General features: G+C 41.6%; 106 protein-coding genes, 2 pseudogenes and 1 riboswitch (1 of these 109 running past the window's edge). Of the genes and pseudogenes, 28 read left to right on the top strand and 80 right to left on the bottom strand.

The genetic code is table 11. From position 1 onward, the window contains the following. Positions 1–59 precede the first annotated feature (59 nt). On the top strand, positions 60–1331 hold the full coding sequence (locus tag AC3ISE_RS04040; protein ID WP_489223132.1) for a uracil/xanthine transporter: 1272 nt from the start codon (positions 60–62) through the stop codon (positions 1329–1331). A gap of 422 nt (positions 1332–1753) precedes the next feature. Next, on the top strand, positions 1754–2077 hold the full coding sequence (locus AC3ISE_RS04035) for an ArsR/SmtB family transcription factor (protein ID WP_489223131.1): 324 nt from the start codon (positions 1754–1756) through the stop codon (positions 2075–2077). 76 nt (positions 2078–2153) lie between these two features. Here AC3ISE_RS04035 and AC3ISE_RS04030 read toward each other — a convergent pair whose 3' ends face one another. After that, complete coding sequence (locus AC3ISE_RS04030) at positions 2154–2633, bottom strand: CarD family transcriptional regulator (protein WP_489223130.1); 480 nt, start codon at positions 2631–2633, stop codon at positions 2154–2156. A 144-nt stretch (positions 2634–2777) separates the two neighbouring features. Further along, entirely contained in the window at positions 2778–3590 is an 813-nt protein-coding gene (locus AC3ISE_RS04025) for a YihY/virulence factor BrkB family protein (RefSeq protein WP_070876150.1), read from the bottom strand. Positions 3591–3719: 129 nt separating this feature from the next. On the opposite strand from AC3ISE_RS04025, the gene AC3ISE_RS04020 reads away from it, so the two are divergent. Next, positions 3720–4370 (top strand): phosphatase PAP2 family protein, encoded by a 651-nt coding sequence (locus AC3ISE_RS04020; protein ID WP_489223129.1) that lies wholly within the window; start codon positions 3720–3722, stop codon positions 4368–4370. A 37-nt stretch (positions 4371–4407) separates the two neighbouring features. On the opposite strand, the gene AC3ISE_RS04015 is transcribed toward AC3ISE_RS04020, so the two are convergent. The 3 genes from AC3ISE_RS04015 to pruA (AC3ISE_RS04005) are packed head-to-tail and all read right to left on the bottom strand — an operon-like array spanning position 4408 to position 8484. Further along, on the bottom strand, positions 4408–5685 hold the full coding sequence (locus tag AC3ISE_RS04015) for a Glu/Leu/Phe/Val family dehydrogenase (protein WP_489223128.1): 1278 nt from the start codon (positions 5683–5685) through the stop codon (positions 4408–4410). A 36-nt stretch (positions 5686–5721) separates the two neighbouring features. After that, positions 5722–6924 carry an ornithine--oxo-acid transaminase gene (locus tag AC3ISE_RS04010; protein WP_489223127.1) on the bottom strand — a complete coding sequence of 401 codons (1203 nt, stop codon included), beginning with the start codon at positions 6922–6924 and terminating at the stop codon, positions 5722–5724. Between the two features lie 12 nt (positions 6925–6936). Next, positions 6937–8484 carry an L-glutamate gamma-semialdehyde dehydrogenase gene (gene pruA / locus AC3ISE_RS04005; protein ID WP_489223126.1) on the bottom strand — a complete coding sequence of 516 codons (1548 nt, stop codon included), beginning with the start codon at positions 8482–8484 and terminating at the stop codon, positions 6937–6939. 203 nt (positions 8485–8687) lie between these two features. Between pruA (AC3ISE_RS04005) and AC3ISE_RS04000 the strand changes: the two genes are divergently transcribed. Beyond that, positions 8688–10088, top strand: coding sequence for a sigma-54 interaction domain-containing protein (locus AC3ISE_RS04000; RefSeq protein WP_489223125.1), 1401 nt, complete (start codon positions 8688–8690; stop codon positions 10086–10088). A 29-nt stretch (positions 10089–10117) separates the two neighbouring features. On the opposite strand, the gene AC3ISE_RS03995 is transcribed toward AC3ISE_RS04000, so the two are convergent. The 8 genes from AC3ISE_RS03995 to AC3ISE_RS03960 form a co-directional block, all read right to left on the bottom strand. Next, positions 10118–11155 carry a PTS sugar transporter subunit IIC gene (locus tag AC3ISE_RS03995; protein WP_489223124.1) on the bottom strand — a complete coding sequence of 346 codons (1038 nt, stop codon included), beginning with the start codon at positions 11153–11155 and terminating at the stop codon, positions 10118–10120. A gap of 221 nt (positions 11156–11376) precedes the next feature. After that, positions 11377–11480, bottom strand: a riboswitch (purine riboswitch). 61 nt (positions 11481–11541) lie between these two features. Then, entirely contained in the window at positions 11542–12420 is an 879-nt protein-coding gene (locus tag AC3ISE_RS03990; protein WP_489223123.1) for a LysR family transcriptional regulator, read from the bottom strand. A 124-nt stretch (positions 12421–12544) separates the two neighbouring features. Beyond that, positions 12545–12835, bottom strand: a complete 291-nt coding sequence (locus tag AC3ISE_RS03985; RefSeq protein WP_489223122.1) for a putative quinol monooxygenase — start codon at positions 12833–12835, stop codon at positions 12545–12547. Positions 12836–12850: 15 nt separating this feature from the next. Beyond that, entirely contained in the window at positions 12851–13831 is a 981-nt protein-coding gene (locus tag AC3ISE_RS03980; protein ID WP_489224261.1) for a zinc-binding dehydrogenase, read from the bottom strand. A 120-nt stretch (positions 13832–13951) separates the two neighbouring features. Next, complete coding sequence (locus AC3ISE_RS03975; protein ID WP_489223121.1) at positions 13952–14614, bottom strand: type 1 glutamine amidotransferase domain-containing protein; 663 nt, start codon at positions 14612–14614, stop codon at positions 13952–13954. A 314-nt stretch (positions 14615–14928) separates the two neighbouring features. Beyond that, entirely contained in the window at positions 14929–17457 is a 2529-nt protein-coding gene (locus tag AC3ISE_RS03970) for a cyanophycinase (protein WP_489223120.1), read from the bottom strand. 54 nt (positions 17458–17511) lie between these two features. Beyond that, positions 17512–18687: a beta-aspartyl-peptidase gene (iadA, locus tag AC3ISE_RS03965; RefSeq protein ID WP_489223119.1), complete on the bottom strand. Its 1176-nt coding sequence runs from the start codon at positions 18685–18687 to the stop codon at positions 17512–17514. Between the two features lie 38 nt (positions 18688–18725). After that, the gene (locus AC3ISE_RS03960) at positions 18726–20144 is read right to left on the bottom strand and encodes a YfcC family protein (protein ID WP_489223118.1); all 1419 of its coding nucleotides are present in this window, start codon (positions 20142–20144) and stop codon (positions 18726–18728) included. Between the two features lie 332 nt (positions 20145–20476). Between AC3ISE_RS03960 and AC3ISE_RS03955 the strand changes: the two genes are divergently transcribed. Continuing rightward, complete coding sequence (locus AC3ISE_RS03955) at positions 20477–22495, top strand: sigma 54-interacting transcriptional regulator (protein WP_489223117.1); 2019 nt, start codon at positions 20477–20479, stop codon at positions 22493–22495. 36 nt (positions 22496–22531) lie between these two features. Here the strand turns inward: AC3ISE_RS03955 and AC3ISE_RS03950 are convergent, their stop codons facing one another. Continuing rightward, the gene (locus AC3ISE_RS03950; RefSeq protein ID WP_489223116.1) at positions 22532–23212 is read right to left on the bottom strand and encodes a zinc metallopeptidase; all 681 of its coding nucleotides are present in this window, start codon (positions 23210–23212) and stop codon (positions 22532–22534) included. A gap of 133 nt (positions 23213–23345) precedes the next feature. Between AC3ISE_RS03950 and AC3ISE_RS03945 the strand changes: the two genes are divergently transcribed. Further along, complete coding sequence (locus AC3ISE_RS03945; protein WP_489223115.1) at positions 23346–23753, top strand: YkvA family protein; 408 nt, start codon at positions 23346–23348, stop codon at positions 23751–23753. Positions 23754–23807: 54 nt separating this feature from the next. Here AC3ISE_RS03945 and AC3ISE_RS03940 read toward each other — a convergent pair whose 3' ends face one another. From AC3ISE_RS03940 to AC3ISE_RS03920, 5 genes are all read right to left on the bottom strand, one after another. Beyond that, positions 23808–24134: a YnfA family protein gene (locus AC3ISE_RS03940; protein WP_489223114.1), complete on the bottom strand. Its 327-nt coding sequence runs from the start codon at positions 24132–24134 to the stop codon at positions 23808–23810. A gap of 28 nt (positions 24135–24162) precedes the next feature. After that, positions 24163–25383, bottom strand: coding sequence for a PucR family transcriptional regulator (locus tag AC3ISE_RS03935; RefSeq protein ID WP_489223113.1), 1221 nt, complete (start codon positions 25381–25383; stop codon positions 24163–24165). Positions 25384–25524: 141 nt separating this feature from the next. Further along, positions 25525–26994, bottom strand: a complete 1470-nt coding sequence (putP, locus tag AC3ISE_RS03930) for a sodium/proline symporter PutP (RefSeq protein ID WP_489223112.1) — start codon at positions 26992–26994, stop codon at positions 25525–25527. 169 nt (positions 26995–27163) lie between these two features. Continuing rightward, complete coding sequence (gene pruA, locus AC3ISE_RS03925) at positions 27164–28705, bottom strand: L-glutamate gamma-semialdehyde dehydrogenase (protein ID WP_489223111.1); 1542 nt, start codon at positions 28703–28705, stop codon at positions 27164–27166. A 36-nt stretch (positions 28706–28741) separates the two neighbouring features. Beyond that, positions 28742–29659: a proline dehydrogenase family protein gene (locus AC3ISE_RS03920; RefSeq protein WP_489223110.1), complete on the bottom strand. Its 918-nt coding sequence runs from the start codon at positions 29657–29659 to the stop codon at positions 28742–28744. 375 nt (positions 29660–30034) lie between these two features. On the opposite strand from AC3ISE_RS03920, the gene AC3ISE_RS03915 reads away from it, so the two are divergent. Together AC3ISE_RS03915 and AC3ISE_RS03910 are read left to right on the top strand one after the other, a co-directional pair. Then, on the top strand, positions 30035–31507 hold the full coding sequence (locus AC3ISE_RS03915; protein ID WP_489223109.1) for a SulP family inorganic anion transporter: 1473 nt from the start codon (positions 30035–30037) through the stop codon (positions 31505–31507). A 168-nt stretch (positions 31508–31675) separates the two neighbouring features. Further along, entirely contained in the window at positions 31676–32959 is a 1284-nt protein-coding gene (locus AC3ISE_RS03910; RefSeq protein WP_489224260.1) for an MFS transporter, read from the top strand. Positions 32960–33235: 276 nt separating this feature from the next. Here AC3ISE_RS03910 and AC3ISE_RS03905 read toward each other — a convergent pair whose 3' ends face one another. The 5 genes from AC3ISE_RS03905 to AC3ISE_RS03885 all read right to left on the bottom strand — a co-directional run bounded on the left by AC3ISE_RS03905 (position 33236) and on the right by AC3ISE_RS03885 (position 37714). Then, a complete protein-coding gene (locus AC3ISE_RS03905; protein WP_070877128.1) occupies positions 33236–34888 on the bottom strand; it encodes a ribonuclease J in 1653 nt (550 codons plus the stop codon). 170 nt (positions 34889–35058) lie between these two features. Next, positions 35059–35211 (bottom strand): lmo0937 family membrane protein, encoded by a 153-nt coding sequence (locus AC3ISE_RS03900; protein WP_223440000.1) that lies wholly within the window; start codon positions 35209–35211, stop codon positions 35059–35061. Positions 35212–35308: 97 nt separating this feature from the next. Next, positions 35309–35530, bottom strand: a complete 222-nt coding sequence (locus AC3ISE_RS03895) for a hypothetical protein (RefSeq protein WP_489223108.1) — start codon at positions 35528–35530, stop codon at positions 35309–35311. Positions 35531–35641: 111 nt separating this feature from the next. After that, complete coding sequence (locus tag AC3ISE_RS03890; RefSeq protein ID WP_489223107.1) at positions 35642–37036, bottom strand: sensor histidine kinase; 1395 nt, start codon at positions 37034–37036, stop codon at positions 35642–35644. Between the two features lie 3 nt (positions 37037–37039). Beyond that, positions 37040–37714 (bottom strand): response regulator transcription factor, encoded by a 675-nt coding sequence (locus AC3ISE_RS03885; RefSeq protein ID WP_489223106.1) that lies wholly within the window; start codon positions 37712–37714, stop codon positions 37040–37042. A gap of 149 nt (positions 37715–37863) precedes the next feature. On the opposite strand from AC3ISE_RS03885, the gene crcB (AC3ISE_RS03880) reads away from it, so the two are divergent. From crcB (AC3ISE_RS03880) to AC3ISE_RS03870, 3 genes are all read left to right on the top strand, one after another. Then, positions 37864–38262 (top strand): fluoride efflux transporter CrcB, encoded by a 399-nt coding sequence (crcB, locus tag AC3ISE_RS03880; RefSeq protein WP_489223105.1) that lies wholly within the window; start codon positions 37864–37866, stop codon positions 38260–38262. Continuing rightward, on the top strand, positions 38256–38618 hold the full coding sequence (gene crcB, locus AC3ISE_RS03875; protein WP_489224259.1) for a fluoride efflux transporter CrcB: 363 nt from the start codon (positions 38256–38258) through the stop codon (positions 38616–38618). The genes crcB (AC3ISE_RS03880) and crcB (AC3ISE_RS03875) overlap by 7 nt, the downstream gene beginning before the upstream one ends. A 68-nt stretch (positions 38619–38686) precedes the next feature. Beyond that, positions 38687–39775, top strand: a complete 1089-nt coding sequence (locus AC3ISE_RS03870) for a M42 family metallopeptidase (RefSeq protein ID WP_489223104.1) — start codon at positions 38687–38689, stop codon at positions 39773–39775. A gap of 549 nt (positions 39776–40324) precedes the next feature. Here AC3ISE_RS03870 and AC3ISE_RS03865 read toward each other — a convergent pair. The 8 genes from AC3ISE_RS03865 to AC3ISE_RS03830 all read right to left on the bottom strand — a co-directional run bounded on the left by AC3ISE_RS03865 (position 40325) and on the right by AC3ISE_RS03830 (position 46640). After that, positions 40325–40813 (bottom strand): GNAT family N-acetyltransferase, encoded by a 489-nt coding sequence (locus AC3ISE_RS03865; protein ID WP_489223103.1) that lies wholly within the window; start codon positions 40811–40813, stop codon positions 40325–40327. A 143-nt stretch (positions 40814–40956) separates the two neighbouring features. Then, positions 40957–41376: an arsenate reductase (thioredoxin) gene (gene arsC / locus AC3ISE_RS03860; protein ID WP_070877141.1), complete on the bottom strand. Its 420-nt coding sequence runs from the start codon at positions 41374–41376 to the stop codon at positions 40957–40959. Between the two features lie 36 nt (positions 41377–41412). Next, positions 41413–42708, bottom strand: coding sequence for an arsenic transporter (locus AC3ISE_RS03855; RefSeq protein ID WP_489223102.1), 1296 nt, complete (start codon positions 42706–42708; stop codon positions 41413–41415). 15 nt (positions 42709–42723) lie between these two features. Beyond that, complete coding sequence (locus tag AC3ISE_RS03850) at positions 42724–43071, bottom strand: ArsR/SmtB family transcription factor (protein ID WP_489223101.1); 348 nt, start codon at positions 43069–43071, stop codon at positions 42724–42726. A 141-nt stretch (positions 43072–43212) separates the two neighbouring features. Beyond that, positions 43213–44472: an MFS transporter gene (locus AC3ISE_RS03845; RefSeq protein ID WP_489223100.1), complete on the bottom strand. Its 1260-nt coding sequence runs from the start codon at positions 44470–44472 to the stop codon at positions 43213–43215. A gap of 26 nt (positions 44473–44498) precedes the next feature. Next, on the bottom strand, positions 44499–44696 hold the full coding sequence (locus AC3ISE_RS03840; protein WP_489223099.1) for a hypothetical protein: 198 nt from the start codon (positions 44694–44696) through the stop codon (positions 44499–44501). A gap of 69 nt (positions 44697–44765) precedes the next feature. Beyond that, on the bottom strand, positions 44766–46124 hold the full coding sequence (locus tag AC3ISE_RS03835) for an NAD(P)-binding domain-containing protein (RefSeq protein WP_489223098.1): 1359 nt from the start codon (positions 46122–46124) through the stop codon (positions 44766–44768). A gap of 69 nt (positions 46125–46193) precedes the next feature. Beyond that, entirely contained in the window at positions 46194–46640 is a 447-nt protein-coding gene (locus tag AC3ISE_RS03830) for a MarR family winged helix-turn-helix transcriptional regulator (RefSeq protein ID WP_489223097.1), read from the bottom strand. Positions 46641–46986: 346 nt separating this feature from the next. On the opposite strand from AC3ISE_RS03830, the gene AC3ISE_RS03825 reads away from it, so the two are divergent. From AC3ISE_RS03825 to AC3ISE_RS03815, 3 genes are all read left to right on the top strand, one after another. Beyond that, the gene (locus AC3ISE_RS03825; protein WP_489223096.1) at positions 46987–47310 is read left to right on the top strand and encodes a four-helix bundle copper-binding protein; all 324 of its coding nucleotides are present in this window, start codon (positions 46987–46989) and stop codon (positions 47308–47310) included. A 35-nt stretch (positions 47311–47345) separates the two neighbouring features. Continuing rightward, positions 47346–47729, top strand: coding sequence for a DUF302 domain-containing protein (locus AC3ISE_RS03820; protein ID WP_070877149.1), 384 nt, complete (start codon positions 47346–47348; stop codon positions 47727–47729). A gap of 352 nt (positions 47730–48081) precedes the next feature. Beyond that, on the top strand, positions 48082–49311 hold the full coding sequence (locus AC3ISE_RS03815; protein WP_489223095.1) for an MFS transporter: 1230 nt from the start codon (positions 48082–48084) through the stop codon (positions 49309–49311). A gap of 102 nt (positions 49312–49413) precedes the next feature. On the opposite strand, the gene AC3ISE_RS03810 is transcribed toward AC3ISE_RS03815, so the two are convergent. The 3 genes from AC3ISE_RS03810 to hmpA all read right to left on the bottom strand — a co-directional run bounded on the left by AC3ISE_RS03810 (position 49414) and on the right by hmpA (position 53627). Continuing rightward, entirely contained in the window at positions 49414–50823 is a 1410-nt protein-coding gene (locus tag AC3ISE_RS03810) for a SpoVR family protein (RefSeq protein ID WP_489223094.1), read from the bottom strand. 266 nt (positions 50824–51089) lie between these two features. Further along, positions 51090–52292 (bottom strand): MFS transporter, encoded by a 1203-nt coding sequence (locus AC3ISE_RS03805; protein ID WP_489223093.1) that lies wholly within the window; start codon positions 52290–52292, stop codon positions 51090–51092. A gap of 120 nt (positions 52293–52412) precedes the next feature. Then, positions 52413–53627 carry an NO-inducible flavohemoprotein gene (hmpA, locus tag AC3ISE_RS03800; protein WP_489223092.1) on the bottom strand — a complete coding sequence of 405 codons (1215 nt, stop codon included), beginning with the start codon at positions 53625–53627 and terminating at the stop codon, positions 52413–52415. A gap of 188 nt (positions 53628–53815) precedes the next feature. Between hmpA and AC3ISE_RS03795 the strand changes: the two genes are divergently transcribed. From AC3ISE_RS03795 to AC3ISE_RS03785, 3 genes are all read left to right on the top strand, one after another. Next, positions 53816–54253, top strand: coding sequence for an Rrf2 family transcriptional regulator (locus AC3ISE_RS03795; protein WP_070877153.1), 438 nt, complete (start codon positions 53816–53818; stop codon positions 54251–54253). Between the two features lie 358 nt (positions 54254–54611). Continuing rightward, positions 54612–56531: an alpha/beta hydrolase gene (locus AC3ISE_RS03790; protein WP_489223091.1), complete on the top strand. Its 1920-nt coding sequence runs from the start codon at positions 54612–54614 to the stop codon at positions 56529–56531. A 243-nt stretch (positions 56532–56774) separates the two neighbouring features. Then, a complete protein-coding gene (locus AC3ISE_RS03785; RefSeq protein WP_489223090.1) occupies positions 56775–57602 on the top strand; it encodes an STAS domain-containing protein in 828 nt (275 codons plus the stop codon). Between the two features lie 45 nt (positions 57603–57647). Here AC3ISE_RS03785 and AC3ISE_RS03780 read toward each other — a convergent pair whose 3' ends face one another. The 11 genes from AC3ISE_RS03780 to AC3ISE_RS03730 all read right to left on the bottom strand — a co-directional run bounded on the left by AC3ISE_RS03780 (position 57648) and on the right by AC3ISE_RS03730 (position 69538). After that, positions 57648–58106, bottom strand: coding sequence for an arsenate reductase/protein-tyrosine-phosphatase family protein (locus AC3ISE_RS03780; protein WP_489223089.1), 459 nt, complete (start codon positions 58104–58106; stop codon positions 57648–57650). 155 nt (positions 58107–58261) lie between these two features. Then, positions 58262–59398 (bottom strand): ADP-ribosylglycohydrolase family protein, encoded by a 1137-nt coding sequence (locus AC3ISE_RS03775; RefSeq protein ID WP_489223088.1) that lies wholly within the window; start codon positions 59396–59398, stop codon positions 58262–58264. Continuing rightward, a complete protein-coding gene (locus AC3ISE_RS03770; protein WP_489223087.1) occupies positions 59379–60434 on the bottom strand; it encodes a LacI family DNA-binding transcriptional regulator in 1056 nt (351 codons plus the stop codon). The genes AC3ISE_RS03775 and AC3ISE_RS03770 overlap by 20 nt, the downstream gene beginning before the upstream one ends. A gap of 20 nt (positions 60435–60454) precedes the next feature. Continuing rightward, entirely contained in the window at positions 60455–62557 is a 2103-nt protein-coding gene (locus AC3ISE_RS03765; protein ID WP_489223086.1) for an ADP-ribosylglycohydrolase family protein, read from the bottom strand. Positions 62558–62841: 284 nt separating this feature from the next. Next, the gene (locus AC3ISE_RS03760) at positions 62842–64299 is read right to left on the bottom strand and encodes an extracellular solute-binding protein (RefSeq protein ID WP_489223085.1); all 1458 of its coding nucleotides are present in this window, start codon (positions 64297–64299) and stop codon (positions 62842–62844) included. 30 nt (positions 64300–64329) lie between these two features. Then, entirely contained in the window at positions 64330–65208 is an 879-nt protein-coding gene (locus tag AC3ISE_RS03755) for a carbohydrate ABC transporter permease (RefSeq protein ID WP_489223084.1), read from the bottom strand. Between the two features lie 8 nt (positions 65209–65216). After that, on the bottom strand, positions 65217–66116 hold the full coding sequence (locus AC3ISE_RS03750) for an ABC transporter permease (RefSeq protein WP_489223083.1): 900 nt from the start codon (positions 66114–66116) through the stop codon (positions 65217–65219). After that, positions 66109–67011 (bottom strand): ribokinase, encoded by a 903-nt coding sequence (gene rbsK, locus AC3ISE_RS03745; protein WP_489223082.1) that lies wholly within the window; start codon positions 67009–67011, stop codon positions 66109–66111. Before rbsK ends, AC3ISE_RS03750 begins: the two co-directional genes overlap by 8 nt. Positions 67012–67022: 11 nt before the next feature. Then, positions 67023–67334 (bottom strand): DUF4387 domain-containing protein, encoded by a 312-nt coding sequence (locus tag AC3ISE_RS03740; protein ID WP_489223081.1) that lies wholly within the window; start codon positions 67332–67334, stop codon positions 67023–67025. Further along, complete coding sequence (locus AC3ISE_RS03735; protein WP_489223080.1) at positions 67331–68686, bottom strand: acyclic terpene utilization AtuA family protein; 1356 nt, start codon at positions 68684–68686, stop codon at positions 67331–67333. The genes AC3ISE_RS03740 and AC3ISE_RS03735 overlap by 4 nt, the downstream gene beginning before the upstream one ends. A 147-nt stretch (positions 68687–68833) precedes the next feature. After that, positions 68834–69538 (bottom strand): DUF421 domain-containing protein, encoded by a 705-nt coding sequence (locus AC3ISE_RS03730; RefSeq protein ID WP_489223079.1) that lies wholly within the window; start codon positions 69536–69538, stop codon positions 68834–68836. Between the two features lie 192 nt (positions 69539–69730). On the opposite strand from AC3ISE_RS03730, the gene AC3ISE_RS03725 reads away from it, so the two are divergent. Continuing rightward, positions 69731–69982, top strand: coding sequence for a YhdB family protein (locus AC3ISE_RS03725; protein WP_489223078.1), 252 nt, complete (start codon positions 69731–69733; stop codon positions 69980–69982). A gap of 52 nt (positions 69983–70034) precedes the next feature. On the opposite strand, the gene AC3ISE_RS03720 is transcribed toward AC3ISE_RS03725, so the two are convergent. The 11 genes from AC3ISE_RS03720 to AC3ISE_RS03670 form a co-directional block, all read right to left on the bottom strand. After that, a complete protein-coding gene (locus AC3ISE_RS03720; RefSeq protein ID WP_070877165.1) occupies positions 70035–70562 on the bottom strand; it encodes an NADPH-dependent FMN reductase in 528 nt (175 codons plus the stop codon). A 16-nt stretch (positions 70563–70578) separates the two neighbouring features. Further along, entirely contained in the window at positions 70579–71220 is a 642-nt protein-coding gene (locus tag AC3ISE_RS03715; RefSeq protein WP_309190494.1) for a response regulator, read from the bottom strand. A gap of 15 nt (positions 71221–71235) precedes the next feature. Next, positions 71236–72357 (bottom strand): GAF domain-containing sensor histidine kinase, encoded by a 1122-nt coding sequence (locus AC3ISE_RS03710; RefSeq protein ID WP_489223077.1) that lies wholly within the window; start codon positions 72355–72357, stop codon positions 71236–71238. A gap of 303 nt (positions 72358–72660) precedes the next feature. After that, the gene (locus tag AC3ISE_RS03705; RefSeq protein WP_309190492.1) at positions 72661–74391 is read right to left on the bottom strand and encodes a phospho-sugar mutase; all 1731 of its coding nucleotides are present in this window, start codon (positions 74389–74391) and stop codon (positions 72661–72663) included. A gap of 399 nt (positions 74392–74790) precedes the next feature. Beyond that, positions 74791–76461, bottom strand: a complete 1671-nt coding sequence (locus AC3ISE_RS03700; protein ID WP_489223076.1) for a glycerol-3-phosphate dehydrogenase/oxidase — start codon at positions 76459–76461, stop codon at positions 74791–74793. 147 nt (positions 76462–76608) lie between these two features. Beyond that, complete coding sequence (gene glpK / locus AC3ISE_RS03695) at positions 76609–78099, bottom strand: glycerol kinase GlpK (protein ID WP_489223075.1); 1491 nt, start codon at positions 78097–78099, stop codon at positions 76609–76611. Between the two features lie 18 nt (positions 78100–78117). Beyond that, the gene (locus AC3ISE_RS03690; RefSeq protein WP_489223074.1) at positions 78118–78933 is read right to left on the bottom strand and encodes an MIP/aquaporin family protein; all 816 of its coding nucleotides are present in this window, start codon (positions 78931–78933) and stop codon (positions 78118–78120) included. A 161-nt stretch (positions 78934–79094) separates the two neighbouring features. Beyond that, positions 79095–79655, bottom strand: coding sequence for a glycerol-3-phosphate responsive antiterminator (locus AC3ISE_RS03685; protein ID WP_489223073.1), 561 nt, complete (start codon positions 79653–79655; stop codon positions 79095–79097). Between the two features lie 732 nt (positions 79656–80387). Continuing rightward, positions 80388–81893, bottom strand: a complete 1506-nt coding sequence (locus tag AC3ISE_RS03680) for a GNAT family N-acetyltransferase (protein WP_489224258.1) — start codon at positions 81891–81893, stop codon at positions 80388–80390. A 103-nt stretch (positions 81894–81996) separates the two neighbouring features. Beyond that, the gene (locus tag AC3ISE_RS03675) at positions 81997–82659 is read right to left on the bottom strand and encodes an HAD family hydrolase (RefSeq protein ID WP_489223072.1); all 663 of its coding nucleotides are present in this window, start codon (positions 82657–82659) and stop codon (positions 81997–81999) included. 94 nt (positions 82660–82753) lie between these two features. Next, positions 82754–83176, bottom strand: a complete 423-nt coding sequence (locus AC3ISE_RS03670; protein WP_489223071.1) for a CBS domain-containing protein — start codon at positions 83174–83176, stop codon at positions 82754–82756. Positions 83177–83333: 157 nt separating this feature from the next. On the opposite strand from AC3ISE_RS03670, the gene AC3ISE_RS03665 reads away from it, so the two are divergent. From AC3ISE_RS03665 to AC3ISE_RS03655, 3 genes are all read left to right on the top strand, one after another. Then, entirely contained in the window at positions 83334–83924 is a 591-nt protein-coding gene (locus AC3ISE_RS03665) for a TetR/AcrR family transcriptional regulator (protein WP_489223070.1), read from the top strand. Positions 83925–84050: 126 nt separating this feature from the next. Then, positions 84051–84488, top strand: coding sequence for a disulfide oxidoreductase (locus AC3ISE_RS03660; protein WP_070877176.1), 438 nt, complete (start codon positions 84051–84053; stop codon positions 84486–84488). A gap of 1 nt (position 84489) precedes the next feature. Further along, the gene (locus AC3ISE_RS03655; RefSeq protein ID WP_489223069.1) at positions 84490–84954 is read left to right on the top strand and encodes a thioredoxin family protein; all 465 of its coding nucleotides are present in this window, start codon (positions 84490–84492) and stop codon (positions 84952–84954) included. Positions 84955–85259: 305 nt separating this feature from the next. On the opposite strand, the gene AC3ISE_RS03650 is transcribed toward AC3ISE_RS03655, so the two are convergent. Further along, complete coding sequence (locus AC3ISE_RS03650) at positions 85260–85661, bottom strand: DUF5365 family protein (RefSeq protein ID WP_309190482.1); 402 nt, start codon at positions 85659–85661, stop codon at positions 85260–85262. Positions 85662–85813: 152 nt separating this feature from the next. Here AC3ISE_RS03650 and AC3ISE_RS03645 point away from each other — a divergent pair, with 152 nt between their 5' ends. After that, on the top strand, positions 85814–86728 hold the full coding sequence (locus tag AC3ISE_RS03645; RefSeq protein WP_489224257.1) for an RluA family pseudouridine synthase: 915 nt from the start codon (positions 85814–85816) through the stop codon (positions 86726–86728). 133 nt (positions 86729–86861) lie between these two features. On the opposite strand, the gene AC3ISE_RS03640 is transcribed toward AC3ISE_RS03645, so the two are convergent. The 3 genes from AC3ISE_RS03640 to AC3ISE_RS03630 all read right to left on the bottom strand — a co-directional run bounded on the left by AC3ISE_RS03640 (position 86862) and on the right by AC3ISE_RS03630 (position 88876). After that, positions 86862–87287 (bottom strand): GNAT family N-acetyltransferase, encoded by a 426-nt coding sequence (locus AC3ISE_RS03640; RefSeq protein WP_489223068.1) that lies wholly within the window; start codon positions 87285–87287, stop codon positions 86862–86864. Positions 87288–87307: 20 nt separating this feature from the next. Then, on the bottom strand, positions 87308–87895 hold the full coding sequence (locus AC3ISE_RS03635; RefSeq protein ID WP_489223067.1) for a class D sortase: 588 nt from the start codon (positions 87893–87895) through the stop codon (positions 87308–87310). A 150-nt stretch (positions 87896–88045) separates the two neighbouring features. Next, positions 88046–88876 carry an aldo/keto reductase gene (locus AC3ISE_RS03630; RefSeq protein WP_489223066.1) on the bottom strand — a complete coding sequence of 277 codons (831 nt, stop codon included), beginning with the start codon at positions 88874–88876 and terminating at the stop codon, positions 88046–88048. 147 nt (positions 88877–89023) lie between these two features. Between AC3ISE_RS03630 and AC3ISE_RS03625 the strand changes: the two genes are divergently transcribed. Continuing rightward, on the top strand, positions 89024–89860 hold the full coding sequence (locus AC3ISE_RS03625; protein ID WP_489223065.1) for an EcsC family protein: 837 nt from the start codon (positions 89024–89026) through the stop codon (positions 89858–89860). Between the two features lie 14 nt (positions 89861–89874). Here the strand turns inward: AC3ISE_RS03625 and AC3ISE_RS03620 are convergent, their stop codons facing one another. From AC3ISE_RS03620 to AC3ISE_RS03610, 3 genes are all read right to left on the bottom strand, one after another. Then, positions 89875–90276, bottom strand: a complete 402-nt coding sequence (locus tag AC3ISE_RS03620; RefSeq protein WP_489223064.1) for a DoxX family protein — start codon at positions 90274–90276, stop codon at positions 89875–89877. Between the two features lie 322 nt (positions 90277–90598). Further along, on the bottom strand, positions 90599–92521 hold the full coding sequence (locus AC3ISE_RS03615; RefSeq protein ID WP_489223063.1) for a S8 family serine peptidase: 1923 nt from the start codon (positions 92519–92521) through the stop codon (positions 90599–90601). Between the two features lie 386 nt (positions 92522–92907). Then, positions 92908–93498, bottom strand: coding sequence for an NAD(P)H-dependent oxidoreductase (locus AC3ISE_RS03610; protein WP_489223062.1), 591 nt, complete (start codon positions 93496–93498; stop codon positions 92908–92910). 173 nt (positions 93499–93671) lie between these two features. On the opposite strand from AC3ISE_RS03610, the gene AC3ISE_RS03605 reads away from it, so the two are divergent. Beyond that, positions 93672–94439, top strand: coding sequence for an alpha/beta hydrolase (locus AC3ISE_RS03605; protein ID WP_489223061.1), 768 nt, complete (start codon positions 93672–93674; stop codon positions 94437–94439). Positions 94440–95210: 771 nt separating this feature from the next. On the opposite strand, the gene AC3ISE_RS03600 is transcribed toward AC3ISE_RS03605, so the two are convergent. The 5 genes and pseudogenes from AC3ISE_RS03600 to AC3ISE_RS03580 all read right to left on the bottom strand — a co-directional run bounded on the left by AC3ISE_RS03600 (position 95211) and on the right by AC3ISE_RS03580 (position 101223). Further along, on the bottom strand, positions 95211–95762 hold the full coding sequence (locus AC3ISE_RS03600; RefSeq protein ID WP_489223060.1) for a nitroreductase family protein: 552 nt from the start codon (positions 95760–95762) through the stop codon (positions 95211–95213). 353 nt (positions 95763–96115) lie between these two features. Next, positions 96116–97114, bottom strand: coding sequence for an inorganic phosphate transporter (locus AC3ISE_RS03595; RefSeq protein ID WP_070877190.1), 999 nt, complete (start codon positions 97112–97114; stop codon positions 96116–96118). 11 nt (positions 97115–97125) lie between these two features. After that, on the bottom strand, positions 97126–97746 hold the full coding sequence (locus AC3ISE_RS03590) for a DUF47 domain-containing protein (protein ID WP_489223059.1): 621 nt from the start codon (positions 97744–97746) through the stop codon (positions 97126–97128). Positions 97747–98193: 447 nt separating this feature from the next. Further along, a pseudogene (locus tag AC3ISE_RS03585) lies at positions 98194–99455 on the bottom strand (dicarboxylate/amino acid:cation symporter). Between the two features lie 739 nt (positions 99456–100194). Further along, positions 100195–101223 carry a DctP family TRAP transporter solute-binding subunit gene (locus tag AC3ISE_RS03580; protein WP_489223058.1) on the bottom strand — a complete coding sequence of 343 codons (1029 nt, stop codon included), beginning with the start codon at positions 101221–101223 and terminating at the stop codon, positions 100195–100197. A 106-nt stretch (positions 101224–101329) separates the two neighbouring features. On the opposite strand from AC3ISE_RS03580, the pseudogene AC3ISE_RS03575 reads away from it, so the two are divergent. Beyond that, a pseudogene (locus AC3ISE_RS03575) lies at positions 101330–102908 on the top strand (ATP-binding protein). Further along, the gene (locus AC3ISE_RS03570) at positions 102908–103600 is read left to right on the top strand and encodes a response regulator (RefSeq protein WP_489224256.1); all 693 of its coding nucleotides are present in this window, start codon (positions 102908–102910) and stop codon (positions 103598–103600) included. Before AC3ISE_RS03575 ends, AC3ISE_RS03570 begins: the two are co-directional and overlap by 1 nt. Positions 103601–103730: 130 nt before the next feature. On the opposite strand, the gene AC3ISE_RS03565 is transcribed toward AC3ISE_RS03570, so the two are convergent. The 6 genes from AC3ISE_RS03565 to AC3ISE_RS03540 all read right to left on the bottom strand — a co-directional run bounded on the left by AC3ISE_RS03565 (position 103731) and on the right by AC3ISE_RS03540 (position 109786). Then, a complete protein-coding gene (locus AC3ISE_RS03565; RefSeq protein ID WP_489223057.1) occupies positions 103731–104453 on the bottom strand; it encodes a ThuA domain-containing protein in 723 nt (240 codons plus the stop codon). Positions 104454–104544: 91 nt separating this feature from the next. After that, positions 104545–105366 carry a carbohydrate ABC transporter permease gene (locus AC3ISE_RS03560; RefSeq protein WP_175443517.1) on the bottom strand — a complete coding sequence of 274 codons (822 nt, stop codon included), beginning with the start codon at positions 105364–105366 and terminating at the stop codon, positions 104545–104547. Further along, positions 105366–106229: a carbohydrate ABC transporter permease gene (locus tag AC3ISE_RS03555; protein WP_489223056.1), complete on the bottom strand. Its 864-nt coding sequence runs from the start codon at positions 106227–106229 to the stop codon at positions 105366–105368. The genes AC3ISE_RS03560 and AC3ISE_RS03555 overlap by 1 nt, the downstream gene beginning before the upstream one ends. A gap of 159 nt (positions 106230–106388) precedes the next feature. After that, complete coding sequence (locus tag AC3ISE_RS03550; RefSeq protein WP_489223055.1) at positions 106389–107621, bottom strand: ABC transporter substrate-binding protein; 1233 nt, start codon at positions 107619–107621, stop codon at positions 106389–106391. A gap of 114 nt (positions 107622–107735) precedes the next feature. Beyond that, positions 107736–108770, bottom strand: coding sequence for a LacI family DNA-binding transcriptional regulator (locus AC3ISE_RS03545; protein WP_489223054.1), 1035 nt, complete (start codon positions 108768–108770; stop codon positions 107736–107738). A gap of 182 nt (positions 108771–108952) precedes the next feature. Continuing rightward, the gene (locus tag AC3ISE_RS03540) at positions 108953–109786 is read right to left on the bottom strand and encodes an alpha/beta fold hydrolase (RefSeq protein ID WP_489223053.1); all 834 of its coding nucleotides are present in this window, start codon (positions 109784–109786) and stop codon (positions 108953–108955) included. 317 nt (positions 109787–110103) lie between these two features. Here AC3ISE_RS03540 and AC3ISE_RS03535 point away from each other — a divergent pair, with 317 nt between their 5' ends. After that, a complete protein-coding gene (locus tag AC3ISE_RS03535; protein WP_489223052.1) occupies positions 110104–110556 on the top strand; it encodes a hypothetical protein in 453 nt (150 codons plus the stop codon). Between the two features lie 27 nt (positions 110557–110583). Here AC3ISE_RS03535 and AC3ISE_RS03530 read toward each other — a convergent pair whose 3' ends face one another. The 5 genes from AC3ISE_RS03530 to AC3ISE_RS03510 form a co-directional block, all read right to left on the bottom strand. Further along, positions 110584–111003 carry a ferritin-like domain-containing protein gene (locus tag AC3ISE_RS03530; protein WP_489223051.1) on the bottom strand — a complete coding sequence of 140 codons (420 nt, stop codon included), beginning with the start codon at positions 111001–111003 and terminating at the stop codon, positions 110584–110586. Between the two features lie 64 nt (positions 111004–111067). After that, on the bottom strand, positions 111068–111280 hold the full coding sequence (locus AC3ISE_RS03525) for a YczF family membrane protein (protein WP_489223050.1): 213 nt from the start codon (positions 111278–111280) through the stop codon (positions 111068–111070). A gap of 10 nt (positions 111281–111290) precedes the next feature. Continuing rightward, complete coding sequence (locus tag AC3ISE_RS03520) at positions 111291–112406, bottom strand: GerAB/ArcD/ProY family transporter (RefSeq protein ID WP_489223049.1); 1116 nt, start codon at positions 112404–112406, stop codon at positions 111291–111293. A 12-nt stretch (positions 112407–112418) separates the two neighbouring features. After that, complete coding sequence (locus AC3ISE_RS03515; protein WP_489223048.1) at positions 112419–113600, bottom strand: Ger(x)C family spore germination protein; 1182 nt, start codon at positions 113598–113600, stop codon at positions 112419–112421. Beyond that, positions 113597–115006, bottom strand: coding sequence for a spore germination protein (locus AC3ISE_RS03510; RefSeq protein WP_489223047.1), 1410 nt, complete (start codon positions 115004–115006; stop codon positions 113597–113599). The genes AC3ISE_RS03515 and AC3ISE_RS03510 overlap by 4 nt, the downstream gene beginning before the upstream one ends. Positions 115007–115165: 159 nt before the next feature. Between AC3ISE_RS03510 and AC3ISE_RS03505 the strand changes: the two genes are divergently transcribed. Beyond that, positions 115166–115343: the 5' portion of a hypothetical protein gene (locus AC3ISE_RS03505; RefSeq protein ID WP_489223046.1), read on the top strand. Its footprint extends 8 nt past the window's final position; only the first 178 of its 186 coding nucleotides appear in the window; its start codon is at positions 115166–115168; its stop codon lies beyond the right edge, outside the window.

Raw genomic sequence — 115343 nt, 5'->3', positions numbered from 1 at the left:
TAAGATTCCAATCTTATTCTCATTCTGTTCTTAGATATAAAAGAAAAAGGGGAAAGAATATGACACTATCAAAATTAACAACGCCGCTTGCCTCCATTCAGTGGCTCTTCTTTATTTTTGCCAATACGATTGTTGTTCCTATCTCAGTAGGAGCTGCATTTGAACTTACCCCGGATCAAATTGCCATAACCCTCAGAAGCTCTCTGATCTTCACAGGTCTCGCATGCTTTCTTCAAGGGTGGATTGGCCACAAATACCCATTAATGGAGGGTCACTCAGGGATTATTTGGGGGCTGATTTTAAATCTCGGCATGTCAGCCTCTGTACTCGGGATGAGCTTTTCCCAAATTGGCGGAGGAATTGCTACAGGCATACTGCTTGCCGGAATGACAACGATTATTCTGGCTGCGTTCAACCTCACTTCTGCGGTGCAGAAGATTTTCACACCTATGGTTGCCAGTGTGTATCTTTTTCTGCTGGCTTTTCAATTAATATTGACCTTCTTCAAAGGAATGCTGAAAATAGAACCGGACGGGACACTAAATGCTGCTGTAAGTTTATTTTCAATTGCCCTTGTTTTTTTCGTCAGCTTTTTAAAAATAAAAGGGAATGCTTTTCTTGGCAATTTCTCTATACTGCTTGGAATTGTTGTTGGGTGGATTCTCTATCTGATATTATTTCCTTCGGAAGAATCCATACACGCCGTTACCGGGCAGGGCTCCATCTTCTTTCCGCTTGGAAAACCGAATCTTGAATGGGGAATTATCCTGATAGCCTTTCTTGGGGGCATGATGAACCTCAGCAATACAATTGCCTCCGTTCAGGCAGCCGCAAAGCTTTATAAGGATGTTCCAGACTCTGCTTCATACAGAAGATCGTTTTTTTTAACTGGTTCTTATTCCGTAGGTGCCTCCCTGCTTGGCCTTGTTTCATATGCACCCTTTACATCGACGATCGGATTTTTAGAAAGCACTCAACTATTCAAACGCAAACCCTTTTTCATTGGCGGGGCTCTTATTACCCTTCTTGGCATATTCCCGCCGCTCGTAGCCATTCTCATTACACTTCCAATAACAGTCGGAAACGCTGTCCTTTTCGTTGCGTATCTGCAGCTTTTCGGCACAGCACTAAAAAGCATTCAAGGAACAAGCTTTGACTCAAAAACCATTTTCCGGATTGCAGCACCGCTACTGCTCGGCGTAAGCATCATGAACACAGATCCCGCAGTCTTCCAGAATCTATCTGTCTATATTTCACCTCTCCTATCAAACGGTCTGATGATGGGAATTCTGCTGTCTATTTTGTTAGAGGCATTTGTGAAGTGGGATTAACGAAAAGCGGAATCGACTGTTCAGACCCGACAGACAGAACAAATTCCCCCGAAAAGTCCGGGTTTGACTTTTTGGGGGAATTTGTTCTGGCCGAGGAGTTGGGCGGTGGAGCTGGACAATGTGTTAAACAGACCTACCTGTTCAGACTCGGGCAGACAGATAAGAATTCACCCGAAAAGTCCGGGTCCTGCCTTTCCTGAGGGAATTTGTTCTGGCCGAGGGGCTTGGAGATGGAGCTGGATAGTAAAGAAAAGCGGAAGCAGCTGTTAACCTTACATACAGTCCATACCCAACACAAAAACCATTTATCTTCATGATAAACGGTTTTTATTTTCCAATAGACTCTATTTAATCAACTTCTATTGATAAAATATTGTCAAACTGTTTCAGAGCGAATATACTTTAATCCTTGATGAAAGGTGATGAATATGGAACAAACATTTAAAAATGAACCCTTTGCTCTCTATGAAAAAAAATTCAAAGCCCTGGCTGATCAGAAACGGCTGGAAATTCTTCATCTCATTTGCCGGCATCAGACAGTGTGTGTAGGCGATTTGAGTGAAATGATCAATATGCCTCAATCTAAGTTATCCTACCATCTTAAGATTTTATTGGATGCAGAGTTGATTTTAAAAGAAACCAAAGGCACCTGGAGTTATTATTCTTTTAATAAAAGGGAAATGAATCAGCTTCTTTCTGAAGAATTATGCGGACTGTTCACATCAAGGTGCTCAGAGGAAAAGTGATGCTCAGGAATTACTTTTTATCATTTTTTCTGTTTTAAAGCAAAAAAAAAATAGCTTTCACTATTTTGGGCAGAGCTTAAGATATTTTCTTGGTCATCAGCATTTCATTAGCCTGATTTTCCGTACAGCCTTTGATTAAAACAAGTTCACTGACAAAGATGTTCTTTGCATTGTTCAGCATTTGTTTTTCACTTGTATTTAGGGCTTTTTCAATGCTTTTTCGCATGAGGTCTCTTACTACTTCAGCCCCCTGCTGGATTTCACCTGATTTTATTTTATCCATATTGGTTTTATATCGTTCTTTCCAAGGCAGCAGCTCATCTGATTCTCCGTCATGAAAAACAACTAATACTTCTTCCAGTTTTATTTGATTTTCTACAGGACGAATTCCGAGCTTACTAAGTTTTTGCAGAGGGATCATAATCTGCATATTCCCGATGGACAGCTGTATCACAAAGTAATCCTGTTTCTTACCTTGAATCTCCATCTCTTTTACAGATTCTATGATTCCTGCTCCGTGCATTGGGTACATAATTTTGTCGCCTATTTTGAACAAAAAAACACCTCCATATGGTATCTATTTACAGTATACCACATGAAGGTAAATATATCAAATTTTTAATTTTAACATCATTTATTATTTAATGTCAATAGTTAATTTGTTTTTTTGTTTCTACGGCTGTCGTCCCTGCAGCACGGCTTAAACACATTTCTTTCCGTTCCTCTCACAAACCTTAATGGCATTGATTTCTCCGCCGATCAAAATGGCAAATCCGGATAAATAAAGCCAGGTTATAAGAACGATGACACCGCCAAGACTGCCGTATGTAGCATTAAAATTTCCAAACTGAGAAACATAGAATGCAAACCCAAGCGATACGAGCTGCCATAAGATGGTTGCGATGATTGCTCCGAAGTAGACACCTTTTAAAGTCATCTCTTCATTCGGTGCCAAATAATACAAAACCATCAGCACGGCACACATCATCAGAAAAGAGATTAAAAATCTCATCACATTTAAAATAATTTCATTGTCACTAACAAATGAAAAATAATTTCCAACAAATCCGATAATGGCACTTCCAAACACAGGCAGTACAAGTGTAAGGGCAAACGTAATGACAAGACCGATTGTCATAATGACTGCGTGAAGACGAATTTTCCAGAATGGACGTGTCTCTTCCACAATAAATGCTTTATTTAACGACCTGATAAGGGCATTTGTTGCATTAGACGCTGACCAGATTGTTGCCAAAATACCAAATGACAGCAATCCTCCGTTAGGTTCATTAATCAACCCTTCTAAATGGTCAGAAAGCATTCCCCCTGCTTCTGCAGGTGCATATTGGTTTATAATATCAACCATCCTGCTTGTTTCAATATTAAAGTAAGGAAGCAGTGCGACCAAGAAAATAAGAAGCGGAAATAAGGATAGTAAAAAGAAATGGGACAGCACCGCTGCCTGATCTCCTGTTTCATGCAGCTGAATTCGTTTAATAAGTTCTTTAATCAACCTGAGACACCTCCAATTGTAATATTCTTTTTCCTTAAATCACATTCTTAAAACCTGAAACCATCATGAATGTTTGCCGAATGATCAAAAGTGGTATTTTGTTAAATAAATACGGTAAGGAGTTTTGCAATGAAGAATGATGCACAAGAAAGAATGTCAAAGACATTTATTATGTATTCCATCCTCCTTATTGGAGCTTTCAGTTTTATTTTCATAGAATTTGCAGATGAAGTCATTGAGATGGAACTTAAATCATTTGATAACCCAATCATCCAATACATACATGGATTGCGCACCCCTATGCTTGGTCAAATCATGGCAGGCATTACTTCCCTGGGATCAGTAACCGGCATCATGATCGGCATGTCCATCGCACTCATTGTACTTTTCATCAACCGGCAATGGTGGGAAGGGCTGTTTTTAATTGTGGCAGTATCCGGTTCATCTCTTTTAAATTATTATCTGAAATGGATGTTTAAGCGGGACCGTCCCACATTTAACCCTCTTATTACAGAAGACGGATTTAGCTTCCCAAGCGGACATTCGATGGTTTCCTTCTCATTTATTGGTATTCTCGCCTATTTAATAACTTTAATGGTCAAAAAGAAGAGTCTTAAGGTATTGATTATGGCATCTTTCTTTTTCATTGTTTTTTTAATCGGCTTCAGCAGAATCTATCTTGGCGTGCATTACCCAAGTGATGTCATTGCGGGGTTTGCTGCAGGAGGCGCGTGGCTCGTCATTTGTATTGTGGCATTGAAGTTTAAAGCAAAAATATAGAAGAGCCCGGAGAATTGTCTCCTGGGCTCTTTTCACTTTAAATCCATCCGCGGAAACGGGAAGCTTCCGCCATTTTCCGGCTTCCGATCATATATGCCGCAAGCCTCATATCTACATTATGGACAAGTGCGGTTTGAAATGTATTCTCGAAAGAATCAACCATCACTTTTTGAAGTCTTTCCGCTACTTCTTCTTCTGACCAATAATACCCCTGATTATTTTGGACCCATTCGAAGTATGATACTGTCACACCGCCGGCACTTGCCAGCACATCCGGCACGAGAAGTACACCACGCTCCGTCAAGATTCTAGTGGCTTCGATCGTTGTCGGTCCATTTGCAGCCTCGACCACGATAGACGCTTTGATTTGATGCGCATTTTCAGCTGTAATTTGATTGGAAATGGCAGCCGGTACAAGGATGTCGCAATCAAGTGCAAGCAGTTCTTTGTTTGTAATGGTATTCGTAAAAAGTGTTGTTACTGTTCCAAAGCTGTCGCGGCGGTCCAGCAGATAGTCAATATCCAAACCCTCTGCATCGTAGAGTGCACCGTATGCATCTGAGATGCCGATTACTTTTGCACCTGCGTCATGCATGAATTTGGCCAGGAAGCTTCCTGCGTTTCCGAAGCCCTGAATGACTACGCGGGCACCTGCAAGGCTTATGCCTTTTTTCTTAGCTGCTTCTTCTATGCAGATGGTCACGCCGCGGGCTGTTGCTGTTTCTCTTCCGTGTGAACCGCCAAGGACGAGCGGTTTGCCTGTAATAAAGCCCGGTGAATCAAACTCGCGCAGCCTGCTGTATTCATCCATCATCCACGCCATGATTTGAGAGTTTGTAAACACATCCGGGGCAGGGATATCTTTAGTGGGACCTACAATTTGGCTGACTGCCCGGACATATCCGCGGCTCAGTCTTTCCAGCTCTTTAAGTGACATTTCTCTCGGATCGCAGATGATTCCGCCTTTTCCCCCGCCATACGGCAGATTCACAATGCCGCATTTTAAGCTCATCCAAATGGACAGTGCTTTTACCTCATCTTCGCTTACTTCGGGATGAAAGCGCACTCCTCCCTTAGTCGGTCCGACGGCATCGTTGTGCTGTGAGCGGTACCCCGTAAAGACTTTTACCGAGCCATCGTCCATCTGAATCGGAATACGAACTGTAAGCATTCTGACAGGTTCCTTCAGAAGCTCAAAAAATTCTTCTGAGTAGCCTAATTTGTTCAAGGCCTCTTTAATAATCGTCTGCGTCGACTGAAATAAATTTAAGCTTTCTTTTTCTTTATCTGCCTGTACGTCCTTAATAATCCCCATGATTCCACCCCATTGATATGAATAGTATTTATTTAGTTATTCTGATAACACGCGCGTAATCTTTTCGATTGCCCACTCAAGATCTTCTTCTGAAATTACAAGCGGCGGTGCAAAGCGAATCACTGTCTCATGTGTTTCTTTGCAGAGCAGCCCTTCATCCTTCAGTTTTTCACAGTAAGGACGGGCTGGTACAGTAAGCTCTACCCCAATAAACAAGCCTCTTCCGCGCACTTCTTTGATTAAAGGATTGTTGATTTCCGCAAGCTTTTCTTTAAAGTAAGCACCGAGTTTAAGCGAGCGCTCTGAAAGTTTTTCTTCTTCCAGAACCTGAAGGGCTGCAACAGAAACAGCACATGCAAGCGGATTGCCTCCGAATGTTGAACCGTGTGACCCCGGGTTGAATACACCGAGAATGTCTTTGTTTGCAGCAACGCAGGAAATCGGGAAAACACCGCCTCCAAGAGCTTTGCCTAAAATGTACATATCAGGCTTCACATCTTCCCAGTCACAGGCAAATGTTTTTCCTGACCTGCCCAGCCCTGACTGAATTTCGTCAGCGATAAAAATGGCGTTGTTTTCTTTGCACAATTGAGCTGCCTGCTTCATGAATCCCTGTGGAGGAATGACGATGCCTGCTTCTCCCTGGATCGGCTCGATTAAAAAGGCTGCTGTACTTGGTGTAATGGCTGCTTCCAATGCCGCTAGATCACCATAAGGAATCAGCTTAATTCCAGGGAGCATCGGACCAAAACCGCGCTTGTATTCTTCTTCTGAGGAAAGTGACACAGCTGACATGGTGCGGCCGTGAAAGTTTCCGATGCACGCAATGATTTCAGCGCTGTTTTCAGGAACGCCCTTCACATCATAAGCCCATCTTCGTGCAGCTTTGATGGCTGTTTCCACCGCTTCTGCTCCCGTGTTCATCGGGAGCACCATCTCTTTTTCTGTTAATGCAGCAACAGCCTCGTAGAATGGTCCAAGCTGATCGTTATGAAATGCGCGTGATGTGAGCGTAATTTTATCTGCCTGATCCTTAAGAGCCTGAATGATTTTCGGATGTCTGTGCCCTTGATTGACAGCTGAATAAGCACTAAGCATATCCATATACCGGTTGCCTTCAGGATCTCTCACCCAAACACCTTCAGCCTCCGAAATCACAATTGGAAGCGGGTGATAGTTGTTTGCACCGTATTGGGATGTTTGCTGAATGAGTTCTTGAGATTTTGTCAAAGTTGTCATAAATGTTCCTCCTTAAAATGTCTCTGAAGTTGTTTTTGCCTGCATATGAAGCAGCAAATAGTCAGGTCCGCCCGCTTTAGAATCTGTGCCTGACATGTTAAATCCGCCAAACGGCTGATAGCCGACAATGGCTCCTGTACACCCTCTGTTAAAATATAAGTTTCCAACATGAAACTCTTCTTTAGCACGTTCAATGTGATCTCGATTGTTTGAGATAAGCGCACCTGTTAATCCATAATCTGTGTTGTTGGCAATCTCAAGAATGTGGTTAAAATCCTTTGCCTTGCAGAAGGCCACGACCGGTCCAAAAATCTCTTCTTGCATAAGGCGGTCTTTTTCGCCTATATCTGCAAAAATAGTAGGCTGGATGAAGAAGCCGTCTGTATCGTCTCCCTCCCCTCCTGTCATAAGTCTCCCTTCTTCTTTACCGATTTCTATATAACTCATAATCTTTTTGAATGCACTCTGATCGATAACCGGCCCCATATAAGAGCCCGCATCCTCAGGATTTCCGACTGTCAGCTCTTTTGTAAGTGCTACTGCCTTTTCAAGAACTTCATCGTATACATCCTGATGTACAACCGCACGAGATCCTGCCGAACACTTCTGCCCTGAAAAGCCAAAAGCAGAGGCAACAATGGCAGATGCAGCCAAGTCCAAATCCGCGTCTTTATCAACGGCAACAGTATCTTTGCCGCCCATTTCAGCGATGACCCGCTTCAGCCATTTTTGTCCGCTGTGAACTTTTGCGGCACGTTCATAAATTCTGCAGCCAACTTCACGCGAACCTGTAAACGAAATAAATCGTGTTTTCGGGTGATCAACCAAGTAATCTCCTACTTCAGCACCGCTTCCCGGAATGTAATTCAGGACACCTGCTGGAAGTCCGGCTTCTAAAAGAAGCTCCGCAAATTTCGCTGCCACAACAGGCGTTGAGTTAGCAGGTTTTAAAAGGATCGTGTTTCCCGCAACAATAGCCGCTGCTGCCGTTCCCGCCATGATGGCAAGCGGAAAATTAAAGGGGGAAATAACGATTCCTACTCCAAGTGGAATATAGCTGAACGAGTTCTGCTCTCCTCCTCTGCTTTGCACAGGAACACCGTCCTTCAGCTTCAGCATTTGACGTGCATAATACTCAAGAAAATCAATGGCTTCTGCCGTATCTGCATCTGCTTCATTCCAAGGCTTCCCTGCTTCTTTTATAAGGTAAGCTGAAAATTCATGCTTTCTGCGGCGAAGAATGGCCGCTGCACGTATCAGGATGGCTGCACGCGCTTCGGGTTTTCTAAGTTTCCATGTTTCAAAAGCTTCCAGCGCCTGCTCCATGGCTTTTTCGGCTAATTCCTTTGTCGCTTTGGAAACGACTCCAACCACTTCTGCTTTGTAGGCCGGATTAACAGACGTTATTTTTTCTGATGTCGTGATTCGCTCTCCCCCGATGATAAGAGGATACTCCTTATTCAGATGAGAGTTCACGAATTCCAGCGCTTCTTTTATTGCCTGAATGTTTTCATTTTTACTGAAATCTGTAAACGGTTCATGTTTGTATGTGACGGTCATGGCCATTCCTCCTGAGTTTGATTCTTCAATTAAGATAGAATGCAAGTTCCGTGCCAACCTGTTATCACAGCAGTCAATGGGTTCTTAGTGCAAAATAATATGGCAGTGCCGAATTTTTTTGCGCCAAAAACGCAAAATTATTTTGCCTGCAATGCCTATCAGAGGATAGAATGGAAGAAAAGTACGATAAAGGGGGTTTAACTATGAATCTGAAAAAAGAAAATCTGCATTTGTTTATGAAATCCATTATTGATGAAATTGATGTGGGTCTTCATGTTATTGATAAGAAAGGACACACCATTCTCTACAATAAAAAAATGATGCAGATTGAATCAATGGACAGCCGGGATGTCATGAACAAAAATCTCCTGGACGTTTTCATGTTTTCTAAAGACGGAGACAGCACGCTCGTGCAGGCCCTTCAGAACGGCACCGAAACGAAGAATATTAAACAAACCTATTTCAACAACAAAGGAAAAGAAATCACGACCGTCAACAACACTTTTCCAATCATGGATGGCGATGAAATCATCGGCGCTGTTGAAATTGCAAAAGATATTACAAAGATCGAGAGGCTGATAAAGGACAATATTAAAAGAAAGGGAGGGACACGGTATACCTTTGAAAGTATTATTGGGGAAGGTCCTGCTATAAAAGAAGTCATTGAAAGTGCCAAGCGTGCGACACGCACAGCGTCATCTGTCCTGATTGTCGGGGAAACCGGTACAGGAAAAGAGCTTTTTGCACAAAGCATCCATAACGGAAGCAGCCGTTCAGCGGCTCCTTTTATCTCTCAGAACTGTGCGGCACTGCCAGACAGTCTGATTGAGAGTTTATTGTTCGGCACCAAAAAAGGAGCTTTTTCAGGAGCGATTGATCATCCCGGTTTGTTTGAACAAGCAGAGGGAGGCACGCTGCTGCTTGATGAAATCAACTCATTGAATCCCCATCTGCAGTCCAAGCTGCTGAGGGCTTTGCAGGAGAGAACAATCAGGCGGATTGGAGATACGAAAGATACGCCAATTGATGTAAGAATCATAGCGACAATCAATGAAGATCCGATTGAAGCGATAACGAATGAACGCATGAGAAAGGATCTATACTACCGCCTGAGTGTCGTGACTGTTTTTGTTCCTCCGCTGAGAGACAGAACTGAAGATATTCCTCTTCTTATCAGGCAATTTATCCGAAAATATAATGAGCTTTTTCAAATGGATGTAAAGCGTGCTGATCAGGAGGTCATGGATAATCTTCTTTTTTACGAATGGCCGGGCAACGTGCGAGAGCTTCAGCACACGATTGAAGGAGCGATGAATTTCATTGCAGATGAGGAAACGATCCGACTTAACCATCTGCCTCTGCATTTCCGCTCAAAATCAAAGACGCGGACAACTGCTTTCTCCCAAGTACAGGTTTATGAAGAAACAAGTGAGTCCCTGAAGCTGAAAGAACACTTGGACCGTTCAGAAGCTAACTATATTAAAGCCTTGCTGAAAAAGAACGGATCTAACATCTCAAAAGCGGCAGAAGAAGCAGGCTTAAGCCGGCAGAGCCTGCAGTATAGAATGAAAAAGCTTCATATTGAAGCAAAAAAAAGCTTCTGAGGAAAGATGTCCCCAGAAGCTTATTTTCGTTATGCTGCTTCTTTAAGATCGCTGCTTTTACGAATATCAGAAACTGTTTTGATCTTATAATTTTTAAACACAATCGATCCAAGCAGGCCGAAAACCCCACCGGCAAGAGCACAGAGCGCGGCTGTTATCGTAACGGTTAATGGGTCATTAAATCCGTACATGACAGCTAAACCTGCGATTGGAGTTGCCGTTCCGGTTGCGTTGTTTACAAGTCCGAATAAGGAGACAACTACACCGGCTGCAGCTCCGCCGAAAAAGTTCGTCACATACACCGGAATCGGATTTGCCGTAATAATGTCTGCTTGAGTCAGAGGCTCAATCGCTACGGCAATCGTTGTTCGTCTGTCGCCGAATTTCAGACGGCTGAAGAGAACATAGTTCATGAAGGAAGAACCGAATACAGCCAAAGCACCAATCGCCATAGGCAGTCCAGTTAACCCAAGCATGGCTGTAAGAGCCATGGAGCTTAATGGCGCTGTAGCTACAACTGTAATCACTCCGCCAAGGATAATTCCCATTAGAATCGGGTTGCTGTTGGCTGTTTCAGTAATAATGCCGCCAATGTTCAGAAGCGTAGCATCCACAACTGGAGTTAGGGCGTTTCCTATTAACCTCACAAGTGGTGCCGCCACGATAATTGTCACCAGCAAATCAAGTCCTGCAGGCGTTTTTTTCTCAATCAGTTTTACCAGGAACGCAACAAGATAGCCTGCAAAAAAGCCAGGAAGCAAGCCCAGTCCGGCACATGATACGCCAAGCATCAGGGCATAAACCGGGGATACACCGAGTGCAAGTGCCACAAGAGCAGCAGCCGCTACTCCCCCCATGCTTCCTGCAGCATCGCCAACTTCTCCAAGAAATTCAACCTTTAGAAGATCTCCTCCAACATATCGCTGAAAGGCTTCAACAAGAAAGGCAGCAACGGCTGCGTTTGCGAGCGCCCCCATCGCTTTCATGCCCTTTGGAGCTTTATAGCTGAATAATGAAAATAATCCAAGTACTAGTAATAATAGCGCTGTTCCTTTTACCAATTCCATCTGTCTCTCTCCTCTGGCTGTTAAGAATGTAAACATCAGCTGGCATTCATTCTTTTATAATCATCAAAAAGCTCTTATTCTTTCACACCTTCAGCCGCAAGACAGAAGGTATGAAAGAATAAGAGCCTGCATGCGGAATCACTGTTCAATACGTTTTTCAAAGATTAGCCTCACAGGATAATCAAAGATTAGCATATCACACAATTCACATCTTCTCATCTTTGTTGTTCATACCTTCTTGTAGTCTGGCATTTTAGCGGCTGCCAGGTAGAAACGATCAGACCATCTTGACTGAAATTATACAAGAATATAAAAGTTTAAATAATAGTAAGAAGTATATAGGAATTGGTTCCACCAGACAATAGATATTGAAAAGTTCGGAATAATCAATTTCTGTTTGATTGGAGTTCCATTATAATTTTCTGAAGATACGGATTATCCTTATTTTCAACTTTATAAGCAGCATAAATCGTATTATCCACTGTGAGCTTCGAAAACATGACTTTTGTTTTATTCGCTTTTACCGATTCTGCAATCAAATACTCTGGGAGGATACTGACTCCCATGCCAATTTCAATGGCTTCAAGAATGGTTCTCAAATCCGGGAAAATATAATGCGGCTGGATTTCCGGACGTTTGCCGAAGTGTACTCTGAAAAACCTTCTGACAATCGGAAGCTCAAGGCCATAGCTCAGCCATTTTTGCTGATTCATCCACTCCTCTGTATCTTGTACATCTTCTTCACTTGCGGAAAAATGACCAGGAACCGTCAAGACAAATGTTTCATCCTCAATTTTTACATACTCAATCCCTGCCATTTGAACCTTCTGTGTGGTTAGAATCACGTCGGCGTCATCTTTTTGCAGAGCATTAAGGAGCACACCGGCTACATCAAATACTGCGGACATTCTTATCTCTAAATGAGCAAGCTTTGACAACGCTCCTTTTGTAAAATATTCGGATGGCGAGCCTATGCGGATTAGAGGAACAGCAGAATCAGCGCCAGAAGCATATCGGATATCAAGCGTCATTTTTTCCAGGTTTTCAATCAGCGGCACGATTTTCGTATAGAGCTCTTTTCCTTTTTCAGTGGGAATCATTTTACGCGGTGCCCGCACAAATAGCGGTTCTCCTACTTCAGCTTCTAAAGCAGCTAAATGCTGGCTCATTGCCGGCTGGGTGAGGATGCGTGCTTTGGCAGCTGCTGATACAGAGCGGTGCTGATATATGCTGATAAAACTGCGGTACCATTCGAAATCAATCATGCGCAAAGAGTCCTTTCATTTTATCTATAAAAATTTTTATCATTCCTAGCAAAATTTATACTTTTATTATATCAGTTCGAACAATAGAACACCGTCCATGAAGAACGGTGCTTTTCAAATAGAATTAAACAATTTTTCTCAATTTGAAAACTTGACGGCTTTCAATAAAATCGGACGTATTTTCCCGATATGTTTGATAATGCGTTGATTGGATGTGCTGCTGCAATGCATCCTCACTTTCCCACGTTTCATAAAAAACAAAGACTTCTTTTTCTTCAAGGGATTCATGAAGGGTATATTCGATGCAGCCTTCTTCAGCGCGGGACGGGGCAAGCACCTTCCCTAATTCAGTCCGCAAGGCATCTCCTTTTCCTTCTTTAGCTTTTAAAATAGCCGTGATTGTAATAGCTGGCATTTGCACATCTCCTTATTATTTGATTTTCGCAACAATTTTCCCTTTTACATGACGCTGTGAAAGTTCATCAAGTGTTTGCGGAACTTCTTCAAGCGAGATCACTCTTTCCAATAATGGAGAGACTTTTTTATCTGCTGCCATCAGAAGAAGCTCGTCGCCCATTTTTGCCAGGTCGCGTTCAGAGATTTCATCGTTATGATGGTGAATGGCATTCAGGGCAATTTCATGGAAAGAAATTACCTTGGTAAACGGCTTCACATGCGTATAGTCAGGTGCTCCTGCTATATGAGCAATGTGGCCGTTGTAGGCGATCATATCAAGAGATGCTGTCGCATTGTCTCTGCCGACCGTATCAAGAACAGCATCAACGCCTCGTCCGTTTGTCAGCTCCATTACTTTGTTTTTCACATCTTCTGACGAATAGTCAATCACATGATCCGCTCCAAGTGAGCGAACATACTCATGATTACGTTCAGAAGCGGTTGAAATAACTGTTTTCCCCGCTGCTTTTGCCAGCTGAACAGCAAAGCCGCCTACTCCGCCTGCTCCTCCGTGAATCAGGATTGTCTGGATTGCATTCATAGGAAGCTTGCGGAAAAGAGCCTGGTACGCTGTGTAGCCAGCTGTAGGAAGGGCAGCCGCTTCTTCAAATGAGAGGCTGTCAGGAATGCGGGAAATCGTATGAGCAGTTGTCACACCATATTCTGCATAAGCCCCTCTTTTATTGAAATCCCCGTGATACACAACACGGTCTCCTTTTTTCCATTCCGTTACACCTTCGCCAACCTCATGGATCGTCCCAGCTGCATCAAGTCCCAGAATGTGCGGGAATGACCAGTTGGGGTTTCCATTTGTTCCTGTTTTATAATCAACAGGATTTAATCCTGCCGCATGAATTTCAACGACCACCTCGCCTTTTTTCGGTGACGGTGTTTCCGTTTCTTCAATCTTCATTTGCTTCCATTCGTTTTTGCCGTTCAGCAATAATGCTTTCATGTTTTTCATTCTCTCCTTTTATCACTGCTTATTCATAAATAAGCTTCCCGCTATTTTTGAAATGAAACATTTTAAAAGACCTGTAAACCGCAGTTTACAGGCTTCTTCCACTCTATTAATTTAAGCTAAATGCTTAATGACTTCTTTAGCAACGCTGATTGTGGATTGAGGGTTTTGTCCGGTAATCAGGCGTCCATCAGCTTGAAGATGGTCTGTCCAATTTGCAGCGCCGACAAAGTCTGCACCAAGCTCGCGCATACGTGTTTCAAGCAGGAATGGCATGAAGCGGTCAAGCGTTGTTTCTCTTTCCTCTTCATCTGTGAAGGCAGTAACTGCTTTTCCTGCAACTAATGGAGTGCCATCAGAAAGTTTTACATTCACTAGACCAGCTGGTCCGTGGCAGACTGCTGCCACAATTTTGTCCGCTTCATATAGGTCGCGGATTAATTCCTGAAGCTTCACGTTATCCGGAAGATCGAACATCGTCCCGTGGCCTCCAGGAAGGAAGATGGCATCAAATGCAGATGCATCTTTCAGGTCATCAAGCTTCACAGTATTTTCAAGATGTTGAGCTGTATCAAGAATTTCCTGTGGTGTTTCTCCTTCTAAACTTCTTGCATCAACTGGCGCTTTGCCGCCATGCGGGCTTGCCACTGTTACGTCAAAGCCTGCATGTTTAAATTCCGCATAAGCTTCACCGAATTCAGAAAGCCATAGGCCTGTTGCGTGATCTTCGTTCATTTTGTCAGCCGTTGTCACGACCATTAATATATGTTTACTCATTTTTGAATTCCTCCTGAGTGTTTTGGTTTGTTTTACATTTTTTAGTTTAGACCTGTTTTATCTATAATACAAATTACATATTTTAAGATTTTGTATAAATATATTTATATATAACCTGCTGAATATTCCGCAACTCGACAGCTCAAATTCCCGTTTAAAACTTGTTAGCCTCCATAAAGAACGCTCTATTCGTATTTAAAACCATTAGTGGATCTACGATGCAGGAACGGACAACTTTTATAATCAAAAACAACTATCTATGCGAAAACAGCCTAAAAAAAGAACCAAACCGCATTCGGCTTGGTTCCCCGTTCTCACTTCACTTTTACAGACACAGGAGTAATATCAAGAACAGCATTAACTACTGAATAATCATCTTTGCCGCCATCTTTATAGCCCCAGAATCCATCCGTTTCCTTCGTTTTTCTGAATGTAAGTTCGACACCTTTTCCTTGGTCAAAAGCATAGCTCTTTATTTCTTTTTCACCGCTGTTGTCAACCAGGTTATAGGAGAGGAACTTGCTTAGTGTTCCGTGAGCAGTCAGAACGCCTGAGTGCGGTACTGCTTTGTAATCTCCGTACTCGTAGCCAACTGTACTGACTTTGTGGTCGCTGATGTCGAATTGTTTTGTTTGAAGATCAACGGAGTCACCCGCTGCAATTGTTGAAAGAAGAATGTTCTTATATTCACTCTGTGCTTTCGGATTTGTTTTAACTTTAGATAAATCAATAACGGTCACTCCTGCACGGCCGACTACTTCAATTTTCTTTTCAGCATTGCGGACGACCATGGCTGTATCTTCATCTATTCCATAAGAAAGCTGATTGCTTTCTCCTTTTTCATAAGCTGTCGCAATCAGTCTGCCAAGGCGGGCTTTGTTGTCAAAGTGCTGGTCGATGATGCCGTATTGGAAGAAACCAAGTCCGCGTTCAAGATAGCCTGGTCCGCCTTCTTGCTGCTGCATGCCGTCATATGTGTCAGTAAAGCCTTTTGCAAGAGTATCAAGGCTGCCGCCGCCTGCAAGCATGACATCGCTCATGATTGCTGCACCGGCACTTGTTCCGCCGAGAACTGCCCCGTTTTTATAAATGTCCCAGATCGCAGTTAAGGCTTTGGATTCTGTTTGATCTGAGTTAAAAAGAGCTTTCGTGATTTTCGTCTGGTCGCCGCCTACAAACCAGATGGCATCAAGCTCTTTTATGCTTGCAGATGCTTCTTCGCTGTTTTTGTTCTTTTCCCACTCTGCTGCATCATTTTCAGGAGTATCTTTGTAGTTTGTCGCTGAAATCGGCAGGATCTGAATATTTTCTTCTTTAACTCCGTATTCCACAAGATCATTTTTAAATGCATTGGATGAGTTCAACGATCCGCTCGCTGCCGGAACAATCCCAAACTTCGCGTCTGTTTTCCCTTCAGCAAGGTCAATAAAAGCTTTATATACGGCATCGTTTGTTGATCCAAGAGCACCGCCTGCAATTACAAGGTTGCCTTTAATGTCGCCGCGATCGGTTTCTTCAGGAATTTCAAAATTAGAAGGTTTATAGTCTTTGAATGCCTTATCATCTTTTTTGAACTTAATAGAAACCGGTGTAACATCCATTTTAACGTTTGTGATTGAGTAGTCATCTTTTTGGCCATCCTGATATCCCCAATAACCATTCGTTTCATCTGTTTTACTGAACGTTAAGGCAAAGCCTTTTCCTTTGCTGTCATATAAATAGCTTTTTACTGATTCGGTCGACGAGTTATCAATCAGCGAGTAAGAAAGATATGGTTTAAGTCTTCCGTAAGAGGTAAGGACTCCAGTCGCTTCAAGCGGTTTAAACGAATAATACTCGTAGCCTTTTGTTTCATCTTTCTCCGGATTCACCGAAAAAGCTTTAGTCTTCAAGTCAATTTTGTCACCAGGAGATAAGAAGCTGATCGAGACATTATTGACTGGGTGCAGCTTCTTGCTTGCAGGTTTTGCCTTACTGGCATCTACAACTGTGACACCGCCGCGGCCTGCAATTTCCGCGGTTTCCGACTTATTGTCAACGATTAAGGCTGTATCTTCATCAATCCCGTATGAATTAAACTTCGCTTTTTGCATTTCATATTTCACAGCTGCTGCTGCCAGCCGGCCCAATCTTGCTCTTTCATCGAAGTGCTGATCGACAATGCCGTATTGGAAAAAACCCAGTCCTTTTTCAATGTAAACAGGTGCATATTCTTTGTTCTCAGGTGCTTTATCCGCCTCTGTGAATTCACCTCTCAACCCTCCAAGGCTGTCGCCTCCTGTAATCATGACGTCACTCATGATCGCAGCCCCGGCGCTTGTCCCGCCCAGAACAGCCCCATCCCTGTAGATGTCCCAGATCGCATCTAGTGCTTTTGTATTTTTTCCTTTTCCATCAAAAAGAGTGTCCGTAATTTTCAGCTGATCTCCGCCGACGAACCAGACCGCTGATAGGTCTTCAATCTGATTGATGATCTCTTTTTCGCTTACGTTGTTTTTCCACTTGCTCTCATCAAAATCAGTATCACTGAAATCATGATTTGAGATTGGAAGAATATCTACATTTTCCGCTCTCACCCCGTATTTAACGAGGTCTGCTTTAAACTCATTAGAAGACTTCAACTTTCCGCTCGCAGTAGGAATAATCCCGATTCTGGCATTTTCCTTTCCGCCTGCGCGGTCAATAAAAGATTCATAGACTGCTTGATTGCTGCTCCCCAAAGACCCTCCTGCAATCACAAGACTGCCTTTAATTTCTTCCTTGCTGCCTGCTGCTGCAGCAGGCATGCTGAAACTTGATGCAAGCAGACAGGCTGCTGCAAGCATACTGATTGGTTTCTTCACTCCAATTCCCCCTCAAAATTAGATATTCTTCTGTTAAAGCAGACTGACATACATTTATGCTTCAAAGGTTCCCTTAATAGTTGCGATGCCTCCTTCAACCATTACTTTTCCCTTTGCCAAAACTGTGTCAATATCGAGTGTTTCTTTATCAAGCAAGACGAGATCCGCATCATTTCCTGCACGAATTTCCCCTTTTTTCTTCAGCTTTAATATGCGGGCTGGATTCGATGTAATGACTTGAAGAGCTGTCTCGAGAGAAACGCCCTCATCAAGAACAGATGAACGGACCTCTTCAAAAAGGGAAGATACTTTCCCAACTTGAAGCCCGGCAAAATCACCGTCTGAATTAAAATATGGAAGGCTTGCCTGACCATCAGATGAAAACGTAATTTGTGTAACTGGAATACCCCTTTCAAGCATCATGCGCAAGCCTCTGCTGCACTTTACTTCGCCCTCCTCTAGAAATTGAGGAATGGTGCTTGTGGTCATATCTACATAACCGCCAAGTTCCGCATATTTGATTCCCTCTTCAAACAGCTCAGCGTTTCGGTTAATATGGGTCGGGTGGAAGTGATGGATAGGGATGTCCGTTTTTTCTGCAATTTCAAATAAAAGATCAAGTTTGCGGTCACTATCGCCGACATGAATTTCAAGCACTCCGGCTTTCCCGGTAATCAAACCGCCATTTCTGGCGGCAGCTGCAATTTTGGCCAGCTCTTCAAACGTCGGTTCAGATGAACGGTGATCAGATATCGCAATTTCTCCAACACCGATGATCTTTTCAATAAAAATCAGATCCTCTTCAATTTTACCGGTCAGGGTTTTCACCGGAATCTGGTAAGACCCTGTATGAAGATAAGATGTGATGCCTTCTTCATCAAGTGCATGTGCTTTTGCAAGCAGACTCTCAATTCTTCTTGTTGTTCCGTCCGTTCCGAGTACACCTATAACGGTAGTAATCCCGGCAGTCGTAGCATCCGTCAAATTCAGCTCAGGGGTGCGTGTTTTAAAACCGCCTTCCCCGCCGCCGCCAATCAAGTGAACATGAGCATCAATAAAACCGGGCACTAATAGCTTGCCTGTTCCGTCGATCACCAGCACATCAAGTGATGCCGCATCCAAATCAATGCGGTCTTTGATATAGCCGATTTTATCTGCCGTAAGGAGCACGTCCTTTTTGCCTAAATAATGAGGCGCGTATACTTCTGTATTTTTTATAAGAGTAAGCAATGTTTGACCTCCTGTGTTTATCTATGATGACCAGTCTTTTAAAACGGCCCGTAATTCATCAAGTGAGCAATAACAACTGCTGCAAGTCCGATAAGATATTGAATGAAAACAAGCGGCAATACCCATTTAGCCCACTTCGTCCAAGGTATACCCGCGATTGCAAGACCTGCCATCAGTGTACCTGCTGTCGGGAAGATGATGTTTCCGATTCCATCTGCAAATGAGAAGGAAAGAACAGCTGTCTGACGAGTAATATCAAGCAAATCTGCAAGAGGCGTCATGATTGGCATTGTCAGCATCGCATGTCCGCTTCCTGAAGCAAGGATAAAATGGATTATAGCCTGGAAATTGTACATTCCGATTACACTCCAAAAAGCAGGAATATTCTCAAGCGCGCCTGAAACTCCGTAAAGCATAGGGTCAATAATATGCCCTTCATTTAACACGACCAGCGTCGCTCTTGATACCCCGATAATGAGTGCTCCGCCAATTAACAGGGAGGAACCTTCTACAAACGATTTCGCAATTTGATCTGCAGAAAGCCTGCCGATGATTCCGATGACAATCGTTAATACTACAAAAAGAGCAGCAATCTCAGTGATATACCATTGAAACTTTATGACTCCAAATGCAAGAATTACGTAATTCAGCAAAAAGGCGCCTAAAATCAATTTATGTTTTGTCTCTAATTTTTCATTTGAGTTCAACAGGACGTCCGCTTCTTCTCTACTGTATTTTCCAAAGAAGCCTTTTGATGGATCTTTCTTCACTTTCATTGCATGACGGTAAACAAAAATAACCGATACTGCATAAACAATGACGAATAATACTAGTCTGTACCCCATGCCGGAGAACATCGGAAGCTCAGCAATCCCCTGTGCCACCCCGACTGTAAATGGGTTCATGACAGCTGTTGTAAAACCTGCCGCAGCCCCAAGAATGACGATCGCCGTACCAGTCAGCACATCAAATCCCAATGCGAGCGCAAGCGGAATCAATAATGGAATATAAGCAAGTGTTTCCTCTGCCATCCCCATAAGAGATCCTCCGATAGCAAAAAACAGCATCATCGCAGGAATCAAAAGTTTTTCACGAGTTGCAAGCCTCTTAGCAAGCGTAGTAATCAATAGGTTAATCGTACCCGTTGCCGTTAACACTCCAAAAAATCCGCCGATGATCAAAACAAAGAAGATAATATTTGCAGCTTCTACCATCCCGGTATGAAGTGCTTTTACCATTCCAAACGGGCTGACCGGTGTTTGTTCAGCGGACTGAAACGTATCCGGATCAATTTCTGTTCTTCCGTCAACCTCTACCCTTGCATAATCTCCTGCAGGCAATACGTAAGTTAATAGTGTTGCAACAACCAATACACCGAGTAAAAGTGCAAAAACATTAATCTTGCGTTCTTTCTTTTCCTTCCCCTTTGGTTGATAAGCTGTTTCAGCTTGAGCCATTAGTTCTTCTCCCCTTTTTCATGTTTTCTTTAGATGGCAAACGACATCTCCCTTGGAAATGCCTCTCCTCACGGAAATAGTCATTTGCAAGTATATAATGCAATTTTTGTGCCAACACGAAATTAGGGGGTGGCTGTTTTAATTTATATCGTCCAGCTCACAGCTTGTCCTTTAATAAGTATAGTCCAAAAATAAAATTGACCCAACTTCAATATTCATCATAATGTATAAAGTATTATTATCTAAAATTTCTAATAATCATTGTCTTTTTGGTCTAAATTGGTTTGTTTTTATGATACTATATAACCAATAGAACCAAAAGGAGTGAGAACATGAAACCTTCCATTATTCTCCTGACAGGCGGTATGAAAACAAAGAAAACGCTTCACAACCAACTCAACCAGCTATTGGGAGATTATCTTTCCATTAAGAGCTATGCTGCGGATGATGGTCTTCCGACTGACCTTAAGGCAGACATTATTCTCTATTCCTCCGAATCCCTGAAAGAAGAACTCAGTCATTTAAGGAATATAGATGCAAAAATCCTAATAACCGGCCAGAGGACTGTTCATCACGAATACTTGGGCAAGCTGCTGAACCTTCCGGCGGGTTCAAACGTGCTTGTAGTAAATGATGAATACAACGTCACGATGGAACTGATTCAGTCCCTTTATCAGCTGGGAATTAACCACGTCCGTTTTATTCCGTTCAAGAAAAATCACTCTTATCAGGAAAATATAGATGCTGCGGTTTCACCCGGTGAAACCGAGCTTGTCCCTTCATATGTTCCGCTTATTTTGGATATTGGCGTCCGTCTCTTTGATATGACCACTATCCTGAAAATAGCTGATTACTGCAGCCTGCCTGAGAATGCCACCCTGCAAATCTCTGAAAGGTACATCCGCAGCATCATCGAGCTTCAGCAGAAACTGATGCTTGCCGAAAAACAGACAAAAGAGGTCTATCAGCACATTCAGAATGTAGTTAACACAGTGGACGATGGCATTTTAGCAATGAATGAAAGAAATGAGATTACCGTTTTTAATGAAAAACTTGAAGCGCTTTTTCAAGTTAAATCAGCAGAAATAATGAATTCCCCCATCCAGACTGCCAGTTTTGAGAAAGAAGTTGTGGAATTTATTATGGAAGGATCAGAAGAAAGTCATTTATTCACCATTAACGGGGTGGATGTCGTCGTATTCCGCTACTCAATGACAGGAGAACAAACAACTGTTGCTGTTTTTAAAAGTGTGCGCCAAGCCTTTGAAATTGAAAAAACAGCACAGCGAAAGCTAAAGGAAAAAGGATTTTATGCTAAATACAGCTTTGATGACATCATTTGTGAAAACTTAAAAATGAAAGAGCTTAAACAAATTGCAAAGAAGCTTGCATTATCTGAACACCCGATTTTAATTCAGGGAGAATCAGGAACCGGCAAAGAATTATTTGCCCATGCGATCCACCAGCATTCCTTGAGAAAGAACGGCCCATTTTTGCCGGTGAATTGCAGTGCCCTGTCAGAAAGCCTGCTTGAAAGCGAACTTTTCGGATATGAAGAGGGAACTTTTACCGGAGCACAGCGCGGCGGAAAGAAGGGATTGTTTGAACTTGCAGATAACGGCACCATTTTCCTTGATGAAATTGGGGATATCAGCCTCTCCATGCAGTCCAGGCTGCTTAGGGTTCTTCAGGAAAAGGAAATTAGAAGAATCGGAGGAACCAAAATTATTCCAATCAACGTAAGGATTATTTCAGCAACAAATAAAAGAATTGAGGAACAAATGAAAACTCAGACATTCAGAAATGATTTGTTTCATCGTTTAAACGTGCTGAATCTTTCCATCCCTTCTTTAAATCAGAGGAAAGAAGATATTCCGCTGCTGATTCACCACTTTGTTACGAAGAATGGAAAATGGCTGAAGGTCGATCCTATTCTGATGGAAAAGCTGACAGCAGCTGAATGGAACGGAAACATCAGAGAGCTTAAAAATGCAGTGGATTACATGATTACGGTTTGTGAAGGGGCCATCCTGACAATAAAAGATCTCCCTCATTCTTTTTCAGCAGCTCTGGAGACAGAACCGCCTCATCAAAACATGCTTGAACAATCAGAACATGACACCATCCTGCAGATTGTAAAAGAATGCAATGATACAGGAAAAGCTGCAAGCAGGGACTATATTTCAGAAAAAACAAAAGAACGGAGCATCCCGCTGCCATTGTCTCCGCAGCAGGTGAGAAGGCGTTTGGATGACCTTGAGGAAAAAGGAATGATTGTGAAACGAAAGGGGCGCGGAGGTACAAGAATAACAGAGAACGGCTTAAAGTATTTAGAGAGCGTTCTCCGCTAAAAACCGGACTCTTTATCATGTGAGTCCGGTTTTCCTTTATTCTCTGTTACCTGCAAAAATCATAATAAATTTCAGCAATTCAAACAGCGAAATTAAAGCAGCGGCTACATACGTGAGGGCAGCTGCCCCCAGCACTTTGTTCACTCCGCGCTCTTCTTCATTGCGGATGATGCCTTCTGCAATCATAAAGTCCTTCGCTCTTCTGCTTGCGTTAAATTCAACCGGAAGTGTGACAAGCTGAAAGGCAACTGCTGCGGAAAAGAAGATAATTCCGAGCCCGATCAGATTCAGCGAACCGAGCAAAAATCCTCCAATCAGCAAAAACGGAGCAATGCCGGAAGAAATACTGACAACTGGGAACATTTTATGCCTGAGCGTTAATGCACCGTACGCCTCTTTATGCTGAACCGCATGGCCTACTTCATGAGCTGCAACTGAAATAGCCGCAATGGACTGCCCGCCGTAAACAGGCTCAGACAGCCTGACTGTTTTCTTAGTCGGATCATAATGATCTGAAAGGGTGCCCCTTACAGGTTCAACGGGCACATGATGAAGTCCGTGATGATCAAGAATTCTGCGGGCAACCTCCATTCCAGTCAACCCGGAAGAAGCCTGAACTTTTGACCATTTATTAAAATTGCTTTTCACTTTAGCCTGAGCCCAAAGCGCAAGGCCAAATGCTGCAAAGACCAAAATATCCATGGGATGAAAAAACATACAGCGCCTCCTGAATCAGATTCTTACTGTTATATTTCCTCTAACAGCTTCTAATAAACAGAGAAGTGCTAACATGATGTGCCCGGAATGTAGTAAAATAATGGTATACTCCAATGGAAACGGATGTGAACACATGTCTTTAAAACAGGAACAAGATACCTTTCAAAAATTACAGGAAGCTGAAAAGCATTATTCAGAAACAAAATTCTGGGATAAATTAAAGAAATTCGGAAAAAAAGCGGGCTCCTCCGTGGTCTATGCCGTATTGCTTTTATATTTTACGCTGCAGAAACCTGAAGTGCCGAAAAAAACCAAAGCCATCATTATCGGGGCATTAGGCTATTTCATTTTGCCGCTCGATCTAATCCCGGACCTGGCAGCCGGAGTCGGCTACACCGACGATTTGGGTGCACTGGGTCTAGCGCTTCTGCAGGTAGCTATGTATATTGATGACGATATTAAAAATCAGGCGAAAGAAAAGCTGATAGAGTGGTTTGGCCAGTCAGTGGATACTTCTGATATTGATGCGAAAATTAAATAAACTAAAAAAAAATGTCTATTCCGCCAGGGATAGACATTTTACATTACTTCTATTTTATGACCTGGGAGCAAACAGCATAACCGAAACTCCAACCAGACAGATTACTGCGCCCGCCCAATCATAAATATCAGGCGTTTTACGGTCCACTCCCCATCCCCACAGAACGGAAAGAATAATAAATATACCGCCGTAAGCCGCATAGACCCTCCCAAAGGAAGAGAACGTCTGCATAGCTGCAATCATCCCATATAAAGCTAAAGAGATTCCGCCAAAAACACCCCAATAAACCGGCTTGCCTTCCCGGAGCCAAAGCCAAATTAAGTATCCTCCGCCAATTTCTGCGAGCCCTGCCAGCAGGAATAGTGAAATTGTATAAACCAACAGGTTCCCTCCTCATGCATCGATCTTTTTAGATTTCTTTCTTCATCAGCTGAAGGTCAATATACAATTGAATCCTTGTATGAAAATCATCGAAATCAATGGATGTGAGCTCATTGATCTGATTAATTCTGTATTTGAGCGTGTTAGTATGCACATACAGCTGCTCGGCAGTCGGCTTGATTTTACAGTTGTTGAACAAATAAATCTCAAGTGTATGAATCAGCTTTGTCTGGCTTTCTTCATCCTTCTTCTTCAATATTTCCAGGCTTTTATTGTTGTAGCCAGTTATACTGTGATGCTTTGATATAGTTTCGAGATAGCGGAATATCCCGAGTTTGCTGTAAGTAAAGGGAAGCTTTTCAGGAGAGCCGATAAACTTGGCTGCATTAATGACTTCCAGTGCTTCAAAGTACGATTTTCTCAACTGCAAAATGGAAGAATAAGCATTGCCGATTCCAGCATAAATTTTATGGCTGTCAAGTTGCGACAGGACGGTTGATGTCAGCTCTGATGCACTTGCTGCAAGCTGGTCAGCAACCTTTGCATTGCTCCCAATAATGACGATCACTTTCAGCTGATCTGTAAACACATGCGCAAAATGATTCAATGCGTTTGCAAATAAACGAACTGTTTCTGTCAGGTCATCAAGCTGTTCCTTTTCACTTTGAGAAACAGTGAAAAGGTTGACGATAAACGTTTCCGGGATGAGAATACTGTGATTTGCCGCTTCCCATTTGATTTGATTTTCCGTTTGAAAGACTTCACCGATAATCTTTTTATAAAACTCGTTTTTTTCTTCATTTTCTCTTAAGTTTATCTGATTTTTCTGATACAGAAGCTTCCCTATATGGCGGGATACTTCATGCAGAAAATCCAGCTCATTCTCTGTCATAGGCTCTGTCTCCTGAACCCAAATATAGCCAAAAACCTGATCTTTGTAGATGGCGCTTACAACAACCCGCTGATTTAAGCCGATTTCTTTTATCTGTTTTACCCGAAACGGATGAGTAATTGTTTTGAGCTGATCAACAATGCCTTCATCCATGAATTTCTCAAGAATGGGAATCGGCCAGTGCTTTGTAAAAATGGTCTGCTGATTGGCTTGATCGAAATGGCCTATGTAATAAGAGCTGTATGCCAGCAAAGAGAATTGATCATTTTCAATAACGACTGGTTTTTTTAAGTAAGTGCTGACCATATCTGTAATATCATTAATGTTTGTCAGTGTCAGAATTTTTTCGAGTAACATATATGGCCCTCCTGCTTGAAATATAAATGATGAAACTAATTATAATACTTTTATCAGCAGGAAGGGAATAGCATCTGCATTTGAAAGTCCTATGAGTTTAAGCCATTTAAAAAAGGACCGGGAATTCCCGGTCCTTGAAGCTTAGTCTTTTAAGATTCTTTCAAACTCTTCAAATTGAGTTTCTACTTCTCTTGAAGGCTGAGCAGTAAGCAGACTTACCACAATAATGGCAATCAAGCTTGCTGCAAAACCTGGGATCATTTCATAAAGAGTGTCTGACAATCCCGCCATCGACCAGAAGATAACCGTTGCGGCACCGACGATCATCCCTGCAAGTGCTCCCCACTTTGTCATTCTCTTCCAGAAGAGACTGAGCAGAATCAGCGGTCCAAAAGAAGAACCAAATCCAGCCCAGGCATAGCCGACAAGTCCAAGTATAGTGTCGTTTTTCTCCCAAGAAAGAATAAGGGCAATGACCGAGATAAGCAGAACGGATAATCTTCCTAAAAAGACCAGCTCTTTATCTGAAGCTGAACGTCTGAAGAACGTTTTGTATATATCCTCAGTTAAGGAACTTGCCGTTACAAGCAGCTGAGAAGAAATCGTGCTCATAACAGCAGCAAGAATAGCTGAAATCAAGAATCCTGTAATAAATGGGTGGAACAGCACTTCTCCTAAAACGATGAATACCGTCTCTGGATCATCAAGCTTCATGTCATTTTGAGAAAAATAAGTGATGCCGATGAATCCTGTCAGCATCGCACCGATACTTGAAAAGATCATCCATCCCATCCCGATATTGCGGGCTTTTTTGATTTCTTTTACAGAATTAATGGCCATAAAGCGGACAATGATATGCGGCTGGCCAAAATACCCAAGGCCCCATGCAAATAATGAAATAACTCCCAATAGGCTCGTTCCAGTAAAAATATTTAAAAGTGCCGGGTCAATTGAACGAGCTGTGTCAATAGAAGGCCCAAACCCTCCGACATGGATCAGTGTAACAATTGGTACGAGTATCAATGCAATAAACATGATGATTCCCTGAACAAAATCGGTCCAGCTTACCGCCAGGAATCCGCCAAACAATGTATAGGCTACTACAACGCCGGTTAAAATCCATAATCCAGTATGATAATCAAGGCCAAATGTGCTTTGGAATAAAACACCGCCTGATACCATTCCTGATGAAACATAAAAAGTAAAGAATATTAAGATAACTAAAGCTGAAATAAGTCTCAGAATCCGTGATTCATCAGCAAAGCGATTTTCAAGGAATGCCGGAATCGTGATGGAATTATTCGCTACTTCTGTATACGTTCTTAATCTGGGAGCAACATAAAGCCAGTTGGCATAAGCACCAAGCGTTAAACCGATGACAATCCACATGGAACTGAGTCCTGTCGCAAACATAGCGCCCGGCAGTCCCATCAAAAGCCATCCGCTCATATCTGCCGCACCGGCGCTTAACGCCGTAACAGCTGGTCCGAGTCCGCGGTCTCCAAGCATGTAATCATTTAAATTAGACGTTCGTTTGTAAGCAAAATACCCGATCAGGAGCATGCCTGCCATGTAAATGCCTATGGATGTAATCAATGCGTAGTCAATCATAGATGAACCCCTTTCCCGCCAAATACTCTCTATTTTTATAGCTGCTAATTTCACCAATTGCTGCAGAAAACCGCCTTTTGAGCGAAATTAGCTTTTAAAAAGAGGAAGCAACCTGTTATGTTACTTCCCCCATCTATTAACCCCAAACTGTTATCTATGAATCTGCAGATTAAAATGTTTCAGATGTTGTTTTAGCCTGCATGTGAAGCTGAAGGTAATCAGGTCCGCCTGCTTTAGAATCCGTTCCTGACATGTTGAAGCCTCCGAATGGCTGGTAGCCTACAATTGCCCCAGTGCATCCGCGGTTAAAGTAAAGATTTCCTACATGGAAGTCTTCACGTGCTTTTTCCATGTTAGCGCGGTTCGTCGTAATGACTGCACCTGTTAAACCATACTCTGTGTTGTTCGCAATTTCAAGCGCTTCATCAAAGTCTTTCGCTTTTGCAAAAGCAACAACAGGTCCAAAAATTTCTTCCTGCATTAAGCGTGCTTTTGGGTCAACATCTGCAACGATGGTTGGCTGAACGAAGTAGCCTTTTGAGCTGTCTCCTTCTCCGCCTGTAAGAATGCGTCCTTCTTCTTTTCCGATTTCTGCATAGCTCATGATTTTATCAAATGCAGCCTGATCAATAACCGGTCCCATGAAATGGTTTTCTGTCGGGTTGCCGACTGTCAATTGTTTTGTTAATTCTACAGCGCGGTTTAATACCTGATCGTACACATCTTCTACGATTACCGCACGAGAACATGCAGAGCATTTTTGTCCTGAGAAGCCGAATGCTGATTTCACAATCGATTGAGCAGCAAGCTCAAGGTCAGCCTCTTTATCTACTACGATCGTATCTTTTCCGCCCATTTCAGCGATAACGCGCTTCAGCCAGATTTGGCCGTCATTCAGCTGTGAAGCACGGTTGAAGATGCGAAGACCTACATCGCGTGAACCTGTGAAAGAGATAAAGCGGGTTTTCGGATGGTCAACAAGGTAGTCTCCCACTTCTGCACCGCTTCCTGGAACAAAGTTCAGAACGCCTGAAGGAAGTCCGGCTTCCATCATAACTTCTACAAATTTAGCAGCTACAATAGGTGTAGTTGAAGCTGGTTTTAATAGAATCGTGTTTCCAGTTACGATTGCAGCTACCGCTGTGCCTGCCATGATCGCAAACGGGAAATTCCAAGGTGAAATGATGATGCCTACACCTAGTGGAATGTAGTCATAGCGGTTGTATTCTCCCGGACGGCTTTCAACAGGAACTCCATCTTTAAGCTTCAGCATTTGACGGGCATAAAACTCAAGGAAGTCAATAGCTTCAGCTGTATCAGCATCAGCTTCGTTCCATGGCTTTCCTGCTTCTTTTGTTAAAAGGGCTGAAAACTCATGCTTGCGGCGGCGGATGATGGCTGCTGCTTTGAAAAGAACATCTGCACGGATTTCAGGCTTTACTTTTTTCCAGCTTTCAAAAGCAGCAGAAGCTTCCTGCATCGCTTTTTCTGCATGGTCACGGCTTGCTTTTGACACGCGGCCGATTACTTCTTTTTTATCAGCAGGGTTATAAGACACGATTTTTTCATCTGTCGTTACTTTTTCTGCACCGATGTATAAAGGATAATCCTGTCCTAAATAGCCTTCCACTTTTTGAAGAGCTTCCTGGTAGGCTTTTTTGTTTTCCTCGTTTGTGAAATCAGTAAATGGTTCGTGTTTGTATGGAATCATTAGAAATCGCTCCTTAAGAATAATTTGGTTTAACCTTTAACTTTTCACCATGCCTTTAAAGGCAAAAGCAATATTGGATGGCCGCTCGGCAAGTCTTCTCATGAAGTAGCCGTACCAGTCAAGACCATATGGTACATAGACGCGCATTTTGTAGCCTTGTTTGACAAGCTCCAATTGCGTTTTGCTTCTCATCCCGTATAGCATTTGGAATTCAAACATAGAGTTTGGAATGTTATGCTTTTTGGCGAGCATTTTTGTGTACTCGATGATCTGGTCATCATGAGAGGCGATAGCTGTATAGTTGCCGTTAAGCAGACTTTGCTCAATCAGCTTTTTATAGTTTTCATCCACATCTGCCTTTTCAGGAAAGGCCACTTCTGGTGACTCTTTGTATGCTCCCTTTACGAGACGCAGAAACGGCTTATACTTCGCTAGATCGCTTAAATCCTTCTCTGTACGATATAAGTAAGCTTGTAAGACCGTGCTGATGCAGCTGTACTTTTCTTTGAACTGTTTGAAAATATCAAGAGTAGCCTGACAGCGCACTTCATCTTCCATGTCGATCGTCACCATGACATTGTGTTTTTCCGCTGTATCAAGGATTTTTGTCATATTTTCGATGACCAGCTTGTGATCAATATCAAGACCGAGGGATGTCATCTTTAATGATACTTGTGAATCAAGCTTCTCCCTGCTGATCATTTCGATTGTTTCGATGCATTCTGCCGTTCTTTCTCTTGTGACTTCCTCTGAATCTACGAATTCTCCAAGATGATCGACTGTTACCAGCAGGCCGCTTTCATTCAGCTGTTTAATGAATTTGATGGAACTTTGAAAATCTGTTCCGCCGATAATTTTCCCTGCCGCAAAACTGCCGCCGCGCTTCTTTGCAATATTATTAAGTAAGTTATTTTTGGATAAGAATAAGAAAAAGTCTCTTGTAATCGCTTCCATCGTTAACGTACACCTCCTGTAGAAGTTGTAATCACAAGATAATCTTACTTTTTTTCGACAATTTTCACAACGTTCTAAAAATACAAGAATTAAGCGCTTTATTTGTTGTTTTTGGACAAAAGACAAAAAATTTATGAAAAAAGGAAGAATAATAGATTAAGTTTACATTTTTTACATAAAAATATCGCTGTATATGCAACTGAGAATCTAAATGGACGAAAAGAAAGGATATAAAGAGTAATTTGCAAATGTACCCGCTTACTTCAGACTATTGCTTTTTCATAAAGGATGATATAATTTCCGGGTTATCAACGGCCACGGCTTTCATGAGAGTTGAAAGTCACAACAAAATAAGATAAAAGAGGTGTTTTTTGATTGAACGTACAGACAATTAAACAAGAGTGGTTCGGCAATATCCGGGGAGACATTTTGGCGGGTATCGTCGTTGCTTTGGCTCTTATTCCAGAAGCAATAGCCTTCTCCATTATTGCAGGAGTTGACCCGATGGTCGGATTATACGCATCCTTCTGTATTGCGGTGGTGATTTCATTTGTAGGCGGCAGACCTGGAATGATTTCGGCAGCTACAGGAGCCATGGCATTGCTGATGGTGACGCTTGTTGCTGATCACGGCCTGCAATATTTATTGGCGGCAACCGTGCTGACAGGTGTGATTCAATTTGGTATGGGTGTATTAAAGCTCGGAAAAGTAATGAAATTCATTCCAAGATCGGTTATGGTTGGATTTGTAAATTCATTGGCTATTCTGATCTTTACGGCTCAGCTTCCGCATTTCGCCGGTGAGACGTGGATCATGTACGTTATGGTAGCAGGTGCTCTAGCTATTATTTATATCCTGCCTAGATTCACTACAGCCGTTCCTTCTCCGCTGGTGGCAATCATTGTGATTTCCATTATTTCAGTTATGACTGGAGCAGGTGTAAGAACAGTTGGAGATATGGGCGAATTAACACAGGCACTGCCTTTCTTCTTGATTCCTGATATTCCATTAAACTTTGAAACTCTTCAGATCATTTTGCCTTACTCATTCGCTTTAGCCATTGTCGGATTATTGGAAACCCTGCTGACAGCGCAAATCGTGGATGACATGACAGATACGGAAAGCGATAAGAATAAAGAAGCAAAAGGCCAGGGTATTGCCAATATTATCAATGGATTTTTTGGCGGTATGGCAGGCTGTGCGATGATCGGGCAATCTGTTATTAATGTTAAATCCGGCGGAAGAGGAAGATTATCGACTTTCGTTGCCGGTGTATTCTTAATGGTGCTGATCCTATTGTTAAACGACCTTCTGATTCAAATTCCAATGGCAGCTCTTGTGGGTGTGATGATTATGGTATCCATCGGAACATTTGACTGGTCTTCTTTAACAAAGCTGCATATTATGCCAAAAACAGACGCAGCGGTCATGATTGTGACAGTTGTGACAGTTGTTGCTACACATGATTTATCAAAAGGTGTGCTTGCAGGAGTTCTATTAAGTGCGCTGTTCTTTGCAGCAAAAATTTCTAAAGTTCATGTAGAAACATTTGTTAGCGGGAACAAATTAATGAAAACCTATAAAGTCAGCGGTCAGGTCTTCTTTGCTTCAGTTGAAGATTTGCTTTCAACATTCAACTTCAAAGAAGAGATTGATACCATCACGGTTGACTTAACCAATGCTCATCTTTGGGACGATTCTGCTATAGGAGCAATTGATAAGATTATCCTTAAGTACAGACAAAATGGGACTGAAGTCAGAATAACGGGGCTGAACAAAGACAGTACCACTCTTTTAAATAAATTGGCCGTATATGATAAACCGAATACTAAAGCAGCAAACCATTAATTCCTAAGAGACGTACATTCGTGCGTCTCTTTTTTTGTTTTCTGCGGTGGCGTGAATCAAAAAGAATGATGAATGAAAAAAGAGGAAACCTTAAACAGGAATTCCTTTTCTTACTTTCTTCCCAATCAGCTAAAGAGGCAGGTGTCTGTTTTGACCAGTTCCGAAAAAATAATCCGTCCTCTCGGCAAAAACACGAGATGGGCCATTTCCTCCCTGCTTAGCAGTCTAATTATTTTAAATTACTTTGACCGAGTTGCAGTAGCTGCAGCAGCACCTGAACTGCAGCAGGCTTTTTCACTCAGTGCATTTGAAATGGGGCTTGTTTTTACCATTTATAATTACGCTTATACCCTTATGCAGCTTCCTATTGGAGGGATGCTCGACAAATGGGGAGTTGGTTGGGTAACGAGAATCGGCATGATCGTTTGGACTCTTTTAACCATCAGTATAGTGTTTGTTCAAGGAACCCTTCTCTTATATATTCTGCGTTTTTTTACCGGCATTACGAGCGCATCCGCTTTTCCTGCAGCAGCAAAAGCTACAGCCAGCTGGTTCCCCTTTCATGAACGGGGATTCGCAAACGCTCTTTTTGATTCCTCAGCAAAACTGTCCAATGTAATTGGAGGACCGCTGGTAGCCATTTTAATTACTCTTTATGATTGGAGAATTGCCTTTTTAACAATTGGAATCATAAATGTTATTTTTACGATTATCTTCTGGAAATATTATGATGAACCCCGTTCTCATAAGAGCATTTCAAAGGAAGAAATCAATTACATTCAAAAGTATGGGGATCTTTCCGATATGCCTTCCTACAAAGTACTTCGCGTTTTAAAGACCTTTTTTAAAAATCGAAAAGTATGGGGGCTCATGATCGGCTTCACAGGATATGGCTACACCTTTAATTTGCTTCTGCTCTGGCTTCCGACTTTTTTTAGGGATCAGTTTAAACTTGATTTGCTTTCCTCCTCCCTGTATACGGCCATTCCCTGGCTGATTGCTGCTATTTCAGGTATTATCGCAGGAGGCTGGCTGGTTGATTTTCTGATTGGAAAAGGTCATGCCCCAAACAAAGTTTATAAAGGAATCATCGTCATCGGAATGACAGTCGGCCTGACATTTCTGGGTTCTATTTTCACGGAAAATCCAATCATGTCCATGCTTTTTATTTCTATAGGCCTCGCTGGTATTTCCGCTACTGCCCCGGTCGGATGGACGATTGCAGCAAAGCTCTCACCGCCTGGGACAACTGCTGTTCTCAGTTCAATGGTTAACTTTTCGAATAATTTATTTGGGGGAATCATTGCCACTTTCCTGACAGGATACATCGTTGATAAGACAGGATCATTCAACATGGCATTTGTTCTTGCTGCTGCTGTTTTAGTTATTGGATTATTCTTTTATACAGCCGTTTTAGGCAAGATTGAACAAATTCCGATTGAGAAGACATAAAAACGTAAAGATCAATTCCTGAATGAAAGCCGAACATTGAATAGTGCGAAAACCTTTAAAAGAAAGGGGTATTTTCGCATAGATTGTTGTTTTTCATGATAAATAATGTCCGTTCCTTTCCGCTCCACTTATGGTTTCTATCATTTAGCCTGCAGCAACAATATTTATGAAAAGAGCAAAAGAAAAAAATCCGAACTAAAACGAAATTCAAGTTGGAATTTCACATAATAGTTCGGATTATTCTTTGGCTGAAACCTATTGTCCCAGCCTTGTGTGTTACTTTTCTTTTTTCACATCAATCACCTTAACAACGACGATAGGCGATCTTTTAAGTCTTTTATAAATAAAGTCGGATATCACTGAATTTAAATGTTTCTCGATATCCCCTTCAACTTTATCTTCCCTGATGACAGCAGCAGCAAGTGCTTCTATTTCCACAATGAAGTCATTGGACTCTCTTAAGTAAACAAAGCCTCTTGAAATGATCTGCGGTTTGCGGATGATTTCTTCTCCGTTTTTAAAAATCAGAATCGAAATGATTCCGCTGTCTGCAAGCTGCTTCCGCTCGCCAAGCAAGGATGTTCCTACATCACCGATTCCATTTCCATCAACATAGACAGAACGGGCAGGCACTTTCCCCGCCTGATACGCCTTGTCACTGGAAACATTCAATACATGCCCATTATCTAAAATGAAAATATCTTCTTCTGGAATAAAGCATTCCATTGCAAGAGTCTGATGCATTTTCTGCATGCGGTATTCGCCGTGAATCGGCACCAGGAATTTTGGATTCAGCAGCTTCAGCATAAGCTTCAGCTCTTCTTGACCGCCATGCCCTGACGTATGAATGTCATAGAGCTTATTGTCAATTACATCTGCTCCGGCTTTCATCAGTTTGTTGATAATTCTGTTTACACTAAGAACATTTCCCGGTATTGGGGAAGAAGAAAAAATAATGGTATCGCCTTCCTCAATATGGATGTGGCGGTGTTTTCCTTCAGCAATTCTTGAGAGAGCAGCAAAAGGTTCCCCCTGGCTGCCTGTACACAGGATAGTCAGTTCGTTGTTTTTATAGGAACTGATTTCATCCGGATCTATAAACGTACCGCTTGGCGCTTCAATGTAGCCGAGCTCAAGGCCGATAGATATCGCTCTTTCCATGCTTCTTCCCGTGTAGGCCACCTTCCTGCCGCAGGCTACAGATGCTTTAATGACCTGCTGAAGGCGGAATACATTTGATGCAAATAAAGCCACAATAATACGCCCGGACTGTCTTCTGACCAAATCTAAAATGTTTTGCCCGATCTTTTTTTCTGATACTGAAAAGCCGGGTACTTCACTGTTTGTGCTGTCTGACAGCAAGCAGAGCACACCTTCTTGTCCAACCCTTGCAACCCTCGATAAGTCCTGCTCCGGTCCTGTAGGTGTCAGATCAAATTTAAAATCTCCTGTGTGAACAATGTTTCCTATTGGCGAATGGATGACCACTCCAAATGAATCCGGAATACTGTGAGTTGTCCGGAAGAACGTGACATCCAGGTTTTCCAGATTAATCGTGCTTTCTTCAGTAATTTCATGCAGAACTGCATCTCTGAGCAGGTTGTGCTCCTCAAGCTTGCTTCTGATAAAGCCCATAGCAAGTCTTCCTGCAAATACAGGAACATTCAGCTTTTTCAACAAGAAAGGCACACCGCCAATATGATCCTCGTGTCCATGTGTGATAAAAAGCCCTTTTACTTTATGGGCATTTTTCACCAAGTATGTATAATCAGGGATGATGTAATCAACGCCTCTTAACTCTTCGTCAGGGAATTTAACTCCTGAATCGACAATCACAATCTCATCTTCATATTCAACGAGGTACATATTTTTCCCGATTTCACCCATTCCGCCAAGCGGAATAATCTTTACATTTTTCTCTATTGTCATGTTTAGTCTCCTAGCACTGTTGATCACTTTCAATTTCCGAGTCTTTATTTTTACAGCTATTATTTCATTGTATCATACCTTATGTCTCGGGATAGTCATTTATAAAATGGTATAAAAAAAGACTGAGGCAAAAGCACACATTGTGCCTTTATCTCAGTCTTCATCTCTGCTTAAACCCTTGTTTTACGTCTTTTAACAAAAAAGTTATAAAGGAATACAATCACTGCCAAAACAAGAAGAACGTGAATAATTCCGCCTACTACATTAAATACAAGACCAAGCACCCAGAATAAAAGTAAAAGTCCAATAATCGTCCATAACATCGCATTTTCCTTCTTTCTCTCTTTATTTATTTCATTAAAGATTATCTTCCCTCCATTTTTTAAAATTAAACTTTTGCATAGACGATTCATTTGTCTCTTAATGATGTTTTCCTGAAATTTCAGCTGATTTTTCTTTTTCAACAGCTTCCTCAGCAGCTTTTAACTCGTCTTCAGTTACATTTCCTACGGCAAATTGCTGCTTTGGCATGACATGCATATCCCGGGCGGTGACATGTGTTTGGATAAAATACACGCCGTCAGCTTTGAAGCTGCTCCGGGCTTTGTAGATTCCATTTTTATCATGTGGGGCTTCAATCAAGACAGCCTTTTCTTTTTCAATTCATACCAAACGGTTGAGACGGTGGACGATTTTGAGGAATCTTACAAAAACCAAAAACCGCCCAAAAAATTTCGGACGGTTTTAGCAGGATTATAATAAACCTGGCAGGATAAAAGTAACAGTTGTCCCATTGGAAGAATCGCTGGTGATTGAGAATTCTCCCCCATGCAGCCTGACAATTTCTTTTACAATTGAGATGCCAAGACCCGTCCCGCCTGTCATTCGGCTCCGCGCTTTATCCGAGCGGAAAAAACGTTCTCCTATATGGGCGAGATCTTCTTCTGATATTTCATTTCCCTTATTGTTAAGACAAAAAAATAACTGTTTGTTTTTTTCAATGAGAGTTATTTTTATCTTACTTTCTTTATCAGCATACTTGATTGCATTATCCAAGAGGTTGTAGAAGACTTGCTGCAGCCGTTTAGGATCTCCTGTAAGAGCAAGATCTTCTTGAATATCCAGTTCTGTTTTTAGCTTACTTTCATTGATTCTGATATCGAATAATGCAAGCGTATCTAAAAACAGCTGAACAATGGCGATGGGTTCAACGTTCAGTGTATACATATTTTCCTGAAGGTGATCAAGGTCGATTAAATCAGTGATCAGCTTATTCAAGCGATTCGTTTCTCTGTCAATCGTCATCAAATAGTGATCCGCTTCTTCAGGCGATGCATACATTTGGTGTTTAAGAGCCTGACTGTACCCGCCAATATAAGTAAGCGGCGTTCTCAGCTCATGCACAACATTTGCAAGAAACTCTTTTTTCCTCGCTTCCTGCTCCTCAAGCGACTGGCTCATGGAATTGAATGCATGAGCAAGCTGTCCAATTTCGTCATGATTGTTATGAAGCAGACGATTCGAGTAATTACCTTTTGAGACCTCTTTTGAAAATTCCTGAAAATCATTCAGAGGCTTAAAAAGCGATCGCCGAATCTGATTGACGGCTAAAAAGAGAATCATAAAAAATATAGATCCGACAAGCAGAAGAATAGGAAGGCTTCCTTCGAATACTTCTTGAAGATCTGCTAATGGCACATAGATATAGATGAAGCCTATAAGCCCTTTATCTCCCATAATCGGGAAAACGGCGCCGATGATTTCACGGTTAAACTCTTTTACATAGCCATCCTTCACGATGTAATCCCCATTTTCAAGGATTTCGCGGTCTTCACTTGTAATCAGAGCTTCATAGTTCACTTCATATGGAAAATACGAACTTAAATCTTCGATATCATCCAGTACAATCACTTCATACTCAGACACGACATTGTACCAGTGAATTTTCTCAATGATTTCATCGCTTAGAGAGCCGTAGTGATAATGCGCAGCTGTTCTCTCGCCCTGATAAATGACAGACTCTTTGATGCTGTTAAAATAAAGTTCTTTGTATAAAAAATGCAGAAAAAAGAAAGAAAATAAAATGCTGAAGACAATGCAAATGCCAATCAGCATCAGTACTTTCTGGCTTAAGTTCAGACGTTTCAATAGTTACACCTCAAATTTATACCCGACACCCCATGCTGTTTGAATGAGATATGCATAATCCTTCAATTTCAATCTAAGTGTTTTAATATGAGTATCTACCGTTCGGCCGGTGCCAATGTAATTTAATCCCCAAACCGATTCAAGAAGCTGTTCTCTCGTAAAAACCGTCCCTTTATTTCTTGCAAGCAGGGACAGAATCTCAAATTCTTTTAATGTTAAGGATAAAGGCTGATTTTTTATCATCGCTTTATAGCCAGATGCATCAAGAACAAGCGGACCAACAGTTATCCGATTACTTAAAATGCTGCTCTGCCTCGCTCTTCTTAAAACAGATTCAATCCTTGCAAGCAGCTCTCCCTGGTGAAATGGCTTTACAATGTAATCATCCCCGCCAAGTTTGAGACCCTGGATTTTATCCCATTCCTCCCCTTTCGCAGATAAAAAAATAAGGGGGATGTGATGGTTTTTTTTCAATTCTTCTGCAAATGTAAAGCCGTCCATATAAGGCATCATAACGTCCGCAACTATTAAATCAGGCGCATCAATATTTATCCGTTCAAGAGCGTCCATGCCATTAGAAGCTTCAATGACTGAATAGCCCTCACTAATTAAAAATGTCTTTATCAGTGCTCTCATTGCTTCTTCATCATCAATGATCATAATAGATATTGTGTTCACTAATTAAACCCCGCTTTAAAGTTCTATATTAAAGTATAATCTTTATTTTATAATAATGATGTGAAGTTTTTATGAATCGGATATCTTAAAGACAAAATCTTTTTAATAATGAGGTTCGGTTTTTCTTCTAATATAGGAGGTTATACAAGATGAATTATGTATTGATCGGAGCCGGAGGAATCATTGGCAGTTTGCTCAGATATTCTTTAGGTGTGCTCACCCACCCTTGGCTCAGCAATGGTTTTCCTCTAGGAACCCTTCTTGCGAACCTGATCGGCTGCTTTATACTCGGGTGGTTTACAACTGGCATTTTGAGACTGAAGCTCTTTCATCCTCATATTTTAGCCGGGCTTGGAACAGGTCTTGTCGGGTCATTCACAACCTTTTCCACGTTCAGCGTTGAAACAGTACTGCTGCTTCAGAGCGGTTCAATTTTCATGGCGTTTATCTATGTGATCCTCAGTCTTGCTGGAGGACTTTTCATGTCATGGTATGGGTACTTCCTGGGGCTACGCATGTTTAAGGAAAGAAGCGAGGCTGCATCATGAACTTATTATTAATTGCTGCTGGCGGGTGTTTAGGGGCCATTGCCCGTTTTATCATCAGCTCACGGTTGAACAACAAAAGTCAGACTGGATTTCCAATCGGCACACTAGCGGTCAATTTAGCCGGCTCTTTTCTGCTCGGGTGGATGACCGGAAAAGGGCTGCCGGAAAGCTTTTATTTCCTATTCGGCATTGGCTTTATGGGAGCTTTCACAACGTTTTCCACCTTTAAGCTTGAGAATATCCAGCTTAGAGAAAAGAAAAATCATCCTGTTCTAATCAAATATCTCCTCTTTTCGTATGCCGGCGGGATTCTGCTCGCATTTATTGGATTAATGATTGGAATGGGCAAATCGTGATTGCCGCATAAAAATAAACAGCGTAAAATCTTCACATCCAAGACATCCTACTAATGGAGGGATGTATAGTGGAAAAAGACTTACAGCTGTTGAAACAATTAACCGAAACTGCAGGTCCATCAGGTTTTGAAGCACGGATTCATAAAGTTCTTGAAGAAAACATAAGTCAAATAACGCCAGAGATTTTAAAAGATCATCTTGGAAGCATCGTTGGAATTACGGGAAAAAAAGGCCCGAAAATCTTAATCGCCGGTCACATGGATGAAGTCGGCCTTATGGTAAAAGCCATCACGAATGACGGCTTCCTGAAATTCCAGACATTAGGCGGCTGGTGGGGGCATGTCATGCTTGCCCAGCGCGTAAAAGTCCTCACGAAAAATGGAGATTTGACTGGTGTCATAGGTTCAAAGGCACCTCATGTTCTGTCCATAGAAGAACGAAAAAATGTGCTGAAGCCTGAAAATATGTTTATTGATATTGGAGCTTCCAGCAAAGAAGAAGCAGAGAGTTTTGGAGTTCAGGTCGGAGATCCGATCGCGACCGTTTGTCCATTCGAAGTACTTCCAAATCCTAAGTTTCTGCTTGCCCGGAATTGGGATAACCGCGCAGGCTGCTATGTAGCCCTGAAAACATTAGAGAAAGTTGCTGCAGATAAAAAATCTTCTAATGTCTTATATGCAGGCGCCACAGTTCAAGAAGAAGTGGGTCTAAGAGGCGCCCAGACGTTAGTCAACAAAGTCAATCCGGATATATCGTTTGCCCTTGATGTTGGTGTAGCTGGAGATACACCAGGAATGAAAGAAAAAGAAGGACACACAGAACTCGGGAAAGGTCCTTTGCTCGGTTTTTTCGATGCAAGCATGATCCCGCATCCAAAACTCCGTGATTTTGTCGTCGGTGTGGCAAAAGAACTTTCAATCCCTTACCAAGTTGACATCATGCCTGGCGGAGGCACAGACGGAGGGAAATTCCATCTTGGTTATCAGGGTGTGCCTACTTTAGTTGTTAGCGTCCCGGCAAGATATATTCACAGCCACGTTTCCATCGTGCATAAGGACGATCTGGACCATTCAGTTGAGCTGCTCTACCAAGTCATCAAGCGCCTTGATGAAAAAACGCTCAAGCTAATTACAGAAATGAATGGAAATATCCATTAAAATTTATAATGGTTGTTTTCTCATTGCGTGCTGCAAAATCGGTTTGGCACACAAACTTCAGCTTCGGGAGGTCATTTCGTGCTCCAAAATCCGGTTTGGCGCACGAACTTCGGCTTTGGGAGGTCATTTTGTGCTGCAAAATCCGGTTTGGCGCACGAACTTCGGCTTCGGCGGGTCATTTCGTGCTGCAAAATCCGGTTTAACACACGAACTTCGGCTTCGGGAGATCATTTCGTGCTGCAAAATCCGGTTTGGCACACGAACTTCGGCTTCTTGAGGTCATTTTGTGCTGCAAAATCCGGTTTAGCGCACAAACTTCAGCTTCGGGAGGTCATTTTGTGCCACAAAATCCGGTTTGGCACACGAACTTCGGCTTCTTGGGGTCATTTCGTGCTGCAAAATCCGGTTTGGCGCACGAACTTCGGCTTCTTGAGGTCATTTTGTGCTGCAAAATCCGGTTTGGCGCACGAACTTTGGTTTCGGGGGACAATTTCGTGTTACACAAAATTTCCACCTGAAAAAGTCTATAAACTATTTTTCATTGAATCATTAAATCCTCCCACTTCGTCTTTCCAAAAGGGCCACGTCTCTCCATACACCATTCATTTTGCCGATTCGTTCTCTTATCCCAACTTCTCTAAAACCGGCTTTCTTATGTAAGTTTAAACTTGAAATGTTTTCAGGGAAAATTCCAGCCTGAAGCGTCCAAAATCCTTCTTTTTCGCTCAATTCTATAATGGAGCGCAGCAGGGCAGTTCCAATTCCCCCACCCTTAAATGATTTGCCGATATAGATGCTGACATCTGCTACCCCTGCGTAAACGCATCTTCCTGAGACAGGACTCAGAGCGGCCCAGCCAAGAATTTCATTTCCTTCTTTAGCGACAAGCCGGCATGTTTTAGAATGACTTTCATTCCAGCTCTCAAAAGAAGGGGCATCCGTTTCAAACGTAGCATTTCCAGTTGCAATGCCTTCTAGATAAATCTGTCTGACTTGATCCCAGTCGCTGGCTGTCATTTCTTTTATTTGAAAATCCATATCAGACATCCTCCATCCATGAAGTCCCTTTTCATTCATTATAAAATTCAACGTTTTTATTCGAAAGAAAAAAGCCTCATTTGTGAGACTTTAAGTTGACAGAAGAAAAGCCTAGAGAAAATCTCACGGCTTTTCTGTTTTTATTATTCGCCAGTCTTGGCAAAACGCTCGATTCTTTCACCAATCTCATCACGCACACGTTGGAAGAACGCCCATTTTTCTTCTTCTGTTCCTTCCGCTTTCGCAGGGTCATCAAATCCCCAATGCACGCGTTTGATATGCGGAGGTGTAACAGGACAATTGTCAGCTGCATGCCCGCATAATGTAACAATTAGGTCTGCATTGTTTAAGATTTCCTGATCAATCACATCTGAAGTTTGGTTTGAAATATCAATTCCTGTTTCTTTCATTGCCTTAACAGCGTTTGGATTTAAACCATGCGCCTCAAGTCCTGCACTTTTTACATCCCACTCTTCGCCAAGATGTTTTTTCGCCCAGCCTTCAGCCATTTGGCTTCTGCAAGAGTTTCCAGTACATAAGAAGTAGATTGTTTTTTTAGACATAGGTGTAGTCTCCTTTTAAGTTGAGTTTGATGTTTTTTAGATAATGAGCAGCCATAGATAAAGTCCAACTAGTGTGATAAACAAGGTTGGAATCGTTAAAATGATACCTGTTTTAAAATAAGTGCCCCAGGATATTTTGACGCCTTTTAAGCTCAAAACATGGAGCCATAAAAGCGTGGCAAGAGAACCAATTGGTGTAATTTTAGGTCCTAAGTCAGAACCAATTACATTTGCATAAATCAATGCTTCCCTAAGCGTGCCCGTTGTATCTGTATCGGCAATGGCTAAGGCATCAATCATGACTGTCGGCATGTTGTTCATGACCGAAGACAAGATGGCTGCAATGAAGCCCATTGAAATCGTTCCGATAAATAATCCCTGATCAGCTGCCATTTGAATCACATCAGCTAAAACAGCCGTTAATCCGGCATTTCTGAGACCATAAACGACGACATACATCCCGATCGAGAAGAATACAATCGCCCATGGAGCTCCTTTTAACACCTTTTTAGTATGAACAGCCGGGCTTCTTCTCGCCATAGCCAAGAAGAAAATGGCGACGACACCAGCAACAAAGGATACTGGGATATGCAAGAACTCACTGATAAAGTATCCAATGAGGAGAACCCCGAGTACGATCCATGACAGGCGGAACATCTTCTCATCCTTAATGGCTTCTTTAGGTGCTTTTAAATCTTTAAGATCATACTTCCCTGGTATGCTTTTACGGAAGAACAAGTATAAAACGAGAATACTTGCACCCAATGCAAAGAAGTTAGGAACAATCATCCGAGAAGCATATTCGATAAATCCAATGTTAAAGTAATCAGCAGAAACAATATTCACCAAATTGCTGACTACTAACGGCAATGAAGTAGTGTCGGCTATGAACCCGCTCGCCATGATAAATGGAAAAACCATTTTCTCTTCAAAATTCAGGTTGCGCACCATTGCAAGCACAATGGGTGTTAAGATAAGAGCTGCACCGTCATTCGCAAAGAACGCAGCGACCAATGCTCCTAAAATCGAGACATAAACAAACATTCGTACACCGTTTCCTCTTGCCGCTCTCGCCATATGCAGAGCAGACCATTCGAAGAAACCAATCTCATCTAAAATCAGAGAAATAATAATAATGGCAATAAATGCAAGGGTTGCATTCCAAACAATTGAAGTTACATCAATAACGTCACCAAAATCAACTACTCCAACTAATAAAGCAACTATAGCTCCACCGCATGCTGACCAGCCGATGGAAAGGTTTTTAGGCTGCCATATTACTAAGATGAGAGTTAAAAGAAAAATCAATGAAGCTAAAATGACTGAAGTCAATCTTTCTTCCCCTCTCTATTCACAGGTAATCCGTAATCCTTGTGCTTCTAATTCTGTTAATAAGTTATCTTGTGCAGGTAAATACTCTAATAGTCCTTTTATGAATGGATAATATTCACTTTCTTTATTCATTGAATAAAAAATCCATTGGCCTTTGCGTTTTTCTTTTACCAATTCTGCATCACGAAGTTTCCGCAGATGCTGACTGATTGCAGGCTGGCTTGTTTTGAAAATCGCAGTAAACTCACAGACACAGCAATCATTTGTCTCAAGCATTTTCATCATCGTGAGACGAGTTTTATCACCAAGCAATTTAAGTATTTGAGAAACTTTCTGAATATCAAGCGTTGAAGTCAGTTCCAAATTGCCAACACCTCCATGTCGGAATCATTATATAATACTTCACTTATATAATAAAGTGCTTATATATAAAAACTTTGTAAATTTACTGTAAGCATCTTAGTTTTTTCGGACAAAAAAACCTGGATTTAAACTCCAAGTTTTTCATTTACTATGTAAGTTATTTTTTATTCGAATTGAACCAGATGTCTTTTCATTAAGAAAAAGGATAAACCATAGGAGTCCTAAAGCTATAAACACACAGGCTCCTCCCCAATACAAATAAATGAATCCGTTATTAAGCTCGATGAGCATGTAGCTGAGAAATGGCCCCAATGCCGCCCCAACATCTTGAACGACAGAGTACAGTGTAAGGAAAGAAACAACATTTACACTCTTTGCTGCATCGATTGCAATAGCGTCCGTAAGCGTAGAGATCGCTGTCGCTCCAACCATGACTGCAAGTGCAGAAAAAATCCACATTCCTAATGGCAGGGAACTTGAAATCATTCCAAATGACACAGCTGTAAAGATCAATGAAAAAATAAAGATAGGAACCCTCCCGCTGATTCCGTCCGACCAGATTCCAATTCTTCTTGCTAAAAAAGGCTCCCACATCCACCTTGCCGACTGGATAAGTCCGGATAAAAAAGTAACGCCTATAATAAGTCCAAAGAGACTGATTTTCTGACCATAATGATGTTCAATGATGGAACTTAAGGTTGAGGTCAGGACTCCTTGAACTAACAAGGTGATAATAAAACCGCTGATAATGACAAGGAGTTTCCGCTTAAAAACAACTGTAAAAGGAATAGATTGTGAGTTTATTTTCTTTTCTGTCTGTGAATGTGAATCTGCGGCAAAGAAATAGATAATTAGAGGAAGGCCAAGCAATGTCAAAAAGCCAAATGCTAAAGAGACAAAACTAAGTCCCAGCCAAGGCACTAACAGGCCTCCAAGGAGCATTCCGAACAAACTCCCTAAACGGTAAATGCCATTATAGAATCCCATCGCCGCGCCGCGATGGTTTTCATCCGCATAAAATGCCACACTTGAAAGTCCGCCGATCCGAAAAAAAGACCATGCAATCCCCCATAAACCGCGAAGGATAACCCAAGCAATAAACCCTTTAAACAAACCATATCCCAGGGTGGTGAATGCTCCAATAATGATTGCACTAATCAGCCCGGTTTTTAATGAGATCTTTTTATAAATCCACCCTGCTATTGGACCAAAAGGCAGACGAATAAACCGATTGATGGAAAGAAGAATTCCAACCTGCCAAATAGAGTCAAGGCCTGCTTCTCTCCAGAAGATGGGCAAGGCAATATAGAGCATGGAATCTCCAAGTAAACTTAGGGCTGTAATGATGGCAACCATGGTAATCACTTTTTGATTATGGGGTTTGCTTTTTATTGCCTTCATGCAGCCTATCACCTCATTCAAAATTCCTATTCTTTTATTTCTTCATATGCCTCAAGGAACACTTTATAGCTTTGATTTCCTAAATAATCTTCTTTTGAACGAAAGAGGCGTTCAAATGTCAAATTGCGGGCCTGTTGGGCTGTACATTCAAATGCATTCATAAGCAATTTCATATAGGCAATGAAGTACTCTTTTCTTAAAGCGCCGGCGTGATTAATCACCATATCGTTCACTCCATGTTTCTCAGTTTATTTTCATAGCTGAAAGGGAGAACAGAATTCTCCATAATCTATTTAACAGCAAGAACTCGATTCGTCGCATGAGGATTTCGATTTAAGGTTCAAACTGCATACACCTGTCTCAGGGAGATCTAATTCCACTTTTTCAGCTGCCATCTGATCACCGCTTAGATGGGCGACTACAGATCTTACTTGCTCATATCCAGTTGCCATCAAGAATGTAGGAGCACGGCCATAACTCTTGGCACCGACAATATAAAAATTCTTTTCCGGCTGACGGAGTTCCTTCTCCCCATGGGGACGTACAGTTCCACAGCTGTGAAAATTAGGATCAATGAGAGGGGCTAAAGCTTCTGTACTCTCGGTTGAAGGATCGATTGATGTACGCAGTTCACTGACCATTGTAAAATCTGGACGGCTGCCTGTATTGACAATGACTTCATCTATTCCTGAAAGAGTACGAATTTCCCCATTTTGTGTACCAATCATATCTATACCGTTTTCAGACCTTTTAAGGTTCTGAATCAAAAATGGCGTTTCTACTTTTATCATCTTTTGATCAACTAGCTGATGGATACGGCTGCCGAGTTCACCTCTTGCTGCCAGCGCATCTTTTTCTTCCCCGCCATAGGCATCTTCAACCCTTTTCCTTCTCATCACCCATATGATTTCTGTATCAGGATGAGATTCTTTCAGTTTTGCAAGTTCCAATAAAGCATTAATGGCTGAATGGCCCCCGCCAACAACTGCTGCTCTTTTATTTGCATACCGCTCTTTTTCTATTCCAATAATTTCAGGAATACCGTAAAAAATGTGATGGCGAAGGGATTTTTCATCATTCAGCCATATACCATTTGAAGTTGATGGATTTGGGTTGCCCCATGTTCCTGTTGCATCCAATACCGCTCTTGCCTCAAACGTTTGAAGCTCGCCATTTTTTTCTGTGTAAATAATAAACGGGACCTTTTCACGATTTGCCGTTTTCATTTTATCGGCATCTTTTTTGCCGATGGATAAAACCTTTGTATTCGAATAAAAAAATGGCTGAATTTCAGGGAGGTTTGAGAGCGGCTGCAAATATTGTTCCACGAGATCCTTTCCGGTAGGCAGAGCATCTGGCTCTGGCTGAATCCAATCATGTCTTTCAAGTAATGCTAGAGCCGCTTTATCCATGTTAAATTGCCATGGTGAAAATAAGCGAACGTGTTCCCAGGTTAAAATATTTGTACCGGCCTGCTGACCTGCTTCCAATAAGATAAAGGATTCTCCCCTGCTGACTAAATGAGCGGCTGCCGCAAGGCCTACAGGACCGGCTCCAATAATGGCGACTGGGAGTTTAGAGAGTGAATTTCCCTCAAGTTTTTCCGGAGTACAGCACTCGTTTACTTTCAGTGAAAACGTTAAACTTTTCATTAAAAATCCTCCTCAATAATTATTTATTATAAAATTATTTGCATTATGCAAGTATTAACCAAAAAGAAATCACCCCATCGGAGTGCAGCATACGCTCGATTTTGCCATAGATGTGTTCAATAGCTTGATCGAGCGAATGACGGTTTCTTTTTCAAACTCATTCATATGTGAAAAGACCTCATCCAAATAAGCATTCATCTGATGATCAATCGTTGCAGCAGCAAATTTCCCTTCGGTTGTCAGTGAAAGGACATGAATCCTTCTGTCATCAGGATGCGGTGTCTTTTTAATTAAGTTCAACTTTACTAAAGATTGGATTTGACGGCTGAAAGTCGTTATATCTGTACCGAGAACGTCAGCTACTTGCTGAACGGACGGCTGATGCAGATGTTCAATTTCATAAAGAATATGGCTCTGGATTAAAGAAATATCAATTCCCCCTGCTGTGCAGCAGTTTTTATTCAGTAAGCCAAAGCGACGGGTCATGATCTGAAATAGTTCTCGAGTGTTTTCCATCTAATCACCTCATACTTTAGTTATACGCTTATTATTTGTAATTTGCAACTAAATTATTTAATATTTTTCAGTTTTTTTAAAAAATAATAAAGGCTCCCCCTTTCAAGGATAACTTCATATGGACGGCGAGTTTCCACAGTCGATGAATATATGGAAGCACTTTTCGAGATATTTTATATCGACATGTTTATATAACGTTATCAGAGTACTAAATAGCAATAATAACAATAAAATGTGCAGAAATCGTGCAGAATTAATAAGGTTTTTCAATAGTCCCATTTTTAGGTTTTATATAATTTTGAATGGGAAAATAGTTTGCGTAAGCAAATTTAAAGGAGATGGTTATATGCAAAAACACTATGAATGTATTAAAGCCTGTTTGGAATGTGTAGAAGCCTGTAACGTTTGTTTTGACAAGTGCCTATCAGAAGAAAATGTAAATATGATGAAAGAGTGCATTCGTCTAGATCGTGAGTGTGCAGACATTTGTGCTTTTGCAGCCCAAGCTATGATGCGAAACAGTCAATTCGCTCAGCAAATATGTCAATTGTGTGCAGATATATGTGAATCATGCGGAAATGAATGTCAGAAACATGATCATGATCATTGTCAAAAATGTGCAGAAGCATGTTTTAAATGTGCTGATGAATGCCGGAGAATGGCAGCATAATAATAATACTTGTCAACTTGTTAGGGAGTGAGAGAATGTTTCATTATACAAAAACATTAAATGGCAGTGTCAATGATAATGTAAATGCGATTACTGAGCTGTTAGCAGATGAAGGCTTTGGAGTGTTGTGGAAGCTTGATTTAAAAGACAAGTTAAACGATAAAGGAGTTAATTTTTCTGAGGAAATTGCCATCTTAGAGGTTTGTAATCCTTTTGAAGCTAAAAAGGTATTAGAGGAAACGATACTGGCAAGTTATTTTCTGCCGTGTAAATTAATTGTTTATAGTGATGAAGGTTCTACAAAGATCGGAATGCCAAAGCCTACTTCACTTATTCAGCTGTTAGAGGATAAGAACCTTGAAGAGATAGCTTCAGATATCGAAGTGCGGTTAATTAAATGTATAGATCAGCTTTCTTAAGATCTGAACTTCTGCAGGTTCTCTTCTTTTATCCAACCGTATGACTGGCTGATCTTATTAAAAAAGACAAAAAGCTGCTAATATGCAGCTTTTTGTCTTTTTTAAAATACCGATGTATAGTAGATTGATTACGTTTTTTTCTTATGCTGTTTTCGCATAGATTGTTGTTTTCATGATAAATGATGTCCGTTCCTTTCCGCTCCACTTAAGGTTTTTAACATTTTTTTCAATAACACCAATATTTACGAAAAGAGCCTTTACTTATTAGGTTGTGCATTTTCATGAGCTAAATGTGGCCCTGAATTAAGCGTAACACCTAATTGAAAAACTGAGAATGTTGGAGGTGACAATAATGAGGCATGTGCAAATAGGCATTAAAGAGAACATGTTGAATTTTATCCTTTTAGTTATTACAAATTTCTTTGTAGGTTCGATGGTTGGTCTAGAAAGAACGATTCTCCCAATTATAGGACAAGAAGATTTTGGACTGGCATCAACAAGTGCAGCCTTATCTTTTATTATTAGCTTTGGATTTTCAAAAGCAGTTGTCAATTATTTTGCTGGCGGAATTGCAGACAGATATGGAAGAAAAAAAATCCTCTTGATCGGGTGGATGATCGGTCTCTTTGTTCCCTTATTGGTTATATTCGCAAGTTCGTGGTGGATGATAGTAGCGGCAAATGTTTTTTTAGGAATTAACCAGGGATTAGCGTGGTCAATGACAGTCAATATGAAGATTGACCTTGCAAAACCTACTCAGAGAGGATTTGCTGTAGGCTTAAATGAATTCGCAGGATACACAGGTGTAGCTGTTATGGCCGCTGTTTCCGGTTTTGCAGCTTCGACTTATTCAAATCGGCCAGAACCATTTTATATAGGAATAGGCTTAGTCGTGATAGGTTTTATTTTATCCTTCCTTGTAAAAGATACAAAAGAGCATATGAGATTACAATCAAAATCATCCAATAAAATTGAAACTTTATCCGCAGCAGAAGTGTTCAAACTAACTACATATAAAAATAAAAATCTCTCAAGTGTCACTTTTGCAGGATTAAGCACTAATCTTAAAGATGGGATGGTTTGGGGGCTCTTCCCGCTATTCTTCACGAGCTCAGGTTTAACTGTGAATGAAATCGGAACTATAATTGCCATATATCCGGCTTCTTGGGGTCTATTCCAATTATTCACAGGTTCTCTAAGCGATAAGCTAGGACGGAAATGGCTGATAATTGGCGGGATGTGGCTTCAAGCATTTGCACTGTGGATGATATTGTATGTTGACCAATTTAGCTGGTGGTTGATTGGAGCCATTTTATTAGGTCTCGGAACAGCTATGGTTTACCCAACTTTACAAGCTTCCATCAGTGATGTTGCTCAGGCAGAATGGAGAGCATCATCAATGGGGGTTTATCGTTTTTGGAGAGATAGCGGATATGCCTTTGGGGCATTATTTGCTGGTATATTAACTGATGTATTAAATATTCAATGGGCAATTGGATTAGTAGCTTTACTGCCATTAACAGCTGGCATTGTTGCTTTTTCCCGGCTAAAGGAAACGCTGCCTGCCATAGAAAAATCTTAAGTTCTTTGGCATATCATATAGTCAAAAAAATAATATGCCATGTTTTTTCTTATGAATCCAAAAACTGTGCATGAAAAAAAGCAGCGAAAGGCTGCTTTTTTTTCACAAATATTTGCGGTGAATCGCCTTCCCGTCATACGTAAACAAAACAGGCTTCCCTTCCAGAATCGACTCCATGTGCACGGCGCGTCCCCACAGCTGATGAATATACGGCAGCACTTTTTCGAGATATTTCAAATCCAGTTCAATATCTTCATACCAGTGCTTCAAGTACAATTCATTGTTTTTCAGGTAATCCCCATCGTTCACTGTAATATATGGGAATCCTCCATTTACACGCATGTTGATTAATTGGTCGCGGACATGTTCCCACTCTTTATCGACAACCTTATAATCTCTTCCCTGCTTTTGGAAAAGATACATGTCTTCCCTTGTGACAAGATCCTTCGTCATATAATTTCGGATGAACGACAAATCAGATTCCACTTCACGCACTTCAAACATTTTTTCCCGGCCCGAGTTAGGCTCTACGCCGCGTCTTATCATATCTTCTGTGGGATTATTGTAGCGTTCTTCGATGTCTTCAAAGATTTTAAGTCCCAAATAATAAGGATTAATGCCGGTTCGTGACGGCTGTACTACGCCTGCATTCAGCTTGGCAAATTCTATCGATTCATCTGTGGTGAGGTCAAGCTCTCTCAGGATGCGCTGATGCCAGAAGGATGCCCAGCCTTCGTTCATAATTTTTGTTTCGAGCTGCGGCCAGAAATAGAGCATTTCCTCGCGCATCATTGTTAAAATATCTCGCTGCCAGTCTTCCAGGTCTCTGCTGTATTCTTCTATAAACAGCAGGATGTCCTTTTCGGGGGATGGCGGAAACTTCTTATTCTTTTTTGAAGGAGCGCCTTTTGGTTTTTCCTTATCATCCAGTTTCCATAAATCATCATACGGAGAAGCCTTTTTCACATCCTCTTCCTCAGCATCTCCCATTGTCCAGGAAAGCTTTGGACGCATGAGGGATGGATCAATATGCTCCTGAATCGCAAGCACGGCATCCAGGAATGTCTCTACCTCTGCCCTGCCATGATCAATTTCATATTGCTTAATCCGGTCGGCTGTGGCGGCCATACTCTCTACCATATCGCGCTTCGTATTTTGAAACCGGCTGTTATTTTTGAAGAAATCACAGTGGGCCAGCACGTGGGCAACAATTAATTTATTTTGAATAAGTGAGTTCGTATCGAGCAAAAAAGCGTAGCATGGATCCGAATTGATGACCAATTCGTAGATTTTGCTTAATCCAAGGTCATAGTGAAGCTTCATTTTAAAGAATTGTTTTCCAAAGCTCCAGTGTGAAAAACGGGTCGGCATTCCGTATGCACCAAATGTATAAATAATATCTGCAGGACAAATTTCATACCGCATCGGATAATAATCAAGTCCAAATCCATCTGCAATTTCCGTGATTTCCGCAATCGCATATTCCAGTGATTTCCGGTAAGCTTCGTTCACGCGTTTTCCCCCTATCTCGTCTTTAAGACAATGTATGAGCGGGATGGGGAAAAGATGAACAGACATTGTGTTCTGGTGCTTTTTCTTATAGTAAAATTAAGTCCTGCTGACTGATGAGTTTTTTGAGCACTAGTGTCTAAAGTTAGCTCGGCGCTTTGCTTACCCTCCAATATCGTTTTTCGATTTGGCAGGGTACGAAAGCATCAAGATTCTGGAAAAGAGCAAACAAAAAACATGAACCCCGGCAGGATTCATGTTTCTCATTCTTAATGTTCTGTATTAACAACCATTTTCTGCTTCATTGACCGCTTCTGCCAGATCACCGTCATCACTAGTGTGACAACAAGGAAGACAAGTCCCAGCACAAATGGATAAAGAATCTGGACATCATACAGCATGCCTGCAATCGTTGGCCCAAGCACATTTCCAATGCTCATATAGGCATTGTTCATGCCCATTGCAAAGCCCTGTTCGTTTCCAGCCATTTTTGAGATCAGCGTATTAAGGACAGGACGCAGGATTGACGTTGCAAGGAATATAAGCAGTGTAACACCAAAGAATAAAACATAGCTTGAAGCAAACAGCGAAAGGAAAAAACCGATTGCTGCTACGGCAAGGAATATGTTCAAAACCATCCCTTCACCAAATCGTCTGACAACACGGTCTACAACAAACAGCTGGACAATCACACTGATAATACCTGTCGAAGTAATCATAATTGCAATCTCCTGCGGAGTCGCGCCAAACTGATTGTCAACAAAAAGACCAAGCACCGATTCATAAGCCATGAGCCCAAAGCTCATGACAAGCGTAATGACAAGAGGCACAAAGTAAGGCATTTTTACCGACCGCACCATTTTTCGCGCCATGGATTCATTATCCTGCGGCATCATCGCAGCTGTTGTCATTTTTGATTCACTGTCTTCAAGAAGCAAAATCGAGAATATAACGGCTCCCAAAGAAACAATTGCAGAGATCAGGAACGGCATTTTCAGGCCAAAGTCTGCAAGAAAACCGCCGATTCCCGGACCAATAACAATCCCGAGTGACATAGCGGCAGAAACAAAACTGTTTCCTTTTGCGCGCTGATCCATTGTTGTAATATCTGCTACATACGCAAAGATTGCTGGAACCAGCAAGGCTGCCCCAATTCCGCCAATCACACGGGAAGCATAAAGCCACCATATTGAATCAACCGCGTAAAAAACAAACATGGAGAGGGTCAATCCAATTAACCCGTAAATGATCATTTTTCTGCGGCCGTATTGATCTGCCCATTTTCCGGCTATTGGAGAAAAAATAAGCTGTGCTCCCGCAAAAATAGCGATCATTAATCCAGCTGCGGTACCGCCCTGATTAATGGATTCCAGGTAGGCCGGAAGAATGGGAATAATAATCCCAAAGCTTCCTATCGCAATAAACATGTTGATCATTAAAATAAACATTTTTTTCTTTTGTTCTGCTGACAAAATGACAGCCCCTCTTTCTATGGTTAACTATTGCGTGAATATATTTTTTCAAATACTTAACCATGTTAAGTTGTTTGGCATCATTCTGTCAACGAGAAAGGATTGGAACTTTTTATGAACTTATGAAACGGTTTGAGCGTCTGTTTTTAAGTCCATTGCCGGCCCAAAGAATTCATAATGAATCTTTTCTTTTTCTACCCCTAGAGAAAGCAGATACTGAATCATGGCTTTCATGAACAGGACAGGTCCGCATACATAGAAATCTCCTTCTTTGTTCTCAAGAATGTGCTCCAAATCTTCCTTTGAGATTAAGCCTTCTTTATAAAAACCTTGATCCGTGCAGTCCTGATTTGTCGGGCTGCTGTAGAAGGCAAACATTCTGCAGTTAGGCAGTTGCGAACATAATGATGCTGTTTCTTTTACAAATGCATGTGTGCTGCTGTTTTGTGTTGCATGAATAAACGTTACTTCCCGCTCTGTCTGCTGGATTGTAATCGAGCGCAGCATGCTCATAAATGGAGTGATTCCTACTCCTCCGCTAATAAATGTCACAGGTGTTTGGGCAGCCTCATTTAATGTAAATTCACCGGCAGGAGCACTGATTTCGATCATATCTCCGACGGCTATTTGATCGTGAAGGTAGTTTGAGACCTTTCCTTCTTCAGTCTCCGGTCCGCGTTCCCGTTTTACTGAAATTCTTAGATGAGGCATCTCTTTGCTGCCTGACAAACTATATTGTCTGTTCATCGTATACGTTTCTCCAGGAATATTGACTCTTACGGAAATGTACTGGCCCGGTTTAAAAGCTGGAATTCCTTCAGGCGACTCTAAATAGAAAGAAGAAATCCATTCACTTTCCTTTTCAATGCGGACGACTTTGAAAGGCTTGAATCCAGTCCAATCTGCGCCTTCATATAATTCTTTTTCCGCTTCGATAAATACATCTGCAATGACGCCGTATGCTTCTGCCCAGGCATTTATGATTTCAGGCGTTGCGGCCTCCCCAAGAACTTGTTTGATGGCCTGAAGCAGATGTTCTCCAACGATTGGATAGTGTTCCGCTTTTACACCAAGACTTCTATGCTTATGAGCAATTTGTTTCACTGCCGGCAGAATCATATGAAGCTGATGAATGTGTTTTGCTGCAGCATATACCGTATTTGCAAGTGCCGTCTGCTGTCTTCCTTTTTTCTGATTGGCATGATTGAAAATATTCAGCAGCTCTGGATGGCTTTCAAATAGATTTTTGTAAAAGCGCGATGTGATTTCTACACCTTTTTCTTCTAAAACTGGAACAGTAGATTGAATAATTTCGATTGTTTTTTGAGTAAGCATTTGGATGCTCCCCTTTTTTTTTAAAGTAGTATTTTAAATACATCTTTATCTTAAATCCAAAAAACCTTTAAAGCAATATTTCAAATACATCTTTAAGAAATCTGTCACATTTAAAATTTAACTTTTATTAAAATTTCATTTGCTGTGGTAAGATAGACGTACTTCATGTAGTGGGGCGATGGACGTTTATGAGATTAACCAACTATACAGATTATTCTTTGCGGGTGCTGATCTACCTGGCAACAAAGGAAAAAGATAATCTATCCAATATAAAAGAAATAGCAGAAGCCTATCAAATCTCAAAAAATCATTTAATGAAAGTAACTTATGAGCTTGGCAAATTAAATGTAATCGAAACAATAAGAGGCCGGGGCGGCGGCATTCGGCTTGCGAAAGATCCTGCTGAAATCAACATCGGTTTCATTGTCCGGCAGACCGAAGACGATTTCAATCTTGTTGAATGCTTCGATCCAAAGAGCAATGCATGCACGATATCCCCTGCCTGTACATTAAAAGGGGTGCTGCACAAAGCGCTGCAGGCCTACTTTGAAGTACTTGACTGCTATACGCTTGCAGATCTGGTTAAAAACAAATCGATGCTTGCCAGATTATTAAATAACACCTGAAGTTGGGCTGTCCATAAAGTCATTTTTACTGACTTATTGGACAGCCCTTTCTTTTGGGACCTTGTCCCATCAAAAGTGGCAGCACTTAGGAGACTGACGCCACTTTTTATGCTTTGAATCGTTAAATGTGGCAGCACTACTGCAACTTACACCATTAATTATTTTCACAGAAAAAAGCAGGCAGTAAAAACATTCTTTATTATGCTTCATTTTAGAGATTTATTGAACAAAAGGCGTCTGAATCCCGCCTCCTTTTTTTTCAGAATAGTTTGTAAATATATCCAGTATCTTATATGATCAAATCAGGAGAATTTAAATAAGCTATAAAACGAGGAATATCTCAAAAGGAGGATCCAAAGTGGGAAACAAAAAAGTATGGCTTGTGCTTCTTTTTGTCTTTTTCATAATCACCTTAACAAATCCCTCTTTCACTTCAGCCAAAAAGCCTCATGAGCCAGCAAGCAAAACAGATGTTGAAATGATTACTTCAAAAGCATTATTGAAAGATGAGCGGCCAAAGCACCATAAGCTCACCTATAAGATTTATCTTCCAAAAGGATATGATAAAAAACGGACAGAAGGATACCCGGTCGTTTATCTGCTGCATGGCAGCGGAGGAAATGAAAACAGCTGGGATGATTTTTTTGGAAAGCTTGACGAAATGATTGAAAATAAAGAAATCGAGCCGCTTATTGCCGTTGTCCCTGCAGCAGGCAATTCCTATTGGGTGAACTCTAAAAAGTACGGTCATTATGAAAGCGCTGTCATCAAAGACTTGATTCCGCATATCGATAAAAAATACAATTCTATCGCTGAACGCAGCGGAAGATTCATTTCAGGCTATTCAATGGGCGGATACGGCGCCCTCAGATATTCAATGGTTTACCCCCATCTGTTTTCTGCAGCAACTCTATTAAGTCCGGCCATTCAAAACGCAGAGCCTCCCGCTACATCCGGGGCGGTTGAAAGAGGAAGTTTCGGAGAACCTTATGATCCAGCTCTGTGGAATGCAAACAATTATCCAACTGCAATCGAAAGCTATGTGAAGCAGCCTCATCGGGTTCCAGTCTATATTGTAACGGGAGATGATGACTGGAATCATTTGAGTGAAAAAGAAGATCTGCCTCCTGATGCTTATAAATACAATATGGAGGTTCAGGCCGTGCAGCTCTATCAGGAGCTTCACAGAAAAAACCTGTTTGGATTGGATTTTTCCAAGTGGGAAGATGTTCCTTCAAATCCTGCTGAACTGAGGATCATCAATGGCGGCCATGGACTTGAGGTATGGCTGAAGGGATTTCAAGAAGGCTTAAAATATATGTTCGGAAAAGCTGAAAGCCGTGAATTTTCTCCAATCTATAATCCAGCAAGCTACAGCTCTGAAAAGAAAGGAACTGTGAATACTCACTCCTTTTATGCTCCAAGCCTTATTCAAGATGAAACGCCAGGTAATGATGAGCTGAAGTATGTCGTTTATTTGCCTGAAGAATATGACCCGCTTGCTGAAAAAAAATATCCCGTCCTCTACTTGCTGCATGGTTCCTATGGAGATGAAAAAAGCTGGGACAAATTCTGGCCAATTTTAGATAAAATGATTCAAGATAAAAAGATTGAACCCGTGATTGCGGTTGCACCTGTCACAGGCAACAGCTACTGGGTAGATTCAGTCAAGTATGGGAATATGGAATCGGCCGTCATCAACGATTTGATTCAAAAAATAGATGATGATTTCCATACGATTTCAAACCGGAATGGCCGCGGGCTCGTTGGCTATTCAATGGGAGGATATGGAGCATTGCGGTACTCGCTTGTTTATCCTCATCTGTTCGCCGGAACATCGCTGTTAAGTCCGGCCATTCAAGCTTTCGAGGCGCCGAGAACATCTGGCGCAGTGGAACGTGGTTCATTTGGAGAGCCTTCTGAACCGGCCATTTGGAATTCGGTAAACTATCCTAAAGCTCTTGAATCCTACGGCCAGCAGCCTTTTGAAGTACCGGTGTTTATTATAACCGGAGACGATGACTGGAATCATTTAAGCGAAAAAGAGGATCTGCCGGACGACGCCTACAAATACAATATGGAAGTGCAGGCAGTCACCTCTTATCAACTCCTTCACAGATCGAATGTATTTAACCGGCCTTTTGAGAAGTGGGATCCTGTGCCGGGCAGTCCTGCTGAACTCAGAATATTAAACGGCGGCCACGGCATGTCTGTCTGGGCTGCAGGATTTGAACAGGGTTTGGTATATATGTTTGAAAATGGTCTTCGTGCACAATAAATAAAGGATTTTTTGAAAAGTTTGCTGCTTTTATTAAACCTTGATTGAATTACAGTCGAAACGCGGTGAATTTATAACCAAAAACAGCGTAAAGAGACTGAATAAAAAGAACTGCCTAATTCAAAATAGGCAGTTCTTTTAGTTATGGTCTTGTTTTAAAGATTATCTAAAAAAATAAACAACACTTCCCAAACAATTTAAAGTAAAATAGAACTACTTAATTGATGAAAGGAAGACTCTGAGATGAAAGAGACATCTTTTAATAGTCCTTATGCAGCATTCGGCAAACAAATAGCCGAATATTCTCAATATATTACAGCTTCTATTATAAATGAGGCTTTTGAAAGCGATTCACATGTGAGAAAGGACGAGCAGGTCCTGAAACTTGTTACAGACATCTTCACTCAGCTTGTCCATTTTGCAGCTGAATATCTTCAGACAGAAGAATCTGCTATCTTGAATCAAGCGGAAAAATGGGGAGAAACCATTGGCTACATGAGTGTGCAAAACAATTCTACCCTTGAGAGCACCCTTAAAAATATGACTGCTTACAAGGAACAGTTTTGGAGATTCCTTGAATCTCAAAGCACATATCTTCAAATGACGATGACTGTTTTCACAGACATCGCTCTAAAGATTGATAAGATTTTCAATCATATCATCGCAGGCTTCAGTCACGCATTTACGCTTGCAAATGAACAAAAAATCCAAGAGACGAAAGACCATTATCTTACTTTTTCTGTTCCGATTGTTCCTATTAAAAACGGAATAGCTGTTCTTCCGATCGTAGGCGAAATTGATGAAAAAAGAGCAAAGGTTTTAATTGAACAAGCGTTAACTCGTGCATCAAAGCTCAAATTGAACACGCTGATTGTCGACTTTTCGGGAGTATACAAGGTCGATGAGATGGTAGTGGACAGTTTGGAAAAGTTAATTCTTTCATTGGGCTTGATTGGAGTAAAACCCATTTTGACAGGGCTGAGAGCAGAGATGAGCCTAAGCTTCATCAATGCAGGTGCATTGATGGATAAAGTGGAAATTAAATCTACAGTTGAACAAGTTTTGGCATAGATATGTACGCTTGGCTGCTGCCAAGCTTAGTTTTTTTACCGTGCATTAAATCACAGAAGCGGTTTGATTGATTGTTTTTCCTTCAATTTTTTCATAAAGGTTTTTCACTTTCATGGCAATGTCATCACAAAGTTCCTGATAGTGGGCAAATTCTTCCTCGTCGCTTTCAAATGAATACATCGCGAGGTTGGGTAAGTTCCATGAAAGAACATTCTTTCCTTCTTCATTTACAGGCGGTGTTTTTTCCTGCTTATAATCGTACATTTGAACGACAAATGATGCTTTATTTAATAGTTCCAGGTCAATTTTATCCGAGTCAAGGTCCTCAATGAACATATTTACTTCTTTCATGGCCTTTACGCAAGCAGGGTCAATTTCTGATGTGACAAGACCGGCACTTTCGATTTGCCATTTACTGGAGAACAGTTTTTTTGCCCAGGCTTCTGCTATTAAGCTCCTGCAAGAGTTAAAATATGACAGAAAGTAAATGGTAGGTTTTCTCATCGCTGTACCTCTTTCTTTTAGGTTTGTACTAATCTTTACCCCGTCTACATATAAACTACACATTTATTTACATCCATTTAGTGGATAACCCCCATAAAATTGGAACTGCCTAAGAATATTCAGCCGCAGCAAGCTTTCCGGCTGCGGCATTTTTATTACAAGCCGATTCTTTTTATCCTTTTTTCAAAATAAGCTTTGTCATGTTTAATGATTGTCATGACCGTTTCGTAAACTGTCTTTGATAAATCCTGGAATGATCGTTTATTAACTGCATCAAGTTCCTGCATAAGATTTTCAGGCAATGAAGATTTTCCGTTCAATGCTCCTGCGATCGCTCCCCCCATACTTGCAATCGAATCTGAATCATGGCCGTAATTCACACCGCCGATAATCGTCTTCATCGTATCTCCTCCCGCTACTAAAAATAAAGCAAGAGCAATCGGCAATTCTTCAATAGAATGAATTCTGCTCGGGGTGTTTGCATTTCCTTTGCCCTGTTTTTTGCGGTCAGAAAAGGTTTTTACTGTATCGAAAGGCTCAATCGCACGCCTTAAATCCTCTCTTGCTTGGAGAACATCTAAATGGACAGCTGCAGCATCCAGCACCGATTCAATAGCAAGCTTTGTACCATCTTTAGCCAGGGTCCGGGAGACGTTCAGAATACTTTGCACTGACGCATCTTCGCTCATGGCTTCAGCGACAGCTGCTGCCATTACACCCGCTGCTTCTCTGCCGTAGCTTGTTTGATGGGCACCGGCAAGATCAATCGCTTCTTGATAGGCACGTTCAGGATCTCCTGCGTTCATCATTCCGACCGGACTCATATACATGGCTGCCCCGCAGTTCACCATATTTCCGATGCCCGCTTCACGGGGATCTACATTGGCAAGCCTATGCCTGAGAAAGAGATATTGCTCTGGATAATAAAGTCTTGTGATAACAGGAGCTTCTTTTCTCAGCTCAGGAATGTAGACCGTCTTCTCAGCTATTTCCTCCACTAATTCTTCCGCAATATCATAAGCAGTTAAATGTCTTTGCTTTCTTTCATATATCTTCAGCAGCGCCTCTACCATTAAAGTATCATCAGTTATGTGCCCGTTGCCCTTTTCAAGCGGCCTCATGTTGCCTGGTTCCTTCCATGCATCGCTTGCCGGTTCACGAAATGCTGTGACAACCCCGAATTTCTTCCTGATCACTTCAGGAAGCAGACCTTCTGTCGGAGAACCCATTGCATCCCCAATAGCTCCTCCATATAGAACACCTTCTATTTTCTCAAGCATCCGCTTCGTCATTGTCCCTCTCCTTCCCTCTTGTTTTCCCCTTAAAACCAAGCGTAGAAGCTCTTGCCTGCAGTTTTAATTCAAGCTTCCTTAAAAAATCATTCTCTTCTGCTTTTCCTTCAATCAATTGAATAAGCTTGTCTGCTGCAGCTATCCCTATTTCATAGACAGGCTGCTCAATCGTTGTGATCTCAGGCTCTACAAGCTTCGTGAGGTCAATACCATCAAACCCTGCAATCGCAATTTCATCAGGAATTTTTTTCCGAAGCGACTTCAGCATTTTTAAACAGCCGATCGCCATTAAATCATTTCCGAGAAAAAAACCATCTGCATCAGGGTGCTCCGTTAACGCTTCACCAGTCAGCTGCCTCCCGCTTTCAAGACTGAAATCACCTTCATAATGAATCACAGGATGCTCTGGGGAAAACTGTTTTAAACTGTCTGTGTAGCCTCTCAGCCTTTCTTTAGATGGAATCAGCTGTTTCGGGCCGCCTATATGGATAATCTTTCTGCATCCGACTTCAAACAGATGGCAGACAGCAAGCTTTGCACCGGTATAATTATCAACTGCCACTGAATTTGCGGATGTCACATTGGCGGCACGGTCTACAATCACAAACGGAATCTTCTTTTCCTTCAGAAGCTGAATGGATTGCTCCTTAAGCTGATAGGTCGCGAAAATAAACCCGTCAATATACATATTTTCAAAGCTCTCCCACATGCCACCCGCCGGTTCCTTAGAATCGGCAGGCACAAGGATCATTTTATATCCTTTTCGGGCCGCTCCTTTTTCGATTGCATGAACTAGCTTTGGAAAGAAAGGATTCGTAATATCCGGAATAAACAAGGCGATTGTATTTGTTTTTTGCTTCGCAAGACCCCTCGCGATTTCATTTGGTTTATAGTTCAGAACTTCCATAACCGATTGAATTCTTTTCTCTGTTGCATGACTGACATATCCCTTTTTATTCAGGTATCTGGAAATGGTGGCAACAGAAACATCCGCTTCCCTGGCCACATCCCGAATGGTTGCTTTCTTCTCCCTCAAGTGATTTCCCCCTGAAGATCCTATAGTTCGTTCACTTCTATATCTGACAAAAGCGCTTCGCCTTTCCCAAGGACAGAGAATCCATACATTCCCCGCTTGAAGCGGTCATCTTCCGCCTGAAAAATCCGTTTGCCGTTAATAAAAAACGTAATGACATTTCCTTCGCAGCACACCTCAAACCGGTACTCCACGCCGGAGGTCCACTTATAAGGCACTTCGATCAATCTTTTTATCCCAAAATCAGTTAAAACCAATGAAACCTTATTTTCCCCGTCAAATCCAGCCTTGTAATGACGGCAAATTCCTTCCGCTCTGACAATCATCATGTGCTGATCACCGCTCATCGGCTGTACAGTTGCTGCAACCTTGTAGTCTTCGGAATAATAATTTCCTGTAAAAGAAGAGCACTCATCCTCAGACCTGCAACGCATTTTCCCTTGTTCCAGGCTTGCTTCACCTCTGTGATGGGCAAATGGTGTCACAGATTGAAACTCGAATGCCTGTTTGCTGAAATCAATTTTATAATTTGCCTTCCCTGATATGTGAAACTCATCAATGAACAGCTTTCCAAATGCCCGGTTCAGCAAGTGAGATGGACTTTCAATGATGACACCGACCTCATCGATGATCGCTCCATCTGTGTCAGGAAGAATAAACTCTATTTCGTTCCACTCTTGATTGATCAGCCGAAGTGGTTCAAGCTTAATGTCTTCATCGTTAAACGTGTTTCTGACATACGGAGTGACAAAGAAATCCTCACCCTGCCACTTGTCACAATAAATCTGCATGCTGACCTGCTGGCCGCTGCAGGCTTTAGGGGCAAATGTCGGTTTGTATTTCTCATCATGAAAGTCTTTTCTCCTGTGAAAAGGTTTATAGAATACCTTGCTTGCTTCGCCTTCTATCATCCGGTCAATGAATATTTCCAGTGAACCCTTGGTTTCATAACCGGTTTGACTGCTATGTTTAATAAATGTCTTGAAAGGAAAATTCGTTTGAAAGCCGTGCGTAGATCCTGGAAGAGTAAAGTCGAAATAGATTTGACCTTCTTTGAAGCTTTTCAGCAATCCGCTTGGAGCCGTCTGCTTTGAAACCCTATAGCCGAGCAGAGCAAGTTCTTTTACAAATGTAGGAATATCCATGATGTTCAAATAGCCCGAGACACTTGACAGCACAATAAAGTCATTGATCGGTTTCCTATAATGATATGGTATTTTTTGGATGCCATTCCGCACTCCCGCAATCGTCCCGATCTTGCCTGCATTGCAATCTGTATCCCAGCCGCACATGGCGGCAATTTCAATCGTTCTATCAAAACTTCCATTACCATATAAGAGCGCAAGAATGCAAACACCAGCGTTAGGGATGATATGACAGACCCCTGGGTATTTATCGTACCCCCAATTTTCCTCTAAAAATGTTCTGCAGGCTCTGAAATCTTCAGGATGCTCCCAATGAAAATCCATCACCTCGTTTACGACTTTGGCGTAGGTGCTGTCATCAGGAATTGTTTTTAGCGCATTTGCTATTATTGCCGGGATGCTCTCTGCATGAAAGGCTTCCGCAATGCATGCAGCAATGAATCTGGCTCCGTAAATCCCATTCTTGTCATGCGAAACACTCGCCGCCTTTGCTGCATAATCAGCCGCCTTCGCTGGGTTTCCCGGAAAAAGAAGCCCCCATGTATCGACAAAGATCTGTCCGCCAATCTGTTCCGCAAGCGTTAAGCCATTTTGATCTGCAGATCCAGAACGCGGCGGCATAATTCCTTTTTTCAAATTCAGATAGGCCGTATGCTCTGTGCTGATGCCTTCTCCGCCCCACCAGAACATGCCGATTCCTTCGCGGGTGTAGTTCAGCCATGCGCGTCCGACATCTTCGGCCGTCAGCTCACGGTCAGCTGCATCATCATAAAGAGCCCTGATAAAAAAGGCGGGTCCGTTCGCATCATCATCAGCTGAGAAGACTTTATAGTCTTTAAGATATCCCTTTATATCTCCAAACACATCTTGAATTCTCTCAAAAGTCCATTCAAGAGGCTCAACAGGCGCTCCGAGCCTTATTCCAATATTCATTCCAAGAAACCCTGCATACACACGCTCAAGATAATCTTCAGGAATCAACCGCCATTCCCCTCTCCCATTTCAGTTTCGCTGCAATTCCTGCTGTTCTTTCTAACTTACGTGGGGGGACAGGCTATCATTCTATCTTTTTATTAGAAAAGCGGAATCCTCCGTCTAGCCCCGACAGACAGATAAGGATCCGGCTGAAAAGGCGCTTTTTGCCTTTACAGACGGAGCCGTTCTCGCCGAGGGACTAGGAGGCGGAGCTAGACAACAATGCGGAAACGATATCCTTCTCTGTTTAAACAAAGAGAGATCCCGAATTCAGAATCTCTCTCTTTTATCTATTTCAATTGCTTGTTTGCGTATTCTGTAATCTCTTTTCCGCCTGCAGCATTCCATTCTTTCACGAATGCATCAAAATCCTCAAGCGGGCGCTTTCCTGTAATGATATCTGTTGCATATTCTTTATACAGGTTCTCCATAGCATCCCAATTGGCAATATACTCTTCAGGAAAAATAAAGAGGTTGTCTTCCTGGTAGAATTCATTAACCATTTTCAAAGATTCTTCTGCTGCTCCTCCGAGAAGCGGCTTTTCAAGAGGCATTTCAGGTTTAAACTCAGATGGCTCCCAGAATCTCGCAAACCATTGCTCATAGTACGTGTTTGTAAGATCGATCTTTCCGTCTTCTACCTTATAGTGCTCCCCTTCAAAACCAAGGCGGTCAATCATCTGTCCTTTTGGGCTTGCCAGGTAATCAAGAATTTTAAACGCGAGCTCCTTTTTATCTGATTGCGAGGAAATGGCTACCCCTCTTGCTTCTTTTGTAACATCTGTTGCGCCAAATCCCTGTCCTTCTCCTTTAGCAGGCGGCAGGACCTTGACTCCTGTGTTTTCTCCATTTGTCTGCATCATTTTCCCATTATAAATATCAATGACTTTGCCGGCTGTACCGACAATCACGCCTGCTTCACCGTCATAAAAAGCTTTTTCTTTTGTATCCCATTCTTTCGTGATATAGCCTGGGTCAAGAAGACCTTCTTTGTATAATTTTTGATAGAAGGCAAGCTTCTCTTTTTCCTGATTCGATACTTTGTAGTACTCAAATTTGCCGCCGCTGTCGAGCCATGATGAAGTAATGCCAAACGACATGTTGAAAATAGCATTCAGCTCTTCAAGATCTCCTGCTGCCGTAAAAGCATAAGCAGGTTTTCCCTCCCCGCCCGGAGGATTCGTTTTTAATTCTTTAAAGAAATTGTAGTAATTATCAATTGTCGGATCAGCAGCCAGTGCTTTTGATGTTTCCATTTTTTCAAACCAGTCGCCTCTGATTACTGGTGTTTTCTGAGAAAGAGGCTTCACCCACAATAAGTACGGATAATTTTCAAGCCTCTTTTTGTTCCACGGTTCAAGACTGTCCTTTAAATACTTCGATTTTTCAAGATGAGGCGTTAAATCTTCAAGCAAATCCTGATCTGCAATTTGCTGGTCTCCTCCCTGAAAATAAATCATGTCGGGAATATCGCCGCTCAGCAGCAGCAAATTCAATTTTTCAGCATAATTTCCCTGAGGCATTTCAACAAGCTCAAATTTCACATTCAGCTTCTCATCATTCTTCAGCCCCTTTTCAAGCGCTTCAAAATAAGCAACTGAAGCAGGATTCGATGGGTTTTCATCCTTCATCACAATGCGGATCGTTGTAGAGCCATCCTCATTTTTCTCTGACGTTTCCGTTTTTTCCGAGCAGCCTGCAGCAAATGCAAATAGACTTGCAAGCATAATCAGCATAAGTTTCTTCATGTCCATTCTCCTTTTTATGATGAATTTGCCTTAATCCTTTACTCCGCCCTCTAATGCACCCTTTGCATAAAACTTCAGAATGAAGGGATACATAATTAAAAGGGGAACGATGGCAAGCATAATCGTGCCTGCCTGAAGCGATCCAAAATCAAGATTGGCCACACTTTTGTACTCTAAAAGTGTTTGTACTCCGACCAGTGAGGCATTATCCCGTTCAACTACGAATTGTCTGAGCACGAGCTGCAGAGGCCATTTTCCCGGGTCTGTCAAATAAATGGACGCCCGGAAAAATTCGTTCCAATGAAAGACGGCGTAAAATAAACCAAGTGTTGCAAGTGCAGGCTTTGACAGCGGCAGCATAATTCTGAAAAAAATATTCAAGTGACCTGCACCGTCGATTCTTGCTGCTTCAAGAATACTTTCAGGTACATCTTCAAAAAATCGCATCATAATAAACAAGTAATAGACATTGATGGCTTTATAGAGAATAAGAGATAAATAGGAATCAAGCAGACCGAGATCCTTTACCACTAAATATTCAGGTATCAGGCCAGGCTCAAACACCATGATCAAAATCAGGATCACCATAAAAAACGTTCTGCCGACAAGTCTTTTTCTTGTTAAAACATAGGCGGCGAGTGCAGTAAGAAGCAGATTCAGCAAAGTTCCCGCCACGGTGATAAAAATAGAATTGAACAAACTTTTTACAATAAGCGGATTTGAAAGCAGAATTTGATAATTGATCAGCGAAAACCCTTTCGGAATCAGCGACAGCCCCGTCATTTTATGAGCATTTTCTGGCGCTGTGAGGGACAAGGCAAGCAGATTCACAATCGGAATAATCATTGTAAGGGTGATTAAAAATAGACTTGAGTAAAGCAGGATTTTGGACAGTTTAAATTTTTTCATAGAATCCCTCACCAGACCCCTTTCCCGGTCAGCCGTTTCGCAAGGAAATGAGTGCCGAATATAAGAACGACCCCGATCGCTCCTTTAAATAGACTCGCAGCTGTAGCGTAGGCATACTGACCGTTCAGAATTCCAATTCTGTATACATATGTATCCAGAATATCAACAACGCTGATGACGGAATCATTCATAAAGTTAATCACCTGATCAAAGCCTGCATTCATAAAGAAGCCTAAATTCAGAATAAATACCGTTATAATCGTATTGCTCATTTCAGGCAGGGTAATATACCTCATTTGCTGAAGACTTGATGCTCCGTCCATCCTTGCTGCTTCATAAAGAGAAGGACTGATTTTCATAATTGCCGCTAAATAGATAATCGAATCCCAGCCTGCGCTTCTCCACATTTCAGAAAAAACAAGCACCCAGCGGATTTGATCCTTGCTTGTCATGTAGTCAAGCGACGGCATCTGAAAGAAATTCCTGATCACGTTCACTCCGCCGTCTACAGGACTCAGCAGACTGATCCAGACACCGGCAATAACGACCCACGACAGAAAATGGGGCAAATAAACGATCGACTGAACATATTTCCTGTAAGGCATATTTCTGACTTCATTGATAAGAAGAGATAGAATAATCGGAATCGGAAAAACAAAAATGATTTTCATCGTGCTGATGATGATTGTATTTTTCAGAACAGAAAAAAACGCCGGTGAATCAAACAGGACATGAAAATGCTTCATGCCGACCCACACATTGTCTCCAATAATCCTGTAGTCCTGAAAGGCAAGCTTCATGCCGATCAAGGGCACAATATGGAAAACGGCAAAGTACAGGAGAGCAGGGAAAATCATGATGTACAGAACCCAGTCTTTGCGCATGTGCTCTAATTTTTGCTTAATCATCACTAGAAACCCTGCTGCAATATTTCTGCACCTCTGCTGCAGTCGGCATCCCGCTCTGAGCCCCTCTCTTTTCAACGCTCAAGCCTGCAGCAATTGCTGCAAATTGAATGCATTCTTTAAGCGGCTTTCTCTCTGAAATGGCGAAAGAAAATGCGCCTGCAAACGTATCTCCTGCACCTGTTGAGTCAACTGGATTGACTTTGATGGCCGGAACGGTTTCTATTTCCTGACCGGTAAAGTAGGTGATGCCTTGTTCTCCTTTTGTTATCAGGAGTTTATTAGCGTACTTTTTTAAAGCCTCTGCTTCTTCATACTTGCCGTTAAAAATAATTTCTGCTTCATGTTCATTTGGCAGTAAGTAGGTGCAATGGCTGATTACCTCTTCAGATAAAGGCACTGCCGGGGCAGGATTAAGAATGATCTTTTTTCCGTACTTGGCAAGCTCTTTAACGATGTATTCAATTGCGTTCATCGGAATCTCCATTGAAATTAAGATAACTTCTGCTTCTAAGAGATCATTTATCTTTCCCTGCAAATAACCTTCATCCGTTTTTGCATTTGCACCCGGAACAACGATAATCCTGTTTTGTGCATCGCAGATTTCAATCATTGCACAGCCTGTTGGCGCTTCGGATTGCTTCTGAATGTTTGAAATATCTACATCATTTTTTGATAATTGATCCAGCAGAAAATTTCCGTGCTGATCGTCTCCCACTGTTCCAAACAGGTTGACTGAGCCGCCTAACCTTGCAGCTGCAGTTGCCTGATTTGCGCCTTTTCCGCCGGGGAAAATGTTAAAATCCTTTCCCATAACGGTTTCTCCCATTTTTGGAGAGATATTTGTTACGGCAACCAGGTCGATATTTAAACTGCCAATGACCGCTATTTTATTCATAAACAAATCTCCTAATCTATTTCAAGGTTCATTAAAGGGGCATGCTGCTGCGCGCCATACACATCCCGGTCGAATACAGATCCAGACGAATGGCTTCTATAAAAGGTAATTTTAAATCCCAGCGCCTGATCAAAAAATACGATATGCTTCAGCTGCTCTTCTTTGAGACGATAGAGCATGCAAATAGCGGCCTCCGTGATTTTTTTTGAATGCTTTACATGAAAATAATCTTCACTTTTGCTGAATAAAACATCCAGGGTAATTTCAAATGGTCCGGAGTTTTTGCTTCTGAGCACCTTTGAGTATTCTCCTAAAGTTGTCATAGAACCTCCAGCTGAAACGGCATCTCGCTTTTTTTCAGTTTCATAAGATGATAAATTGAGTACTCATAAACAGGACCAAACTCAATATCGCTCGGAGCAAAAGGAAAGGCCAGATTTCCAGCTGTGGACTTTCTTCCCTCATAGCCGTAATGCAAAAATGTGGAGCGCAGCGTTGCACAAATGCTGCTTGCAGCTTCTTGCGTGTCTGCGACAACCTCAAATAAAAGACCTATTTCGTGGCCTGAAAAGGGTTCACTCTCATTCTCTCCCAAAACGGCATTTTTGCCATAATGGTAGAAGTTGATTTGATAAGAATGTTCAGGGATATCTTTGTAATGACCGGTTACTTCTTCTTTTACAGCAGCTTCAATTTGTTCAATGTTTTTAATCAAAATCGGATCGCGAATACCTGCAAGGACAAAAGTTCTGTATGCTTTCACTCTCGCACCTTCAAGCTTCACATGATAATCTTTTGTAAGAACATATTTGCTGCCTGATACTTCAACTGAGCCCGCTCCTGCGTCTTTAAATTCACACTGAGATAAGTCCAGTAAAAATCCCGGTCCATGGAGTATATAGGGGTGATCTTTTTCATAAAAGGTATGAGCTGCCACGCTTGTTGTACTGCATTTTCGAATTGGATTTAATGCCTGAACAGTAAACGAGCTCTCTTTAATCGTACCGAGAATACAATCCTTCGTCGTTCCAGGCTCTGCGCATAAAGCACCGCACTCCAATATTTTTCCTAAATGATAGGAAAGACCGGCATCCATACCGTTAAAAATACCAACAGCAGCAAAAGGAGATGGATCAAACGCTCTTCCGCAGACGACAAGATTACACTTCTGATGAAGAGCTTCTAAAATCGGTTCATGTCCCATCTGGGCGACAATTGAATGAGTTTCAGCTAAAGAACGAGGTGTTAAATCCGGAACATTCGGACTCATTTTCCCGATTCTTCCCTCATTTAAAGCCTGACTGATGTACGCGTTATCAAAATCTGCCCAAATGACCCCAACTTTAGGCTTCGCTTTCCTATTCGACAGGATTTCATCAATAATATCCAACGTCCATTCAACATGAGGCTTTGCACCTGCTCCTCCCGCCGAACCGATGAGAAGCGGAATGTGAGTCTCCAAAGCGGCGGAAATGAGGATCTCCAAATCTTTTTTGGCAGCTCTCTTCGAAACGATGCCGACACCTGCCCCTAATTTATGAGGACCTGCATCTGTTGAACCGGCATCCACAACAATCGCATGAGGCTTCATTTTCATGCCATTCTTGAAGCTCTCAAGCGGAAAGCCGTATCCAAGCATGCCGCATGGCGACAAAATCCGGATTTCTTTGCTCATGCCATCCCCCTTAAAATCATTTTTTCATGCACTACCAAATATATGTAACCGGTTACATATTATTAGTAAAACCTAATGGATTTTTATGGGTATGTCAACGTTTTTTTTCTAAATTTTGTCTATTGGCTGCCTTGTTTTGTGGAGATATTATGAATAAAGAAACACCCTCAGGCTGCCTTGCTGATCAAGTGTACCCAGCAGAATTTCATTCACTTTTTTCTGATGAACAATTTTCAGTTCAGAAACCAGCCATTCTTCATTTTTTCCCAAACGAAGAAGTTCATTTTTATTTATGCTGCCTTCTCTGATAATGGTGGCAGGAAGATCAAAGGGTGATGGAGTTAAATTTAAATCAAGATTCGTAACCGTCTGATGATCCGCTTTTAAAAAACAGGAAATCCTGCCGTCTGATTCGAAAAGGGCTTTTGCAACCTTTTCAGGATCTTCAATTTGCTGCTTTCTAAGCTCAGAAAGCAAATCTTCAATGGTTAATCTTGCTTTTTTTAAGCCTTTGTAAGAGATCTTGCCATTTGTGATTAAAGGAAAAGCAGGCGGATCAAGAAAGATGCGAAACGCATGCCACTTCAGGCTGATTAAAACGCCCGCTGAATACAAACTAATTAAAACGGCCATCGTGATCATTGAACCTTTTAAACCAAGTCCTTCGTCAGAAAGCGGATGTGCCATGATATTGCCAATGATAAGGGCAATCACGAAATCAAGCAGCCTAAGCTGGGCAATCGATCTCTGACCCATGACTTTAGCAGACAAAGCTAAAAAGAAAAAAGCAATCACAGCTCTCAGAATCCATTGGATGGATGTAAGCGTTTCCTGACCGTGAAAAAAATCCATTCTTTCCACTTCCCAATAAGGTGATTAATCATTATTCTTCTCCTTATCAAGGATGTTTATGAGCCGATCAGAGAACAATTATCCCGGGGAAACACTTCCAAGCCGATAAATAAAGGCTCTCCAACTTTTACACAGAAAATCATCGCTCATTTCACACAAAATAAACGTATCTCCTTCAAGGGAGGAATGTTTGTGGAGACAGTCGATTACGACAAAGCATTGTATTATACGCACCGATCACAGTGGGATAACCTGCTGATTCTGATGGTGCGCACAAAAGATGATCTGCTCTCAAAACGAATTGAGCAGTTCCTGCACGCTTATAATTTTGAAAATAACTACGGAGAAGTCGAAAAGAAATTATACTCACTCCTTCGATATATCGATCACGCAGTAGAAACAGGCCATGATCTGGAAGATGCAGAGTATGCGTATCTGACTTAGAAGTGCCGTTTTCAAAAGCAAAAAAATGGAGCGGGATCTCATCCCCTCCATTTTACTTTTGCTTTTGCATATAAAATTCTACATACATTTTAAGTTCCTCGACCAGCTGGCCAACAAGCACTGCTGAATCTTCAAGCAGTTTTTTGTTTTCATAATCAAAGCAGATTGGATCAAGGGCAAGCTGTTTTGGAATGGCATTAGCATATACGCCTCTCATCACAGTCCTCATATTGTTCAGAGCATTGATTCCGCCTTTTCCGCCGCCGGCAACAGCAATCAAGCCAACCGGTTTATGTGCAAAATGGGAACTTCCTAAATAATCCAGGGCATTTTTTAATGCACCGCTCATGCCGCTGTGATATTCAGGTGATAATAAAATGATGCCGTCAGCTGCTTTTACCTTGTTTTTCAATTCCTGAACAGCTTCAATTTTTTCCTGTTCTTCCTCTCCATCAAATATAGGGAGATTCAGTACACTTATATCTATATACTCTGCTCCGTATTTTTCAGCAATAAATGCTGAGGCGAGCCGGGTTCTGCCTTTTTTTCTCGGGCTTCCGTTAATAACAAGCAAGTTCATTTTTATTCTTCCTCTCTTATTTGTCCAAGCCATTCTTCACTGCATACAGGGCAGCTTGTGTCCGGTCAGCAAGGGACAGCTTGGATAGAATATTTGACACATGTGTTTTGACGGTCTTTTCTGTGATATATAGTGAAGCGGCAATTTCCTTATTGCTTTTGCCTTTTGCAATCTCCTTCAATACATCATTTTCCCGATTCGTAAGCGGTGTCAACAGCTTTTCATCTTTTTGATTCCTTTGCATCAAATGGGACATGACGTGAGATGTGACTTTAGGATGAAGCTTGCTTTCTCCTTTCAGAACCTCCCTGACCGTATGAACTAGTTCATCAGGTTCTACATCCTTCAGCTGATAGCCTGATGCTCCAGCCTGAATAGCCGGAATCACATGGTCCTGATCGGCGTAGCTCGTCAAAATAATAATTTTTATCTGTTCGTTGAATGTCCGGATTTCCTTCGTTGCATCTACTCCGTTCATGATTGGCATGGAGAGGTCCATTAATATCACGTCCGGCATCAGCGTGCGGACCATCTTCACAGCTTCTTCGCCATTTTCTGCTTCTCCGACAATCTCAATATCTTTTTGGGTAGAAAGGAAAAAATGAAGCCCTCTTCGGACCACTTTATGATCGTCGGCAATTAACAGGCGGATCCCCATGTTCTTGCCCCCCTTTTAAATTGGTATTTTCACTTCGATTTCGGTGCCTTTATTTAATCCAGTGGTTATCTGAAATGTACCATTTAATTTTTTGGCGCGATTTTTCATTCCCTGAAGCCCTAAAGAAGGCAGAGGAACTTTTTCATTGTAGGAAAACCCTGCTCCCTGATCTCTAATCGACATAGTTACCTCATTTTTCGATCGGTGTATACAGATGGATGCAGATTTGGTTTGTGCATGCTTTTTGCAATTATTTAACGCTTCCTGACCGATTCTCCACAGCGCTTCCTCTGTGTCACACGGCAGCGTTTGAACGCCCTGAATATCCGTTTTAAGCTCAAGGCCCAGTACTTTTGCGTAATTCAGCAGTGCTGATGCAATCCCATTTTCCAGTCCCTGTGGCCTAAGCTGCCAGATTAAAGCCCTCATTTCGGCAAGAGCCTCCTGTGAAAGATCTTGAACATACTGCAGCATTTCTTTCATCTTTTGATCTTCTGTCATTTCCTTTGACCCTCTTGCCGTCAGCATAATGGAAAAGAGGAGCTGATTGACGGAATCATGCAGATCCTGCGCCAGCCGGTTACGCTCTGCAATGAGAGCCAGATGCTGTTCGTTTTCGACAAGTTTCATGCGTTTCATAGCAGTACCTATTTGAAAGGCAACAGCCTCAAGCAGAGCAAGCTCCTCTGTTGTGAAATGAGTTTTATTTGGAGAAGCTACATTTAGTAAGCCGATCTTTTCGTTCCCTGTTCGGAGCGGAACAGTAGCATGATGGGTGATCTCATTTGTTTCACCCCAATCAAATTGCTCCGCGTCTTCTAATCGTTTGCAGTTGATAATATTCGCCGCCTTGTTTAAACGGCCGTCTGCAAATTTATCGATGCACCAGCAATCTCCTCTGCACATTGCTTTTTTACAATCTCTTTCCAGGGCAGGCGGAAGCTTGTGGTCTGCAGCCAATCGATACTCCTTATCTGCATCAATGAGAAAAATCCATCCTGTTTCCAGTCCAGTTACGTGAAGAAGCTTCTTCAAAACGTCATCAAGCATTTGATCCAGATCATTAGACTGATTCAGCGTTTCTGCGATCGTCTTCAGTGTCTGCAGTTCCAAAATGCGCTTTTCATCATTAGCCATATTTTTCTCCCTCACCATGTTTATATTGATAGTATATCAGCGTTTCTCCTTTTGCTGCCTTCTCAATGTGACTGATTTTTTCTCAGACTTTAGATGGAGATTTTTTTCAAATCGCATTTTAAGCAATAAAACCGATAAAATGCCTGAATATCTAGAATGCACGTGCTCCACATTTCCATACCGAAAAAAACCGCTGAATAAGCGGCTTTTATATAATCGGATATTGCTGATTCCCTTTACGATGCCTCTTGATGCATTAAAAAAGCTGAAAAAGGTTCGCCTTTTTCAGCTGCATTTTATCTATTAGATTAATTCGTTTACTTTTTTCATAAGAGCAGAAGTAAGGGCTTCAAGCTTTTGTTCGCTGTCCGCAAGTGTTTCGCCTTTTACCCCAAAGTAGAATTTCGCTTTCGGCTCTGTTCCGGATGGACGCAGGCAGAACCAAGATCCATCTTCTAAATAGTACTTCAGAACGTTTGACGGCGGCAGCGTAATTTCTTCTGTCGTTTTAGCTTCTGCGTCAAAGCGGGTTCCTGCTTTGTAGTCTTCAATCGTAACAACTTTCTTATCTCCCATCATCTCAGGAGGATTGCTGCGGAATGAAGCTAAAATGCTTTGAATCTGTTCTGCTCCGTCTTTCCCTTTAAGGGTCAATGACTCAAGACCTTCACGGTAATAGCCATATTGTTCAAAAATTTCGAGTAACCCTTCATAAAGCGTTTTGCCTTGTTTTTTATAGTAAGCTGCTACTTCAACAGCTAAAATTGCTGCTTGTACAGCATCTTTATCACGGGCGAAGTCTCCAATCAGATAGCCGTAGCTCTCTTCATAGCCAAATTGGAAAGTATACTGGCCAGTGCGCTCATATTCATTGATTTTTTCCCCGATGAACTTAAAGCCTGTCAGTGTATCGATTGTATCTAATCCAAAAGATGCTGCTACATCTCTTCCGATTTCTGACGTTACAATTGTTTTCAGGACCACACCATTATCAGGCAGAATGCCCTTTTCTTTTTTCTGCGATAGTAAATAGTGAAGAAGAATGGCACCTGTTTGGTTACCCGTTAAAACGACATATTCCCCTTCTAAATTCTTCACTGCAATTCCAAGACGGTCTGCATCAGGATCTGTTGCAATCAATAAGTCCGCATTGGTTTTCTTTCCGTCACGGATCGCGTATTCAAATGCAGCATGCTCCTCAGGGTTTGGAGACTTGACTGTGCTGAAGTTTGGATCAGGCAGCTCCTGCTCAGATACAACGGTTACATTTTTATAGCCAAGTGCTTCAAATCCGCGGCGAACAGGTTTATTTGCAGTACCGTGAAGAGGAGTAAAGACTATGTTCAAATCCACTTCTTTAGAAAGTTCCGGATTCACAGAGATCGTGACAAGCTTGTCTGTATAAGCTGAGTCAATCTCTTCTCCAATCATTTTAATAAGACCTGAAGCTTTTAATTCTGCTTCATCTTTTACTTGGATGCTTAGTTCATCCTCAATTGCGTTTACTTTGGCGATGACTTCATCTGCTGCTGCAGGAGGCAATTGCCCGCCGTCTTCGCCGTATACTTTATAGCCGTTATATTCAGGAGGATTGTGGCTGGCTGTGACGACAATGCCAGAGAATGCATTTAAATACCGTACTGCAAACGACAGTTCTGGTGTCGGGCGCAATTCTTCAAAGACATATGTTTGAATGCCATGGCTGGCAAGGGTTTTTGCCGCTTCCATTGCAAATTCGGGTGATTTGTGGCGGGAATCATAAGCAATTGCCACTCCGCGTTTTTTCGCTTCTTCGCCGAAAGAGTCAATATAAAGCGCAAGGCCTTCAGATGCCTTTCTGACAGTATACATGTTCATGCGGTTAATTCCAGGTCCAATTTCGCCGCGCATGCCGCCTGTTCCAAATTCTAAGTTTTTGTAAAAGCAATCCTCGCGCGCTTTATCATTATCTTCTAAATCTGATAAAAGAAGTCTTAATTCTGAATCTAAATCTGTTTTGCTGGTCCAGCGCTGATAGCTTTTTTCAAAACTCATAACGTACCTCCAATAATTTTAGATTATAAGTGTTACTTATTCATTTCTTCATTATTTAGACAATTCCTGCCTAAATTCGTATGTAAATAATAGAAATCAGTCGATTCCATGGCTTATTTTAACACATATTGGGACTTGCTGATATTTTAATTTTGTTAAAAAAAATCAATTTCAAGATAATAAAATCTAAAGAAAAGCGCAAGCGCCCGTTTAGCGCAGGCAGACAGATAAGGATCCGCCAGTAAAGGCAAAAAGCGCCTTTACTGGCGGATCCGTTCTGGCCGAGGAGTTGGGCGATGGAGCTAGACACCAATGCGCAAAATTTTATACTTTCTTATCTCATTAGAAAAACGGCAGCCGATTTTGCTTTCATATCGGCTGCCGTACTAGGTCCATTTATTAGTTTGCTTTTCTTACCTCATCAGGCACAACTGCGTCATGCAGATGCGTTTGAAGCTTATCAAAGTGCTGCTGCTTTTGTTCAGGAGTCCATTTCAATTTATCAGCCATGTAATTAGTGACTCCTTCCTGGTACGTTCTTGCCCAGTTAATATCAAAGTACACTGCACCCGTTCTTCTGACAAAGAAGTCTGAAGGAGTTGCTGTCATTTCTTCTGTCATTGCATAGTCAATCTCAGCAAGGATGTAAACGGGCAATCCATATCTTTGTGCAAGCGGTTTTAACGTCTCCACTCTCTCAAACAGCGCATCTGCATTTGATCCGTATCGTCTTGATAAATGCTTCGCCTGCATTTCAGTCAGTCCAAGGGACATACCCTGTACTGTTTTTGTTTTGACAAACGTTTCAAGACTTGCTGAACCGCCTACATGACCGCCTGAAATTGGCATGTTTCTTGTTTTGCATGCACCATAATCCTTTAGTCCGGCTTCATTGAAATCTTTTACAATGAGATCAATAATGTGCTCGGCCATCTTTCTGTAGCCTGTCAGTTTTCCGCCTGCAATCGTGATGAGCCCGGTTTCTGATGTCCAGATCTCATCTTTTCTTGAGATTTCAGAAGGATCTTTGCCGTCTTCATGAATAAGCGGACGAATACCGGCCCAGCTTGATTCAGCATCCTCTGCACGGATAGAGAGATCCGGGAACATATAGTTGATGGATTCGATGACATAGTCTCTGTCTTTCACGGTCATACGCGGATTTTTCGGATCTTCCTTATAGACTGTATCTGTAGTGCCAACATAGGTTTTGCCGTCGCGAGGTATAGCAAATACCATCCGTTTATCAGGCGTATCAAAATATATGGCCTGTTTTAACGGGAATTTGCTTTGATCAAAGACTAAATGAATTCCTTTTGTCATCTGCAGGGATTTTCCATTTTTGGACTTATCCATTTCTCTCAGCTGATCGACCCAAGGACCTGCTGCATTTATGATTTTCTTAGCGTACACGTCATATTTTTTTCCAGAAATCGTATCCACGATATGAACACCGATCACTTTTCCCTTTTCGTAAATAAACCCGTCCGCTTTTGCGTAGTTGACTGCGTCAGCACCGAAGCGCACAGCTTCTTTCATGACTTCAATTGTCAGTCTTGCATCATCAGTTCTGTATTCCACATAATACCCGCCGCCTTTAAGTCCCTGTTTTTTCACAAGCGGCTCTTTCGCAAGTGTCTCTTTGGCGCTTAGCATCTTTCTTCTTTCACCGCGTTTAACAGCTGCCAGGAAATCATAGACACGAAGGCCGATGGATGTTGAAAATGGTCCGAATGTGCCTCCTTTATGCATTGGGAGCAGCATCCATTCAGGAGTTGTTACATGGGGTCCGTTTTCATATACAATGGCTCTTTCTTTTCCGACCTCAGCTACCATTTTGACTTCAAATTGCTTGAGGTAGCGCAGTCCGCCGTGCACAAGCTTAGTCGATCTGCTTGAAGTTCCCGCTGCAAAGTCCTGCATTTCAACAAGACCGATCTTCATTCCTCTAGAAGCAGCATCAAGCGCGATTCCAGATCCTGTGATTCCTCCGCCGATAACAAATACATCATACGTTTCCCGGGTCATTTTATTTAAGATATCGTGTCTTTTATCGCTAGAAAAAGTCATTTGATATTCCTCCTAATATTTTCCAGAAGGGATTAAAAAAGAGACCACAACAAGCTAGCGCAGCAATAAATGCCTGCTCTAGTGTTGTGGCCTCTCCCAATCTCCAACCGTTCTATTAACTTGATGTTAGTATATCACAAGATGTGTTTATTTAAAAGCCTGAGCTGCTTTTACCGCTTTTTTCCACCCGCCGTATAATTCATCGCGGACTGCATCTTCCATTTCCGGTTCAAACTGCTTGTCTAATTTCCATTGCTTTGTAATATTCGATTTATCTTCCCAGAATCCTACAGCAAGACCTGCAAGGTAGGCTGCACCAAGGGCAGTTGTTTCATTTACTTCAGGACGTTCAACCGGCACTCCCAGCATGTTGCTCTGGAAATCCATGAGGAAATTATTTTTAACAGCTCCGCCGTCAACGCGAAGAGTTTTTAACGAAATGCCTGAATCTGCTTCCATAGCTGTCAGAACATCCTTCGTTTGATAAGCAAGTGATTCAAGTGTAGCACGGACAAAGTGCTCTTTTGATGTGCCGCGTGTTAAACCGAATACAGCTCCCCTCACGTCACTGTCCCAGTAAGGTGTACCGAGCCCTACAAATGCAGGTACAACATAGACGCCGTCCGTTGACTCAACACGATCAGCATAGCGCTCGCTGTCCTTCGCATCTTTAAACATGCGGAGTCCGTCACGAAGCCATTGAATCGCTGAACCCGCTACGAAAATACTTCCTTCAAGCGCATACTCGACTTTGCCGTCAACACCCCACGCAATCGTCGTTAACAGGCCATTTTCAGAACGGATGGCCTTTTCGCCTGTATTCATCAGCATGAAGCAGCCTGTGCCATACGTATTTTTAGCCATTCCTTCTTCAAAGCATGCTTGTCCAAATAATGCTGACTGCTGATCTCCTGCAGCCCCTGCAATTGGCACAGAATGACCGAAGAAGTGATACTCAATTGTATTTGCATACACTTCTGATGAAGGCTTAACTTCAGGAAGCATTGATTTTGGAACGGTTAAATAGTCTAATAGCTCCTCGTCCCACTTTAATTCATGGATGTTATACATTAATGTGCGGGAAGCATTTGAATAATCGGTTACATGCGCTTTTCCGCCTGAAAGTTTCCAGATCAGCCACGTATCAATCGTTCCAAATAATAGATCGCCTTTTTCAGCTTTTTCTCTTGCACCGTCGACATTATCTAAAATCCATTTCACTTTTGTGCCGGAGAAATAAGCATCAATCAATAAGCCTGTCTTTTCTCTGAACGTATCGTTGTAGCCTTTTTCTTTCAATTCTTCGCAAATGCCGGCCGTTTGTCTTGATTGCCATACAATTGCATTGTAAACAGGCTGTGATGTGTTCTTATCCCAGACAACAGCTGTCTCACGCTGATTCGTGATTCCGATGCCGGCGATTTGCTCTGGTTTTACATTCGTTTCTGATAAACAAGTAGCGATTACAGCTAAAATAGATCCCCAGATTTCATTTGCATTATGCTCTACCCAGCCTGGCTTAGGGAAATACTGTTTAAATTCTTTTTGAGCAATGTGAACAATTTCACCTTGCTTGTTAAATAAAATGGCTCTTGAACTAGTCGTTCCCTGATCTAATGATAAAATGTACTTTTCCATGATTTGTCCCCCTCAGAATTAATAGACTGCTGATCTTTGTTCTGCTTGTTTTTTAGTCATTGCATAAACAATGCAAAGCATGAAGACTAATGCTGCTGCTACATACCAAAAGGCATTATTCATAGTACCCTTAAACACGTAATTGTAAAAGACTGCGGCAAACGAGCCTCCCGCTAACGGTGCAACAACTGGTATCCATGCATATTTCCAGTTCGAACTCCCTTTTCCTGCTATCGGAAGCACAAAATGTGCAAGTCTCGGTCCAAGGTCACGAGCCGGGTTAATGGCATATCCAGTTGTACCTCCAAGCGATAAACCGATTGCAACAACAAGGAAACCTACGATAAGCGGATTTAAGCCTTCTGTAAATGTATTCGCTCCGATTGCAAGCAATGTGAGCACAAAAATAAATGTTCCTAATGCTTCACTGATAAAGTTGGCAAAGTAATTTGGAATGGCAGGGCTTGTTGAAAATACACTGAGCTTTGCCCCTTGATCTTCTGTTTCTTTCCAGTGCGGCAAGTACTGCAAGTATACCAGCACTGCTCCAAGAAATGCTCCAAGCATCTGGGCAACAATATATCCTGGCACCAGACTCCATTCAAATGATCCTGAAAAGGCAAGCGCAAAAGTTACAGCAGGATTCAAATGCGCACCGCTTATTCCGCCGACTGCATAAACAGCCATTGCAACGCCGAATCCCCATCCCATCGTGATAACAATCCAGCCGGACTGATGAGCAAATGATTTTTTCAAGCTGACGCCGGCACAGACGCCTCCACCAAAAACAATCAATATCATTGTACCTATTACTTCTCCCCAAAAAGCCGTCATGTTTATTTCCTCCATTCTTATAAATGTTTAAGAATAAAAAAATCCACAGCAAATGACTTTACATAAAAGTAAAGAACTGCTGTGGATCTCCGTTTCTCCATCACATTTATTAACTTGCCTTTATGGTACATGCTTATGAAAGCGGTGTCAACAGAAATATATTATAGTTTTTGATAATTTTTCCATAAATCCATTTCTGATGATGTGACGGCTGTCGCTCCTGCCTGAAGGGCTTTATGAACCTCTTCTGATGTTTTCACAAACCCGCCGGCAAAAATCGGAATACCTGTCTTCTCTTTAATCTCTTCGATTAAACTTGGCACAAGTCCGGGAAGAACCTCAATGTAGTCAGGCTGTGTCCTTTTAATCAAATCGAGGCTTTTTTCCAGTGCGCTCGAATCAAGCAGAAACAGTCTCTGGATCGCATAGATTCCGCGCTGCTTTGCCTTTGCGATCACATTGGACCTTGTCGAAATTAATCCTGCAGGCTTAACCTCTTGGCAAATAAACTCGGCTGCGTATTCATCGTGCTTCAGTCCCTGAATCAGATCGACGTGGATCAGCATTTTCTTGTTTGAAGAATCAGCAAGCCGGACAATATTCCGCACCTGGCCGAGGTGCGTATCAAGAAGCACGCCGTATGTATAAGGACTCTCGAGAAACCGTTCAAACTGCTTCATATTGCGGATAGCGGGAAGTATCTGCTGGCCTTCAAAACTCATAAATAATCCTCCTTCCATTTTTTAGTTTATTTTAAGGATGAATGCATACAAGGAATGTACTATATACGGGATGACAACTCAAGAGGAATTCTATAGTTTGTGGATGTGGGCGCATAGATTCAGGCTGAATAAGTCTATTTGACGAGTTAATTTATGTCCGTTGCACTGCGTTAGTTCGCTCATTCGTTGGGTTGCTTGTTTCAGACCCATGGCCCAACTTTCTTATAGCTGAATTCGGTTTGGCGCACTTCCTCCTCATCCGTGAAACTCTTTTGTGTTGCTAACCCCGATTTAGAACACTTCCTTCGGGCACGCAAGTCAAATTGGTGCTGCTATCCATGGTTTAGAACACTTCCTCTTCATCCGTGAAACTCTTTTGTGTTGCTAACCCCGGTTTAGAACACTTCCTTCGAGCACGCAAGTCAAATTGGTGCTGCTATCCATGGTTTAGAACACTTCCTCTTCATCCGTGAAACTCTTTTGTGCTGCTAACCCCGGTTTAGAACACTTCCTTCGAGCACGCAAGTCAAATTGGTGCTGCTATCCATGGTTTAGAACACTTCCTACACATTCATGGACTATTCACTGTTTCCGAAATTCAGTTTCACGCACTTACATAACTGTTCTCTTAATTCTTCCGCTAAAAAAAGAGACAAAGAAAATCTCTGTCTCCATAAAAGGTTCTATTTTCAGGATACTCTTCTTTCAAACACCCTGAGTTTGGCTGAAAAATCAGTTCTTTTTATATCGAATCCCATAAACATCATGTCTGCGGTCTTTCAGCTGTCTGACCGTTCCGGACTGGCGCTGCCTGCGCAGAATTTCCAGGTCCACATCACCAATTACAACCATTTCAATATTCGGATTGCACTCGCCTACTATGCCGTCTCTTGCAAATTCAAAATCCGACGGTGCAAAGATAGCAGATTGCGCGTACTGAATATCCATATTTTCTGTCTGAGGGAGATTTCCGACTGTGCCTGAAATGACTGTATAGATCTGATTCTCCACTGCCCGTGCCTGTGAGCAATAGCGGACACGCAGATAGCCCTGGCGATCTTCTGTACAAAATGGCGTAAAGATAATTTTAGCGCCTTTTTCAGTAGCAATGCGTGCAAGCTCAGGGAATTCAATGTCATAGCAGATTTGAATCGCAACCTTGCCGCAGTCTGTATCGAAGACTTTGACATCATCCCCTCTGCTGATTCCCCACCATTTGCGTTCATTTGGCGTGATATGAATCTTATATTGCTTTTCAATTGTGCCGTCTCTGCGGAAAAGGTAGGCAACATTAAAGATCTTTCCGTTATCTTCCTCTACAAAGTGAGATCCGCCAACGATATTGACATTGTATTTCACTGCAAGTTCAGTAAAAAGACTAATGTATTCTTCCGTATACTCAGTCAGTCTTCGGATCGCTCTGCTTGGTGATTTTTCATCCAAAAAGGACATTAACTGAGTTGTGAGCAATTCCGGGAATACAGCAAAATCAGCAGATGCATCTGATGCAACGTCTGTATAATATTCAACCTGGTTCGCAAACTCTTCAAACGAATTAATTTGTTTCATTTGATACTGCACAACACAGATCCGCACCGGCAAAGCCGTCTTGTAGTAGCGTTTAGTATTTGGCAGGTAGTCGACATTGTTCCATTCCATCAGGGTGGCATATTTGCCTGAAGCACGGTCATCTGGCAGATAGTTTGGGTTAATCCGCATAAGGGTAAATCCGTTCAGCAGCTGAAACGAAAGAACGGGATCATATATTTTATGATGAATGACTTCCTGCACATACTGACGCGGAGACATTTCATTTTCGAACTTATGATAATTCGGGATTCTTCCCCCGATAATGATGCTTTTCAGATTCAGGCGTCTCGCAAGATCCTTTCTTGCTTCATAAAGCCTGTGGCCGATTTTCATCCGGCGGTAATCAGGATGGACCATCACTTCAATTCCGTACATATTGTAACCGTCTGGATTATGGTTTGATATATAGCCGTTATCCGTAATATCATCCCAAGTGTGACGGTCATCATATTCATCAAAGTTAATGATCAGACTTGAGCATGAACCAATAATCTTTCCTTCGAATTCAGCACAGAACTGACCTTCCTGAAAATGCTCCAAATGACTTTCAAGATGCTCTCTTTCCCATGGAGCCATGCCTGGAAAGCATAAAGCCTGCATTGCTAATATTTCATCTATGTCTTTCTCTTCAATATTTCTGATAATCATTTTTTTCTCAAATTTGGATAAATCAATTGTATCAGTCAAAAGAATCTCTCCTTTATGTAGTAACAGCAATTTATTCCCTATTTATCCCGTTCCGAAACTTTCTCTAGTTTCTTGATTCAATCAGCGAGATAACTTTTTCAAGCTCCATTTCCGCCATTGATTCTAAGCGGTGATCCGTTTCCCCAAACTCCAAATGAGCAGTTACGCTGTTTGGAACAATGGTGCAGTACATGCCTGCTTTTTTAGCGGCAAATGCTCCGTTTGCTGAATCTTCAAAAGCGAGACACTCGCTTGGTTTAACACCGAGGCATTTAGCTGCTTCTATATACAATGCAGGATCCGGTTTAACGAATTCAACATGATTGGAGGTGCGGATACACTCAAAATAATCAATTAGATTCAAGCTTTTTAAATATGAAGATACCCATTCATAGCTTGAACTTGATGCCAGGCCGATTTTCAGACCCAATTCTTTTGCAGCCATTAAATAAGCCTCTACACCCGGTCTTGCAGCTTCAGCTGAAATTCTCTTTTCAAACTTCTCTTTTTGAAGGCGGGTTAATTGATCATGGTCAATTGATCTTCCAGTTTGTTCTTCCAAGTAAACAAATGGGCTGAAATCAGATGACGTTCCTATCACTTTACCCCATACTGACATAGGCAATTCACTGCCCTGTTCTTTAAAAATCTCCTGGAGAACTTCATATTCGTGCGTTTCTGTGTCAAGAATCAATCCGTCAAAATCAAAGATAATCGCTTTAATCATGCATCTTCCCCCTGTCATTTTATGTTCATTATATAACGGAAAAAGAAAATAAAAAAAGAAAGCACCTGCTTGTACTTTGCAGGTGCCTCCCTTATTAGTGCTGTTCAGAAATGTTAGTCAGTGCCTGTCCTGCAGCTTCATTAGACATTTGATCAGTTGCAAGGTCACCAAGTGCAACATAGCCCACAAGCTGATTATTTTCAACGATCGGCAAGCGGCGGATCTGATTTGATGCCATAAGCTGCGCTGCTTCTTCGCTGCTCATGTCAGGTGTTCCCGTCACAAGGTTTGAAGACATAACATCTGCCACTTTCGTATCATTGGACATGCCGTGTGCTGTTGAACGGAGCGTAATATCCCGATCTGTGATAACGCCTTTTACCTGTCCGCCATCCACGACTGGAATGGACCCTACATTTTGGCTGCTCATTAGTTCTGCAGCCTCCTGAATGCTTTGTGAGGAGGAAATCGTTACAAGATCTTTAGACATGCTTTCTCTGATAGATGAATTCAACATAAACAGCTCCTTTCAAGTAATAGTATGTGCAGGAAAACCGCTTTTTCTCTTAGAAAATGTGACCTTTTCACACATTTAAATCCATGTTGCGAAGCAGCGGGATTTGTTATTTGTATTCACCCCCCTTTTTCATTAAGATAAGGAAGAGGTGTTCTGAATGAACGGTTTTGAAAGAAGAAAGCAGACTAAAATGGAGCAAATTCAAAAAGCGGCGTTTCAGCTTTTTTCACAATATGGAATAAATAAAGTAAACATACAGGAAATCGCAGCGGCTGCGAATGTTTCCCAGGTAACCATCTATAATTATTACGGCAGCAAAGACGCGTTAGCGATACAGGTCATTAAACGTTTTTTTCAGGAGCAGATTGATTTCTATACGGACTTATTTAAAATGGACATTCCTTTTCAGGAAAAAATGGAAAAGCTCGTTGAACAAAAAATTGCCCATTCAAAGGCAATCGGTCCTGACCTTTTAGAATATATGATGGCTGACGAAGGAGAAATGAAGCAAATCATGACGGACTTTACGGTCAATCAATCCATTCCTCTTTTCAAAAGCTTAATTGAAAGCGGAAAAAAAGAAGGGCATATCAGAGATGATCTTTCATTTGAAACGATCATGTTTTACTTTAATATGTTTGCATCTGAGGTATATAAACATCCGGAATTTATTTTGGACCATAAAGACCGGAATAAAATGACGAAAGAATTTCTGCATTTATTTTTTTATGGTCTAACAGGAAAATAAACATGGTTGAGCTGCAAATGACGGGCTTCTTTTTTCGATTTTATGCTGTCTGAATGTTTGATTTTACAAGACTCTGATCGAGGACTATAATATGTAGTGTAAACTCATGAATGGAGAGGCGATAGTGTGTCAGAGAAACTCAAAAAATACATAGAGAATCAATTATTTATTGCATGGGCAGCTTCATTCATCTCGATGCTTGGGAGCTTATATTTCTCAGAAATCATGAAATTCATTCCGTGTGAGCTCTGCTGGTATCAGCGGATTTTAATGTATCCGCTAGTCGTCATTCTTGGAATTGCGATCTATAAAAAAGATTACCAAATTGCGTTTTATTCCATGATTTTGTCAGCGATTGGCGGCACGATTTCCATTTATCATTATGCCGTTCAAAAGATTGACTTTGTAGGCGAAAATTCAGCATCCTGCGGCATTGTTCCCTGCACAGGAGAATACATCAACTGGCTCGGATTTATTACGATTCCATTTCTGGCACTGATCGGCTTTACCGTTATTTTCGCAGCAAGCTTGAATATTTACAGAAAAATGAAAGTAGGTCGTTAATATGAAAAAGCTTTTAATATTTGCAGGTATTTTTATCGTATTGTTTGGCGGTCTCGCATTTGTAACGAACTATCAGCAAACAGAAAAGGCGGAAGGCAATCCATACGGCAAGGACAAGCTGAATCCTGCTACCGTTGACCAGCTTGATGATCCAAATTATCAAAACATTATTCTTCCTGAAGAAGTAGATGAAAAGATGGATAAAAAAGACGATTTTGTCGTTTACTACTTCAGCCCAACTTGTGAACACTGCAAAAGAACAACACCTGAATTAATGCCTGCTGCAAAAGAAGCAGGAGTAGAAATCAATCAATTCAACCTGCTTGAATTTGAAGACGGCTGGCAGCAGTACGGAATTGAAGCTACGCCAACACTTGTACGCTACCAGGATGGAAAAGAAGTTGAACGTGTAGAAGGGTATAATGATGGAGCTTATTTTAAAGATTTGCTGAGTAAATGGAAATAAGAAAAGGTAATTTTGGACAGGCTTAACCGATGGGAATATCAGAAAAGAAGGGTACACAGCCGTGTACCCTTCTTTTCTATAGGCTCTTTTAGTAAAAATTTTTGCTATTAGACTAAATGTTAAAAAAACCTGAGTGGATTGCAGCGGAAGGAACTTGACTCCTGCGGGAAATAGAGCAAAATGGGAGACCCCACAGGCAACGCCGAGGAGGCTCCCATGCTTCCCGCGGAAAGCAAGTTCCTGGAGCTGCAAGGAACGGGCAACATTTATAATGAAAAAGAACAATCTATTCGAAAACAGCCTTTCTATACAATCCACTTATTTGCTGGCTTCCCGTACTTGCTGACTTCTTCAGCCTTCTCTTTTGAAGAAAGAAAATGATCAAATGTAAGGGGAAATTGATAGCCGTACTGCTTTAAGATATTGATGTTACGGTCATAAAGATCCCTGTGTTCCTCTTCTGAGTGCTGATCCAAATGATTGAGCAATGCCGTCAGCGCTTGAAGACTGGACATGATCTGAAAGGCTTCTTTTAGTGTGCCATTATACTGCATTTCTTCTGTTTGAGGCTTTAGGACTGAAAGCTCATCCAGCTGATCAATGGTTTCATCTGAAAAGTACTGCGGGAATACTTCTTCATACATATTTTCAATCAGTTCTTCAATGTACTGCTCCTGCTCTTCGGTTGATGCAAAAACGATTCTCAAATTATTTCACCTCTTTGCTGCGTTCGGGCTTTTCTCTTAATGCTAGAATAACATAGCTCTATTGCCCGAAGGAGAGGTAAGTGTTTCCGTTTCTAGCTTGGACATCCAATTAGCATCTTTAGTATACTTGGAGGACTACTGATAGATAGGGGATTGCAATGAAAATTAGAGGAGAATGGATGGAATTTCCGGTAAAGAAAGATTGGGCAGGAATTTCCCTCCAGCAAATGCTGAGAGAAAAAATGAAGGCGCCAAAGACGCTCGTTCATAAGTGGCGTATGGACCGCGAAGTAAAAGTGAATGATGCAGAGCCAAACTGGACGTCGCCATTAAATGAAAAAGACTCCGTTATGATTCGTTTATTTCAGGATGAGGAATTTGATATCACTCCCGAATACATGGAGCTTGATTTATTATTCGAGGACGAACATTTTCTCATTATCAATAAACCTGCCGGAATGGATACACATCCGAATGAACCCGGTCAAACGGGCACGCTCGCTAATGGAATCGCCTTTCATTTTCAGATGCAGGGATTTTCCAGGAAAATAAGGCATATTCACAGATTGGATCACGATACCTCTGGTGCGATTGTTTTTGCCAAACATGCCTTATCACATGCAATCCTGGACCGTCTCCTTGAAGAAAGGCTGATCAAAAGGACTTATACCGCCATTGTACAAGGGAAAATGAAGCAGAAAAAAGGAAAGATTGATCAGCCGATCGGAAAAGACCGTCACCATCCGGTCCGCCGCAGAGTATCCCCTGGCGGACAGCCTGCATTAACTCATTATAAAACGGAAGATTATAATACCCGATTTGATGTATCTCTTGTCAGGCTTCAGCTGGACACAGGCCGCACCCATCAGATTCGTGTCCATTTGAGCCATATTGGCTATCCGATTTCCGGGGATGACTTATACGGCGGGAACAAAAACCTGATTGACCGCCAAGCTCTTCATGCATCAGAAATTACGGTAATGCATCCTTTTACAAATGAAAAAGTGACTGTAAGCGCGGACTTCCCTGATGATATGAAAAGATTAATGATTAAGCTAGAGTTTTAATGGGCTAAATTCTGAGGTTTGTGAAAATACTTTCCACATCACCAAATTTACTTGCGGAATCGATCACTTTACTAACTTTTCCCAAATGTCTCCTAATACAAAGAAAATGCCCCGAAAAATCCGGGGCATTCTTTTATAATTTCTTATTAAACACATGGCTGACGCGATCAAAACCCATTTTTTCTTCATAAAAACGGTGTGCATCAATCCGCTGATTTCCTGAGCTCAGCGTAATCATGCCGCAGCCGGTTTCTTTCGCAAGTTTTTCCACATAGTTTAACAGCTGTTCGCCAAACCCGCGTGACCGTGATTCTCCGTCTGTCACTAAATCATACACATAAATATGCTTATCGTTATAGAAATTTGTCAGTTCGATAATACCTGCCAATGCCTTAACCTGTTCATCTTCATAAAGTCCGATTAATCGGTACCCTTGCTTCCTCATTGGTTCGAGCAGCTTAAGGTACTCTTCCTCGCTGAGCTGTGTACGCAATTGAGACATAACCGGATAAGCTTTTTTAAAGTTTTCTTCCCCTGCAATCTCCCTAATGGCAATCATGAAAAAATCTCCTCCCGCTGCTAATTTACTTTTTCAGCATAAATAATATAGCGCTTAGGCGCATTTCCGACAAAACTGAAAGGATAGCATGTTGTTAAGATCAGCTCTTCTTTTTCATTTTGCAGCGTGATCACACTCATATCATCTGCATCGACAATTTTAGTGGATTTTATTCTGTACTCAAAATCGCCATATGGCAGAAGAATGGTTAACGAATCGCCGATTTCCAGGTCTCCTGCTTTACGGAAAACCGTATCTCTGTGCCCTGACAGGACAATCTGGCCGTTTTCATTCGGGTAGTAGCTTCCCTTGTAGTGCCCTACTCCTTTTTCCAGATCATCCGGCTCGGTTCCTTCTACAATCGGAAGCTCTGCATCCAGCCGGTCAATCTTAAGAATTCCTACTGCATTCCCAATCTCAGGCTTATACCTCTTCTCCGGTGAAGGAGAAGGCATTTTCTTCTCATCTGCAGACCTGATCGCAGCCTGTGCATCCGCCAATGACTGGTTTGTTTTCACATTGGTTTGAACAATCTGCCATACACCATACCCTGTAAAAAGAAGGCCTGCAGCTATTAACAAAAGCGAAAAGAATTTGAACGCATTCATAGATCGGCACTTCTCCTTTTTTAAAAATAATCCGCACAATTTATCATTCTGATTATACCAAATAAAACAAAAATACAAAGAATAATTTTCCAGAAACAACCTTAAAAAAACAGGCTGCCCTTGAAGGACAGCCTGTTTGATGACTTGCAATTAAAAATCAAAATTATCCGGATCCGGACCTACACGCTCGTCGCGGTTTAATCCATCGATTTGCTCCATTTCTTCTTGTGATAGTTCAAAGTCGAAGATTGAAGCATTGTCATAGATGCGGTGTTCTTTTACAGACTTAGGAATTGTAACAACTTCGTTCTGCAGATCCCAGCGCAGGATGACTTGAGCTACAGACTTTCCGTGCTTTTCAGCAATTGCTGTTAATGTTTCGTCATCAAGAAGTTTTCCCTGCATAAGCGGTGACCAAGCTTCAAGCTGAATGCTGTGCTGCTTGCAGAAAGCCTGAAGTTCTTTTTGGGTTAGACGCGGGTGGTATTCCACTTGGTTAACCATCGGTACAATCTCAGCATCCTTGATTACGTCTTCAAGATGGTGAATTTGGAAATTGCTCACGCCGATTGCTTTTACTTTTCCTTCTTTATAAAGTGTCTCAAGCGCTCTCCATGTATCTTTATACTTGCCTTCTACCGGCCAGTGAACAAGATATAAATCCAAGTATTCCAAGCCAAGCTTTTTCATGCTTTCATCGAAAGCTTTTAATGTTGATTCATATCCTTGATCTGCGTTCCACACTTTCGTTGTGATGAAAAGCTCTTCACGAGGAACGCCGCTTTCTTTAATCCCTTGTCCTACGCCTTCTTCATTTCCATAGACAGCAGCAGTATCAATGCTTTTATAGCCTGCTTCTATTGCCCATTTCACTGAATTGACAACCTCAGATCCTTCTTCTACTTTAAATACGCCAAGCCCGAACCAGGGCATTTTAACGCCATTATGTAACACAGTTGTGTCCTGAAGATTTTTCGTCATGATTGTTTCCCCTTTCTGCTTATCAGATTACTTACATTATCTGATAAACTTCTGCAAAATCCAAAATATATGCCTCATTTTTTCTATTTCCATGTTCTTTTGCTAAAATGAAAGAAGATTGTCACGTGAAAGGATGCGTTTTGTGAAATGGAAACGAAAGAGCAGCTCTTCAGTCAATTAAAGGAAATCGAAAAATGGGAAGATGATCAGAAGGGTTTATTTTTCTGGGAAAAAATCGGCCGGATACCCTTTAAATTATTAGATAAGCTGACACCTGCTTTTATTCAAAAGAAAATCGGTGTACTGCTTGATGAACTCGGTAGCTTCATTCAAAGCGGCGGCAAGTATATAACCCAGAAAAACGGCATTTTGAAAAAAGTCCAGCTCCTCGTTCCTGGCGAGACAGTAAGTACAATCGATGATATGAAACATGTGCCCTTAAAAGTCATGAACCTTGTAAGCAGTGATTTGAGGACAAATCGCGGAAATGTCGCTACAGTTCAGGGGGCGACAACCGGATTCGGAGGAATTTTCACACTCGCAGTCGACATCCCAGTGCTGCTCGGACTTTCCTTAAAAACGCTGCAGGAGATTGCCATTGCTTATGGCTATGATCCTGAAGACAAGGAAGAGCGGATTTTTATCGTTAAGTGCCTGCAGTTTGCATCAGCAGATATTGTCGGCAAACAAGCGATATTAAATGAATTGTCAGGCTATTATAACCGCAGCATGGAGCCTGCCGAAATGATGTCAAAGCTGCAGGGCTGGCGTGAGGTGGTTTATACCTACCGCGACCATTTCGGGCTGAAAAAACTGCTGCAGATGGTGCCCGTTGCCGGCATGCTGTTCGGTGCGTATACAAATCGTTCAATGGTAAAGGATATTGCTGAAACCGGGATTATGTTGTATCAGAAAAGAAGAATTCTTGAGAGGCTGGAGTCTGATCCAGTCATGATCATAGAAGAAAAAGGAACTCAGCGATGAGTTCCTTTTTTAGATTAAAAGAATAATGCATCAAGTGAATAAGCTCCGGCACCTGTTAAAGCTACGCCTATGGCTACAGCAAGCAAAGTCAGGTTGAATTCATATCCGTTTTGAGCAGCCCAGAAACCGTTCGGGGCATGAACTTTCACGATCGCTATAAGCATTGTGCCGGCTAATGCAGCTCCTGCAAGCGGAGTAAGGAAGCCTGCCGCAAAAAACGCTCCGCCGGCAAACTCAGCCAGCCCTGCTAGTACAGCCATTGCTACTCCAGGCTTAATGCCAATCGATTCGAAAAATCCCCCTGTGCCTTTAATTCCATGACCTCCAAATGAACCAAACAGCTTTTGAGCTCCATGAGCCATGAACGAAAGTCCAATCACTAAACGAATAAGTAAAAGTCCTAAATCTAATAACATTGTCATCATCCTTCTTTCAATTATTTTTAATTCGAGATATATACTTAAAAAAATTTGCTCTTTATATATATGCGGTCTCTGACAAGAAAATACTTTTAATTAAAATATCTTGAATTCAAAGTAATTATATTCTCATTTTCACTTTCTGTCAATCTCTTATTTTTATAATCTTTCGTTCTGAAAATAGATCAAATTTGAATAACTAAAGAGATAAAGTTCATACAAATGGGAAACAACGTAACATTCGCGCTTTCGCCTGCCGTCAATGTACCTATAAACTAAAACGAGCCGCTTCTGCATGAAGCGGCTCGTTTTATCTGTTCTATTGTACTACTGCAAAAGAGAAATCCTGAGTGCCTGACGGAACATTGTAAGCTTGTACTTCAATCGTATAAGCCCCAGCTTCCGCATTTGGCAGAATAACCGTTTCTACATTGTTTCTTCCATCCCATTCACTGTTGTAAGGAGAAGTAAAATCGTTTCCTGTGTAAGTTTTTCCGCTGGGTGATTTTATAACAAGATCTAAATCATTGACGAGTGAAACAGATGCGGATGGATTTCCAGGATAATCTGTCCAGGCCAGTGCAATCCTAAGCGGTTTGCCGCTTGCAGCATGAAATGTATAAGCGGCTTTTTCATTTGTTCTCAGTGCTTTTGATTCGTTTGTAAATGCAGCATTGACTGATTTGTCTAGAGTTACTCTTCCCCAGCCCTGATTTCCGCTTGGATAGCCCAGTCCAAGGTCTTGTGCACCTGCAATCAGAACGGCTTTAATAAGGGAAGGCTTAGGTGTAATTCCTTTATTTTTTATAAAGTGCTCACGCAATAGTGCAACATTTCCCGCTACAAGGGGAGTCGCCATTGACGTTCCGCCCATATAAGCATATTTGCTGTTATAGTTCGCCCAGAAAGATGAATCTGGCGCCAATGAAGATCGGGTCGACAATATAAATGTTCCAGGTGCGACGATATCAGGCTTCACTCTCCCATCTGAAGTAAGTCCTCTTGATGAAAAAGCAGCGATTTGATTCATATTATCCGCATATGTTCCGAAAGACGGACGATTATTTTCAGAAGCCCCGACAGTAATCGCATTTTTAGCTGTTCCAGGCGTGTTCAGTGTTCTGGCATTCGGTCCTTCATTTCCTGCTGCAAACAGCACGGTCATATCATCGTTATTATAAACATACTCATCCACTTGCTTTGATTCTGATGTATAAGCACCTGCAACTGGAGCCCCCCAGGAATTCGTATGGACTCTCGCCCCTGCACTGTATGCTTGTGAGAAAAGAGTATTAAGATTGCTTGGCAGTCCTCCAAGGCCTCCGCCTGCATCCATTATCGACTGAAAAACGAGTCCGGCTTTAGGAGCCATCCCCTTGAACTGTGCGTCTCCAAGCACAGAGCCTGCCACATGTGTTCCATGACCGTTAGGATCACTTGCGTTGTTTGTCCGCCCTAATGCATATAGAGCTTTGACCTTTCCGCCCTGGAATGCCTCGTGCATAGAAGCATCGTTTCTGCCTGTATCAAGGCCTGTGTCTGCCACCGCAACTGTCTGGCCTGCACCTGAAAGTCCGAATGTGCTGCGCGCCGTATTTACCTTCATGATGCCGGCAGCCACATCATTGTTAAGCTGAAACGTATTTTCTTTTGCTATAAAAAGTGTATCTTCATGAGAAGCATATTCGATGATTTCTGTAAGATTTTTCTTCACTGCTTTTTTCTTCGATTTGTCGACGTGTTTTAATTCAACATTAAGGAGCTTGCTGTATCCTGATTCAAAAAGAGCTGGATCTAATTTATATAAAGGCAGGTATGCTTTTACAGACGAAATTCCCTTTCCCTTTTTTAAAGAACGGACGGCTTTTTGATCCGCCTTCACCACAAATGCATAATCAGGGACATACTCAATGATTTCAGCACCTGCTCCTGTGATGGATAAACGGTCTGCTTCCGTTACTGGACCGCTTAACTGCACGACATAAAGCGTGTTTTTTGAACTTGTCTGTTCAAGCTTCTTCATTACATTCTTTGGAAGCTTGCTGACATAGCTCTCCATTTTGAACATGGCTTTTCCTCCGGACCGATTATGTCCGCTGAATAATGCTTGTCCTGTTTCCTTCAGTTTCAGTTCCTGAAGCTGTTGCGGGGCAGCATCCGCCTGAACATTCGGCATAAATACAACACTTCCAGCTAAACAAAGTGTCGTCATAAAAGCGGCCAGCTTAACGCCTTTTCCCAAAACTACCAGCTCCTCAAGGTTCCATAATTAGAAGATTTTTCACTTTCTTCTATACTCTACTAATCTATCACACTGGTATAGATTGTTGTATTGGGAAAAAGACCTCTAAATATCTAAATGATCACTGCACGTTGAAAAGGTTTTCTCACCTATAAAATCATTCTCCTGCCACTGTTGAATCAATACCTCATGAGTCTTAAGATAGATAACCACTTCACTTTCTAAGGCTGCCTTCTCATAGATTGTTGCTTTTGTTATGATTTCGCGCTGGTTTGACGCTCGAACTTTGGGAGCGAGGTGCGATTTCGAGGTGCAACGTGCAAGCCGAAAGCTCTATTCGTTCATATAAAAAAGATCTTCCCATCACTGGAGGAAGATCTTTTTAGTCATTGTGGTTTTCCGATCATCTCAACAACTTCTCTTACTTCGTTCAGCATAGTCTGCCTTGTTTCTTCATCTACATATTGCACCGAATAAATGAACTTATGGGCAAACGTTTCGATTCCGCAAAAATTCATGATGCCAATATCAAACGCAGCCTGCATCGCCATGGTCAATTGCGGCGGCTTTAGAGATTTTTCAGGCTGCCCCGTAGTCTGGAAAATCAGCGCCTGTTTTTCTTTCAGCAAACCCTCCGGACCTTCATCAGCATATCGAAAAGCAAAACCGTTGGTGAATACTCTGTCAAAATACCCTTTTAAAATAGCCGGCATCCCTGTCCACCATGTCGGAAAAACAAAGACCAGAATATCTGCCCATATGATTTCTTTCTGTTCCGCCTGAATATCAGCCGGAATTTTATCCTGATAAAAAGATGTATAATCGTCCTCTGTCAAAATGGGATCAAACTTCATTTGATACAGATCCCTTTTTCTAACCTGAAATTCTTTGCTTGTAAATTCTTTTTCCACTGCATCACATATCGCTGCATTAAAGCTTTCGGGATTAGGATGAGCATAAATAATCAATACATTCATTTCATTCTCCTAAAATCGCTTTTTTATTATTGTTTGCGGAGAATGGAAATATTATGATTTTTCATGGCATTTTTCTGTTAATCAGTTAACGTATTTGTTATTTATTTTATGCTATATTCTGAAATTTTCACTATAATATAGAGACAAATTGCTGGTAGAGGAGTGTACAAACCATGATTGAAAAATTCAAAGTAATCATCACATCGCTTGGACGCGAAAGACAAATTACTGTCTATTTGCCTGAAAACTACGAAAACAGTTCTAAAGCTTATCCAGTCCTCTATATGCACGATGGACAAAATCTATTTGAAGACAAGGATGCAAGCTTTGGTGTCAGCTGGGGCATAAAGGATTACCTTGAGCAGAGCGGCCTGGAGCTTATTGTCGTTGGCATTGACTGCAATCATACAGGATTCAATCGATTTAACGAATATGGTCCGTGGATCAACCAAGACCTTGCCAGGGACCTGGCTGGACAGGACGTTAACCTTGGAGGTGAAGGTGAAGCGTACATCGGATTCATCGCCGAGGAACTAAAACCGCTGATCGACAGCAAGTATCGAACACTTCCTGGTGAAACTTCGATGGCAGGCAGTTCAATGGGCGGTTTAATTTCTACATATGCAGCATGCAAATATCCGCATATCTTCAAAAAAATTGCTTCACTTTCATCTGCTTACTGGTTTAACCAGCATGAGATTGAAGCACTGATAAAAGACAGTGAATTATCCTCAATTGAAAAGTTTTATATGGACGTCGGCACAAAGGAAATAACGGCATCCATTCATCATCAGGATTATATTGATTCCAGTGACGATGTGTATGCGATTCTTAAAGAAAAAATTGGCGATTGCCGCTATGAAGTAATCCAAGATGCCGAACACAATGAAGCTGCCTGGAGAAAGAGAGTGCCGGAGATTTTTAAGTATTTGTACTCATAATTTTAGGCTCTTTTTCGTAAATTTTCTTGCTTGAGCTAGTCCGTTAAAATCAAGAAGGCCCTCCCACAGTAAGGCAGTGCGTCAAAACCAAGTTTGCAGCACAAAGAAGGCTCTCCAGCAGTAAGGAAGTGCGCCTAAACCGAGTTTGCAGCACCAAGAAGAGCCTCCCCCTGTATGGAAGTGCGCCTAAACCGAGTTTGCAGCACAAAGAAGGCCCTCTCTCAGTAAGGAAGTGCGCCTAAACCGAGTTTGCAGCACAAAGAAGGCCCTCTCTCAGTAAGGAAGTGCGCCAAAACCGAGTTTGCAGCACAAAGAAGGCTCTCCAGCAGTAAGGAAGTGCACCAAAACCGAGTTTGCAGCACCAAGAAGGCTCTCCAGCAGTAAGAAAGTGCGCCAAAACCGAGTTTGCAGCCCAAGAAGGGCCTCCCCCAGTATGGAAGTGCGCTAAAACTTGCAGCACAAGAAGTCTTACGCCATCTAAAATAGCGCTGCATCTCAAAATTCGAGTAAAAGAGCACGACTGAAAACTTGATGTGTGGCCAATCACTCAACGCAAAGCAACAATCAATGAGAACATTGCCTACAATAAAAACGCATGGACATAGAATCCATGCGTTTTTATTGTAGGCAATCTTGATTAGATTATTTTCGAAACTCCGGATTTGTTTGAGAAATCATATAAATTATTAGCGAAACTGCACTCCTATGATTATTCTGCTTATAACAACAATAATCGACATTCTTTATTGTCCGAAATCTACAAAATCTCTCTTAAAATGAAGTCAGTTTTTCCAATGCATTGGTCCGCTTTCTATCTTTCACATGCTGTGCGGGATCAAAATAGCCAAGCTGCAGAATTCCGACGATTTTTTCGCCGTTTTGAACTCCGATGGCACGGCGGAATTTCGGATCATATATGTAATTTGGCGTCTTCCAGACCATCCCCAGTTCTTTTTCCCAGCCAAGCAGCTGCAAATTTTGAATAAGAGTGCTTATTGCTGCAAAATCCTCTTCCCAAATTTTCTGGCGTGGATCTTCAGGCATAATCGCAACTAAAAATGCAGGTACATCTGCAAGCTTCGATCTCACTTTTTCATGTGTTTTTGCTTCGCAGCAGGCAAGAACAGTCTGAATAAAAGCTTCCCTCCGCTCCCCGCTTACAAATAAGAACCTCCAAGGCTCTCTAAGCCCATGATTAGGCGCCCAGACAGCGTCATTAAGCAGGGTGACAACATCTTCTTCCTTGACCTCAAGAGGCAGGTAATTTGATTTGATTGAAATTCTTTCCCGTATTACAGCCGAAATGGATTGTTGCTGGATCATCTTTCGCCCTCCAATTGATAACGATTTTCACTATCATCTACAAGCAATAGTATCACTCCGTGTTTTTTTCGTCAATTAAATGAAGGATAGAAATGGATACGACCGTTTTATCGAACTATACCTTCTTAAATAAAGGCTGTTTTCGCATAGATTGTTGTTTTCTATTATAAATGTGTCCGTTCCTTTCCGCGGGGAACGCGGAAGCCTCTTCGGCATGCCTGCGGGGTGCTCTATTTCCCGCAGGAGTCAAGTTCCTTCCGCTTCAATCCACTTAACGTTTTTATTAGTATAATAGCAACAATATTTACGAAAAGAGTCTAAAAAAAACCCTCCATTTAAGGAGGGCATGGTCATTAAAAGAACAGATTTAAAATAAAGTAGGAAATCGCTGCTAATGTAGCAGAAATCGGCAAGGTGATGAACCAAGTGATGATCATCGTTTTAGCCGTTCCCCATTTTACACCTTTAATTCGGTGGGCAGAGCCTACACCAAGTATGGAAGATGAAATAACGTGTGTTGTACTTACTGGCAAGTGAATAATAGAAGCGCCAAAGATAACCGCTGCTCCTGTTAAATCAGCTGCTACACCATTAACTGGACGGATTTTCATGATCTTTCCGCCAACGGTTTTAATGATTTTCCATCCGCCGACACTCGTTCCAAGTCCCATCGCAAGGGCACATGAGAATTGAACCCACCATTGAATATCTGTAGAATCTTGAAGATTCCCTGCAATCAGGGCCATCGTGATGATACCCATCGCTTTTTGAGCATCATTCGTACCGTGAGTGTAAGATTGCAAAGCAGCAGTTGCTACTTGAATCGCACGGAAATTTCTGTTTGTTTTTGTAAGATTATTGTTTTTAAAAACGACCTTAAAAATGCTGTAAACAATATAACCGATTATAAATGCCAAGATCGGTGAAATGATAAGGGCCTGAAGGATTTTCAAGAACCCTGAATAGTTTAATGAACTAAATCCTGCCGCTGCAATCGCAGCACCAGCGATTGAACCAATAATTGCATGGGAAGAACTGCTTGGAATCCCATAATACCAAGTAATTAAATTCCACGTGATCGCTGCAATCAGTGCAGCTAAGATAACAACAGATCCATTTTGCAGGGTGAATGGATCAACAATATCCTTTGTAATTGTCTTTGCCACGCCTGTGAATGTCATGGCACCGACGAAGTTCATGACAGATGCAAGGATAATTGCCTGTCTTGGTTTAAGGGCTTTCGTTGATACGGATGTTGCAATCGCATTCGCTGTATCATGAAATCCGTTAATAAAGTCAAATGCCAAGGCAAAAATAACAATAAGAATGGTAAGAATTAATATAGTATCCATAATATCGCCTCTTACGCGTTCTTCATGATGATAGTCTCAAGTGTGTTGGCAACACCCTGACAGCTATCAGCAATTTCTTCAAGTGTTTCATAGATCTCTTTATATTGAATAATTTTAATTGGGTCTTTTTCGATTGCAAATAAATTTTTCACAGCTGTACGCAAGTAATTATCACAGTTGGACTCAAGTTCTTTTAAACGGATTGCATGAGTGCGGATATCGCTCAGCTTTTTATTAGAAAGCAGCTCAATTGATTTAGCGATTTCGATTGTACACTCATTAATTGTGTCAACGAACTTTACCATATAGTCAGTTGGCTGTGTAACAGAATACATTTCAAATAGTGCCGCAGAATGTTCGATGCCATCCAAAACATCGTCCATAATCATTGCGAGCTGAAGAATGTCTTCGCGCTCAATCGGAGTAATGAATGCTTTGTTCAGTTCCATGATGATGGTATGAACAAACGTGTCACCCTTTGACTCATAATCTTTAATTGTATCTGAGAAAACTTTCAGATCGTTGGCATTTTTGATTTTAAAATCAACAAAATACTGCCCAGTTTCTTTTAAGTTCTCAGATATTTGACTTAACATTTCAGAAAACTTATCTTTTCTTCTTTTGATAGCCATTGCTTATTCCTCCAAGGAGCCATATATTTTTTATTTTCTCTCTTTATTTGCAACTTAAAAAGTATATACGTTAATGTCGAATCCGAAAAGACTTTGTCGTTAATTTTAACAATATCTTTACAAAGTATTAATATTAGTAAAATATTTCTATGGTATAGATTTCTATATAAATATACATAAACTTAGGCTATTTTCGCATAGATTGTTGTTTTTTATGATAAATATTGTCCGTTCCTTTTCGCTCCAGGAACTTGCTTTCCGCGGGGAGCATGGGAGCCTCCTCGGCGTTGCCTGTGGGGTCTCCCATTTTGCTCTATTTCCCGCAGGAGTCAAGTTCCTTCCGCTACAATCCACTTAAGGCTTTTAACATTTAATCCGTTAGCAACATTTTTTTCGAAAATAGCCTAAACTTAAAAAGCATAAAAAAAAGCGGAAACTCCGCTTTTTTTACTTAGCAATTGAGATTTTTGCATGTTCTGCATGTTCAGCAGGAGGATGAAACTCATCTTCCATTTTAGAAACAACAACTGTTGCCACACCATTTCCAATCAGATTTGTGATCGCACGGGCTTCAGACATAAAACGATCCACCCCGAGCAGTAAGGCAATGCCTTCAACCGGAATCATCGGGAATGCAGCAAGGGTTGCTGCCAATGTAATAAAGCCGGATCCGGTTACTCCTGCCGCCCCTTTAGATGTAAGCATCAGAATGCCAAGAAGGGTCAGTTGCTGCCAAATACTGAGGTCGACTCCATATGCCTGCGCAATAAACATCGCTGCCATGGATAGATAGATTGAAGTGCCGTCCAGGTTAAAAGAGTAGCCTGTCGGAATAACAAGTCCAACAACAGATTTAGAGCATCCGTATTTCTCCATTTTCTCCATCATCTTCGGAAGTGCTGATTCTGATGAAGATGTTCCGAGAACAAGCAGGATCTCTTCTTTAATATAAGCGATAAATTTGATGATGCTGAATCCATAATATTTTGCAATCGCTCCTAAAATTAAAATGATAAATAGGAACATCGTGATATAAACAGAACCCATTAATTTACCGAGAGCAACAAGCGAGCCGATTCCAAATTGCCCAATTGTGTAAGCCATCGCGCCGAATGCCGCAAATGGAGAAACTTTCATGATCATGTTGACAACACCGAAAAAGATATCTGTCAGCCTTTCAAACAAAACGACAACCGGTTTTGCTTTTTCGCCAACCGCTGCCATTGAGATACCGAACAGAACGGCAAAGAATAAGATTGGGAGCAGTTCTCCCTCAGCCATCGCGCCTACTACATTCTCAGGAATAATGCCGACGATAAAGTCAACGAATCCGTGACTGGTTTCTTCAGCCTGCTCTGTATACTGTGATACATCTCCACCCTCAACTTTATCTGTGTTGAAGCCGTCACCAGGCTTTACAATTCCTACCACGATAATTCCGATTGCAAGTGCAAAGGTCGTCACAATTTCAAAATACAGAAGAGCCTTGCCTCCGATTCTTCCAACCTTTTCAAGTCACCCATGCTGCCAATACCAATAACAACCGTAAAAAAGATAATTGGCGCAATCACCATTTTAATCATTTTGATAAAAACATCTGCTAACACCTTCAGCTCAATTCCGAAGCTTGGAAACAAAAAGCCGACTGCAATCCCTAAAATAATCCCGATAATAACCTGAACCGTCAAATTCTTAAAATTAATTTTCATAGTATCCTCCGTTCTATTATTGATAGCGCTTTCAAGAATATCTTTATATTAACTGATAATTTAGACACCACTCCGTTTTGGTATTATTGTTCTTTTTGGTCTTTTTGGTCACTAGAAAAGCGGAACCGACTGTTCAGACCCGACAGACAGATAAGGATCCGACAGAAAAGGCGCTTTTTGCCTTTACTGGCGGAGCCGTTCTGGCCGAGGGGCTAGGAGGTGGAGCTAGACATCACGAAAAGCGGAATCGCCCGTTTAGCTCCGACAGACAGATAAGTCTCAGCCAGTGAAGGCGCTTTTTGCCTTTGCTGGCTGAGACGTTCTGGCCGAGGAGTTGGGCGATGGAGCTAGACACCACGAAAAGCGGAACCGACTGGTTAGACCCGACTGACAGATAAGGATCCGACAGAAAAGGCGCTTTTTGCCTTTACTGGCGGAGCCGTTCTGGCCGAGGGGCTAGGAGATGGAGCTAGACATCACGAAAAGCGGAACCGACTGTTCAGATCGAGGAGTCAATACCGAATTGATGGGGTTTTCAATTTAATTGGAGGGGTTTTAGAATTAATTAATGGGGTTCCCGAATTAATTCATAGGGTTTCCAAATTAATTGGAGAATTTTGTTCAACTGGACAATACGAAAAGCGGAAGCAACTGTTCAGCTTTCATCGTCTTTTAAGCCTGGCTCTCTCCGAATACCTCTTTATTAGAAAAACCGCTGCACCCTTGCAGCGGCCAATTTTTATCGCTCGTTTCGAATTTCTTCAATCCACTTGTCCCCATATTCAGAGGAATACGCCTCATAAAGCGGCATAAAAACTTCCTGCCATTTATCTTTTTCAGCTTCACTCAGCTCATGTATTTTCATCTTGGAATTTTGTTTCATTCTTCTCAGCTGTGAGTCATTCATATTTTTTGATTCCTCAAGCATCCACTCTGTCGTTTCATTCATGGCTTTTTGAATTTGAGTTTGCAGTTCGGGTTCCAACCTGTTCCAGAACTCTTCATTCATTAAAACCGAATAGCCTAAATAGCCGTGGTTCGACACCGTCATGTCTTTTTGCAGACGATAAAATCCTTTTGAATAAATATTTGAAATCGTGTTTTCCTGTCCGTCAAATTCATTGCCTTCCAAAGCGATGTATACATCATTGAAGGAAGCAGCTTTTGGGATGGCATGGAGAAGTTCGAACTGTTCAGCTATTGTATCACTCGGCATAATTCTAAAGCGCTGTCCTGAAAAATCCCCAGGATCGATCAATGAGCCGCTGCTGCTTGTCATTTGCTTAAAGCCATTCCCCCACAAAGCAAGGCCCTTAATATTTTCACGTTCAAGTTTGCCGAGCAGCCGTTCTCCAACTTCCCCTGTATAAACGTTTTTTACGTGCTGCTCATCCTGAAAAATAAACGGCAAATCAAGCACCTGCCATTCAGGGATAACCTCCGTCATTTTTGAATATGAAGGGGCAATCATTTGGACGTCGCCCTTTTTCAATGCCTGCAGCTCTTTTTCATCTGAATACATAATTTCATTCGGAAAAACTTCCACTTTTATTTTTCCATCTGTCCGGTCCGCGATAATCTCAGCAAATTTTTCTGCTGCCAGTCCCTTAGGTGTATTTTCAGCAACCACATGACTGAACTTAATCACAATTTGGTCATTCAAACCAGTCTGTTCATCGTCATCTTCAATTTCGTGCATGGGATCATGTGAAAAAACTGCCACTAAAATGAGCACAGTTAATAGACTTGCGCTAATAAACCATTTCATACTATCCACCGTTTCAATCAATTTTTTAGTAGATTCATTGTATCATGACATTTTGGCGCATGTTACAATGAAAGATATTTCATTCTTCAGAATAATGAGGAACTATATGAGACGTATATCAATCTTATGGAAAATTGCAGGCTTAATCTTTTTTATATTGGGTTTTTCTCTTTTTCTGGCAGGAATTGTTCTAATCGGCAATTACATTAGCGGAAAAGAAGAAGAATTAAAGGCGCGTTCCTTCGTAACAGCGCAGACGATCGCTGAACTTCCGGAAGTAAAAGAAGCTCTTGAAAGCAGGCAGAATGATCTTAATAAAGTGGTCGACCGCCTGAGAATCATCAACAACGCAAATTATATTGTCGTTTTAAATATGGATCGCGAACGGCTGACACATCCCGTACATGATAGAATTGGAACCCGCTCACAGGGAAACGATGAAGGGCCTGCCTTTGCAGAACACTCCTATACATCTAAAGCAAATGGGGAAATCGGGACGGTCATGCGTGCATTTGTCCCTGTAATGAACGATGATCATGAGCAAATTGGAGTCGTTCTTGCCGGATACAAACTTCCGGTCTTTCTTGAAGTATTGCAAAGCCTTGCATTTGAAATTTTCATCACAGCAAGTCTCTCTTTGCTGTTTGGAGGCTGGGGCGCCTGGATACTGGCCCGTCAAATAAAAAGGCAGATGTTTCACCTAGAGCCGCATGAAATTGCAAGGCTCCTGGTAGAACGCACCGAAACCTTCAATGCCATGCACGAAGGTGTAATAGCGATTGATACAAATGAAAAGATTACGATTTTTAATAATAAAGCCATGAAAATGATGCGGATTAACGGCGATGTGATCGGCAAATCCATCAGAGAAGTCATCCCTGATACCGCCTTGCCTGAAATTCTTAAGCTTGATCATGCGATTTACAGCAAAGAACTTAATGTCGGCAACCTCAACATTTTGAGCAACCGGGTTCCAATTAAAGTAAGCGGCGAGACGGTGGGAGCAGTGGCCATCTTTCAGGACCGGACAGAAGTGAAAAAGATGGCAGAAGAATTAACAGGCGTACGGGCCTTTGTAAACGCTTTACGTGTCCAAAATCATGAATACAATAATAAACTCCATACAATCGCAGGTCTGATACAGCTGGGAAACCATGAAAAAGCACTGCAATTTGTCTTTAAAACGACTGAAGAGCTAGAAGAGCTGATTCAATTTTTGAGTAAAAACATCAGAGATGAGAGTCTCGCCGGGCTGCCTGCTCAGTAAAATACGCCGCGGAACGGAACTTGGAATCAGTGTGGAAATTGACCGCAACAGCCAGTTTAAAAGATTTCCAGCCAATCTTGATCACCATGATTTTGTTCTGATTCTTGGAAACTTGATTGAAAATGCGTTTGATTCTTTTAAGCACCATCAAGCTCCCTTCCCTCATATTTTTATCAGCATCGAACAGGATGCAGAAATACTGACACTTTTAGTTGAGGATAATGGAAGCGGAATAAAAGCAGCGGACCGCCCCCGTATTTTTGAACAGGGCTTTTCTACAAAGGGAGGCAGTGACCGGGGATTAGGGCTGCATTTAGTCAATCAGCTTATTCAGCAGGCAAAGGGAACAATCATAGTGGAGTCAGAAGAAGGTGCAGGAACAAGCTTTACAGTTACTTTTAATATGGAGGAGATATGATGCCGGTCAAACCAGTTTCCGTACTTCTGATTGAAGATGATTTAATGGTTCAGGAAGTGAATCGGGAGTTTTTAGAGAGAGTGGCAGGGTTTGAGGTTATTGGCATCGCATCAAATGGTGCTGATGGTCTTAAGCTTGTGAGAAAGCTTGCTCCCGATCTGATTTTGATTGATATGTACATGCCCAAGATGAATGGACTTGAGACCATTCAAGCCATTCGGGCTGAAGGACATGCCGCTGATATTATTGCGATAACCGCAGCAAGCGATATGGAAACAGTCCGAAATGTTCTGCTCCACGGGGCCGTTGATTATTTAATGAAGCCATTTAAATTTGAACGGCTGAAGCAGTCACTTGAAAACTATTCCGCCTACCGCAGCAAGCTGAAAGATAAAACACAGCTGACACAAAAAGAATTGGATTCCATCAGGTTTCAAAAAGAAGATCTTGATGAGAGAAAGGATTTGCCAAAAGGCTTGCATGAGGTGACACTCCATAAAATTCTCACCTTTCTCAAAGATCAAAGCGCTCCTGTTTCAGCTGAGAATGTAGCATCAAGCGTCGGAATCGCCAGAGTAACAGCGCGGCGATATCTTGAACACCTTGAACGGGAAGGCAAATTAGAGATTGATATTCATTATGGCGGTATCGGAAGACCTGTTAACAAGTATCTTATTTCAGGCAGAGCATAGTTATCCTCGAGCACAGGGTTTCTTGTACGATTTCGTGCGTTTCGTACCATGATATTCTGTTTTTCGATTTCTTAGGGTTCCCATTACATCAAAACAATAAAAAAAGGTACGCAATTGCGTACCTTTTTCATTATGATTTAACAGTAATTTTCTCAAGCGGCTGAGCATTTCCGTAAACAGGATACTCGCGTTTTGTCGGTGCAGCCCATTTAGCGGCATTGACTAATACTTTTTGAATTTCTTTGTTGTGATAAGTCGGGTATGTTTCGTGCCCTGGGCGGAAGTAGAAAATCTTTCCGTTTCCTCGTTGGTATGTGCAGCCTGAACGGAACACTTCTCCGCCTTCAAACCAGCTGACAAATACTAATTGATCAGGAGCCGGAATATCAAAGTGTTCTCCGTACATTTCTTCTTTTTCAATTTCGATGTATTCGCCGATTCCTTCAGTGATTGGATGAGAAGGATCAACAACCCATAGACGCTCTTTGTCATCAGCTTCGCGCCATTTAAGGTCGCAAGATGTACCCATCAGCTTTTTGAAGATTTTTGAGAAGTGGCCTGAATGAAGAACAACTAAGCCCATTCCTTCAAGCACACGTTTTTGAACACGTTCAACGATTTCGTCAGAAACCTCATCATGTGCCAAGTGTCCCCACCAGAAAAGAACGTCTGTCTCGCTTAATACTTCTTCTGTTAACCCGTGCTCAGGCTGATCTAATGTAGCTGTCGCAGCATCAAAGCCGTTTTCTTTTAAGAAGTTAGCGATAGCGCCGTGGATGCCTTCAGGATAAATTTCTGCAACTGCCGGATTTTTTTGTTCATGGCGGTTTTCGTTCCAAACTGTAATTTTCATTGTAAAATCTCCCTATAGTAAATTATTTTTAATATTTAAGCTAATCTTTCTATTTCAATATACAATAATCCGGCCTATTAATTAAGCCATATTATTTAATTGAACCTTTCATGACTCCGCTGATGATCCATTTTTGTGCAAACACATAGACAATAATCATCGGAATCAGTGCAAGCAGGTATGAGGCAAATGCCAAGTTATAATCTGTGCTGAACTGTGATTGGAAAATGTACTGCACAAGCGGCAATGTTGCCATGTCGCTGTCGCTCAGTACAACGAGCGGCAAGAGAAAATCGTTCCATGCTCCAAGGCATGTAAGAATGGCGACTGTTGCATTCATTGGTGCAAGCAGCGGGAAAATGACCTTCCAGAACACTCCCCATGTTGTTGCGCCATCTACAATTGCTGCTTCTTCCAATTCTTTAGGAATGGATCTTATATACCCTACATAGATAAAGATGTTGAAAGATAGATTGTAGACAATGTACAAAATCACCAATCCCACTAGATTATCCATACCCCATAATGCAGTTTGTCTTACAATCGGAAGCATGATGATCGGGAATGGAATAAACATCGCACTTACAAAATAATAAAAGGTGAATTTATAAAACTTCTTATGCATGTTGCGCGCAATCGCATAAGCGACCATAGAATTCGTCAGAACTGTAAAGATTACTACTAATACAGTGACGAATACGCTGTTTTTCAATGCATTGAAGAAATTCGTCATTTCGATCGCTTTTGTAAAGTTATCAAAAGACCATGACTGCGGCAGGGCAAGCAAGTTTCCCGCAAGCTCCTGCGGTGTCTTAAAGGCAATGGTAACGGTTAAGTAAAGCGGCAGGATAATGAACATGGCCCCTAAAATCAAGAGAATGGTGACAGGCCAGTTTGTCTTTTTGCTGATCATCAGTTCCCCACCTCTCTTTTTTCAAGAATCTTAAGCTGAAAGATAGAAAAGATCACAATCACAATAAAGTAAATGACTGCATTTGCAGACTGATAGGCAAATTCTCCGCCTTGGAAGCCACCTCTATAGATCAGAAGTGAAATCGATTCTGTTGATTGACCCGGTCCTCCGCCTGTAAGCGCAACAATCTGGTCAAACACCATCAGAAAGCCCTTCATTGATAAAATCATATTGATGGTGAAAAATGGAGCAATCAGCGGAAACGTGATTTTCCAGAATTTTGTCCAAATTCCAGCACCGTCAATGCTTGCCGCTTCATATAAATCCTCTGTAATGGTAACAAGACCTGCAAGGTACAAGATTGTATTGAACGCGATTGCCTGCCAAACAGCTACGATCACGATACCAACCCAGGCAAGGTTCGGGTCGCCAAGAATATTTTTAGATAGTGCCTCAATTCCAAGGCCTCCTGCGATATCAGGCAGAAAATGCGTGAAAATGAAGTTGAAGATAAAACCAACGATCAGAATACTTAAGATATAAGGCATGAAATATACAGCCCGAAGTGTTTTCTGAAACTTAATCTTCGCATTAAGCCCCATTGCCACAAGCAAGCTGAAAAAATTCACGAGAATCGTTGAGATGATTGCGAATTTAAACGTAAAACCATACGCATCCAGGGCTCTTTCGTCTTTAAAGACATTCAGATAATTTTTTAATCCTACAAAGCTCCATTCCCCGTACCCTCTCCAGTCTGTAAAACTGTAGAATATCCCCTGAAGCGCAGGATAGGTATGAAAGATAAAGAACAGGATAACGGCAGGAATGGTCATGATCAGAAATACTCTGTTTTTAGTGTTCATCGATTCATCTCCTTTACTAGAAATGCGGAACGGCCCCTTTAGACCCGGCAGGCAGATAAGGATTCACCCTAAAAGTCCGGTTTTGACTTTTTCGGGGAATCTGTTCTGACCGAGGGGAGGGCTGTGCGCCTGGACAAAATAAAATGTTGAATCGCCCGATCAGCGATTTTCTACTTTCTCCCACTCTCTATCCATTTTCTTTAAGAAAGCGCCTTTCTTTTTCTCAATCAGAAATTCCTGAAGAATGTTTTCTGCACCCATTCCTGCTGGATAATAGTGATCTTGGAAACTTGTAATCTTTCCTTTTTCAAAGTTTTCTTTTATCCCTTCGAAAACCGGGTCCTCTTGATAAACACCTTCTATTGCAGAGAAAGCTTTTTGCTCATCAATATAACGCTTTGCTGTTTCTTTCTCCAGCATGAATTCGAGGAATTTTTCAGCTTCTTTTTTGTGCTCGCTGTCCTTGCTGATAGTAAGCAGAACATCAACACCTGAAACCAATTTGTTTTGCTCTGGGTCATTCGTTACAGGCATCGGGAAAACGCCAAGCTCTGCTTCAGGATTTGCTTTTAAGATCTCAGGAATCGCCCAGTTCCCTTGAATATACATAACACCCTCACCTGCTGCGAACGCATTGTTGCCATCGCCGTAGGCAATCCCGAAGTTGTCTTTGTGTCCGTATTCAGTCAGGGTCAGCATTTTGTCAGCGACTTCATCGTAGCTCTTTACAAAAGATGTCTTTCCTGAGCTTTTCTTTTCTGCAAATTCTTCGCCAGCCAGATTACCTCCAAGAGAGTTCAAGGAAATCATGCCGGTCCAAGCATCCTTAAGAGTTAAATAGATTGGTATTTCGCCTGCAGCTTTTGCTTTTTCCAATACGGCGATAAATTCATCCCACGTTTTCGGAACTTCAAGACCAAGCTCTTCAAACTTCTGTTTGTTATAAATAACCGTGTTTGCGTTTGTCGCATAAGGGAGCCCGTAGACACCATCTTTTTCAGGGCCTACTAAGCGGTCAATCATGTCAAGATAGGAAGGCTGAATCGAGTCGATCAGTTTTGAGTCAGCAAAATCCTCAAGAACTCCTGCCCTGCCCAATTCTCCGTATGTAGCGTTTCCTGCAATCAGCATGACGTCAGGAATATCATTCTTTATAAGCTTTGTCCGCAGCACAGTCTCTGCTTCAGGAGGAGAATCAAATTTAATTCTGATATCTGGATTCTCTGCTTCAAACTCTTCTATCAGACCTTTATACGTATTGATGTTTTCAGATTTGTTGGAGAAAAGATTCAGCGTAACTTTCCCGTCTTTCTCATCTCCCGAAGAGCATCCTGCTAGTATCGACGCGCCAAGTACAATGCCTGCGGCGATTGCGGTTACCTTTTTGATCATTCATTTCGCCTCCCAATTCAGAATAAGTAAACGTTTACTCTTTTCTTCAAAAAAAGAAACATTTTTTCACTTTATCAGCGTAAACGTTTACGTATTGTTCAAAAAAGAAGAAACCTATTCCTCTTTTTCTGCCACACTGCTTCTTTCCATGATCGAATGCGGCATAATCCGGCTTTCTACAAGCTGTTCGCCGTTTATCATGTCAAATATCATGTTTGCAGCTTTTTCTCCCATCTCATAGAAGGGCTGAGCAAGTGATGTTAAAGGGGGAATCGACATTTCAGCGATGCTTAAGTTATCATAGCCGATAATCGATAATTCTTCGGGTATCTTTATGCCCTGCTGATAAGCCGCTGAAATCGCGCCAAATGCAATTTCATCGCTTGCAGCAAAGATTGCTGTCACTTCAGCTGCCTGCTGTTTCATTTTCTTTAATCCTTTTATTCCGTCTGCAAAGGTAAATCCTTCGCTGCAGACAATCCGGCTGTCATCAACGGACAAACCATGGTCCATTAACGCATCCTTAAAGCCGTCAATTCTCGGTTTTCCAGCGATAAGATCATTTTGATTTCCGCTGATCATGCCGATGCGAGTGTGCCCTTTTTTGATTAAGTACTGTGCGGCAGAATACGCTGCATGCCTGTCATCCACTTTGACGTAAGGCACTGAATAAGCACGTGATTCAGTTGATAAAAGTACGAGGGGAATATTCATCTTCTGAATAAATTCGTAATATTCTTCTTTTAAAATCTCACTCGTAAAAATGATTCCGTCAACACGCTTTTCATTGAGCAATTGGAGATATTTCATTGTTTTCGAACCATTGGACTCTGTATGGCAGACAATCACGCTTGATCCAAGCTGATGCGCCGCTTTTTCTATTCCGGCTAACAGTTCCGTCACGAGCATACTTGAAAGTGCCGGAAATAATACGCCAATCGTCGACGTTTTTTTATTGATCAGTCCTCTTGCAATCGCGTTTGGATGATAGTCCAATTCTTCGATGGCTTCAAGAACTTTCCGTTTCGTTTTCTCAGAGTAACCCTTCTGATTATTGAGAATTCTTGATACAGTTGCTATCGAAACATTGGCCTTTTTTGCAACATCTTTGATGGTATAATTCATTTCCCACCTTCTCCCTGCTCGCACGTAAACGTTTTCGTAAATTTATAGTACCACCTAATGAAAGCATTTACAATATGAAAATAATTAAATTTTTCTAATCAGTTAAAGCAGCAAAGTTGGAACATACATATGATCATAGTCCGGGCTGCGTGATCTATTTTATATTTAATGCAAAAAAAAAAGCCCGCTCTGGACTCTTTCTTTATCTACTTCCACAGAAACCTGCCGACTTCCTCATCGACTTCCTTATTTTCATGAAGGCCATTATGAGTAGCTTTCTTGGATACAATAACTTGCTCACGGTAATGATCTGAAGCAACTACCTTTTTTAGGGATGTTGCACTTTGAACGGAGACCAAACCGTCTCCATCTTCTTTTTTACTGATTTTCCCTGCAATTGAGTACACTTGTGTATTTGGATCGAAGTTCTCTTTTTCTGCATATAATTCCTGAATTGCCTGTGAATCTGCAATTAAATCATGTTTTTTCTCATGATATCTTTTTTCAAATACTTCTCTCTTAATGCCTTTAAATGGAGATCCGATTGTAATAAGCTTTTCAACTTTAGGAAACTCTTTTTCCTGTCTGGTTTCCTGAATATAATTGACTGAAACAAGACCTCCCATGGAATGGGCAACAATATTGATTTTATCGTATCCATATTTTTCTTTTAATAGCTTTAAGATATTGCCAAGTTCTATGCTTGTCTTTTCAAAATTCGAATCGTTGTCCTCGAAATAAACTTGAATAAGAGGATTTTTCACTTTTTCCTCTGTTAGGGCACTGCATTCCGCTACTCTATTATCTGATGTACAAACAAGTTTTTTTTCTCCCCATTCGTAATCGGACTGAAATCTCTCCATCATGCCTTCGAACGAATTCAGCGACCCTCTGTAGCCGTGTACGAAAACCGTCGGCGTTCCTTCTTGCTTTACCTCACTTGCTCCATTTGAAATCTCAGGTTTTACAGTCTGAGCGATAAAAACGATAGCTAATAAACAAATAGCTGTAATAAGTGCGATATTCTTTTTTGATTTCATTATGGAATCCTCTCATCTTCTGCGATTTTCTTGTCGTAAGATTTATTATTACCCTTTTCTTCTTTCCTTTAAACGAGTACTCTAGCATACTGCTTTCTACCCTAGTTTGTTTGCGGATCCCGTTTCTTGCGTGTTGAACTGGAATTCCTGCGAGCTTGCCTCAGGTTCCCGCTAATTAAAATGCGATTTATGCGAGTTGAAGCTTCGGCATCGCTTCTCTTCTTATCAAAATCCTGCCGATGGCTCTCTATCCTTTGCTTCTTTCCCCCTTTTTAGGCGATAATAAGAGAGAGATTTGGAACAGGAAGGGATCTGCTATGAAGAAATTGAAATTAAGTCTTTTGTTTGTGGCTGTCGCTGCATTTATTCTTTCTGGATGCAACCGCCCGCAGCTTCAGAACGAAGATTACAGTATGCAGGGCATCTATAACGGAACTTGGGTAGACCGGGTTAAGGTGAAAGAAGAAGGCAATTTTGCCATTGTCAAATTCCCTGAAGATGGACAAGTTGCTGAGCTGACACTTGGGCTGAAGTCGAAGGACAACAAGATTCTGAAGGAACACAAAACAAAAACGACCATCCGCGGAAATGGAGATGGCCCTTTTACAATAGAGGATTCTGCAATTGAAAAACCTGTTGAAGGAACGATTTCCCTGCGGGGTGACGAAATTGTAATCAGCATTAACGGTCTTAATGAAGACCAGGAAAAAAAGCTTGGGCTTCATAACGGAACGAGGCTTTACAGCAAAGTCGATTATCAATTGAAGTGACATCAGGCATCAGCGATGAAAATGCCCTCACCTGTTCTGCATTAAATAATACAGGAACCATACGGCATGATTCTGTTCATCTGCTGATGCTCTTTTAAATTGTTTTCGAATATAGGGACTGCTTGCATTCTCAGCAATATCAAGATAAAAATCCACAGTCTCCTGCTCGTCCTTAAAAGCCGCTGTCAGCGCAGCATAATAATCCTCAGGGCATTCTTCCGTTTGTTTAGGATTGTACTGCATCCCGGTCAGACTCTGATAAATAGCAGCGAATGTCTGATAATGTTTTATTTCATCATTTCTGATCTCCATGATTTGCTTTTTCTCTTCCTCATTCTTTGCCATATTGGCCATCTGTTCATAGCATTGAATCGCATTATATTCTCCTGCAAGTGCTTTTGCAATTTGATCTATTTCATTTTGATTTGCCCGATAGTAGTTATACATTATTTTTTCTCCCCTTTTTAAATCATTGTTAGAAATATATTTTTAAAAAGAGAGAGTATGCCTATTATTGCTGATTGGGGACTTTGATCAAATAAAAGATCATTAAACTAAGCCATATTGACATTGAAAAATAATCATCTAGTTTAAGCGTGCCGAAATAAAATTTTGCTTCTTTAAAAAAAACACTCCATTCCATTCCCTGTATCAGGTCTATTCCAACCGCAAGACCAAATAATGAAATAAAACTTATCGCCCCAAAACCAATTCCCTTTACCATTTTATCCCTCCTATTGCTTAAGCGGCATTTTCCTTTGCTTCGCCAAATATGACTTTACTGTAAGAGTTAAAAATAAGAGTACAGGCAAGACAATCTGGAAGGGAATATGAAGTAAGTACGGAACGACTTCAATTCCTTCTTTAATATGTTCAATATAATCAGGGGCCATCAGCACTGCTAAAAGAATGACGAAGATACCGAAAGCTACAGAGATTTGTTTAATCGGCACTCCCGATACTTCTTCTGCCATTCTGGTTGCTCCGTAGAAGAAAATATAGACTTTCATAAAGCCAGTGACAATCATCAAAATCACTACAAAGGCATCAAGTCTTTCAATAAAGTCTGAAATGCTGACGAGAGAAACGGTGGTTAATATTGGAAACATGGACCTGCCGACCATTTCGTCACCTAAAATGGCAACATGCAGAAACGCTGTTGTCGTTAAAACAAAGGTCGCCATAATCAGTGCTGTGAATGTTACCTTTAATGCCTTCTTTTTCTCATCCAGCAGTGGGAAAATCATTAAAAATACGATCATTTCTCCATACGGAAACGTCAGAGTTGTTGGAAAAACGGTTTTTAAAACGGGTCCCCATCCGTTGCCGAGTATGGGTTTTATGTATTCAAAATGAACAAGCTGCGAGAGAATTTCAAACATAATAATGACAATGAACGGAACGATAATTAAGACAAATAATAGGACGCTTAGCTTTGCAACAACCTGAAAAGACTTTAGAGAGAAATAAATGACGCAGAGAATCATGAAGCTGTTGATCACAATCATGGACGTATCATTATATGCCGAGATGATCAGCAGCTCTCCAAAATCTCTTAAAACTCGTGCACTTATGTAGAGAAAATAAATTATATAAGCAAAGCCCAGCAGGAGCCCGATTTTCTTTCCAAATCCTTTCATTAATTGGCCTGTAAGCGTTAGTTCCGGATTTTTCCGGTAGAGTGAAAGATATAATAAAATCAGCGGAATAGACGCAGCAAATCCAAGCAGGACTGCAATCCATGCATCCTGTCTGGCACCTTTAGCTGCATCTAGCAAAATGGCGCTTCCTATTTCAAATATAAAAATGGTAAACAGCAATTGGTTTGATGTAATGGAAGGCATTTGCATAGCATCTGTCCCTTAATTTGAATTTGTGATGTTGCCGGTTCTCTTAATCTCCGCTTCCGCATGTACATCCACATCCGCACCGGAAAATAACTCTTTCCATTGGTCCTTCAGCTTTTTCCACTGATCTGGATTTTGACGGTAAATCGTTTCGCCAAATCCATAGATATCGGTTTGACGATTTTGAGCTTCTTTAATTGACGCCAGAATTTCTTGTTCAATGAGTTCTTCAAGCTCTTTCTCAAAGTCCGTAATCGTCCTTTTTTTATTCATTTTTTGATTCTCACATCCTAAGCCGTCTATTTCAGCTTCCGCTTTAATGTTTACGCTCAGTTTGATGTGATCACCTGTCATACTGGCTTTCTTTTTGACTTTAGCGTACGTCACCTTAATTGCTGTAGAATTTTCATCGTCACAGGGCACCATGATGAATGTCTGCTGTATCCTATTTTCCAGAAAAAGAACACTTCTCTTATGTTCCTCTTCAAGCCAATAAAGAAATTTCCCTTTTTGATCAAAAACAGCCAGTCCTGACACAAGACTTGATTTTGGAGCTGCCTGTTCAAGGTTCACTTTTTGACTTGTCTTTTGCGTATAGTCTGGAGTTTTTACCCCGCTGACGATAGGATATCCTTCTTCAGAATGTTTCTTTACGAGGAATTCCTTAATAGACACAGTCATCGTATTACCGAAGCTCTCCTCATTCATTTTCAGCTTGCCTTTGATGGAATAAGCCGGAAGTTTATTGATCATTGTCAAAGAGTTAAGAACCTGAAAGGCTGAAGCCTGATTCCCTATAGCAATCGGAATGTTTTCCCGGATCTCAGGCTCCCTTTCTAATATATCCATGAGCGGAAAGACCCCGCGCTCAGCTAAATCCTGCCCGATGACAATTAAAGCCACATGAGTGTAAAAAGTGCTTCGGGATACTTGCTTTGCTGCATCCTCCAAGGCCTCGATAAAGGTTGGCCCCACACCTGTATAGTTAACAATTGGAATGGAAGTTGTTCCGCTTGTAGCACCTGTAATGGATATAATTTCACTCGGATCAGCAATTTGAAGAGTGACCTCATAGCCGCTGTCATCATAAGTATCCACTCCAAGCGCCAGAATTAATGCAAGCTCATTTAACTCTTTTTGAGTCCCGCAGCCGCTCATTAAAAAAACAAAACAGATCATCATCGCGATTTTCTTCATGTTGAACTCTTCCTAACTTTTTTGCCTGAATCTTTATAGGTAAAATAAGGCATATTGAGTGATTTTAAACTCATTAAATGTCCCATCAAAATTAACATTGCGAGAAGCAGACCGTAAAACCCGAGAAAATAAGAAACGAACATAAAGATAAACCGGAGCATCCTTGCGGTTGTAGCCAAGCTGTAGTTGGGTGTTGTGAAGCTAGAGATTGCCGTAATTGAGACCACTATCACAACCGCTGTGGATACAAGACCTGCCTGTACTGCCGTTTGTCCAATGACTAATGCTCCAACAATAGATACGGCCTGACCGATTGCTCTTGGCATTCGGATTCCTGCTTCCCTTAAAATTTCAAAAGTCGTCTCCATTATAAGAGCCTCAATTAAAGACGGAAATGGCACCCCTTCTCTTTGAGCATAGAGACTTAGCAGGAGGCTGTTTGGAATCATTGCCTGATGATGGGTCACCAGACCAATATAGATAGACGGGGCAAATAAGGACAGGAAAAAAGCAAAATATCTTAGGCCCTGCATGAATTTATCAATGCTGAACTGCTGAAAATAATCCTCCGTTGTCTGAAAAAAAGTACGGAATTCGATTGGGCAATAGAGGACAAAAGGTGTTCCGTCAATAAAGATGGCGATTCTTCCCTCATACAGGTTACTGACAATTTCATCAGGTCTTTCTGTATGGTTAATCACGGGAAATGGAGTAATCTGATCGTTTTGAACGATTTTTTCGATATAGGCAGATTCCATGATAATATTCGGATCTTTATTCACAAGCTTTTCTTTTATTGCTTCAAGAGCCTTCTCATTCACCTTATCTTTCAAATACATCAATTCAACTTTTGTATGGGAGTATTGGCCTTCTTCAAGCTTTTCCACACAAAGACCAGGACATTTCAGACGTCTTCGGACAAGTGAAGTATTTACTCTGATATCTTCTATAAAACTATCCTTTGGCCCGCGGATAACCGTTTGGGATGTAGGCTCTGAAATTGGTCTTTTTTCCCCTCCAGATGTTCCAACAATTAAAGCAAACCCTATTTGATCAAAAAGAAGAATTGTATTTCCCTCTAACAGCTCTTTTGCGATGTTCTCCCACTCGTTTTCAATTTTAATGTCATCGATTGCGATGATCGTATCTTTTAATTCTTTTAAATATTCGGGGGATGCATACTGTTTTTTTTCAGCGAGCGATTCAATGAGAGGCTTTAAAGTAAATTCAAACACTTTTGTATCATCTGATATTCCGTCAATCCTTGTCATAATTCCTTTAATGTTTGAATGGCTGAATGATTGGATCTGGTGAATAATCATGTCAGCGCTTCCGCCTGTAATTTCTTTAATCCGCTCACAGTTCAGTGTTAAAACGGATGAGATTTTGCCATCAGTTATGGTCATTTAACCACCGCAATTGTTTTTGATTAGTATGTGTCCTCCATTCTTAAATATGTATTTTCATCCTATTTTTAACATTTAAGCTGCTTTTAAGGTCTCGATAACCATGTGTAAAGCTAATACTGCTAGACTTGGGATAGGGTAGAAAAAGGAGCTGATTACATGAAGGCCATTTTCAGATTTACCGCAACGGCTGCGTGTCTTTTGATGATTTCAAGACATTTTGGAGTATCATTCGCATCCCAGTATTATTGGTGGCTTGCTGCTCTTTTTTTGGGCAGTCTAACCGGAAATATGATTTGTCACCTGATCGAAAAAAACAAACTGAAACATACAGGAA

Source organism: Metabacillus sp. KH_069 (assembly GCF_057838075.1).
This window is presented reverse-complemented; position numbering and strand designations above follow the sequence as displayed.

Excerpts from the sequence above, each read along its gene's own strand:
- AC3ISE_RS04040 (WP_489223132.1), top strand. The coding sequence starts at position 60 with ATGACACTATCAAAATTAACAACGCCGCTTGCCTCCATTCAGTGGCTC.
- AC3ISE_RS04035 (WP_489223131.1), top strand. The coding sequence starts at position 1,754 with ATGAATATGGAACAAACATTTAAAAATGAACCCTTTGCTCTCTATGAA.
- AC3ISE_RS04020 (WP_489223129.1), top strand. The coding sequence starts at position 3,720 with ATGAAGAATGATGCACAAGAAAGAATGTCAAAGACATTTATTATGTAT.
- AC3ISE_RS04015 (WP_489223128.1), bottom strand. The coding sequence starts at position 5,685 with ATGGGGATTATTAAGGACGTACAGGCAGATAAAGAAAAAGAAAGCTTA.
- AC3ISE_RS04010 (WP_489223127.1), bottom strand. The coding sequence starts at position 6,924 with ATGACAACTTTGACAAAATCTCAAGAACTCATTCAGCAAACATCCCAA.
- pruA (WP_489223126.1), bottom strand. The coding sequence starts at position 8,484 with ATGACCGTCACATACAAACATGAACCGTTTACAGATTTCAGTAAAAAT.
- AC3ISE_RS04000 (WP_489223125.1), top strand. The coding sequence starts at position 8,688 with ATGAATCTGAAAAAAGAAAATCTGCATTTGTTTATGAAATCCATTATT.
- AC3ISE_RS03995 (WP_489223124.1), bottom strand. The coding sequence starts at position 11,155 with ATGGAATTGGTAAAAGGAACAGCGCTATTATTACTAGTACTTGGATTA.
- AC3ISE_RS03990 (WP_489223123.1), bottom strand. The coding sequence starts at position 12,420 with ATGATTGATTTCGAATGGTACCGCAGTTTTATCAGCATATATCAGCAC.
- AC3ISE_RS03985 (WP_489223122.1), bottom strand. The coding sequence starts at position 12,835 with ATGCCAGCTATTACAATCACGGCTATTTTAAAAGCTAAAGAAGGAAAA.
- AC3ISE_RS03980 (WP_489224261.1), bottom strand. The coding sequence starts at position 13,831 with ATGAAAGCATTATTGCTGAACGGCAAAAACGAATGGAAGCAAATGAAG.
- AC3ISE_RS03975 (WP_489223121.1), bottom strand. The coding sequence starts at position 14,614 with ATGAGTAAACATATATTAATGGTCGTGACAACGGCTGACAAAATGAAC.
- AC3ISE_RS03960 (WP_489223118.1), bottom strand. The coding sequence starts at position 20,144 with ATGGCTCAAGCTGAAACAGCTTATCAACCAAAGGGGAAGGAAAAGAAA.
- AC3ISE_RS03955 (WP_489223117.1), top strand. The coding sequence starts at position 20,477 with ATGAAACCTTCCATTATTCTCCTGACAGGCGGTATGAAAACAAAGAAA.
- AC3ISE_RS03950 (WP_489223116.1), bottom strand. The coding sequence starts at position 23,212 with ATGTTTTTTCATCCCATGGATATTTTGGTCTTTGCAGCATTTGGCCTT.
- AC3ISE_RS03945 (WP_489223115.1), top strand. The coding sequence starts at position 23,346 with ATGTCTTTAAAACAGGAACAAGATACCTTTCAAAAATTACAGGAAGCT.
- AC3ISE_RS03935 (WP_489223113.1), bottom strand. The coding sequence starts at position 25,383 with ATGTTACTCGAAAAAATTCTGACACTGACAAACATTAATGATATTACA.
- putP (WP_489223112.1), bottom strand. The coding sequence starts at position 26,994 with ATGATTGACTACGCATTGATTACATCCATAGGCATTTACATGGCAGGC.
- pruA (WP_489223111.1), bottom strand. The coding sequence starts at position 28,705 with ATGATTCCATACAAACACGAACCATTTACTGATTTCACAAACGAGGAA.
- AC3ISE_RS03920 (WP_489223110.1), bottom strand. The coding sequence starts at position 29,659 with ATGGAAGCGATTACAAGAGACTTTTTCTTATTCTTATCCAAAAATAAC.
- AC3ISE_RS03905 (WP_070877128.1), bottom strand. The coding sequence starts at position 34,888 with ATGACAATAGAGAAAAATGTAAAGATTATTCCGCTTGGCGGAATGGGT.
- AC3ISE_RS03900 (WP_223440000.1), bottom strand. The coding sequence starts at position 35,211 with ATGTTATGGACGATTATTGGACTTTTACTTTTATTCTGGGTGCTTGGT.
- crcB (WP_489223105.1), top strand. The coding sequence starts at position 37,864 with ATGAATTATGTATTGATCGGAGCCGGAGGAATCATTGGCAGTTTGCTC.
- AC3ISE_RS03865 (WP_489223103.1), bottom strand. The coding sequence starts at position 40,813 with ATGGATTTTCAAATAAAAGAAATGACAGCCAGCGACTGGGATCAAGTC.
- arsC (WP_070877141.1), bottom strand. The coding sequence starts at position 41,376 with ATGTCTAAAAAAACAATCTACTTCTTATGTACTGGAAACTCTTGCAGA.
- AC3ISE_RS03845 (WP_489223100.1), bottom strand. The coding sequence starts at position 44,472 with ATGAAGGCAATAAAAAGCAAACCCCATAATCAAAAAGTGATTACCATG.
- AC3ISE_RS03840 (WP_489223099.1), bottom strand. The coding sequence starts at position 44,696 with ATGGTGATTAATCACGCCGGCGCTTTAAGAAAAGAGTACTTCATTGCC.
- AC3ISE_RS03835 (WP_489223098.1), bottom strand. The coding sequence starts at position 46,124 with ATGAAAAGTTTAACGTTTTCACTGAAAGTAAACGAGTGCTGTACTCCG.
- AC3ISE_RS03830 (WP_489223097.1), bottom strand. The coding sequence starts at position 46,640 with ATGGAAAACACTCGAGAACTATTTCAGATCATGACCCGTCGCTTTGGC.
- AC3ISE_RS03825 (WP_489223096.1), top strand. The coding sequence starts at position 46,987 with ATGCAAAAACACTATGAATGTATTAAAGCCTGTTTGGAATGTGTAGAA.
- AC3ISE_RS03820 (WP_070877149.1), top strand. The coding sequence starts at position 47,346 with ATGTTTCATTATACAAAAACATTAAATGGCAGTGTCAATGATAATGTA.
- AC3ISE_RS03815 (WP_489223095.1), top strand. The coding sequence starts at position 48,082 with ATGAGGCATGTGCAAATAGGCATTAAAGAGAACATGTTGAATTTTATC.
- hmpA (WP_489223092.1), bottom strand. The coding sequence starts at position 53,627 with ATGCTTACTCAAAAAACAATCGAAATTATTCAATCTACTGTTCCAGTT.
- AC3ISE_RS03795 (WP_070877153.1), top strand. The coding sequence starts at position 53,816 with ATGAGATTAACCAACTATACAGATTATTCTTTGCGGGTGCTGATCTAC.
- AC3ISE_RS03785 (WP_489223090.1), top strand. The coding sequence starts at position 56,775 with ATGAAAGAGACATCTTTTAATAGTCCTTATGCAGCATTCGGCAAACAA.
- AC3ISE_RS03780 (WP_489223089.1), bottom strand. The coding sequence starts at position 58,106 with ATGAGAAAACCTACCATTTACTTTCTGTCATATTTTAACTCTTGCAGG.
- AC3ISE_RS03775 (WP_489223088.1), bottom strand. The coding sequence starts at position 59,398 with ATGACGAAGCGGATGCTTGAGAAAATAGAAGGTGTTCTATATGGAGGA.
- AC3ISE_RS03760 (WP_489223085.1), bottom strand. The coding sequence starts at position 64,299 with ATGAAGAAACTTATGCTGATTATGCTTGCAAGTCTATTTGCATTTGCT.
- AC3ISE_RS03755 (WP_489223084.1), bottom strand. The coding sequence starts at position 65,208 with ATGAAAAAATTTAAACTGTCCAAAATCCTGCTTTACTCAAGTCTATTT.
- AC3ISE_RS03750 (WP_489223083.1), bottom strand. The coding sequence starts at position 66,116 with ATGATTAAGCAAAAATTAGAGCACATGCGCAAAGACTGGGTTCTGTAC.
- rbsK (WP_489223082.1), bottom strand. The coding sequence starts at position 67,011 with ATGAATAAAATAGCGGTCATTGGCAGTTTAAATATCGACCTGGTTGCC.
- AC3ISE_RS03740 (WP_489223081.1), bottom strand. The coding sequence starts at position 67,334 with ATGACAACTTTAGGAGAATACTCAAAGGTGCTCAGAAGCAAAAACTCC.
- AC3ISE_RS03735 (WP_489223080.1), bottom strand. The coding sequence starts at position 68,686 with ATGAGCAAAGAAATCCGGATTTTGTCGCCATGCGGCATGCTTGGATAC.
- AC3ISE_RS03730 (WP_489223079.1), bottom strand. The coding sequence starts at position 69,538 with ATGGATTTTTTTCACGGTCAGGAAACGCTTACATCCATCCAATGGATT.
- AC3ISE_RS03720 (WP_070877165.1), bottom strand. The coding sequence starts at position 70,562 with ATGAACTTGCTTGTTATTAACGGAAGCCCGAGAAAAAAAGGCAGAACC.
- AC3ISE_RS03715 (WP_309190494.1), bottom strand. The coding sequence starts at position 71,220 with ATGGGGATCCGCCTGTTAATTGCCGACGATCATAAAGTGGTCCGAAGA.
- AC3ISE_RS03710 (WP_489223077.1), bottom strand. The coding sequence starts at position 72,357 with ATGGCTAATGATGAAAAGCGCATTTTGGAACTGCAGACACTGAAGACG.
- AC3ISE_RS03705 (WP_309190492.1), bottom strand. The coding sequence starts at position 74,391 with ATGAGTTTTGAAAAAAGCTATCAGCGCTGGACCAGCAAAACAGATTTA.
- AC3ISE_RS03700 (WP_489223076.1), bottom strand. The coding sequence starts at position 76,461 with ATGACTTTTTCTAGCGATAAAAGACACGATATCTTAAATAAAATGACC.
- glpK (WP_489223075.1), bottom strand. The coding sequence starts at position 78,099 with ATGGAAAAGTACATTTTATCATTAGATCAGGGAACGACTAGTTCAAGA.
- AC3ISE_RS03690 (WP_489223074.1), bottom strand. The coding sequence starts at position 78,933 with ATGACGGCTTTTTGGGGAGAAGTAATAGGTACAATGATATTGATTGTT.
- AC3ISE_RS03685 (WP_489223073.1), bottom strand. The coding sequence starts at position 79,655 with ATGAGTTTTGAAGGCCAGCAGATACTTCCCGCTATCCGCAATATGAAG.
- AC3ISE_RS03680 (WP_489224258.1), bottom strand. The coding sequence starts at position 81,893 with ATGATTATCAGAAATATTGAAGAGAAAGACATAGATGAAATATTAGCA.
- AC3ISE_RS03675 (WP_489223072.1), bottom strand. The coding sequence starts at position 82,659 with ATGATTAAAGCGATTATCTTTGATTTTGACGGATTGATTCTTGACACA.
- AC3ISE_RS03670 (WP_489223071.1), bottom strand. The coding sequence starts at position 83,176 with ATGTTGAATTCATCTATCAGAGAAAGCATGTCTAAAGATCTTGTAACG.
- AC3ISE_RS03665 (WP_489223070.1), top strand. The coding sequence starts at position 83,334 with ATGAACGGTTTTGAAAGAAGAAAGCAGACTAAAATGGAGCAAATTCAA.
- AC3ISE_RS03655 (WP_489223069.1), top strand. The coding sequence starts at position 84,490 with ATGAAAAAGCTTTTAATATTTGCAGGTATTTTTATCGTATTGTTTGGC.
- AC3ISE_RS03640 (WP_489223068.1), bottom strand. The coding sequence starts at position 87,287 with ATGATTGCCATTAGGGAGATTGCAGGGGAAGAAAACTTTAAAAAAGCT.
- AC3ISE_RS03635 (WP_489223067.1), bottom strand. The coding sequence starts at position 87,895 with ATGAATGCGTTCAAATTCTTTTCGCTTTTGTTAATAGCTGCAGGCCTT.
- AC3ISE_RS03630 (WP_489223066.1), bottom strand. The coding sequence starts at position 88,876 with ATGACGAAAAATCTTCAGGACACAACTGTGTTACATAATGGCGTTAAA.
- AC3ISE_RS03625 (WP_489223065.1), top strand. The coding sequence starts at position 89,024 with ATGGAAACGAAAGAGCAGCTCTTCAGTCAATTAAAGGAAATCGAAAAA.
- AC3ISE_RS03620 (WP_489223064.1), bottom strand. The coding sequence starts at position 90,276 with ATGTTATTAGATTTAGGACTTTTACTTATTCGTTTAGTGATTGGACTT.
- AC3ISE_RS03610 (WP_489223062.1), bottom strand. The coding sequence starts at position 93,498 with ATGAATGTATTGATTATTTATGCTCATCCTAATCCCGAAAGCTTTAAT.
- AC3ISE_RS03605 (WP_489223061.1), top strand. The coding sequence starts at position 93,672 with ATGATTGAAAAATTCAAAGTAATCATCACATCGCTTGGACGCGAAAGA.
- AC3ISE_RS03600 (WP_489223060.1), bottom strand. The coding sequence starts at position 95,762 with ATGATCCAGCAACAATCCATTTCGGCTGTAATACGGGAAAGAATTTCA.
- AC3ISE_RS03595 (WP_070877190.1), bottom strand. The coding sequence starts at position 97,114 with ATGGATACTATATTAATTCTTACCATTCTTATTGTTATTTTTGCCTTG.
- AC3ISE_RS03590 (WP_489223059.1), bottom strand. The coding sequence starts at position 97,746 with ATGGCTATCAAAAGAAGAAAAGATAAGTTTTCTGAAATGTTAAGTCAA.
- AC3ISE_RS03580 (WP_489223058.1), bottom strand. The coding sequence starts at position 101,223 with ATGAAATGGTTTATTAGCGCAAGTCTATTAACTGTGCTCATTTTAGTG.
- AC3ISE_RS03570 (WP_489224256.1), top strand. The coding sequence starts at position 102,908 with ATGCCGGTCAAACCAGTTTCCGTACTTCTGATTGAAGATGATTTAATG.
- AC3ISE_RS03565 (WP_489223057.1), bottom strand. The coding sequence starts at position 104,453 with ATGAAAATTACAGTTTGGAACGAAAACCGCCATGAACAAAAAAATCCG.
- AC3ISE_RS03560 (WP_175443517.1), bottom strand. The coding sequence starts at position 105,366 with ATGATCAGCAAAAAGACAAACTGGCCTGTCACCATTCTCTTGATTTTA.
- AC3ISE_RS03555 (WP_489223056.1), bottom strand. The coding sequence starts at position 106,229 with ATGAACACTAAAAACAGAGTATTTCTGATCATGACCATTCCTGCCGTT.
- AC3ISE_RS03550 (WP_489223055.1), bottom strand. The coding sequence starts at position 107,621 with ATGATCAAAAAGGTAACCGCAATCGCCGCAGGCATTGTACTTGGCGCG.
- AC3ISE_RS03540 (WP_489223053.1), bottom strand. The coding sequence starts at position 109,786 with ATGAAATCAAAAAAGAATATCGCACTTATTACAGCTATTTGTTTATTA.
- AC3ISE_RS03535 (WP_489223052.1), top strand. The coding sequence starts at position 110,104 with ATGAAGAAATTGAAATTAAGTCTTTTGTTTGTGGCTGTCGCTGCATTT.
- AC3ISE_RS03530 (WP_489223051.1), bottom strand. The coding sequence starts at position 111,003 with ATGTATAACTACTATCGGGCAAATCAAAATGAAATAGATCAAATTGCA.
- AC3ISE_RS03525 (WP_489223050.1), bottom strand. The coding sequence starts at position 111,280 with ATGGTAAAGGGAATTGGTTTTGGGGCGATAAGTTTTATTTCATTATTT.
- AC3ISE_RS03520 (WP_489223049.1), bottom strand. The coding sequence starts at position 112,406 with ATGCAAATGCCTTCCATTACATCAAACCAATTGCTGTTTACCATTTTT.
- AC3ISE_RS03515 (WP_489223048.1), bottom strand. The coding sequence starts at position 113,600 with ATGAAGAAAATCGCGATGATGATCTGTTTTGTTTTTTTAATGAGCGGC.
- AC3ISE_RS03510 (WP_489223047.1), bottom strand. The coding sequence starts at position 115,006 with ATGACCATAACTGATGGCAAAATCTCATCCGTTTTAACACTGAACTGT.